Source organism: Streptomyces sp. NPDC052109 (genome assembly GCF_040680195.1).
In the GTDB taxonomy this organism is placed as follows: domain Bacteria; phylum Actinomycetota; class Actinomycetes; order Streptomycetales; family Streptomycetaceae; genus Streptomyces.
Genome location: NZ_JBFAWF010000002.1, coordinates 282,662 through 395,882, shown reverse-complemented (window position 1 = coordinate 395,882; position 113,221 = coordinate 282,662). Strand labels below are relative to the sequence as shown.

Sequence of the window (113,221 nt, the reverse complement as noted above, 5' to 3'; positions counted from 1 at the left end):
ACAACTACGACCACACCGACGCCGACAGCCTCTACATCTCCGAGGCCTACGTCGACGAGGGCCCGACCCTGAAGCGGTTCCGGCCGCGCGCCCAGGGCCGTGCCTACCGGATCCGCAAGCGGACCAGCCACATCACCGTGGTCGTCAGCAGCAAGGAAGGAACCCGGTAATGGGCCAGAAGGTAAACCCGCACGGGTTCCGGCTCGGTGTCACGACCGACTTCAAGTCGCGTTGGTACGCCGACAAGCTGTACAAGGACTACGTCAAGGAAGACGTCGCCATCCGTCGGATGATGACGTCCGGCATGGAGCGCGCCGGTATCTCGAAGGTGGAGATCGAGCGCACCCGTGACCGCGTGCGTGTGGACATCCACACCGCTCGTCCGGGCATCGTCATCGGCCGCCGTGGCGCCGAGGCCGACCGCATCCGCGGCGACCTCGAGAAGCTCACGGGCAAGCAGGTCCAGCTGAACATCCTCGAGGTCAAGAACCCCGAGACCGACGCTCAGCTGGTTGCCCAGGCCGTTGCCGAGCAGCTCTCCTCCCGCGTCTCCTTCCGCCGCGCCATGCGTAAGAGCATGCAGTCGGCGATGAAGGCCGGCGCCAAGGGCATCAAGATCCAGTGCGGTGGCCGCCTCGGCGGCGCCGAGATGTCCCGCTCGGAGTTCTACCGCGAGGGCCGTGTGCCCCTGCACACGCTCCGTGCGAACGTGGACTACGGCTTCTTCGAGGCCAAGACGACCTTCGGCCGCATCGGTGTGAAGGTCTGGATCTACAAGGGCGACGTCAAGAACATCGCCGAGGTCCGCGCCGAGAACGCTGCGGCCCGTGCGGGTAACCGCCCGGCCCGTGGTGGTGCCGACCGCCCGGCCCGTGGTGGCCGTGGTGGCGAGCGGCGCGGTCGCAAGCCGCAGCAGGCTGCCGGCGCCGAGGCCCCCAAGGCCGAGGCTCCCGCGTCCGCTCCGGCTGAGAGCACCGGAACGGAGGCCTGACCGACATGCTGATCCCCCGTAGGGTCAAGCACCGCAAGCAGCACCACCCGAAGCGCCGCGGTCAGGCCAAGGGCGGTACGACGGTTGCGTTCGGCGAGTACGGCATCCAGGCCCTCACGCCGGCGTACGTGACCAACCGCCAGATCGAGGCGGCCCGTATCGCGATGACCCGCCACATCAAGCGTGGCGGCAAGGTCTGGATCAACATCTACCCGGACCGTCCCCTCACCAAGAAGCCTGCCGAGACCCGCATGGGTTCCGGTAAGGGTTCGCCGGAGTGGTGGATCGCGAACGTTCACCCGGGCCGGGTGATGTTCGAGCTGTCCTACCCCAACGAGAAGATCGCCCGTGAGGCGCTGACCCGTGCGGCCCACAAGCTGCCGATGAAGTGCCGGATCGTCAAGCGCGAGGCAGGTGAAGCGTGATGTCGGCCGGTACCAAGGCGTCCGAGCTGCGCGAGCTGGGTAACGAGGAGCTTCTGGCGAAGCTCCGCGAGGCCAAGGAAGAGCTGTTCAACCTCCGCTTCCAGGCGGCGACCGGCCAGCTCGAGAACCACGGCCGTCTCAAGGCGGTCCGCAAGGACATCGCCCGGATCTACACCCTCATGCGTGAGCGTGAGCTCGGCATCGAGACGGTGGAGAACGCCTGATGAGCGAGAAGAACGTGACTGAGAACACCGAGGCGCGCGGTTTCCGCAAGACCCGTGAGGGTCTGGTCGTCAGCGACAAGATGGACAAGACCGTCGTCGTCGCCGTCGAGGACCGCGTCAAGCACGCGCTGTACGGCAAGGTCATCCGCCGTACGAACAAGCTCAAGGCGCACGACGAGCAGAACGCCGCGGGTGTCGGCGACCGCGTCCTCCTGATGGAGACCCGGCCGCTGTCCGCGACGAAGCGCTGGCGCGTCGTCGAGATCCTCGAGAAGGCCAAGTAATTCTCCTGCGGGCATCCCCGCAGGACAGTTCCGCCAGGCTCGGCAGGGGCTCCCCTCGTAAAGAGGGGGCCCCTGCCGGGAACCGGCAGACAAACAGGAGATAGACGTGATCCAGCAGGAGTCGCGACTGCGTGTCGCCGACAACACTGGTGCGAAGGAGATCCTTTGCATCCGTGTGCTCGGTGGCTCCGGTCGCCGCTACGCGGGCATCGGTGACGTCATCGTCGCCACCGTCAAGGACGCGATCCCCGGTGGCAACGTGAAGAAGGGTGACGTCGTCAAGGCGGTCATCGTTCGCACCGTCAAGGAGCGCCGCCGTCCGGACGGCTCGTACATCCGCTTCGACGAGAACGCCGCCGTCATTCTGAAGAACGACGGCGACCCTCGCGGCACCCGCATCTTCGGCCCGGTCGGCCGTGAGCTGCGCGAGAAGAAGTTCATGAAGATCATCTCGCTCGCGCCGGAGGTGCTGTAAGCATGAAGATCAAGAAGGGCGACCTGGTCCAGGTCATCACCGGTAAGGACAAGGGCAAGCAGGGCAAGGTCATCGCGGCCTACCCCCGCGAGGACCGTGTCCTGGTCGAGGGTGTCAACCGGGTCAAGAAGCACACCAAGGCCGGCCCGACCGCTCGCGGTTCCCAGGCCGGCGGCATCGTGACCACCGAGGCCCCGATCCACGTGTCCAACGTTCAGCTGGTCGTGGAGAAGGACGGCAACAAGGTCGTCACGCGCGTCGGTTACCGCTTCGACGACGAGGGCAACAAGATCCGCGTTGCCAAGCGGACGGGTGAGGACATCTGATGGCTACCACCACCACTCCGCGTCTCAAGACGAAGTACCGCGAGGAGATCGCGGGCAAGCTGCGTGACGAGTTCAAGTACGAGAACGTCATGCAGGTTCCCGGCCTCGTCAAGATCGTGGTCAACATGGGTGTCGGCGACGCCGCCCGTGACTCGAAGCTGATCGAGGGCGCGATCCGCGACCTGACCACCATCACCGGTCAGAAGCCGGCCGTCACCAAGGCCCGCAAGTCCATCGCGCAGTTCAAGCTGCGTGAGGGTCAGCCGATCGGTGCCCACGTCACGCTCCGTGGCGACCGCATGTGGGAGTTCCTGGACCGCACCCTGTCGCTCGCGCTGCCGCGCATCCGCGACTTCCGCGGCCTGTCCCCCAAGCAGTTCGACGGCCGTGGCAACTACACCTTCGGTCTCACGGAGCAGGTCATGTTCCACGAGATCGACCAGGACAAGATCGACCGTACCCGGGGCATGGACATCACCGTGGTCACCACGGCGACCAACGACGCTGAGGGCCGCGCGCTCCTTCGTCACCTCGGCTTCCCGTTCAAGGAGGCGTGAGCGAGATGGCGAAGAAGGCTCTGATTGCCAAGGCTGCTCGCAAGCCCAAGTTCGGTGTGCGTGGCTACACCCGCTGCCAGCGCTGCGGCCGTCCGCACTCCGTGTACCGCAAGTTCGGCCTGTGCCGCGTGTGCCTTCGTGAGATGGCTCACCGTGGCGAGCTGCCGGGCGTGACCAAGAGCTCCTGGTAGTCCCCCTTTTAGGGATTCCAGAGGCTCTCGGTAAGCAATGGGCGTGTCAGGCGCCCTCCCTTCCATGGCTTAGGCTTGGAGGGTTGGGCGCCTGACGGTCGCCCGTACGACTTACTACGCCGTAGGTCCACCGCGCCGCACCCGTCCCGTCTCGGATCGGGGAGAGGGATGGCGCACCAGGAAACCCCGGCGAGAGAGGCCGAAGGCCAATTCATGACCATGACTGATCCGATCGCAGACATGCTGACGCGTCTGCGGAACGCGAACTCGGCGTACCACGACTCCGTGACGATGCCGGCGTCCAAGATCAAGTCGCACATCGCGGAGATCCTCCAGCAGGAGGGCTTCATCACGGGCTGGAAGATCGAGGACGCCGAGGTCGGCAAGAACCTCGTTCTCGAGCTGAAGTTCGGCCCGAACCGTGAGCGCTCCATCGCGGGCATCAAGCGGATCTCCAAGCCCGGTCTCCGGGTGTACGCGAAGTCCACCAACCTGCCGAAGGTGCTGGGCGGCCTCGGCGTGGCGATCATCTCCACGTCGCACGGGCTCCTCACCGACAAGCAGGCCGGCAAGAAGGGCGTGGGTGGGGAAGTCCTCGCCTACGTCTGGTAGCAGAAGGGAACGGAGGAAACAGCTATGTCGCGCATCGGCAAGCTCCCCATCGCGGTTCCCGCCGGCGTGGACGTCACCATCGACGGCCGTACGGTCTCGGTCAAGGGCCCCAAGGGCGCGCTGACCCACACCGTCGCGGCTCCGATCGACATCGCTAAGGGCGAGGACGGCACCCTGCAGGTGACCCGCCCGAACGACGAGCGTCAGAGCAAGGCCCTGCACGGCCTCTCCCGCACGCTGGTGGCGAACATGATCACCGGCGTGACCCAGGGTTACGTGAAGAAGCTCGAGATCAGCGGTGTCGGTTACCGAGTGACCGCCAAGGGTTCGAACCTGGAGTTCGCTCTCGGTTACAGCCACCCGATCCTGGTCGAGGCCCCCGAAGGCATCTCCTTCAAGGTGGAGTCCCCGACCCGTTTCTCGGTCGAGGGCATCGACAAGCAGAAGGTCGGCGAGGTTGCGGCCAACATCCGCAAGCTGCGCAAGCCCGACCCGTACAAGGCCAAGGGCGTCAAGTACGAGGGCGAAGTCATCCGCCGCAAGGTCGGAAAGGCGGGTAAGTAAGCCATGGCATACGGGCAGAAGATCCTCAAGGGCGACGCCTACAAGCGCGCCGCGATCAAGCGCCGTCACATCCGGATCCGCAAGCGGATCTCCGGTACGGCGGAGCGCCCCCGTCTGGTCGTGACCCGCTCCAACCGCCACATCGTGGCGCAGGTGATCGACGACCTGAAGGGCCACACCCTGGCGTCGGCGTCCACGCTGGACGCGTCGATCCGTGGTGGCGAGTCCGACAAGTCCGCGCAGGCCAAGCAGGTCGGCGCCCTGGTCGCCGAGCGTGCCAAGGCCGCCGGTGTCGAGGCCGTCGTGTTCGACCGTGGTGGCAACCAGTACGCCGGGCGCATCGCCGCCCTGGCGGACGCCGCCCGCGAGGCCGGGCTCAGGTTCTGAGCCGCCGTAGCTAGCGGAAAAGAGAGAGGTAAATCCAATGGCTGGACCCCAGCGCCGCGGTGGCGGTGCCGGTGGCGGCGAGCGGCGGGACCGGAAGGGCCGTGACGGCGGCGCTGCTGCCGCCGAGAAGACCGCGTACGTTGAGCGCGTCGTCGCGATCAACCGCGTCGCCAAGGTTGTGAAGGGTGGTCGTCGCTTCAGCTTCACCGCGCTGGTCGTGGTGGGCGACGGTGACGGCACCGTGGGTGTCGGATACGGCAAGGCCAAGGAGGTGCCGGCCGCCATCGCCAAGGGCGTTGAGGAGGCCAAGAAGCACTTCTTCAAGGTCCCCCGGATCCAGGGCACCATCCCGCACCCGATCCAGGGTGAGAAGGCTGCCGGCGTCGTCCTGCTCAAGCCCGCGTCCCCCGGTACCGGTGTTATCGCCGGTGGCCCGGTGCGTGCCGTGCTCGAGTGCGCCGGTATCCACGACGTGCTGTCGAAGTCGCTCGGCTCCGACAACGCGATCAACATCGTGCACGCGACCGTGGAGGCCCTGAAGGGCCTGCAGCGTCCCGAGGAGATCGCGGCCCGCCGTGGTCTGCCGCTCGAGGACGTCGCTCCCGCGGCTCTCCTTCGTGCGCGTGCCGGGGCGGGTGCGTAATCATGGCGCAGCTCAAGATCACGCAGGTCAAGTCCTACATCGGCAGCAAGCAGAACCACCGTGACACCCTGCGGTCGCTTGGTCTCAAGGGGATCAACACCGTGGTCGTCAAGGAGGACCGCCCCGAGTTCCGCGGCATGGTGCACACCGTCCGCCACCTCGTGACGGTCGAGGAGGTCGACTGATCATGGCGGAGCAGAACCCGCTGAAGATCCACAACCTCCGTCCCGCCCCGGGCGCCAAGACCGCCAAGACCCGTGTGGGTCGTGGTGAGGCGTCGAAGGGTAAGACGGCCGGTCGTGGTACCAAGGGCACCAAGGCCCGCTACCAGGTTCCGGAGCGCTTCGAGGGTGGCCAGATGCCGCTGCACATGCGCCTCCCGAAGCTGAAGGGCTTCAAGAACCCGTTCAAGACCGAGTACCAGGTCGTGAACCTCGACAAGCTGGCCGCGCTCTACCCCGAGGGTGGCGAGGTCACCGTCGAGGGTCTGGTGGCCAAGGGTGCCGTTCGCAAGAACAGCCTCGTCAAGGTCCTCGGCCAGGGCGAGATCTCCGTGGCGCTGCAGGTGACGGTCGACGCCGTCTCCGGCTCCGCCAAGGAGAAGATCACCGCCGCCGGCGGTACGGTCACCGAGCTGGTCTGAGTTCCTCGGACTTCTCGATGACGTGAGCGATCCCGACCGGGGATACCCCACAAAAGGGGTATCCCCGGTCGGTCGTTCCACGGTCGGTGCTCTCGCCGGTAAGGTGGCCAGCACTGCCTACTTTCACCGGGTGCTTCCCATGGGGCACCCTGAGCGGCAGTTGACCGTTAGCTATTCGTCTGTATCCGTCGAACCTCAAGACCGTCACCCTTGACGCACTGGCGCGGGGGTCGCAGGAGGCACCGTGCTCACCGCGTTCGCCCGGGCGTTCAGGACGCCCGACCTGCGCAAGAAGCTGCTCTTCACGCTGGCCATCATCGTGGTCTACCGGGTCGGTACCCACATTCCGATCCCCGGCGTCAACTACAAGGCCGTCCAGCAGTGTGTGACCGAGGCGGGGGCCAACCAGGGCCTCTTCGGTCTCGTGAACATGTTCAGCGGCGGTGCGCTGCTGCAGATCACGGTCTTCGCGCTCGGCATCATGCCGTACATCACGGCCAGCATCATTCTTCAGCTGCTGACCGTGGTCATCCCGCGCCTGGAAGCCCTGAAGAAGGAGGGCCAGGCCGGTACGGCGAAGATCACGCAGTACACCCGCTACCTGACCGTGGCCCTCGCCATCCTGCAGGGCACCGGCCTGGTCGCCACCGCACGCAGCGGCGCGCTCTTCAACGGCTGCTCGGTCGCCACGAGCATCGTTCCGGACCAGGCGATCTTCACGACGATCACCATGGTCGTCTGCATGACCGCCGGTACGGCCGTGGTGATGTGGCTCGGTGAGCTGATCACCGACCGCGGCATCGGCAACGGCATGTCGATCCTGATGTTCATCTCGATCGCCGCGACCTTCCCGTCCGCGCTGTGGGCGATCAAGAAGCAGGGCACCCTGGCCGGCGGCTGGATCGAGTTCGGCACGGTGATCCTGGTCGGCCTGGTGATGGTCGCGCTCGTGGTCTTCGTCGAGCAGGCCCAGCGCCGTATCCCGGTGCAGTACGCCAAACGCATGATCGGCCGTCGTTCCTACGGTGGTACGTCCACGTACATCCCGCTCAAGGTGAACCAGGCGGGTGTGATTCCCGTCATCTTCGCCTCCTCGCTGCTCTACATCCCGGCGCTCGTGGCGCAGTTCGCGGGGGGCAACTCGGGCTGGAAGACCTGGATCACCCAGAACCTGACCAAGGGCGACCACCCGATTTACATCACTCTGTACTTCTTGCTCATCGTTTTCTTCGCGTTCTTCTACGTGGCGATCTCCTTCAACCCCGAGGAAGTCGCCGACAACATGAAGAAGTATGGTGGCTTCATCCCGGGCATCCGGGCTGGCCGACCGACGGCTGAGTACCTCAGCTACGTGCTCAACCGGATCACCTGGCCGGGTTCGCTGTATCTGGGTCTGATTGCTCTCGTGCCAACAATGGCGTTGGTCGGGTTCGGGGCGACGAACAACTTCCCGTTCGGCGGAACCAGCATCCTGATCATCGTGGGTGTCGGTCTCGAGACGGTGAAGCAGATCGAGAGCCAGCTCCAGCAGCGCAATTACGAAGGGTTCCTCCGCTGATGCGTATCGTCCTCGTCGGGCCGCCGGGTGCCGGTAAGGGAACGCAAGCCGTCCGCCTCGCCGAGAAGCTGGCCATCCCGCACATCTCCACGGGCGACCTGTTCCGGGCCAACATCAGCCAGCAGACCGAGCTCGGCAAGCTCGCGAAGTCCTACATGGACGCCGGCAACCTCGTCCCCGACGAGGTCACCATCGCGATGGCCAAGGACCGCATGGAGCAGCCGGACGCCGAGAGCGGCTTCCTGCTGGACGGCTTCCCGCGCAACGTCTCGCAGGCCGAGGCGCTGGACGAGCTCCTGGAGACCGAGGGCATCAACCTCGACGCCGTCCTGGACCTGGAGGTCCCGGAGGACGAGGTCGTCAAGCGGATCGCCGGCCGGCGCATCTGCCGCAACGAGTCGTCGCACGTATTCCACGTGACGTACAGCCCGCCGAAGAAGGAGGGCGTGTGCGACGTCTGTGGCGGTGAGCTGTACCAGCGCGACGACGACTCCGAGGACACCGTCCGCAAGCGGCTCGAGGTCTACCACACGCAGACCGAGCCGATCATCGACTACTACAAGGCGCAGGGCCTGGTCGTGACGATCTCCGCCCTGGGCCCCGTGGACGAGATCACGCAGCGGGCTCTGGAGGCCCTCAAGCGCGAGAAGGCCGAGAGCTAGGATCCCGGCTCCTCAGGCCGCGGTGCCCCCCCCGGGCGCCGCGGCCGTACTGTTGTACAGACACCCAGCCGATGCGAGTGACGGAGAGCGCAGGCCCCCCATGGTGCAGATCAAGACCCCCGAGCAGATCGCGAAGATGCGTGCGGCGGGCCTGGTCGTAGCCGCCATCCACGCGGCCACTCGCGAGGCCGCGGTGCCCGGCGCCTCCACCAGGGATCTGGACGAGGTCGCCCGCAAGGTCCTCGCCGAGCACGGCGCCAAGTCGAACTTCCTGGGCTACGGCGGCTTCCCCGCGACCATCTGCACCTCCGTGAACGACGTGGTCGTCCACGGCATCCCCTCCGAGGACGTCGTCCTGAAGGACGGCGACATCATCTCCATCGACTGCGGCGCGATCCTCGACGGCTGGCACGGCGACGCGGCCTACACGGCCTTCGTGGGCTCCGGTCACGCCCCGGAGCTGATCGAGCTCTCCCGGGTGACCGAGGAGTCGATGTGGGCCGGCATCGCGGCCATGAAGCAGGGCAACCGCCTGGTCGACGTCTCCCGCGCGATCGAGACGTACATCCGCCGCCAGCCGAAGCCGGGCGGCGGCAGGTACGGGATCATCGAGGACTACGGCGGCCACGGCATCGGCACCGAGATGCACATGGACCCGCACCTGCTGAACTACGTCGACCGGCGCCGCGGCAAGGGCCCCAAGCTGGTGCCCGGCTTCTGCCTGGCCATCGAGCCGATGGTCTCCCTGGGCACGCCGCGCACCGAGGTGCTCTCGGACGACTGGACGGTCATCACCACCGACGGCACCTGGTCCTCGCACTGGGAGCACTCGGTCGCCCTCACCGAGCAGGGCCCGCTGGTCCTGACGGCCCCCGACGGCGGCAAGGCCAAGCTCGCCGAGTACGGCATCGCTGCCGCACCGGACCCGCTCGCATGACGAGCGGCCGCACCGGATCCGCTCGCTCAAGAGAACACCCGCCCGCATGGTGATCTCCCTCGTGGGGCAGACTTCCTCGATTCGCCTTTCCCGGTGCGCCGACGTAGACTGACTCGTCGGCTCTCGTGCATCCTCATGCCCTCAAGCTTGAGACTGCGACGGGAGTCGATCAAGGTAGTCGATTCGAAGGGCGAAGCGTGGCCAAGAAGCAAGGTGCCATCGAGATCGAGGGCACTGTCGTCGAGTCTCTGCCGAACGCCATGTTCAAGGTCGAGCTCCAGAACGGCCACCAGGTCCTGGCACACATCAGCGGCAAGATGCGTATGCACTACATCCGCATCCTCCCTGACGACCGGGTCGTGGTGGAGTTGTCTCCGTACGACCTGACGCGTGGCCGGATCGTCTACCGGTACAAGTAGATCTTGCCCGCATCCCGTCCTAGGCGGGGTGGTGGCACTGACCCGGAGAACCTCAATCCCATGAAGGTCAAGCCGAGCGTCAAGAAGATCTGCGACAAGTGCAGGGTGATCCGCCGTCACGGCCGGGTCATGGTCATCTGCGAGAACCCGCGCCACAAGCAGCGCCAGGGCTGACGCACGACCATCACCCTCTGCACCTCTATCGCAGAGATTCGCGCGACGCGAGCTGAATATGTTCATACGCAGAACCCGAGCCATCCAGCTCGACACCCCCGGTTCGGAGGCCGGGGACCCGGTTCGTACCTCGTACGGCGGCCGGGATCCGGTTCTGCGGAAGACCTCCGAAGATCACCAGGAGCCATTGAATGGCACGCGTTTCCGGTGTTGACATCCCGCGCGAAAAGCGCGTGGAGGTCGCCCTCACCTACGTGTTCGGCATCGGCCGGACCCTCTCGAAGGAGACGCTGGCTGCGACCGGCGTCGACCCGAACACCCGCGTTCGTGACCTGAGCGAAGAGCAGCTGGTCGCGATCCGCGAGTACGTCGACAACAACATCAAGACCGAGGGTGACCTCCGTCGCGAGATCCAGGCCGACATCCGCCGCAAGGTCGAGATCGGCTGCTACCAGGGTCTCCGTCACCGTCGCGGTCTGCCCGTCCGCGGTCAGCGCACCAGCACCAACGCTCGTACCCGCAAGGGCCCGCGTCGCGCCATCGCCGGCAAGAAGAAGCCGGGCAAGAAGTAGTCCGCAGCGGACACCTGTCCACGGTCTTCGCTGTAGGACCGACCACCTCCCGTAGGAGTTAGTAGATGCCCCCCAAGGGACGTCAGGGCGCTGCCAAGAAGGTGCGCCGCAAGGAAAAGAAGAACGTCGCTCACGGCCACGCGCACATCAAGAGCACGTTCAACAACACGATCGTCTCGATCACGGACCCCTCGGGCAACGTGATCTCCTGGGCCTCCGCCGGCCACGTCGGCTTCAAGGGTTCCCGGAAGTCCACGCCGTTCGCCGCGCAGATGGCCGCCGAGTCGGCTGCCCGCCGCGCCCAGGAGCACGGCATGCGCAAGGTCGACGTGTTCGTCAAGGGCCCGGGCTCCGGTCGTGAGACCGCGATCCGCTCCCTGCAGGCCACGGGCCTCGAGGTCGGCTCCATCCAGGACGTCACCCCGACCCCGCACAACGGCTGCCGTCCGCCGAAGCGCCGCCGCGTCTGACGCACGGCCTTCGTTCGGCTCAGGGTTCGGGCGGTACGGCTCCGTAAGGGGCGTATCGCCCGTACCCTTTGCAGTACCCGCACTTCTCACGGGTGCGGTTTCCGTCGGACGTCAAATAGCGGGCGTCCACGAATGAAGGATCTGATCCACACATGCTGATCGCTCAGCGTCCCTCGTTGACCGAAGAGGTCGTCGACGAGTTCCGCTCCCGGTTCGTCATCGAGCCGCTGGAGCCGGGCTTCGGCTACACCCTCGGCAACTCCCTCCGCCGCACCCTCCTGTCGTCGATCCCCGGCGCTGCTGTCACCAGCATCCGCATCGACGGCGTCCTGCACGAGTTCACCACCGTGCCGGGCGTCAAGGAGGACGTCACCGACCTGATCCTCAACATCAAGCAGCTGGTCGTCTCCTCGGAGCACGACGAGCCGGTCGTGATGTACCTGCGCAAGCAGGGCCCGGGTCTGGTCACCGCCGCCGACATCGCGCCCCCGGCCGGTGTCGAGGTGCACAACCCCGACCTCGTCCTCGCCACGCTCAACGGCAAGGGCAAGCTGGAGATGGAGCTGACGGTCGAGCGCGGCCGCGGTTACGTCTCCGCCGTGCAGAACAAGCAGGTGGGCCAGGAGATCGGCCGTATCCCGGTCGACTCCATCTACTCGCCGGTTCTGAAGGTCACGTACAAGGTCGAGGCCACGCGTGTCGAGCAGCGCACCGACTTCGACAAGCTGATCGTCGACGTCGAGACCAAGCAGGCCATGCGTCCGCGTGACGCCATGGCGTCGGCCGGTAAGACCCTGGTCGAGCTGTTCGGTCTGGCTCGCGAGCTCAACATCGACGCCGAGGGCATCGACATGGGCCCGTCCCCGACGGACGCCGCCCTGGCCGCCGACCTCGCGCTGCCGATCGAGGAGCTGGAGCTCACGGTCCGCTCCTACAACTGCCTCAAGCGTGAGGGCATCCACTCCGTGGGTGAGCTCGTCGCCCGCTCCGAGGCCGACCTGCTGGACATCCGCAACTTCGGTGCGAAGTCCATCGACGAGGTCAAGGCGAAGCTGGCCGGCATGGGCCTGGCCCTGAAGGACAGCCCGCCCGGATTCGACCCGACCGCCGCCGCCGACGCCTTCGGGGCCGACGACGACGCGGACGCCGGTTTCGTGGAGACCGAGCAGTACTAAGAGCTCGGGCTCGACGGCTGGATCGTGGCTGCGGGCCGGTTGCGGCCGGTCGCGCGGCTCCCCGCGCCCCTTCGGGGGCGCGGACCTCCGGTGCTTGGGAAAGCGGCCGGATCTCCGACAGGCAACCGCCTGCTCGGATACTGACCCCGGTACCTGACACGGCCGGGGCAGACACACAGGAGAAGAACAATGCCGAAGCCCACCAAGGGTGCCCGTCTGGGCGGCAGCGCCGCGCACGAGAAGCTGCTCCTCGCGAACCTGGCGAAGAGCCTCTTCGAGCATGGCCGTATCACCACCACCGAGGCGAAGGCCCGCCGCCTGCGCCCGTACGCCGAGCGTCTGATCACCAAGGCGAAGAAGGGCGACCTTCACAACCGCCGTCAGGTGCTCCAGGTCATCACGGACAAGGGCATCGTCCACACGCTCTTCACCGAGATCGGCCCGCGGTACGAGAACCGTCCGGGTGGCTACACCCGCATCACCAAGATCGGTAACCGCCGTGGCGACAACGCGCCCATGGCCGTCATCGAGCTGGTCGAGGCGCTGACGGTGCAGCAGAAGGCCGTGGGTGAGGCCGAGGCCGCCACCAAGCGTGCGGTCAAGGAGGCCGACGAGGCCAAGGCTGCCGAGACCACCGAGGCGCCGGCCGAGGAGGCCGCTGCCGAGGAGTCGAAGGACGCCTGAGGCTCTGCCTGACGCGGAGAGCGGGCCCGCCCCTAGGGGCGGGCCCGCTTTCCCGTTTCCGAGCAGGCACTTCCCTGACAGGAGCCCGAGCTTGAGAGGATCTGTTCGTGAGTGAAGTACAGCCCGGTGACGTCCGCATCCGCCTCGACCTCTCCTACGACGGCACCGACTTCCACGGCTGGGCCAAGCAGGCCGGCGGCCGGCGGACGGTCCAGGCGGAGGTCGAGGACGCGCTGCGCACGGTGACGCGGTCGCCGGAGACGTTCGAGCTGACCGTGGCCGGGCGCACCGACGCCGGGGTGCACGCCCGGGGCCAGGTCGCCCATGTGGATCTGCCCCGGGGGGTCTGGGCGGAGCAGAGCGGAAAGCTGCTCAAGCGTCTCGCCGGGCGGCTGCCCAGGGACGTGCGGGTGTGGGCCCTGCGGGAGGCGCCCGCGGGTTTCGACGCGCGGTTCGCCGCGATCTGGCGGCGCTACGTCTACCGCGTCACCGACAACCCCGGCGGCGTGGACCCGCTGCTGCGCAACCATGTGCTGTGGCACGACTGGCCGCTGGACGTCGCCGTGATGGACGCCGCCGCCAAGTCCCTGGTCGGCGAGCACGACTTCGCGGCGTACGCCAAGAAACGGGAGGGTGCGACCACGATCCGGGAGATCCTCGACTTCGGCGTGGTCCGGCGCGCGGACGGCGTCATCGAGATCGAGGTCCGGGCGGACGCCTTCTGCCACAACCAGGTGCGCTCCATGGTGGGCGCGCTGCTGTTCGTCGGCGACGGCCACCGCGATGTGCAGTGGCCGCGGCGCGTCCTCGACGCCGGTGTCAGGGACAGCGCCGTCCACGTCGTCCGCCCGCACGGGCTGACCCTGGAGGAGGTCGCCTACCCGGCGGACGAGATGCTGCTGGAGAGGCAGAGGCAGGCCCGCCGGGTACGGGGGAAGGTTCACTGACGGCGGACCTCAGCCGGCCAGGGCTTTCTGAATGGTCGGCTTGAGAAAGGGTGCCAGCGACCTCGCGTAGGCCCCCGTCATGTGACTGTTGTCGAAGTAGACGATCTGGTCGGCGATCACCGTCGGGCAGACGTCGTCTGCGCAGAACGCGGGTAGTGAGTCGAGGACCTCGGCACCGTGGCGCTCGGCGACCTTCTGCTCCACGGCACGGAAGTCAGGGAATTCGACGGCCTTGTCCTCGGCGGGGTTGCAGGCGGAGACCTCGTGGATGTGGGTGGCGAGGCAGTCGGGTACGTTCCGGCCGGGCTGAGGGGTGTCCGTGATGTAGACGAGCTTGGCACCGGAGGCCTCGAGAACCTTGAAGGCCTGCTCGGCGCCCTTCTCGGTCACTTCCTGCCGGATGCGGCTGGTGACGACGATCACGTCGGGCTTGAGGTCGTCGATGCTCTTGAACGCCGATTGCCGCCAGCTGTCGCACTCGGAGTACTCGCGGTTCAGCTCGGGGTTCTTGATGGCGTACACCTCGGGGGAGCAGCCGCCCTTCGCCATGGTCACCACCTTCACGTGCAGCGATTTCCCGAGGCTCTCGAAGGCGTCGCCCCACTGCCAGGCGTGGGAGTCTCCGATGACAACGATCGAGCGCTTGCCCTGCTTGTCCCCGATCACGCAGTTGTCACGCATGACGAACTTCTTGACGTCGGTGTTGTCGATGCAGCCGTAGTGGGTCGTGTCCTTGGGAGCTCCCGGGAGGATGCTCTGCGCGGTGGCGGAGAGATCCTTCTGGAGCACGGCCTGCTTCACCGACTTCTCGTCGGCGTACCCGACGGAGCTCCCTCTCGCGGCGCCGGCGGCCGTGTCCAGGTTGAGCGGTACCACCCTTATGGCGAGGATCATGGCGACGGCCGCGGTGGCGGTCAGGGTCAGGCCGGTCAGGATGCCGCGCCACGGGATCTGAACGAGCCTGGCGTTGGCCTTCAGACGTCGTTCGATCACATAGTGCCCGGCGACGGCGAGCACGAAGGAGCCTGAGGCGACGCGGAAGCGGTCGGAGTAGGTGATCTCATGGCCGACGATGTCCGACCAGAGGATCAGCAGCGGCCAGTGCCAGAGATACCAGCCGTAGCTCGCATTGCCGACGAAATTGAAGACGGGGTTGTCGAGGAGGCGCTCGGCGCCGAGGCGAGGGTTGGCACAGCCGCCTGCCATGATCAGGGCGGCGCCGAGCACGGGGCCGCCCACCGCGTATCCGGGCAAGGGGGTCTGCTCGGTGATGAGGGACGCGGTGACCAGTACGGTGCCGAGTCCCACCCAGCTGAGGACGGCCGCGAGGCCCTGGTACATGCGTGACAGGAACCGGGCGTTGAGGGCGACGAAGACGCCGACGGCCAGTTCCCACACGCGGGTCGGGGTGCCGAAGTAGGCCAGCGGCTGGTTCGTCTGGGTCGTCGTGACCGACAGATAGAGCGAACCGCTGATCACGGCGGCCAGGAACAGCCCGACCAGGAAGCGGTTGCGGAAGATGACCCGGCTGAGCCAGGCGACGACGACGAGCGCGATCGGCGCGAGGAGGTAGAACTGCTCCTCGATGCTCAGCGACCAGAAGTGCTGGTACGGCGACTGGCTGCCGTCGGCGGCGAAGTAGTCGGTGCCGTTCTCGGCCTGGCGCCAGTTGATGAAGCTCAGCGAGGCGGCGAAGCCGTCCTGCATGTAGCTGCGGAACCTGAGCGGGCTGGCGTAGACCCAGGCCACCACGGCCGTCACGATGATGGTGAGGGCGGCCCCCGGGGCCAGCCGCCGGAACCGGCGGGCCCAGAACCTGCCGAGCGACACCTTGCCGGTCTTGTCGATCTCCGCAAGGAGCTGGCTGCCGATGAGGAAGCCGCTGAGCGTGAAGCTGACGTCGACGCCACCGTGGATGCCGAGGATGCCTGTGTGTACGCAGACGACCATCGTGATCGCGACGGCGCGCAGGCCCTGAAGGTCGGGCCGGTACTTGCGCAGCCGGTCTTCCTTCGGGGCTCTTCGGCGGTGCTGGTCCGGCCGGTGCCCGGGCGGCCGCGTCGTGTCGCTTGTCGCGGTGGCTTGATGGGTGGTCACGTCTCTCCTGTCGCTGTCCGGCCGGGCCGGATCTCTCAGTGGGCCGTCGGACAGGCGGTGGCGGTGCCGCTCATCCGTACTCCCAGGGAGGGAATGCGGATGCCGCAGGCGAGCCGCAGCTGGGCGGGCAGCTCGTTCTGCGCGCCGACGTGCGAGTGGCAGCCGACCACGACCTCGCGAAGGAACGATTCGCTGCCGATCGAGGAGTCGTGGTCGACCACCGACTCGTGGATCTGCGCGCCCTCGGCCACGGTGACGTTCGCGCCGACGATGGAGCGGTCGACGACCACCCGCGGGCCGATCACGGCGTGCGGGCCGATGGTCGAGCCGCCCGTGACGCGGGCGGTCGCGTCGACGGTGGCCGTGGGATGGATCAGGGCCTCGGCCGGCGGCCCCACCAGCGGCGAGGTCGCCCTGCCGGTGACCAGGTCGGCGGACCCGTGCACGAAGGCGAGCGGGGTGCCGAGGTCACGCCAGTAGTCGTCCGTGACGTGGCCGAAGACGCGTCCGCCCCCGGCGACGAGCTGCGGGAAGGTCTCCTGCTCGACGGAGACCTCCCGATCGCCCGGGATGGCGTCCAGGACGGAGCGACGGAAGACGTAGCAGCCGGCGTTGATCTGGTCGGTGACGATCTCCGCCGGGGTCTTGGGCTTCTCCAGGAAGGACAGCACCCGGCCGCTCTCGTCGGTGGGGACGAGGCCGAAGGCGCGGGGGTCGGCGACGCGGGTGAGGTGCAGCGTCACGTCCGCCTCGGTGGCCTCGTGGTGGGCCAGGATGCCGCGCAGGTGCACGCCGGAGAGGATGTCGCCGTTGAGGACCAGGACCGGCGCGTCGGCCCCGCCACGCAGCAGCCGTCCCGCGTTGCGGATCGCCCCGCCCGTGCCGAGCGGGACCTCCTCGACGGCGTAGGAGATCTTCAGGTCCTGGGAGAAATCCCGGAACTCCTCCTCGAAGAGGGCGGCCAGATAGGACGTGGCGAACACCAGGTGCTCGATGCCCGCGTCCACCAGCTTGGCCACCTGGTGGCGGATGAAGGAGGAGCCGGCGACGTCGAGGAGCGGCTTCGGGGTGTGGTTGGTCAGGGGGCGCAGGCGGGTTCCCTTGCCGCCCACGAGGATGATGGCTTCCTGCATGTGTGCCTCGCTCGGTCAGCTGGTGGTCTGGGTCCCGGGTCCTGCGTAGTCGGAGGTGAAGCAGGCCCTGATCGCCTTCTCGGTGAGGGGACGGCCGGCGAAGTCGAGCCGGGAGGCGACCTTGTCGTCGGGCTTGGTGTTCGGGTCGTCGTCGAAGTAGATCGACCACCAGTAGACGCCGCTCATCTTCCGTTCCTGGACCACCCGGCACACGGCCGTGTACCAGTTGGCCTGCACCTGAGGGTCGACCGTCCGCTTGGTGTAGAAGTCTCCGGGGGCGTGGTAGGCGCCCTTCATGGCGCCGATGCCGGCCTCCGCGACGGTGATCTTGGGCAGGGGACCGGCGGCCTTCCTGTCCAGCCACCTGTTCCAGCCGGCGGCCAGGGTGTCCACCGAGGCGTCGTCGCCGACCTTGATCGGGAAGTAGGCGTCGATGCCGAGGTGACTGACCGGCATGACCACCGGGCCCTGGACGTAGTTGTCCCAGTTCGCGTCGTAGGCGACCTCGCCGCTGAACAGCTTCTCGGCGTCGTCCACGACGGTCTCCCAGTGGGGGTCGCCCTCCAGGGAGTTCAGCTCGGTGCCGATGACGAACGTGGTCGCCTTCTCGCTCTCCGCCGCCTTCAGATACGGGGTGACGAACTTCTCGTAGGAGGCGAACCAGGCGTCCCGGTCGGCCGGCTTGATGTTGCCGCGCCAGCCGTCCTCGGCCTTCAGGGAGTGCTCGTCCATCAGCGGCCGGATGGTGGTGCGCAGCCCGGCCTCGTGGAAGATCTCCAGGACGCGGGCCAGCCGGTCCGGGGCCGGGGTCTTGTCGCCCCGGCTGATCTTCGTCGAGGCGCGGTTACGGGTGAAGAACGGGAAGGACACGCTGACGGAGTTGGCGTGCAGGCCGACCAGGTAGTTCGCGTGCAGCCGGGCCTGCTTCTCGACGTAGGCGAGGGAATGCCTGGGGTTGTCCTCCCAGTACAGCTGGGCGCCCCACTGGGGCATGCCCGGCTTCCACGCCTTGTCCACCCTGGCGACCTCGGGGGTCGACGAGGGCGCGGCGGAGGTCTTGCCGTGACTGCCCCCGGAGCCGGTCGTCCGGGGCTGTTCCCTGCCGTCGAGCACCAGGTGGGGTACGAGCGAGCCCGACGACCACTGCAGCGGGTGGTTGCCGAACACGAAGGGGACCGCGACCACGAAGGCGATGACGGTGACGGGGAGCACGGCGAGCATGGGCAGGCGTGCGCGCTTCATGGGTGTGAGATCTCTTCCGGGTCAGGCGGGCTTGGCGATGACGACGAACTTGTTCTCCTCGCGGCGGATGAACTTCCACAGGCCCTTGATGCCGCCGAGCCCCTCGATGAGGGAGAAGTAGGGCAGCATCACGAGGACCACGAGTGGCTCCCACCACTTGCGTCTGCCGTTCACCGAGGCGATGGCGTTGAGCCGCAGCCCTTCCCAGTACGCCCAGATCACATAGGCGAAGCTGATCGACCAGAGGATGACCACGGACTGGGTCACGGGCGAGGTGTTCATGTCGCCGATGAACCAGGCCACGAACAGGATCGTGCCGACGTGCTGCAGCGGGCCGAGGATCCAGCTCGTCACGCAGATGGTCAGGAACCAGCGGTAGCGCAACGGCACCTGGCGGTTGAAGCAGAGGGCGACCAGCCCCCATGCCCAGCGCTCGCGCTGCTTGACGAAGTCCTTGGCGTTGGCGGGCGAGGCGCCGTAGCACCGGCCGTTGAACCAGTCGCTGCGGCCCGGGTAGAGGCGGCAGAAGGTCAGCGCCAGCCGGGCGTCCTCGACGATCTCCTTGGGACCGAAGTCCCAGCCGATCTCGGCCTCGATCGAGGCGCGGATGACGAGCAGCTCGCCGTGCACGCCGGCGGCCGGGGTGCCGAGGCCGGTGAAGGCGCGGAACCGGGCGATGTCGTCGGCGGGGCGGATGGCGTCCGCGAACCAGGTGACCATGCTCACCGCGTTCTCGCGCGGGTAGGTCAGGATGCCCTGCGCCATGTGCTTGACCTCTTCCGGGGTCGCACGGCGCTGGCGGTTGATGAACTGGGCGAGGGAAGCCGAGGTGTCGGGGCCGACGCCGGTGTCGTCGTCCATGTGCAGCACCCAGACGTTCTCCAGGGCCTCGCCCTCCTCGATGCGCAGCTCATGGGCGTAGTTGTTGGCGCGGGCCTTGAAGCGGGTGCCGTTCTTGGTCTGGTAGGCCTTCGGAACCGTGACCACGCGGATCAGGGGGCTGGTCGCGGCCAGCTCGTCGATGCGCTCGGCGGCTTCGCAGCCCTCCTCGGTGAGGACGTCCACGCGCATGTACGGGAACCACTCCGGCAGGTGCTCCACGTACGAGAGGACGGAGCGCTCCAGGGCCGGGTAGGTGTCGTGGCGCCCGATGGTCGGCACCAGCACGATCAGGGAGTCCTGCTCGACCGGGGCCGGCGGGGTCATCAGATGTGCCCTGCGCAGCCGGCGCCGGATGAGGACGAAGCCCTGGATCGACACCAGCACACCCGGCACCGGAAGGGCCCAGCAGATGGTGATCAGCCAGGCCAGCGGTGAGTGGCTGGGCGTGTACGACCACAGGCTGAAGAGGGTCAGAAGGACCAGCGGGATCAGGAACGGCAGAATGCCCGGTTTCCACGCGGCGGTGCGTTTCGCCAGCTTGGTGCTGTGCCGCGAATGCGGCATCCCCCCGTCGACCAGTGTCGATGCCATGACGACTGCGGAACTCCCCGTGAGATCGGTTGGCGCGTCGAGGCGGCGGCAGATCTCGACCGCGGCGCGAAAGCGCGTCACGGCACACTTACTCAGGGTTTCCTGCCCCCCGACGCCTTCTTCGGCGTCTCGGCCACTCGCCGCTCAGATGCCCCCCCAGGCGCCCAAACCACTGGCCGAACAGATGGCTGATCCTTACATGTATGTGCGAGGTAAGGGAACACCATGGAGATGGTGTGTTCAAAACTTAACCAAGTGGCGGCTGGTGGCCATGTGCCGTCTTGAGGAGTGACCGCCACTCTTCGGCGGTGATCACCTGCGGCGAGGTGTACGTCCGTTTCACGTCGGCCGCGGTGTTCTTGTGCCGCGGCTCGCTGACGTTGTCGTACGTCAGCGCCTGCCCCCACACCGTCCAGAGCACCCACGGTGTGCGGGACAGGGTGTCGGGCTGGTGCGCGTTGAGGGGCACGTGGAAGGACTCGGCGACGATCCGGGGCCGGGCGTACCGCTCCAGACCGCGATACCAGACCTCGGTCCAGGCGCCGCTCCCGTACGGCCGCTCCGGGCTTCCGCTGTAGTCGTCGACGCCCACGACGTCCACGTACGCGCCGCCCGGGTAGTAGCGGCCGGGCGGTGTGCCGTAGGGGCCGTTCCAGGAGTTCGGGGCCCAGACGAAGACCAGGTTGTGCAGGCCGCGCCGGTGCACCAGGAAGTCGTGGGTGAGCCGCCACAGCTTGCGGTACGCCGCCGGGTCCTGTCCCGCCCACCAGAAACCGTGGCCGGGTGCGGTGTTCATCTCGTGGTACGGCCGCAGCAGCACCGGTACACCCCGGGCGGCCAGGTAGCCGAGGTGGTCGGCCAGGTAGGCGAGGTCGTGCAGCAGGGCCCCGTGCTCGTCCGTGCCCTCGGTGACCACCCGGCCGAACCAGCCGGGATCCCCCGCGCCGGGCGAGTTGCCGTGCAGGGTCTGCGCGAAGCCCTTGACCGGACTGCCGGGATAGGGCTGGTGGAAGGAGAAGCCGACCATGCCCGCCGGGGCGCCGCCGTTGTGCGGGAGGGCGACCTCCGTGCCGGAGGCGCAGTCCATGTGCGTGCCCGACGGGCGGTACGAACCGTCGGCCGCCCGGGGCAGCCCCGCCCACACGCCCACGGCGAGGTCGACGGCGTCCTCCGCGTAGCCCCACATGCGCCGGCAGCTCGGCCAGGCGTGCGAGTAGGACCGCGCCTCACCCACCGCCCAGCCCGGCTGCCCGTACCCCGGCCCCAGGTCGAGTTCCACGAAGCCGGGCAGGCGGCCGGTGATGTCCTGGACCTTGCGGTAGTAGTAGCCCGGCTGCTTGGTGCCCCGGTAGTCGCCGTACTCCGCGTTGTACCGCTCGTTGTGCAGTTCCACGTGCTGCCCGAGCACGGTCCGGCCCGGCCGGCCCCGGCGCGCGTCGTTCTCCAGTCCGGCCAGCAACGCGTACACCCGGCGCGCGGCGGGGGTGGCCCGCGGGTCACGGTGGCCCAGGTCGGTCGGCACCGGTACGGGCGCCCGCCCGTCGTCTCCGGAACCGTCGTTCCAGGCCCACACCGCCAGGGGGGCGGCCAGCGCCGCTCCGGCCGCGGCCCCCAGCAGCCCGAGCCGCCCTCGCATACGCATGGCGCTCCGCGGGTGCCGCGGTTACCGGTTCGCCGCGGCGGACGCCTGGGCCTGACCGCGGCGGTAGATCTGGTTGAAGACGAACTGCTGCAGATCGTTGCCGGCGGTGAAGACCTTCGTGTCCTTGTTGGTGACGTTCTTGCCGCTCAGGAAGCCGCCGGTGGTGAAGTAGGTGTAGCGGCCGACGGCGTTCGTCGTCGTCAGGCAGACCGCGGCGTCGCAGAAGTTCTTGACGCCCTTGCCGGGCAGGGAGCGCACCATGGCGCTCTTCTTGGCCTGCTGCCTGACCTTCGTGGCGTGCGCCTGGTCGTCGAAGACGGCGACGCCGACGGTGATCGCGATGCCGCCGTTGCTGTAGGTCGCGCGGATCAGGCGGGTGCAGCCGCCCGAACCGAGGATCTTCGGCAGATTGCCGCTGGCGGCGGACGCGCACTTGGTCGTGTCGGCCGTGGCGCCCTTCTTGTACACCGTGTCGCCCATGGTCAGCTGGGTCCCCGGGAAGAGGGTGTCGGCGCTGAGCGGGGCGGTGTCCTTCTTGGCGCTGGCTATGAAGTCCCTCGGGTCCAGTGGCGGCGGGGCGCTGGTGGGCGCGAAGGACGGCGTGGCCGAGCCGCTGGGCACCGAGGCGCCGGCGGGGAGGTTGGTGGGCGTGCCGTGAGCGTCGTTGCCGCTGTTCGCGGAGACCACCGCCATGGCGACCGCGGTGCCTATCGCCACCGTGGCGAGCGCCCCGCCGGCTATGAACAGCAGCTTGCGGCGCTTGTTGCGGGACTCCGAGGCCTCGGCGAGCGCGGCCCAGTCCGGGGCACCGTCGTCACCGCCGCCGTTCCAGGGCTGTTGCTGGGAATGCGGTTTCCAGGGATCCCACTGAGACTGGGGTCCCCCCTGCCCGTAACTCATGGGGCGCATCTTAGACGGGGGCCGGAGGGTGCCGGAGTGCGTCGGGCGGCATGCCACGTTTGTCCGACGACATAAGCGGGAAGCGCCTCGTTTTGACCCTGCCGGGGCCCTGCAGGTAACCTGCTTCTTCGTTGTGTATTGGCTTGCTCATTCTCACGGGACGGGCCCTTACACCGGTCCACCGGGCCGATGACCAGCGACCAGCACGCGGTTTGCGTCACCGCGGTGCCGTCAAGGCTGTCGTGATCGTTTCGGTGACCTGTTCAGGACCATTCACTCGAAGCGAAGGCTACGAACCGTGCGTACGTACAGCCCCAAGCCCGGCGATGTGACGCGCCAGTGGCACGTCATCGACGCTCAGGACGTTGTCCTGGGCCGTCTCGCCACCACCGCAGCGACCCTTCTCCGGGGCAAGCACAAGCCGATCTACGCGCCGCACGTCGACGCTGGTGACTTCGTCATCATCATCAACGCCGACAAGGTGCACCTGTCCGGCAACAAGCGGACCCAGAAGATGGCGTACCGCCACTCCGGCTACCCGGGTGGTCTGCGCTCCGTCCGCTACGACGAGCTGCTCGACAAGAACCCCGAGAAGGCCGTCGAGAAGGCCGTCAAGGGCATGCTCCCCAAGAACACCCTGGGCCGTCAGATGCTCTCCAAGCTGAAGGTCTACTCGGGCGACCAGCACCCGCACGCTGCCCAGCAGCCGGTGCCGTTCGAGATCACCCAGGTCGCGCAGTAAGTCCGGCCACCCCCTAAGACTGAAGAGAATCTGAGGAGAATCGTGGCCGAGACCACTGCCGAGCAGCCGCTCGAAGAGCTTGACATCGACAGCTACACCACCGAGTCCGAGGTTCCGGTGGAGGGTGAGTACACCTCCGAGTCCCTCGCCTCGCGCTTCGGTGAGCCCCAGCCGGCCGCCGGCCTGGGCCGCCGCAAGAACGCCATCGCCCGCGTCCGGATCGTTCCGGGCACCGGCAAGTGGAAGATCAACGGTCGCACCCTCGAGGACTACTTCCCGAACAAGGTGCACCAGCAGGAAGTCAACGAGCCCTTCAAGGTGCTCGAGCTCGACGGCCGTTACGACGTCATCGCCCGCATCGCGGGTGGCGGTGTCTCCGGTCAGGCCGGTGCCCTCCGTCTCGGTGTCGCCCGTGCCCTGAACGAGGCCGACGTCGACAACAACCGCGGCCCGCTGAAGAAGGCCGGCTTCCTGCGCCGCGACGACCGCGCGGTCGAGCGGAAGAAGGCCGGTCTGAAGAAGGCCCGCAAGGCTCCGCAGTACAGCAAGCGCTAAGGGTCGCCTGCTCGTACTCCGAACGCCCCGGCGGCACGCCACCTGTGCCGTCGGGGCGTTCGTTTATCTCAGCCGAGGGCGTATAACGACACAAGACGCTCGGGTGCTCAAAGGCTTGTGTGATCGGATGGAGGACAAGTGGGACGACTCTTCGGCACGGACGGCGTGCGCGGTGTCGCCAACGCGGACCTGACGGCCGAGATGGCGCTCGGCCTGTCCGTCGCGGCGGCCCACGTGCTGGCCGAGGCGGGCACGTTCGAGGGCCACAAGCCGAAGGCGGTGGTCGGACGGGACCCGCGGGCGTCCGGGGAGTTCCTGGAGGCGGCGGTGGTCGCGGGCCTGGCCAGTGCGGGCGTGGACGTGCTGCGCGTCGGTGTGCTGCCGACCCCGGCGGTGGCGTACCTCACCGGTGCGCTCGGCGCCGACCTGGGCGTGATGCTCTCCGCCAGCCACAACGCCATGCCGGACAACGGCGTCAAGTTCTTCGCCCGGGGCGGCCACAAGCTCGCCGACGAGCTGGAGGACAGGATCGAGGCCGTGTACGAGTCCCACCGGCACGGTGAGCCCTGGGAGCGCCCGACGGGCGCCGGGGTGGGCCGGGTGCGCTCGTACGACGAGGGCTCCGAGCAGTACGTCGGTCATCTGCTGTCCGTCCTGCCCAACCGGCTCGACGGTCTGAGGATCGTCCTGGACGAAGCGCACGGCGCGGCCTCGGGGGCCTCGCCGGAGGCGTTCGCCCGGGCGGGCGCCGAGGTCGTCACCATCGGTGCGGAGCCGGACGGGCTCAACATCAACGACGGGTGCGGCTCGACCCATCTCGAGAAGCTGAAGGCCGCGGTCGTCGAGCACCGCGCGGACCTGGGCATCGCGCACGACGGCGACGCCGACCGGTGCCTGGCCGTGGACCACACCGGCGAGGAGGTCGACGGCGACCAGATCCTGTCGGTGCTCGCGCTGGCCATGCGGGAGCGCTCCGCGCTGCGCTCCGACACGGTCGTCGCCACGGTGATGTCCAACCTCGGCTTCAAGCTGGCGATGGAGAGGGCCGGGATCCGGCTCGTGCAGACGGCCGTCGGCGACCGGTATGTGCTCGAGGAGATGAAGGAGCACGACTACGCCCTGGGCGGTGAGCAGTCCGGGCACGTGATCATCCTCGATCACGCGACGACCGGTGACGGCACGCTGACCGGCCTGCTGCTGGCCGCTCGCGTCGCGGAGACCGGGCGGTCGCTGCGGGAGCTGGCGTCGGTGATGGAGCGGCTGCCGCAGGTGCTGATCAATGTGCCCGACGTGGACAAGTCGCGGGTGGGGACGTCCGCCGACCTGGCTGCCGCCGTTGCCGACGCCGAGCATGAACTCGGCGAGACCGGGCGGGTGTTGCTGCGGCCGTCCGGGACCGAGCCGTTGGTACGGGTGATGGTCGAGGCGGCGGACATCGACCAGGCGCGGTCGGTGGCCGGGCGGCTGGCCGACGCGGTGAAGTCGGCCCTGGGATGATCCCCAAGGCGTAGCGAAAAGTGCGTTCCTCACCGGCTGTTTCTCTGGCCTCGAGGCCGCGTCGCGCGGCTCCCCCTCGATGGAGGAGCAACTCCATGACGATCGTGCTCAGCACACTGAAGCGAGCGGCCGGCCCGGTTCTCGTGGCGGGTCTCGTCGTCGCCTCGTCCGCCGGCCCGGCCGCCGCCGCCCGGACGCCGGGCTCCACGGCGTACCGCATCTTCGGCGGCTTCGCCGGGCTCCAGGCGCGCAGCGGCGTGCAGAACCACGTCACGACCTCCGTGTCCAACAACCACCCATCCTCCGGACACCGCGGGCGTCGCCGTCGGCCCGGGCTGTACCCGGGTGTCCGCCAACAGTGCCGACTGCGGCCTCCTCGCCACCGTCACCAGCCCGGCGTCCAACTGGGTGACATGCACGACACCGCTGTGGCCAGCGTCCCGGTCAACAGCGTCGTCGACGCCGGCACCGGCATCGACTCCGTGACCACCAGCGGCGGCAACGGCACGGTGTTCGCAGTCCCCGGCGACAGCATCGCCGGGGACTGCGAGGTGAAGCACCTGTCCTAGACGGCCTACAGCTTGCGCAGCCGCAGGCGCTGGACCTTGTGGTCCGGTCCCTTGCGGACGACCAGCGTGGCGCGGCCGCGGGTGGGGGCGATGTTCTCGACCAGGTTGGGCTTGTTGATCGTCCGCCACAGGGTGCGGGCGTAGTCGAGGGCCTCCTCCTCGGAGACCTGGGTGTACTTGCGGAAGTACGAGTCCGGGTTCTGGAAGGCGGTCTGGCGCAGCTTCTTGAAGCGGTTGAGGTACCAGCGCTCGATGTCCTCGGCGCTCGCGTCGACGTACACGCTGAAGTCGAAGTAGTCGGCGAGACCGACCCGGGTGCGGCCGTCCTTGCCGGGCAGGGCGGGCTGCAGCACGTTCAGGCCCTCGACGATCAGGATGTCGGGGCGGCGGACCGTGAGCCTCCGGTCGCGCACGATGTCGTAGATGAGGTGGGAGTAGACGGGGGCGGTGACCTCGTCCTTCCCCGCCTTGATGTCGGCGACGAAGCGGGTCAGGGCCCGGCGGTCGTAGGACTCGGGGAATCCTTTCCGCGACATCAGGCCGCGGGCCTCCAGTTCCTTGGTGGGCAGCAGGAACCCGTCCGTCGTGACCAGCTCCACCCGCGGGTGCTCCGGCCAGCGGGAGAGCAGGGCCTGGAGGAGACGGGCGACCGTGGACTTGCCCACGGCGACCGAGCCGGCGACGCCTATGACGAACGGGGTGCCGGACTGGGAGCCCTGCTCGCCGAGGAAGGTGTTCAGCGCGCCTCTGAGTCCGTCCGTGGCGCCGACGTAGAGGTTGAGGAGCCGGGAGAGCGGGAGGTAGATGTCCCGCACCTCGTCCAGGTCGATCACATCGCCCAGACCGCGCAGCTTCTCCACCTCCTCGGCGGTGAGCGGCAGCGGCGTCTTGTCGCGCAGCGCGCTCCACTCGGCGCGGGTGAGGTCGACGTAGGGAGTCGCCTCCGGCCTGTGCCGGTGGGCGCTCCGGGGCATCGAGGAGACCGGTGAGATCACAGTCCATTGTTAACGGAGTTTGAACAGGGCGGCGGGTGGGGTCCGTCACGCGGGACCGGTTCCCGGCGGGTCGGCGTTCGTATGGTGGTGGGAATTTCCGAATCCGGGCACGCGCAAGCGGTTTCCGCCGCCGGGTGGCCCGTAGGCTGCGGCTCATGTGCGGAATCGTGGGATACGTAGGGTCACAGTCGGCGCTCGATGTCGTGATGGCCGGGCTGAAGCGGCTGGAGTACCGGGGTTACGACTCGGCGGGTGTCGCCGTGCCGGCCGACGGCGGGCTGGCCGCGGCGAAGAAGGCCGGGAAGCTGGTCAACCTGGAGAAGGAGCTGGTCGAACGGCCGCTGCCGACGGGTTCGACGGGCATCGGCCACACCCGCTGGGCCACGCACGGCGGGCCGACCGACGCCAATGCCCATCCGCATCTCGACAACGCGGGGCGCGTGGCCGTCGTCCACAACGGCATCATCGAGAACTTCGCGGTCCTGCGGGCCGAGTTGGCCGAGCGCGGCCACGAACTCAATTCCGAGACGGACACCGAGGTCGTCGCCCATCTCCTCGCCGAGGAGTTCTCGGCGACGGCCGATCTGGCGGAGGCCATGCGGCTCGTGTGCCGGCGGCTGGAGGGGGCGTTCACGCTGGTCGCGGTGCACGCCGACGCGCCCGACGTGGTCGTGGGCGCGCGGCGGAACTCGCCCCTGGTGGTGGGTGTCGGAGAGGGCGAGGCCTTCCTGGCCTCGGACGTCGCCGCGTTCATCGCCCACACGCGGTCGGCGATCGAGCTCGGCCAGGACCAGGTGGTGGAGCTGCGCCGCGACGGCGTGACGGTGACGGGCTTCGACGGCCGCCCGGCCGAGGTCCACAGCTACCACGTGGACTGGGACGCCTCCGCCGCGGAAAAGGGGGGGTATGACTACTTCATGCTCAAGGAGATCGCCGAGCAGCCCAAGGCGGTCGCCGACACGCTGCTCGGCCGGATCGACCCGTCCGGCTCGCTGACGCTGGACGAGGTCCGCATCACCCCATCCGAGCTGCGGGAGATCGACAAGGTCGTCATCGTCGCGTGCGGTACGGCCTTCCACGCCGGCCTGATCGCCAAGTACGCCATCGAGCACTGGACGCGCATCCCGTGCGAGGTGGAGCTGGCCAGCGAGTTCCGGTACCGCGACCCGATCCTGGACGGCCAGTCCCTGGTGATCGCCATCTCCCAGTCCGGCGAGACCATGGACACCCTGATGGCCCTGCGGCACGCCCGTGAGCAGGGCTCCAAGGTGCTGGCCGTCTGCAACACCAACGGCTCGACGATCCCGCGCGAGTCGGACGCGGTGCTCTACACGCACGCCGGCCCGGAGGTCGCCGTCGCCTCCACGAAGGCGTTCCTGACCCAGCTGGTGGCCTGCTACCTGGTCGCCCTCTACCTCGGCCAGGTGCGCGGCACCAAGTGGGGCGACGAGATCCAGGTGGTGATCAAGGACCTGTCCCGGATCTCCGTGGAGGTCGAGCGGGTCCTGGAGACGATGGAGCCGGTGCGGGCGCTGGCCCGGACGCTGGCCGCGAAGAACACGGTGCTGTTCCTGGGCCGGCACGTGGGCTACCCCGTGGCGCTGGAAGGCGCCCTGAAACTCAAGGAACTGGCCTACATGCACGCCGAGGGCTTCGCGGCGGGCGAGTTGAAGCACGGCCCGATCGCCCTGATCGAGGAGGACGTGCCGGTGGTCGTCGTCGTCCCCTCCCCGCGCGGCCGCTCGGTGCTGCACGACAAGATCGTCTCCAACATCCAGGAGATCCGGGCACGCGGGGCGCGCACGATCGTGATCGCGGAGGAGGGCGACGAGGCCGTGGTCCCGTACGCCGACCACCTGATCCGCATCCCGGCCACCCCGACCCTGCTGCAACCGCTGGTGGCGACGGTGCCGCTGCAGGTCTTCGCGTGCGAGCTGGCGACCGCCAGGGGGAACGAGGTGGACCAGCCGCGGAATCTGGCGAAGTCGGTGACGGTGGAGTAGGGCCGGGTGCGGCCGCCGAGTCGGTGGTTCAGTGGGTCGAGAAGCCGCCGTCGACGAAGATCGACTGGCCCGTGACGTAGGCGGAGGCGCGGCTCGCGAGGAACACGGCGGCGCCTTCGAAGTCCTCGGCGAGGCCGTTGCGGCCGGTCATCGTGCGGGCGGCCAGGGCGGCGACCTTCTCGGGGTCGGACGCCGGCCGCTGGTTCAGCGGTGTCATCACGAAGCCCGGCACCAGTGTGTTGACGGTGACGCCGTACGGCGACCACGCCTCCGCCTGCGAGCGGGCCAGCGACTCCAGGGCGCCCTTGGAGACGCCGTAGGCGCCGCTCTGCACGAAGGCGCGGTGGGCCTGCTGGGAGGTGACGTGGATGATCCGGCCGAAGCCCCGCTCCGCCATGCCGGGCCCGAACCGCTGCCCCAGCAGGAAGGGTGCCTCCAGGTTCACGGCCAGGGTGGTGTCCCACACGTCCTCGCCGAGCTCGCTCAGCGGCGGACGCAGGTTGATCCCGGCGGAATTGACGAGGATGTCGGGCTCGCCGAAGACACCGGCCGCCTCCTCGGCGGCCGCGCGCACACCGTCACGGGTGCTCAGATCGGCCGCTACCCGGGCGGCCCGGCAGCCGGTGGCCACCAACTCCGCGACGGTCGCGTCCAGTCGATCCTCGGTGCGAGCCATGACCACCACGCGCGCGCCGGCCCGCGCCAGTGCTCCGGCGACGGCCCGGCCGATGCCGGAACTGCCTCCGGTCACCACGGCGACACGGCCGTCCAGCGAGAACAGGTCGAAGAGATAGGCCCGGGACGTCATGGGCGGAGCGTAGACGGCACACGGCCGCCCCGGCAGCGGGATTCGGGCACCGCGGCCCGGCGCGGCTTGCCGGCTCCGCTCCAGATGGGGGGCGGGGCCGGTGCGGCGCCGTGCTGGCGGTGTGTCCGTTGCCGTACTCGTAGGGTTCTCGGCATGAGCATCATCGGAGTGGGCATCGACGTCGCCGAGATCGACCGGTTCCGCGCGTCGCTGGAGCGGACGCCGGGGCTGGCCGACCGGCTGTTCGTCGAGCGGGAGCTGCTGCTGCCCAGCGGGGAGCGGCGCGGGATCGCCTCGCTCGCGGTCCGGTTCGCCGCCAAGGAGGCGCTGGCGAAGGCGCTGGGGGCGCCGCCCGGGCTGCACTGGACCGATGCCGAGGTGTACGTCGAGGACAGTGGGCAGCCCCGGCTGCGGGTGACCGGCAGCGTGGCCGCGCGGGCCGCCGAGCTGGGTGTGCGGTCCTGGCACGTCTCGCTCAGCCATGACGCGGGCGTCGCCTCGGCCGTGGTGGTCGCCGAGGGCTAGGCCCTGAGCGCCCCGGGTGTGGGCGGTGGGGGATCCGGGGCAGACTCGGTGCCATGCGTACTGCGTACAGCGTGGAGACGGTAAGGGCGGCCGAACGGGCGCTGATGGCACGGCTGCCGGAGGGCGCGCTGATGCAGCGGGCAGCCGCGGGGCTGGCCGCTGCCTGCGCCGAGTTGCTCGGGCGGGTGTACGGCAGCCGGGTGGTACTGCTCGTCGGGAGCGGCGACAACGGCGGCGACGCGCTGTACGCCGGAGCGCGGCTCGCCCGGCGCGGCGCCGGCGTGACCGCCGTACTCCTCTCGCCCGAGCGGGCGCACGCCGGGGGGCTCGCCGCCCTGCGCAGGGCCGGGGGAGCCGTCGCCGCGGCCGAGGGCACCGACGAGCTGATCGGACGGGCCGACCTCGTCGTGGACGGGATCGTCGGGATCGGTGGCAAGGGCGGGCTGCGGCCCGGGGCCGAGGTCCTGGCCGGTGCCGCGGAGCGGTCCCGGGCCGCCGTGGTGGCCGTGGACCTGCCGAGCGGGGTCGAGGCGGACACCGGGGAGGTGCGGGGGGCGGCGGTCCGTGCCGACCTCACCGTCACCTTCGGCACCCACAAGCCCGGGCTGCTGATCGATCCGGCGCGGGAGTACGCCGGGGTGGTACGGCTCGTCGACATCGGTCTCGAACTGCCCGCCGAGGGTGAGCTGGAGTCCCTGCAACACGCCGACGTGGGACGGCTGTTGCCGGTACCGGCCGCGGAGAGCGACAAGTACCGGCGGGGGGTCGTCGGGATCGCCGCCGGGTCCGCGCGCTATCCGGGCGCGGCCGTGCTCGCCGTCTCCGGGGCGCTGCGGGGCGGGGCGGGGGCCGTGCGGTACGTCGGGCCGGCGGGGGAGGCGGTCATCGCCCGCTTCCCGGAGACACTCGTGTCCGATCGCGGGCCGGAGAAGGCGGGGCGCGTGCAGGCCTGGGTGGTCGGGCCCGGCGTCGGGGACGACGCGGCGACCGTGGCCGAGGTGCTGGAGGCGGACGTACCGGTGCTGCTCGACGCGGACGGGCTGCGGCTGGCCGCGCGGGAGGCGGTGCGCGGGCGCACGGCACCGACGCTGATGACGCCTCATGCCGGGGAGGCGGCCGCGCTGCTGGGGGTGCGGCGGGAGGAGGTCGAGGGGGCTCGGCTGGCCGCGGTGCGGGAGTTGGCGGCGGTGTACCGGGCGACGGTGTTGTTGAAGGGGTCCACGACCTTGGTCGCCGACGCGGGGGGCGGGGCGGTGCGGGTGAACGCGACGGGGACCTCTTGGCTGGCCACGGCGGGGAGCGGGGACGTGCTGTCCGGGCTCAGCGGGTCGTTGCTGGCGGCGGGGCTGTCGGCGCGGGACGCGGGGAGTGTGGCGGCGTATCTGCACGGGCTGGCGGGGCGGTTCGCGGCGGAGGGGGCGCCGGTGGGGGCGCATGACGTTGCGGCGCGGATTCCGGATGCGTGGCGGGACGTACTGGACTGAGGCGCCGGCGCCCCACATGGACGCGGGGAACCGTCCGCCCGGCCCTCCACGCACCCACAGCCCCCGACCGCGACGCGTCCCGAGTCGGTAGCCGACGTCGGCCGTCCCACGCACGCGGGGGCCCGCCCGATCGCCGTGCGCCCCGAACTCGTAGGCGACGGCGGCAGTCCCAAGCGCCTGTGCCCGCCCGATCGCCATGCGTTCCGAGTCGGTAGGCGACGGCGGCCCGTCCCACGCACGCGGGGGCCCGCCCGATCGCCGTGCGCCCCGAACTCGTAGGCGACGGCGGCCGTCCCACGCACGCGGGCCCGCCCGATCGCCACGCGCCCCGAGTCGGTAGGCGACAGGGACCCCTTCCGGGCTGGTAGGCGACACGGGTGATCCCACCGCGCGGCGCCGCCGAACCGGCGCAGGCGCGCGTTTGGCTGATCGCATGATCAGCAGACGAATCGTGTCCCGAGGTGTCGCGGTACTGCTCGCCACGGCGACGACGGCCGTCCCGGCGGCCGGGACCGCGGCCGCCGCCGTACCGGCCACCGTGCGGGCACTGACCACGAAACCCGCGCCTCCCGCCCAGGCCCCCGCTCCCGAGCTGGTCCCCGGTGTGGCGCTCGGCCCCGCTCAGCCCTGGCAGATCGACACGCCCGACCAGGCGCTCCCGCCCGAGGTGTACACCCCCAGCGCGCAGGAGGACGCCGTCGAGCCGAGGGCCGCGGCGCCGGGGACGTACGACCTCGTCGAGTACGTGCCGCTCAGCGACGCCGCCTCCAAAGTGACGTGCAGCAAGCAGACCGGGCCCTATCAGCGGCAGGTGGAGCGCTGGCTGAGGCTGAAGGTCGACGGCAGGCAGTCCGCCGGCGACTGCAAGGCCATCCGTGCCTTCCAGCTCAAGCACAAGATCAAGCCCGCCAGCGGGTTCGCCGGTCCCGTCACCTGGTCGACGATGATGCTCGTCTCGGCGAAGAGGAACCCGAACGCAGCCGGGAAGTGCCCCGTCCGCTCGTACAAGGTCGCCTGTGTCGATCTGGACCGGCAGCTCACCTGGGTGCAGAAGGGCTCCAAGGTGGTGTTCGGGCCGGTGCCCATGCGCAGCGGGCGCAAGGGGCACGTCACCCGCAAGGGCTGGCACACCATCTACTGGCGGCACAAGAACCACTGGTCGACCCTCTACAACCAGCCCATGCCGTACGCCCAGTTCTTCGACGGCGGCGAGGCCTTCCACGCCGTCTACGGCAGCATCTACACCACCGTCGGCTCCTACGGCTGCGTCAACCTGAGGCTCGGTGACGCCCGCAAGCTGTGGGACGTGCTGAAGAAGGGCGACCACGTCTACGTGTGGGGGCGCCGGCCGGGTACCTGAGACTGCGAGCGGGGCCCGTACGGCCCTCTGAGAGACTGGGGGCGCGATGAGTGAGACTTCGACTGTGCCGACCGCCCCCCTGCGCGCCCGCGCCGAGATCGATCTGGGCGCCCTGCGGGCCAACGTGCGCGCCCTGCGCGCCCGGACGCCCGGCGCTGCCCTGATGGCCGTCGTGAAGTCCGACGGCTACGGCCACGGGGCCGTGCCGTGCGCCCGCGCGGCCCTCGCGGCGGGGGCGACCTGGCTCGGCACGGCCACGCCCGAAGAGGCCCTCGCGTTGCGCGCGGCCGGACTGGACGGCCCGGTGCTGTGCTGGCTCTGGGTGCCTGGCGGCCCCTGGCGGCAGGCGATCGAGGCCGACATCGACGTGTCGTTGAGCGGCATGTGGGCGCTGCGGGAGGTCGTCGCGGCCGCCAGGGAGGCCGGGCGCACCGCGCGCGTGCAGCTCAAGGCGGACACCGGGCTCGGCCGCAACGGCTGCCAGCCCGGCCCCGACTGGGCCGAGCTGGTCGCCGAGTCCCTGCGCGCCGAGGCCGAGGGGCTGGTCAAGGTCACCGGTCTGTGGTCGCACTTCGCCTGCGCCGACGAGCCCGGGCATCCCTCCATCGCCGCCCAGCTGGACCGCTTCCGGGAGATGCTGGCGTACGCCGAGGAACAGGGCGTACGCCCCGAGGTGCGGCACATCGCCAACTCGCCCGCCACGCTCACCCTCCCCGAGACCCACTTCGACCTCGTCCGCCCCGGCATCGCCATGTACGGCGTCTCGCCCAGCCCGGAGATCGGCGCCCCGGCCGACTTCGGGCTGCGCCCGGTGATGACGCTCAGCGCCTCGCTGGCCCTGGTCAAGCACGTACCGGGCGGACACGGGGTCAGCTACGGTCACCACTACGTCACCCCCGGCGCCACCACGCTCGGCCTCGTCCCCATCGGCTACGGGGACGGCGTTCCCCGGCACGCCTCCGGCAGCGGTCCGGTGCTGGTCGACGGCAAGTGGCGCACGGTCGCCGGACGGGTCGCCATGGACCAGTTCGTGGTGGACCTCGGCGGCGACGAGCCCGCGGTGGGCACCGAGGCCGTGCTGTTCGGGCCCGGCGACCGCGGTGAGCCCACCGCCGAGGACTGGGCGCAGGCCTGCGGCACGATCGCGTACGAAATCGTCACGCGCATCGGAACGCGCGTTCCCCGCGTCTATGTGAACGAGGAAGAACTCGGGTAACCGGGGGAGTGGCCGCCTGGAATCGGGGGGCTTCTGTGTAACAGCGGTCATACCGGCGACGGCAACCGCACCGGCACCATCGGAGTGGACCACCCGGCGACACCAGGGCGAAGAGGAGCGGTACGTGAGCGAGAGCAGTGCGGAGGCCGTGGCGGACGTCGTCGCCGCGGCCGCCGCCTCCGCCGTCGGTGCGGCCGGGAGCTGGCGCAGGGCGACCGGCATCGCCGGTGCCGCGATAGGCGTGCTCGCCGCCGGCGCGGCGGCGGGCGTCGCCATCGAGCGTATGACAGTGGGCCGCGGCGTGCGCAGGAAGGCGCGGCTGGCGCTGGACTCCGCGGGCCCCTACGGCACCCTGCGCGGCACCCCGGGCATGGCGCAGGCCGACGACGGCACCGAGCTGTACTACGAGGTCGACGAGGTGGAGCCCGACCCGGGCCCGAACGTCTCCCCGCGCCGGCGCCGGCTGTTCGGCCGTAAGGCCCCCGCGCCGGTCACCGTCGTCTTCAGCCACGGCTACTGCCTCAACCAGGACTCCTGGCACTTCCAGCGCGCGGCCCTGCGCGGGGTCGTCCGGACCGTGCACTGGGACCAGCGCAGCCACGGCCGGTCCGGGCGTGGCGTCGCCCAGACCCGGGACCGGGTGGCGCTCACCATCGACCAGCTCGGCCGCGATCTGAAGGCCGTCCTCGACGCCGCCGTACCGGACGGCCCGATCGTGCTGGTCGGGCACTCGATGGGCGGCATGACCATGATGGCGCTGGCCGCCCAGTATCCCGAGCTGATACGGGAGCGGGTCGTCGCCACCGCATTCGTCGGTACGTCGTCCGGGCGGCTCGGCGAGGTCAACTTCGGGCTGCCGGTGGCCGGCGTCAACGCGGTGCGCCGGATCCTGCCCGGAGTGCTGAGGGCGCTCGGCCAGCAGGCGGAGCTGGTGGAGAAGGGGCGCCGGGCCACCGCCGAGCTGTTCGCCGGGATCATCAAGCGGTACTCGTTCGCGGGGCGGGACGTCGATCCGGCGGTCGAGCGGTTCGCGGAACGGATGATCGAGTCCACGCCGATCGACGTGGTCGCCGAGTTCTACCCGGCCTTCACCGACCACGACAAGACCGAGGCGCTCGCCTGCTTCCGGGACGTGCCGGTGCTGGTGCTGGCCGGTGTCCAGGACCTGGTCACGCCCAGCGAGCACAGCGACGCCATAGCCGGCCTGCTGCCCGACGCCGAGCTGGTCCTCGTACCGGACGCCGGGCACCTGGTGATGCTGGAACACCCGGAAGCGGTCACCGACCGCCTCGCCGACCTGCTCACCCGCGCGGGCGCGGTGCCCGCAGGGGCTACGGTTATGGGCTATGGAAGCACCAGCAGTACCGCAGGACCCCGTTGAGACCCGGCTGACGATCACCTCCCCCGACCAGATGCGGGAGCTGGGCCGCCGGCTGGCCAAGCTGCTGCGCGCGGGCGACCTGGTGATGCTCAGCGGCGAGCTCGGCGCGGGCAAGACCACGCTGACCCGTGGGCTCGGCGAGGGCCTCGGCGTGCGCGGCGCGGTCACCTCACCCACCTTCGTGATCGCCCGGGTGCACCCCTCCCTCGGCGACGGCCCGCCCCTCGTGCACGTGGACGCCTACCGGCTCGGCGGCGGCCTGGACGAGATGGAGGACCTGGACCTCGACGTCAACCTGCCCGACTCGGTGATCGTCGTGGAATGGGGCGAGGGCAAGGTCGAGGAGCTGACCGAGGACCGGCTCCAGGTCGTCATCCACCGGGCCGTCGGAGACACCACGGACGAGGTGCGGCACGTGACGCTGACCGGGCTGGGGGAGCGCTGGGCGGAGGCGGGCCTGGAGGCCCTCACGGGCTGAGCGCCGGGGTTCCGACAGGCTGTCGGCAACATATTGCACAGGACGTACGGGGCGTGGTCCTATGGTATCCAGCGCGTGGTTAGGCATGCCTAACGCTGCTTGCCGCCGTACGTCAGGAGGCGTCCATGCCCGAGCCTCGCCCCACCGGTGTGTCGATGCGCGACCTGCTGGCGTCCTGCGCGGCGGCAAAGGCGGTCTCCGCCCCGCCCCGGTCCCCGGAAGCGCGGTCCGCACAGGCGCGGGGCCGCTCCGAACTCGCGGCCCCAGCCGCGGCGGCGCGACCGGCCCGGACGAACCCGCGGACGCCGGACGGCACATCGCGGCACGTCGCCTAGCGGATCACCACGACCTTCACCCCGATCGTCGCGAACTCCCACATCGCGTTCCCGTCGGCCCGCGTCTCCCGGATCCCTCCCGTCCGCACGCCCGGATCGGCGGCGGCCGCCCGGGAAGCGACCGCCGCGCTGAATCCGATCGCCAGCCCGTCCACGCTGGTGAACCGGACCACGTGCTCGACGGGGACCCCGTCCGTGCCGGTCACCGCCGCCGAGCGGGACGTGATCCAGTACGTGCCGGGCAGCGGGTCGACGGTGCCCGGGGTGACCTGGAAGCTGCACTCCAGCCGGTTGTCGTCGCCGGCCAGCCAGACGCGGTCGTCGTCCACCGAGTACACGACCCGTTCACCCGTACCGGACCCACCCGGCAGTACGGCCGGGTTGTGCCGGTGCTGCGGGGTCCTGCCGGCGGACGCGGACGCGGAGGCGTTCGGGCCGGGCCGTCCGCCCAGGCTCGCCGGTACGTGGCCATGCGCCTGGTAGGCGAGGAAGCCGACGGCTCCGACGGCCGCCACGGTGAGGCCGGCGACGATCCCCGAGCTGAACCCTGCCACGTGCGCCCACCTCTGCTTCGCGCCATATGTCGTACTTCGTACAGACGGTAGCAGTCGGTGACCATACGACCCGGACGGCGGTGCTCGAGGCGCGGGCGCCGTAGGCTGTTCGCGTGCTCTTGCTCGCTCTGGATACCGCCACCCCCGCCGTCACCGTCGCGCTGCACGACGGAACGGACGTCGTCGCCTCGTCGAGTCAGGTGGACGCGCGCCGGCACGGAGAGCTGCTGCTGCCGGCCGTGGACCGTGTGCTCACCGAGGCCGGGCTCGCTCTGGACGCCGTCACCGGAATCGTCGTCGGCATCGGCCCCGGCCCCTACACCGGCCTGCGCGTCGGCCTGATGACCGCCGACACCTTCGGCCTCGCGCTCGGCGTGCCCGTGCACGGCGTGTGCACGCTGGACGGCCTCGCCTACGCCGCCGACATCGAGAAGGGCCCCTTCGTCGTGGCGACCGACGCCCGGCGCAAGGAGGTCTACTGGGCGACGTACGCCGACTCCCGCACCCGGCTGACCGACCCCGCCGTAAACCGGCCGGCCGACATCGCCGAGCAGGTCGCGGACCTCCCCGCGGTCGGCACGGGCGCGCTGCTCTACCCGGACACGTTCCCGAGCGCCCACGAGCCCGAGCACGTCTCCGCCGCCGCCCTCGCCTCGCTCGCCGCCGAGAAGCTGGCCGCGGGCGAGGAGCTGGCTGCCCCCCGGCCGCTGTACCTGCGCCGCCCGGACGCCCAGGTTCCCAAGAACTACAAGGTGGTCACCCCGAAGTGACCGTACGACTGCGCGAGATGCGCTGGTGGGACATCGACCCGGTCCTGGAGCTGGAGAAGGACCTGTTCCCCGAGGACACCTGGTCCCGGGGCATGTTCTGGTCCGAGCTGGCACATGCCCGGGGCGCCGAGGCGACCCGGCGCTATGTCGTGGCCGAGACCGGCGGCCGCATCGTCGGCTACGCCGGGCTGGTCGCCGCCGGCGAGCAGGGCGACGTCCAGACCATCGCCGTGGCGCGCGACCAGCAGGGCACCGGCCTCGGCGCCCGCCTGCTGGCCGAGCTGCTGCGCGCGGCGACCGCGTTCGACTGTCACGAGGTGATGCTCGAGTGCCGGGTCGACAACGTCCGCGCGCAGAAGCTCTACGAGCGCTTCGGCTTCGAGCCGATCGGCTTCCGGCGCGGTTACTACCAGCCCGGCAACGTGGACGCCCTGGTGATGCGCCTGAGCGACCCTTCCTCATCCGTACCTTCATCAGTACGAGAAACCGAGAGCAATGACTGACGAACCCCTCGTCCTCGGCATCGAGACCTCCTGCGACGAGACCGGCGTCGGCATCGTCCGCGGCACCACCCTGCTGGCGGACGCCGTCGCCTCCAGCGTCGACGAGCACGCCCGCTTCGGCGGTGTCGTACCGGAGGTGGCGTCCCGGGCGCACCTGGAGGCGATGGTCCCGACCATCGACCGCGCGCTGAAGGAGGCCGGTGTCCGCGCGAAGGACCTCGACGGCATCGCCGTGACCGCCGGTCCCGGTCTCGCCGGCGCCCTCCTCGTCGGCGTCTCGGCGGCCAAGGCGTACGCGTACGCCCTCGGCAAGCCCCTGTACGGCGTCAACCACCTCGCCTCGCACATCTGCGTCGACCAGCTGGAGCACGGGCCGCTGCCCGAGCCGACGATGGCCCTGCTGGTCTCCGGCGGCCACTCCTCCCTGCTGCTGTCCGAGGACATCACGTCCGATGTCCGCCCGATGGGCTCGACCATCGACGACGCGGCCGGCGAGGCCTTCGACAAGATCGCCCGGGTGCTGAACCTGGGCTTCCCCGGCGGCCCGGTCATCGACCGGTACGCGCGCGAGGGCGACCCGGAGGCGATCGCCTTCCCGCGCGGCCTGACCGGCCCGCGCGATCCCGCCTACGACTTCTCCTTCTCCGGGCTGAAGACGGCCGTGGCCCGGTGGATCGAGGCCAGGCGCGCGGCAGGCGAGGAGGTCCCGGTCCGTGACGTGGCCGCGTCCTTCCAGGAGGCCGTCGTCGACGTGCTGACCCGCAAGGCCGTCCGCGCCTGCAAGGACGAGGGCGTCGACCACCTGATGATCGGCGGTGGTGTCGCGGCCAACTCCCGGCTGCGCGCCCTGGCCCAGGAGCGCTGCGAGGCGGCCGGCATCCGGCTGCGCGTCCCGCGTCCCAAGCTGTGCACGGACAACGGCGCGATGGTGGCCGCGCTGGGCGCCGAGATGGTCGCCCGCAACCGGTCGGCCTCCAGCTGGGACCTGTCGGCCGACTCCTCCCTGCCGGTCACCGACCCGCACGTGCCGGGCAACCACGACCATGTGCACGAGGTCAGCAGGGGGAGCCTCTCCTCATGACCGTCGCGCTGATGTGGGAGGCCCGGGCGGCCGAGGGCCGGGGTGCGGAGCTGCTCGCCTGGGTGCGCGAACAGCGCCTCCCGGAGGAGCCGTCGCGACGCGAGGTCCTGCGGGCGCCGCAGGACCGGGTGCTGGTCATCACCTGGTGGGACGCGCCGTACGACGCCGAGCTGCCCGAACTGCCGGAGCCGGACGGCGCGTTGGTGACGCGGGCCGTGCACCGGTGGCGGTTCGAGTCGGTGGCCGACGACTGGAGTTGAGTCGCACGGCCGGACTGCGCTATGATCATCACGCAGCGAACGGCCGGAAACCGGACTTCCGAACACCGGCTCGGACGCAGTGCGTTGGTGGTCCAAGGAAAGACGTCCCGCTTCCTGCGGGGAGATGCAGGTGCAAGGCCTGCCCGGCGCTCCATGCGAAACCCCGCCCCGGTACCCCGGGGCGGGGTTTCGCGTTACCGCTGCCCGGCCCGCTGCGACTCGACCGCCTCCGCCTCGGGACCCGCGAACTCCGGGGCGGTCGCCCGCCGTTCCCGCAGGTGCGCGTACGCCATGAGACCGAACAGCACCGCGAGCAGCACCGCCGAGGAACCGGTCGTACCCAGGTCCAGTCCGCCCTTGGCGACCGGCTTGGTCAGGAAGTCGCCGGCCGTGGCTCCCAGCGGGCGGGTCAGCACGAACGCGATCCAGAAGAGCAGGACGTTCGGCACCGCCGGGACCTTCATCAGGGCGAGCAGGACCAGCAGGAGGCCGGTCACCAGGGACGCGCCGCCCAGGTAGCCCAGGCCCGAGCTGTCGGACAGGAAGTCGCCCATCGAGGTGCCGAGGGTGTTGGAGACCAGGATCGCCGACCAGAACAGGGCCTCGCCCCGGAAGGTGACGATCTCGGTGATCTGGAAGGTCATCCCGCTCAGCTTCCAGCCGAGGAAGATCAGCAGCAGGATCGAGATCAGGATCGCGGCGCCCTCCGGATAGCCGAGGCCGAGGCCCTGCGGGCCCCACCCCAGCCTGGTCGCGCCGTTCGAGAGGTACTGGGCGCTGGCGTCCCGGTTCATGAAGTCGGACATGGTGGTGCCGGCCATGGAGGTCGACAGGATCACGGTCCAGTAGAAGAACGGGTTGTAGCGCGCCGAGCGCAACTGGACCACCAGCGTCACCACGAACACCAGGAACAGGGCGATGGTGGTGAGGAAGTAGCCGAGCTTGAGCGTCTGCGCGAACAGGTCGCCCGCGGTCTCGCCCAGGGTCGTCGCCGCGATCTTCATGATCCAGAACGCGAGGGTGACCTCGGGCAGCTTCTTCATGACGGATGTCGTCGTCAAAGGTGCTCCTGCGGGGGTGGGGGGTGGTCAATGACGGCCCGACCCTGGCAGGGGCAACCTGAAGCCATCCTGAACGCCCGTGTCAGGGGTCTTGCGGAAAGGGGTTCACTGTGCTTCCGCCGTGGCTCCATACGTTCCACCCGGCTCCCGGGGTTCAATCAGTTCCCCGGGACACCTCCACCTCGCACCGCAGCCGCCGCTCCACGCCGACCACCCTTACCGGGCCGGTCAGCCGGAGCCGGGCCGTGTGCCGTACGTCCGCGCTCGACGCGGCCAGGCGCAGCTCCAGAGTGCCCGGCTCCACCACCCGGGCCCCCGTGCGGTCCGTGAAGGAGGACAGGTCGGCATGGAAGCGGAAGGTCAGCCGGCGGGACGCGCCCGGGGCCAGCTCGATCCGCCGGTAGCCGATCAGCCGTACGTCGGGCCGGGTCACGCTCGCCACCGGGTCGTGCAGATACAGCTGGACGACCTCCGCCCCGGCGCGCTCGCCGGTGTTGCGGACGGTGAGGGAGATGTCGTGTGCGCCGTCCGTCGGGATCTCGGCCTCGGGGGCGTGGACGTCCTCCCAGGCGAACGTCGTGTACGAGCGGCCGTGCCCGAAGGGGTACAGCGGGGTCGGGTCCAGGCTGCTGACCTCGCCGGCCAGGCCCAGCGGCGGCTGGAGATAGGTCCAGGGCTGGCCGCCGGGCACGCGCGGCACGCTCACCGGGAGGCGCCCTGAGGGGTTCACCCGGCCGGACAGCACCCCGGCCACGGCCGGACCGCCCTCCTCGCCGGGGAAGAAGGCCTGGACGACCGCGCCGAGCCGGCCGTGCCAGCGGCCCAGGGCGTACGGCCGCCCGGTCAGCAGGACCAGGACCACCGGGACGCCCGTCGCCACCAGCCGGTCCAGGAACTCGGCTTGGACTCCGGGGAGTCGGAGGTCGTTCACGTCGCAGCCCTCGCCGGAGGTGCCCCGGCCGAACAGGCCCGCCCGGTCCCCCAGCACCGCCACGCACACGTCCGCCTCCGCCGCCCGGGCCACCGCCTCCTCGAACCCGGTGGGGTCCGGGTCGTCGACCCCGCAGCCCTCGGCGTACGTGACCTTGAGGTCCGGGAGTTCGGCACGCAGCGACTCCAGCACCGTGGGGATCTCGATGCCGAGCGGGACGTCGGGGTGGTGGGTGAGGACATGGGAGGGGAAGGAGTAGCAGCCGAGCAGGGCGAGCGCGTCCGCCGCGCGGGGGCCGACGACCGCGATCCGGGTGTCGGGGGCCAGCGGCAGCAGCCCGTCGGGGTTGTCCAGCAGGACCACCGACTCCTCGGCCAGCCGCCGGGCCAGGGCCCGGTTCCGCGCCGAGTCCGGGTCGACCGTGCCCCGCGGCTCCGGCCGCCAGTCCGGGTCCAGCAGGCCCAGTTCGCACTTCTGCGTCAGGACCCGGCGGGCCGCCCGGTCCACGAGCGACTCCGGGACGCGGCCCTCGCGCACGGCGGTGACGAGCGGGGTGCCGTAGCACTTCACGGTCGGCAGCTCGACGTCGATGCCCGCGGCCAGCGCCCGATGCGCCGCCTCCGCCTCGTCCGCCGCGACCCGGTGCAGGGTCTGCAGGAACCCGATGCCGAAGTAGTCGGCGACCACCGTGCCGGTGAAGCCCCACTGCTCGCGCAGCACCTCGGTCAGCAGCCGCGGGTCGGCGGAGGCGGGCACGCCGTCGGTCTCGGTGTAGGCCGCCATCACCGAGCGGGCCCCGCCCTCGCGCAGCGCCATCTCGAAGGGGGGCAGCGTGACGTCCGCGAGCTCCCGTACGCCGGCCCGGACCGGGGCGAGGTTGCGGGCGCCGGCGGAGGAGGCGTATCCGGCGAAGTGCTTGAGGGTGGCGACGACCCCGGCCGACTCCAGACCCCGGACGTAGGCCGTGCCGATGGTGCCGACCAGGTACGGGTCCTCGCCGATCGTCTCCTCGACCCGCCCCCAGCGCGGGTCGCGGACCACGTCCAGGACGGGGGCGAGGCCCTGGTGGACGCCGCAGGCGCGCAGGTCGTCGCCGATGCGCCGGCCCATCTCCTCGACCAGCGCCGGGTCGAAGGACGCGCCCCAGGCGAGCGGCACCGGATAGGCCGTCGCGCGCCAGGCGGTGAAGCCGGCCAGGCACTCCTCGTGGGCGACGGCCGGGATGCCGAAGCGCCCGGCGGCCGCGATCCGGCGCTGGGCGCGGGCCAGGGCCTGAGCGCCGAGCGCCGGATCCACGGGCGCGGTGCCGAAGGAGCGGGTCAGCTGGCCGAGGCCGAGGGTGATCAGCTCGTCCCAGTCGAAGTCGGCGGTCATCTCGCCCTGCAGCGGGGCGACCCCGTCGCCGTCCGTGGCGGCGCCCACCCACACGCCGTACAACTGGGCGGCCTTCTCCTCCAGGGTCATCCGGGAGAGCAGGTCGGCCACGCGGGCGTCGGCGGGCAGGGCGGGGTCGCGCCAAGGAGCGGTGGTCATGGAACTCCCGTCACTCTGACTGTCGCTCACGAATGTTTCGTAAGGAACACCGAATGTTCCGGGAACCTATGGCGGGCCAAGACCTTCGTCAAGGGGGCCGGCGGGGATACGATCGCGGGCATGACGCCTTCGAAGCCCGCAGAAAAGCAGACGGCGACCCTCGCCGAGATCGCCCGTGAGGCAGGGGTGTCGGCTCCGACTGTTTCGAAGGTGCTCAACGGCCGCGCCGATGTCGCCCCCGCGACCCGCGCCCGGGTCGAGGAACTGCTGCGCGCCTACGGCTACCGGCGCCGGCGTGCCGAGGCCTCCCGCTCCCCGCTGATCGACCTGGTCTTCCACGAGCTGGAGAGCGCCTGGGCGCTGGAGGTGATCCGAGGCGTGGAGAACGTGGCCCGGGACGCCGGGCTGAGCGTCGTGCTGTCGGAGTCGGCGGGCCGGCTCACCCCCGGCCGGACCTGGGCCGACCAGGTGGCCGCGCGCCGCCCGCACGGCGTGGTGCTGGTGCTGTCCGGGCTCGACGAGTCCCAGCGGGCGCTGCTGACCAGTCGTTCCATCCCGTTCGTGGTGATGGACCCGGCCGGCGACCCGGGCCCCGACGTGCCGTCCATCGGTGCCACCAACTGGCAGGGCGGCCTCGCCGCGACCCGCCATCTGGTCGACCTCGGGCACGCCCGGATCGGTGCGATCAGCGGCCCGTCCCGGATGATGTGCAGCCGGGCCCGCGTCGACGGCTACCGCGCCGCCCTGGAGACGGCCGGCCTGCCCGTCGACCCCTCGCTGATCGTGGCCGGCGACTTCCATCACGACTCCGGCTACCGCCTGGGGCTGGAACTTCTGCGCCGCCCCGACCGGCCGACGGCCGTCTTCGCGGGCAACGACCTGCAGGCGCTCGGCCTGTACGAGGCCGCCCGTGAGCTGGGCCTGCGTATCCCGGAGGACCTCAGCGTGGTCGGCTTCGACGATCTGCCGGTGGCCCGCTGGGTCGGCCCGCCGCTGACGACCGTACGGCAGCCGCTGACCGAGATGGCCGAGGCGGCCGCCCGGCTGGTGCTGGAGCTGGGGCGCGAGCAGGAGGAGCGGGCGGCCACCCGGGTGGAGCTGGCGACCAGCCTCGTCGTCCGCAGCAGCACGGCGGCGCCGTGACGGCGGTGCTGGAAGGTGACGTATGGACGGGTGAGGCGTGGCCCCCGCACCCCACCGAAGTCAATCGGTTGTCATGTCGAAACTTTCGGAGTCCTCTCGACAGCCATCGGTCGAAACCGGCGTACTACGGCCTCGCCGAGGCGGTGGGTGGCGGCGGCGGCACCACTCTGCCGCCGGTGCCGGCGGATCGGCCGGGCCTGCAACGCCGCCTGCGCCCAGACCGGGACGGCGGTGTCATGCGTCCACGCCTCCCACAACGGCACGGTGCCGGACGGCGGTTCCGTGACGTTCGGTTCCAACGCCCCCCGGATCGGCGGCCATCCGCTACCCACGGTCATGCTGGGATGAGAATTCCCGAAGAAAACCGACTCTCACCGCTTGCCCTAACAGTCCCCTCATAATTCGGACTTACGTTCCTGCCGTGACGCGACACATGGAGCACCACGAGGAGCAAGGCGAAGCGGGCAGACGGGTGGGCCGACGGCCGGGAGCGCTGAAGATCGTCGGCCTCGCCCTGGCGGGCGCTCTGGTGCTGGGCACGGCCGCCGTGGGCTGGGCGTACTGGCATCTGAACCACAACATCAAAAGCGTCGACATCGACAGCGCGCTCGGCGGCGACCGGCCGGCCCGGGCGGAGACCACCCCCGCCGCGACCGCCTCGGCCTCCGCCGCCCCGCTGCCGACCGGCTCCCTGAACATCCTGGTCCTCGGCTCGGACTCGCGCAGCGGCAAGGCCAACAAGGAGCTCGGCGGCGGCGACAGCACCGGCGCCCGCTCGGACACGGCGATGGTCGTGCACATCGACGCGGGCCGTACGAAGGCCACCGTCGTCAGCATCCCGCGCGACACCCTCGTCACCCGCCCCGCCTGCCCGTTGCCCTCGGGCGGCTCGACGGCGGCCGCCCACAACGTGATGGTCAACACCGCCTATGAGCTGGGCGGGCCGGTGTGCGCGGTGAAGACCGTCGAGTCGATCACCGGCGTCCGCATGGATCACTACATCGAGATCGACTTCTCCGGCTTCGCCAAGCTGGTCGACGCGCTCGGCGGGGTCGACGTCACCACGCAGACCATCCAGGACGACAAGAGTCATCTGCAGCTCAAGGCGGGCCCCCACCACCTCGACGGCAAGCAGGCCCTCGCGCTCGCCCGCACCCGGTACGGCATAGGCGACGGCAGCGACCTCGGCCGCATAGCGCTGCAACAGCAGCTGGTGAAGGCCCTGTTGGAGCAGATGGCCGGCACCAGGTTGCTCACCGACCCGGCCAGGCTGTACCGGGTCGCCGACGCGGCCACCGCCGGTCTCACCACCGACACCGGCCTGGACTCCCTGAGCGAGCTGATGCGGCTCGGGCAGAGCCTGAAGGGCCTGACCTCCGACCAGGTGAAGACGGTGATGATGCCGGTCGTCACCGCGCCCTCCGACCACAACCGGGTGATCGCGAAGGAGCCCGCGGCGAGCAAGCTGTGGGCGTCCCTGCGCTGACCCGGTAGGACCCTGCCCGACGTGGACGCCTCCGCGGTCGGTGAGGACGGCGGCAACCGCGCGGTCCGGAGCCTGCGTGGGCGCCCGGCGGGCCTGGTCACGGACGCGGCCTTCCGGGAGACCGGAAAAAAAATCTAGGGAGACCGGAAAAAATCCTCGGTGAGCGTGTCGATCCGGGGCCCCCACCGTTCGACGCATGGGTGAGCGGCGGGGAGAGGCCCCGCCGCCCGACCGAAGGAGTCACCATGCCCCGCTACCTGTCGATCGTGCGTGTCGACGAGTCCACCGCGCCGCCCGAGGGTCCCAGCCCCGAGCTGATGGAGCGCATGGGCGCGCTGATCGAGGAGATCACCAAGGCCGGCGTCATGCTCGACACCGCCGGGCTCACCCCGCACAGCCAGGGCAGGCGCGTGCGCTGGGAGGGCGGCGAGGCCACCGTCACGGACGGGCCGTTCACCGAGTCGAAGGAGGTCATCGGCGGATACGCCCTCATGCAGTGCAAGGACATGGAGGAGGCCGTGGAGTGGACCAAGCGGTTCCTCAAGACCCACGAGGAGTACTGGACCGTGACCTGTGAGGTGCGGGAGATCGCCGAGGCCTGAGGCGCCTGGCGCTGTGCCGTACGGGGGTGTTGCATGGTGGGCTGTGGAACCACAGCCCACCGCGGCGCAGCCCACCGCGGCGCAGCCCGCCGCGGCCCACGCCATCGAGACCGTCTTCCGCCTGGAGTCGCCCCGCGTGATCGCCGGCGTCGCCCGGATCGTCCGGGACGTCGGCATCGCCGAGGAACTGGCCCAGGACGCGCTGGTCGCCGCGCTGGAGAGATGGCCGCGCGACGGCGTGCCCGACAACCCCGGCGCCTGGCTCATGGCCACCGCCCGGCACCGCGCCGTCGACCTGATCCGGCGCCGCGAGACCTACGCCCGCAAGCTCGCCGAGATCGGCCGGGACCTGGAGACGGCGGTCCCCCCGGAGGTTCCTGCCGACCCGGACGACATCGACGACGACCTGCTCCGGCTCGTCTTCACCGCCTGTCACCCGGTGCTCTCGCGCGAGGCCCGCACCGCGCTCACCCTGCGCCTGCTCGGCGGTCTGACCACGGCCGAGATCGCCCGCGCGTACCTCGTGCCGGAGCCGACGATCGCCCAGCGCATCGTCCGCGCCAAACGCACCCTGGCGAAGAAGAACGTCGCCTTCGAGGTGCCCTGCGGCCCCGAGCGCGAGGCCCGCCTCGGCTCCGTCCTGGACGTCATCTACCTGATCTTCAACGAGGGGTACGCGGCGACCGCCGGCGACGACCTGCTGCGCCCCGGCCTGTGCGAGGACGCGCTGCGCCTGGCCCGCGTGCTGTCCGCGCTGATGCCCAAGGAGGCGGAGGTGCACGCCCTGACCGCGCTCCTGGAGTTCCAGGCCTCCCGCGCCGCCGCACGCACCGGCCCCGACGGCACATCCGTCCTCCTGAAGGACCAGAACCGCCGCCGCTGGAACCGGATGCTCATCGCCCGCGGCATCCGCGCCCTCGACCGCGCCGACGCCACGGCGACCGGTGGCCCGGGCCCGTACGCCCTCCAGGCGGCCATCGCGGCCTGCCACGCGCACGCGTACACGTACGAGGAGACCGACTGGCGTGCCATCGCCACCCTGTACGGCCTGCTCGTCGCACGTGCCCCGTCCCCGGTGGTCGAGCTGAACCGCGCGGTCGCCGTGTCGATGGCCGACGGCCCGGCCGAGGGTCTGAAGCTGGTCGACGCCCTGGCCGCCGAACCCGCCCTGCGCGGCTACCACCTGCTGCCCAGCGTCCGCGGCGATCTGCTGTCCCGGCTGGGGCGTACGGCGGAGGCCCGCGCGGAGTTCGAGAGAGCGGCCGGCCTCGCCCGCAACGAGAAGGAGCGGGCACTGCTGCTGCGCCGGGCGGCCGATGTCAGTACCCGGTGACAGAGGCGACGGGTAGTCAGAACCCGGGGGACGGGGGATCCGGTGCTGAGCGCAGTCCTCGCGAAAGGCTCCGGCACCCGGCCCTTCGCACGGCCAAGCGCGAGGAGGAGCAGCTGCCCGAACTCCGCTGCGTCGAGGTCCCGCTGCGCGAGTGGGACGCGCACCGGCGGATCACCCGGTACAGCACTTCACGCGGGCTCGCAGGCAGGACATCCTCGAAGCCTTCCCGACCACACGATCGTCCCGCTCGGCACGTGACTCAGGCCGGCTCGCCGACCAGCATCGTCGGCGCCCCCGCCACCCGGGTCAGGAACACGGTCGCCGCGTTCGGCCCCTGCGGCTTGACCTTCCTGCGGAGCTCCTCCGGCTCCACGGCCGACCCGCGCTTCTTCACGGTCAGCGTGCCGACCTCCCGCTCCCGCAGCAAGGCCTTCAACTTCTTGAGGTTGAAGGGGAGCTGGTCGGTGATCTCGTAGGTGGAGGCGTACGGCGTCGGACGGTGCTCGTCCGCGGTGACGTAGGCGATGGTCGGGTCGATCAGGCCGCCGTCCAGCCGTTCGGCGACCTCGGCGACCAGATGGGCGCGGATGACGGCGCCGTCGGGCTCGTACAGGTACCGCCCCACGGGGCGGACCCCGGGATCGGGCAGCCCCTTGCCGAGGAGGGTGCGCGGGCCGGGCAGCAAGGTGGCGCGTACCGCACCCGGCTCGGTGCCGAACCACAGCACCGCCTCCTTCACGTCCCCGCCGTCCGAGATCCACTCGGCCTCGGCGTCGGCGGGCACGGCCTCGTGCGGAACGCCGGGGGCGACCTTCAGCGCCGCGCGGGACGCCGTGCGGGCGGCCTCTGTCGCCCAGGACAGAGGAGGGGAGTAGGCCTCGGGGTCGAAGATGCGGCCGCGCCCGCCCCGCCGGGCAGGGTCGACGAACACCGCGTCGTATCCGCCCGTGTCCACCTCCGTGACGTCCGCCTCCCGCACCTCGATCAGCCCGTCGAGCCCCAGCGCCTCGGCGTTCGCCCGCGCCACGGCGGCCGTCACCGGGTCCCGGTCCACCGCGAGCACCCGGATCCCCGCCCGGGCGAACGCGATCGCGTCCCCGCCGATCCCGCAGCACAGGTCGGCCACGGACGTCACGCCGAGGCCCTTCAGCCGCTCCGCGCGGTACGTCGCCACGCTGGTCCGGGTCGACTGCTCGACCCCGTTGGGCGTGAAGAACATCCGCCCCGCGTCCGCCGGCCCGAACTTCGCCGCCGCCCGCTGCCGCAGCCGGGCCTGGCCGAGCGCCGCCGACACCAGCTCGGCGGGGTGGTCGCGGCGCAGCCGGGTGGCGACGGCGAGCTCGTCGGCCGGGGCGGTGTCGCGGACCTCGTCGAGGAGGGCCCGGCCTTCGGGGGTGAGGAGGAGTGCGAGGTCGTTCACGGGGTCATTGTGGGCCAGTCGGTGGATCGTGCGCCTCCGGCGGCGGTGTCGGCCCGGGCACGGGGCACCTGCCTGGAAGGATCCGGCACCATGCGAGCAGTCCTACAAAACGATAAAAAACGGGCACTCTGCGGACGGCTGGTCCCGGTCTGCGGAGCTGCCGCGCTGGCCTGCGCGCCCCTTCTCTCCGGCTGCGCCGGCCCCGTCGAGACCCGCCCCGCACCCGCTCCGGGCGGCGCGCGGATCCTGAGCCCCCAGAGCGTCGAACGCGCCCGCCGGGCCGCGGAGCACGCCCGCCTGGTCGCCGCCGCCAAGCGCTGGGGGCTTGAGCAGGTCCCGCTGACCCCGCCCGCGCCGCCCGAGAGGAAGCCGGAGATCACCGCCCGGGCCGGCTTCGAGGTGAGCCACCAGGAGGAGTGGGGCCTGCCCCCGGTCTTCACCACGATTCCCACCCGGCAGAAGATCGTCTTCCTCACCATCGACGACGGTTCGGAGAAGGACCCGAAATTCCTGCGGATGATGCGGGACCTGAAGATCCCGTACACCGCCTTCCTCAGCGACTACCTGGTCAAGGACGACTACGGCTACTTCCGCACGATGCAGTCCTACGGCCACACCCTGAACAACCACACCCTGCACCACCCCTACCTGCCGGGTCTGTCCTACGAGGAGCAGAAGGACGAGATCTGCGGCATGCAGGACATCATGAAGAAGCAGTTCGGCAAGCGCCCGACGGTCTTCCGCCCGCCGTACGGCAACTACAACCAGGACACCCTGCGCGCAGCCAAGGCCTGCGGCATCAAGTACGCGCCGATCTGGAACGAGGAGGTCTACGTCGACCACTGGGAGTACCGCGAGGACGACCAGAAGATGCGCCGCGGCGACATCGTCCTCACCCACTTCCGCGGCCGGTCCGACTGGAACGGCACGATGATCGACGACATGCGCCGCTTCCTGAACAAGGTCACGCGCGAGGGCTACGCCGTGGCCCGCCTGGAGGACTACCTGTGAGGCCGGGGGCGGGACGCGGCAGAGCGGGTCGCGGACGGCGCCCGGGCCGGTGCGTCGCCGCGCTCCTCGCCTCGGCCCTCCTCCTCACCGGCTGCGCCCAGTCCGTCGACCCCATCGAACGCCTCGGCAAGAAGGCCGCCGAGGGGGTGCGCCCGCCCAGCCCCACCCCCGACCAGGCCTACCGCCGCTGGGGCCTGACCGAGCCCCTCGCCCGGCCGCCGCGGCCCGCCGCCCGCGCGCTCGCCCTCACCCCGCAGAGCGCGGGCCGCGCCCTGCCCCGGGTCATGGACCACATCCCCACCCGCGACCGGGTCGTCTTCCTCACCTACGACGACGGCGCCGAGAAGGACCCCCGTTTCGTCGACATGGTCCGCGAACTACGGCTCCCGGTGAGCATGTTCCTCACCGACAGCGCCGCCGGTCCCGACTACGGCCACTTCGCCCGCCTGCACCAGCTGGGCGCCGGCATCCAGAACCACACCCTCGACCACCGCGCGCTGGCCGGACTGCCGTACGCCGGACAGCGCGCCGAGATCTGCGGCCAGCAGGACCGGCTCAGGTCCAGCCTCGGCCTGCGCCCCCGCCTCTTCCGCCCGCCGTACGGCTCGTACGACACCACGACCCTGCGCGCGGCCGCGGACTGCGGCATCTCGGCGGTCGTCCTGTGGCGCGCCGCGATGACCCCGGCCGACCTCGTCTACACCCGCGGCGCGCGCCACCTCCGCCCCGGCGACATCGTCCTCGTCGGACCGGACGAGATGGCGGGTCCGACCCTGCGGGAGCGCACCACGCGCCTGCTGCGGAGGGTGCAGCAGAGGGGGCTGACGGTGGGGCGGCTGGAGGACTACCTGTAGGGCACCCGTCCGGCGCCGGTCGGCGGAGATCAGCCCGTCCGGCGCTCGAGGACGGGGCCGGAAGGCCCGGCAGCGGGGGCCGGGGGCGGAGCGAACCCGGTGCGGCGGGACGGCGCCGGGCCGCAGGGCAACCCTGCGCGGACCAGGATTTCGGCCGACGCGCCGCACCGCATTGGCACTCCGCTTGACCGAGTGCTAACCCCGGTCATAGTCTCGGCTCTGGCACTCCCCGAGGGAGAGTGCCAACAAACGCGACGGGCAGGTCCGGCACCCGCGACGACGGATCGACCTGGTCGCCACCTCAGACAGTTAACCCCGTGAGATCTCCGAAGGGGGAGGTCGGATCGTGACGACCACCAGCTCCAAGGTTGCCATCAAGCCGCTCGAGGACCGCATCGTGGTCCAGCCGCTCGACGCCGAGCAGACCACCGCCTCTGGCCTGGTCATCCCGGACACCGCGAAGGAGAAGCCCCAGGAGGGCGCCGTCCTCGCCGTGGGCCCGGGCCGCTTCGAGAACGGCGAGCGCCTTCCGCTCGACGTCAAGGTCGGCGACGTCGTCCTGTACAGCAAGTACGGCGGCACCGAGGTGAAGTACAACGGCGAGGAGTACCTCGTCCTCTCGGCTCGCGACGTGCTCGCGATCATCGAGAAGTAATTCACCCCGAGCAACTTTGCTCTTGAACTGCGCCCCTGGCCCCCGCGACCGATAACGAAGCCGGGCGCCCGGGGCGCAGTTGTCTTTGCACCCACAGATTTCCGAGAGGGCTTCCGCTGTCATGGCGAAGATTCTGAAGTTCGACGAGGACGCCCGTCGCGCCCTTGAGCGCGGCGTCAACAAGCTGGCCGACACGGTGAAGGTGACGATCGGCCCCCGGGGCCGCAACGTCGTCATCGACAAGAAGTTCGGCGCCCCGACCATCACCAACGACGGTGTCACGATCGCCCGCGAGGTGGAGATCGAGGACCCGTACGAGAACCTCGGCGCCCAGCTGGTGAAGGAGGTGGCGACCAAGACCAACGACATCGCGGGTGACGGCACCACCACCGCCACCGTGCTCGCCCAGGCGCTGGTGCGCGAGGGCCTGAAGAACGTCGCCGCCGGCGCCTCCCCGGCCGCCCTGAAGAAGGGCATCGACGCCGCCGTCAAGGCCGTCTCCGATGAGCTGCTGGCCTCGGCCCGCCCGATCGACGAGAAGTCCGACATCGCCGCCGTCGCCGCGCTGTCCGCCCAGGACCAGCAGGTCGGCGAGCTCATCGCCGAGGCGATGGACAAGGTCGGCAAGGACGGTGTCATCACCGTCGAGGAGTCCAACACCTTCGGTCTGGAGCTCGACTTCACCGAGGGCATGGCCTTCGACAAGGGCTACCTGTCGCCGTACTTCGTGACGGACCAGGAGCGCATGGAGGCCGTTCTCGACGACCCGTACATCCTCATCAACCAGGGCAAGATCAGCTCCATCCAGGACCTGCTGCCGCTGCTGGAGAAGGTCATCCAGGCCGGCTCCTCCAAGCCGCTGCTGATCATCGCCGAGGACGTCGAGGGCGAGGCCCTGTCGACCCTGGTCGTCAACAAGATCCGCGGCACCTTCAACGCCGTCGCGGTGAAGGCCCCCGGCTTCGGCGACCGCCGCAAGGCGATGCTGCAGGACATGGCCGTCCTCACCGGCGCCACCGTCATCTCCGAGGAGGTCGGCCTCAAGCTCGACCAGGCCGGCCTGGACGTGCTGGGCTCCGCCCGCCGCGTGACGGTCACCAAGGACGACACCACCATCGTCGACGGTGCCGGCAAGTCCGAGGACGTCCACGGCCGCGTCGCGCAGATCAAGGCCGAGATCGAGAACACCGACTCCGACTGGGACCGCGAGAAGCTCCAGGAGCGCCTCGCGAAGCTGGCCGGCGGCGTGTGCGTGATCAAGGTCGGCGCCGCCACCGAGGTGGAGCTGAAGGAGAAGAAGCACCGTCTGGAGGACGCCATCTCCGCGACCCGCGCCGCGGTCGAGGAGGGCATCGTCTCCGGTGGTGGCTCCGCCCTGGTCCACGCCTCCAAGGTCCTCGAGGGCAACCTCGACAAGTCCGGCGACGAGGCCACCGGTGTCGCGGTCGTCCGTAACGCGGTCGTCGAGCCGCTGCGCTGGATCGGCGAGAACGCCGGCCAGGAGGGCTACGTCATCGTCTCCAAGGTCAAGGACCTGGAGAAGGGGCAGGGCTACAACGCCGCCACCGGCGAGTACGGCGACCTGGTCAAGGCCGGCGTCATCGACCCGGTGAAGGTCACCCGCTCCGCCCTGGAGAACGCCGCCTCCATCGCCTCCCTGCTGCTCACGACCGAGACCCTGGTCGTCGAGAAGAAGGAAGAGGAGGAGCCGGCTGCCGCGGGCCACGGCCACGGCCACGCCCACTGAGCGACACGCTCGTGACGAAGGCCCGGCACCCCGCGTGGGGCGCCGGGCCTTCGCCCTGTCTTGCCGTGCCGGAGGCTACTGCTCCAACTCGTCCAGCGCCCCCAGCTGCTGCATCAGCCCCAGCTGGTCCTCCTGCCACCAGGTCTCGGCGATCTTGCCGTCGTGCCCGAAGCGGAACAGCGTCGTCCCGGTCATGGTGACGTGTCGGCCGGTCGGCGGGATCCCCAGGAAGTCGCCCTTGTGCGTGGCCTCCCAGGTCCAGCGTGCGCAGGCCCGGTCGTCCTGGGTGAGCACGTCCTCGAGCGTGAACGTGAAGTCGAAGGCGCCGCGCCACATCCGGTACTCGGCACGGACGTTGTCCAGGCCGATGGTGTCCTGCGGATTCATCGGATCGTGGCTGTGGACGTCCTCGTCCAGCAGGTCGTTGAGCGGCGGCAGTTCGCCCGCGGTCGTGAGCGCCTCGTAGAACCGCCGCACGGTGTCCTCGGCCAGCCGCTCGTCCCGCACGACGTCCAGATCGGTGAAGGTCGGCATCTCGTCGCACAGGGCGACGATCCCCTGAAAGATCTTGTCGGTCTCCGGGAGGTTCGAGTTCCGCATCGCCTCCTCGTACGACGGGAACTCCACGACTTCGACGACGTGCGCCGCGTCCGAGCGGTCCTTGCCGACCAGCGCGTGCGTCGCCGTCCGTCTCCCCTTGGTCTGCGCGACCCAGTCGTCCATCAGCCGGTTCATCTCGTCCAGCCGGCTCGTCCTGCACTCGATGAGCTGTACGAAGGTCATGACGCCGCCTCCCGGCCCCCCTGCCCCGGTTGTGTCACGCTCATTTTCGCACCGGGACGGCAGCGCCACCTGTCCGCTACTGCGGCCCGTACTTGCGCCCGGTCCGGGAGGAGATGCCGCCCAGCAGTCCCCGCGGAGCCACCTTGGCCAGGCCCGTCAGGGCCTTGTAGCGGGGGTCGGGGATCGACAGGGACTTGCCGCGGGCCAGGTCGGTCAGGGCCGTCGCGACCAGCTTGTCGGCGTCCAGCCACATCCAGCCCGGGATGTTGTCCGTGCCCATCCCGGCCCGCTGGTGGAACTCGGTGCGCACGAAACCGGGGCACAGGGCCATCAGGCGGACGCCACTGCCGGCCAGGTCCCTGGCCGCGCCCTGCGTGAACTGCACGACCCATGCCTTGGAGGCGCCGTAGGTGCCGCGCGGCACGAACGCGGCCACGGAAGCCACGTTGACGATCCCGCCGCGCCCCCGTTCGCGCATCGCCTCGGCCGCCGCCGAGGTCAGCCGGAGCACCGCCTCGCAGTGCACCTTGAGCATCTTCAGTTCGTCGGCCATGGAGACGTCGAGATAGCGCCCCTTGTTGCCGAAGCCGGCGTTGTTGATCAGCAGGTCGACCGGGCTCTTCCGGTCGCCGAGGCGGTCGGCCACCGCCTCGATGCCCTTGTCCTCGGACAGGTCGGCGGTCAGCACCTCCACCTCGACGCCATGCCGGTCGTGCAGTTCCGTCGCCTGTTCGCGCAGCCGCTTGGTGTCCCGGGCCACCAGGACCAGGTCGTGCCCGTCAGCCGCCAGCCGCCGCGTGAACGCGGCGCCGATCCCCGCGGTCGATCCCGTAATCAGAGCCGTTGTCATGGCCCAAGCGTAGTGACCCGGAGATGGCGCCGGAGCGAACGTGTCCGCTCCATCGGGGGCCCGGACGGCGGCGACTGCCTCCCCGTGCGGCACCGCCCGGACGGCCGCCGCCCCGGCGGCCGACGGCCGGTCAGCCCGCCTGCTCGGCCAGGTACTTGCGCGCCTTCGCCAGCGTCTCCGAGTGCAGTGCCTCGCCCGCCGCGAGCAGCCGCGGCAGCAGCTGCCGCTCGGTGGTGACCGCGCGGAACTGCATCGCCGCCGTCACTCCGTGGTCCGGCCGGTGCACGATCTCGATCGGATCGCCCGCCCGTATCTCGCCCGGTTCGATCACCCGGAGGTAGGCACCCGTTGCGCCCTTCCGCGTGAATCTCTTGACCCAGCCGCGCTCGCCCAGATGGCCCTGGAACGTGCGGCACGGAATCCGGCCCGAGGTCACCTCCAGAACCACCTCGGAACCGATCCGCCACCGCTCGCCGATCAGCGCGTCGGAGACGACCAGGCCGTCGGTCGTGAGGTTCTCTCCGAAGCAACCGTTGGCCAATGATCGGCCGAGTTCGCGCTCCCAGTCGTCGAGGTCCTCGCGCGCGTAGGCGTACACCGCCTGGTCGTCCCCGCCGTGGTGCCGCAACTCGCAGACCGCGTCCCCGGCCAGCCCGCTCGCGCCGACGCCCTTGGGGCCCGGTGCCGCGACCCGCACCGGTCCGGCCGACGGCTTCTTGTCGATGCCCGTGACACCCTCCGCCTGGTCCGTGTACGGCACCGGCCGCGGGCGGCCCAGATTGACCGAGAGAAGCTTCATGCCCACACGGTACGGGTCCCACCTCAAAGCGTCGACCGAATATTTCACACCGTCCCCAAGCTGCCCTTATGCTCAGAGGGTGATCGAGGCCCGTCATCTCCGCGTCCTGCGCGCCGTCGCCACCACCGGATCCTTCTCGGCGGCGGGGCGCGAACTGGGCTGCACCCAGCCCGCCGTCAGCCAGCAGATGAAGGCCCTGGAGTCCTCGGTCGGCACCCCGCTGCTGGTCCGCAGCGGCCGCGAGATGCGGCTGACCCAGGCCGGCGAAGCCCTGGTCAGGCACGCTTCCGGCATCCTCGCCGGACTCACGGCGGCCGAGGAGGAGGTCGCCGCCATCGCGGGCCTGCGCGCCGGCCGGGTCCGGCTGGTCTCCTTCCCCAGCGGCAGCTCCACCCTGGTCCCCACTGCCCTCGCCGCCCTGCGTGCCGCCCACCCCGGCACCCGTGTCTCCCTGGAGGAGGCCGAGCCGCCGAGATCCGTGTCGCTGTTGCGGGAGGGTGACTGCGACCTGGCTCTGGCCTTCCGCTACGAGGGTGCGGAGGTCGCCGAGGACTGGGACGACCTGGTCGTACGGCCGCTGCTGACCGACCGTCTCGTCGCCCTGGTGCCGGAGCGGCACCGCCTCGCGCGCGCGGAGACCGTCGCCATCGGCGAGCTGGCCCAGGAGCCCTGGATCGCGGGCTGCCCGCGCTGCCGCGGCCAGCTGGTCGAGGTGTGCGAGGGGGCGGGTTTCACGCCGCGCATCGACTTCGCCACGGACGACTATCCGGCGGTGGTCGGCCTGGTCGGCGCGGGTCTGGGGGTCGCCGTACTGCCGCAGCTGGCGGTGGAATCGGTACGGCCCCGGGGCGTGCGCACGGTACGGCTGGAGCCGGCGGTACGGCGCGAGATCGTCGCCCTCACCCTGCCCGACCTGGCGCAGGTGCCGGCCGTCGCGGCGACGCTGGAGCAGCTGGCCCGGGTGGCCGGACGCGTCTAGCGGTACGGCCGCGGGTCACGCCCCAGTGCGGGGCGGCAGAATCACGGGCACGCGCGCGCTGACGTGGCGTGCCCTGGTGGAGGGGATAGGGCACCCGGTGGTCCGTGGGTGCAAAAACGTTCCTTCAATGGTTGGGAGCGGTGTCCGCGCCGGTGGTCGAGGCTGTCACCAGGCGGTTGCGCGCGCGCCCCATCAACTCCTCGCGCTCGTCCTCGGTCAGGCCGCCCCACACGCCGTACGGCTCGCGTACCGCCAGCGCGTGCGCCGCGCACTCCGCGCGGACAGGGCACCTCATGCAGACTTCCTTGGCCGAGTTCTCGCGAGCGCTCCGAGCCGCCCCGCGCTCGCCCTCCGGGTGGAAGAAGAGCGAGCTGTCCACGCCGCGGCAGGCAGCGAGCAGCTGCCAGTCCCACAAGTCCGCGTTCGGTCCGGGAAGGCGGGAGAAATCTGCCATTACGTGACCCCTTGTAGCCGTTCAGAGCGGATACGGTGCCATCGACCGTACATCTCCGGTCTAAGGAGATGAAAATATGACTCATTGCGAATCTAGCCTCGGACACCGTGAAACGGGAAGAAAAGCGGCCAAATGGGGCACGGTTGTGGTGAAAAGTTGAGGGTCTGTTGCGCATGTCTGCAGCGTGTCGACCCCCTCACGTAGAGTGCCGAAGACGGCATGTAGCCCCGTAACTCTTTCGAGTGACCGTCGTTGAGAGTGCGGAGGCGGTTGAGAACACAAGCGCTCGGGCAGGCGTCCGAGGCGGTCGACCGCACAGGTGACGATTCCGTACCAGCCTGGAGGCTCAAGGTGACGCGCATCAGCTGCGGAGGGCGGTCATGACATCCGTCCTCGTCTGCGACGACTCCCCGCTTGCCCGAGAAGCGCTCCGCCGCGCGGTCGCAACCGTGCCCGGTGTCGAGCGCGTGACGACGGCGGCCAACGGCGAGGAAGTCCTCCGCCGCTGGGGCGCCGACCGCTCCGACCTCATCCTGATGGACGTGCGCATGCCCGGCCTGGGCGGCGTGGAAACCGTGCGCCGGCTGCTCTCCGCCGACCCCGGCGCACGCATCATCATGCTCACCGTCGCCGAGGACCTCGACGGTGTGGCCCTCGCGGTCGCCGCCGGCGCCCGGGGCTACCTGCACAAGGACGCCTCCCGCGCGGAGCTGCGCGCCACGGTGACGCAGGCCCTGGCCGACCCGACCTGGCGACTGGCCCCGCGCCGGCTCCGCTCGGCCGAGATGGGCGCCGCGCCCACGCTCACCGCGCGCGAGATCCAGGTCCTGGAGGGCATGAGCCACGGCCGCTCCAACGCCGAGATCGGCCGCGAACTGTTCCTCTCCGAGGACACCGTCAAGACGCACGCGCGGCGCCTGTTCAAGAAGCTCGGCGCCTCGGACCGGGCCCACGCCGTGGCGCTCGGCTTCCGCTGGGGACTGGTCCGGTAGACAGTGCCCAGCCCTGCGGGGCAGCCGGGGCCCAGCGGCACCGGGCACCACTCCGGGGCCGGAGGCGGATCCGCCTCCCCCGGCAGCAGCCCGGCGCCTCACCGGCGCCCGCGAGGAGTCCGGGCCGGAGCGACCGCCGACCCGAACACGACGTACGTGCGCCGACACGCACGTACGCCGGCACGCCCCCCCGGATCCGGGGTCGCGGCGCAGCGCTCTGTCTCGGCCGTGCGCGGTGCTGGACGAGCGCACGCCTCGGTGGCGCGTCCGGTGGCCCGGCCGTACCCGTCTGCCCCGGCGGCGCGCGGACGTGCCGTGCGACTCCGGAGGCGCGTCGGGGTGTCCTGGCCACGCCCGGCGTCGGCTCGCGCGTCCCTCGGCATCCAAAGCCTGCGGTCCGGGATCCGCGTACCACCGGGACGCGGCACGGTCTCGTCGGCTTCCGGCCCCGTCGGCTCTCGGGTCGAGCCGGCGCGGGCGGACGGCGGGTGCCGGGCCCGCGAGGGGCCTCGGCGGGGCCTTCCGGCTGTGGGGCGTACTGCCTCCGGCCGTGGGGTGCATGCCGCCTACCGCTCGAGCGCGAGGTTCGGGCGCAGGCGCCCGTCGGTGGCGTCCTCGTCCGCGGCGTCGTACCGGCGCGTCCCGGTTCCCCGGCGAGGCGGTGGACGAGCGGGTCGTCGGGCCGCTTTCCGGCGTTCGGAGGTGGGTGCCGGTGAAAGGCCTTGACGGGGGTTTCCGTTGCCGGCGGAAGCGGCTGTGACGAGTCTTCGAGGGGTGGACCCGGTCACACCTCGGGAGCCGTACGGCAGACCGCCGGACGGGTGGCCGGTGGCGGGCGGGAACGGAGATCCACTTCGGCAACACCCGTGGTCGGCGCGGCCCGGCCGCGAGCGTCGGCGCGCACACGGGAGGGCTGTTCACACCCCCGTCGTACGACCCCGTCGGACGCCGCGGCGGGCGGGGGGCGAGGCGGGCCGCCGGACGTGCGCTGCCCGTTTCGGCGCGGATGCCGCATCCTTGAGATGTGGAGTCTCTCGGGGACGAGTCGGTCGAGGTGAAGGGGAGGGCGCAGGGGATGAGTGCCGGCGCACCTGCTCATAACGCTTCGGTGCACAACCACGGGCACGATGCGACGGACCGGACGGCCACAAGGCACGATGGACCGATGCGCGACGACGAGGCGGGCACGGCCCATGGGGCGATCGGTGCGCTCGTCCACCGCGCCGTCGACGGGGACGAGCAGGCCACGCACGATCTGCTCGCGCACGTCCACCCGCTGGCGCTGCGCTACTGCCGCACCCGGTTGTCCCGGCTCCCCGGCGACGCGCGTCACTTCGTCGAGGACCTCGCCCAGGAGGTGTGCGTCGCCGTCCTGCTCGCGCTGCCCCGCTACCGCGACACCGGCCGTCCCTTCGAGGCGTTCGTCTTCGCCATCGCCTCCCACAAGGTCGCCGACCTGCAGCGCGCCGCCATGCGCCACCCGGGCTCCACGGCGGTGCCCTCCGACGAGATGCCGGAACGGCCCGACGACTCCCTCGGCCCGGAGGAGCGCGCCCTGCTCAGCAGCGACGCCGAGTGGGCCAAGAAGCTGCTGGCCAACCTCCCCGAGAACCAGCGCGAGCTGCTCCTGCTGCGCATCGCCGTGGGCTTGACCGCGGAGGAGACCGGGCAGATGTTGGGAATGTCACCCGGCGCCGTCCGGGTCGCACAGCATCGGGCACTGAGCCGTCTGCGCGCTCTCGCCGAGCAGTAACGCCCTTGGGCGGAGCCCCCGCAGCTCACTTCGCTGAACAGGCACGCTTCCAAGTCCGTACGAACATACGAAGCCTGAAGCGACCCCGTACCGTGGAATTTGCTAGCGATACTTCCCGTTAGCATGGACATCCGCACCGATCAAGGCCATTTGGGGAAGGTGTCATGACTGCCAACGTCGACGGAGTGCCCGGTAAATTCGCGACACTCGGGCTGACCTACGACGACGTGCTGCTGCTGCCGGGCGCATCCGAGGTGCTCCCCAACGCGGCCGACACCTCGTCCCGCATCTCCCGCAACGTCCGGGTGAACATCCCGCTGCTGTCGGCGGCGATGGACAAGGTGACCGAGTCCCGGATGGCGATCGCGATGGCCCGGCTGGGCGGCGTGGGCGTGTTGCACCGCAACCTCTCCATCGAGGACCAGGTCAACCAGGTCGACCTGGTGAAGCGGTCGGAGTCCGGGATGGTCACCGACCCGATCACGGTGCACCCGGAGGCCACGCTCGCCGAGGCGGACGCCCTGTGTGCGAAGTTCCGCATCAGCGGTGTCCCGGTCACCGATCCGGCCGGCAAGCTGCTCGGCATCGTGACCAACCGCGACATGGCCTTCGAGAGCGACCGCGCCCGGCGCGTGCACGAGGTCATGACCCCGATGCCGCTGGTCACCGGCAAGGTGGGCATCTCCGGCCCCGAGGCCATGGAGCTGCTGCGCAAGCACAAGATCGAGAAGCTGCCGCTGGTGGACGACGAGGGCGTCCTGAAGGGCCTGATCACGGTCAAGGACTTCGTCAAGGCCGAGCAGTACCCCAACGCCGCGAAGGACGCCGAGGGCCGGCTGCTCGTCGGTGCCGCGGTCGGTGCCAGCCCGGAGGCGCTGGAGCGCGCCCAGGCGCTCGCCCAGGCCGGTGTGGACTTCCTGGTCGTCGACACCTCGCACGGTCACAACAGCAACGCCCTGAGCTGGATGTCGAAGATCAAGTCGAGCGTGGACGTCGACGTGGTCGGCGGCAACGTCGCCACCCGCGACGGCGCCCAGGCACTGATCGACGCCGGTGTGGACGGCATCAAGGTGGGCGTGGGCCCGGGCTCCATCTGCACCACCCGTGTCGTCGCCGGTATCGGTGTCCCCCAGGTCACCGCCATCTACGAGGCCTCCCTCGCGGCACGTCCCGCCGGCATCCCGCTGATCGGCGACGGCGGCCTGCAGTACTCCGGCGACATCGGCAAGGCGCTGGCCGCCGGCGCCGACACGGTGATGCTGGGCAGCCTCCTCGCAGGCTGCGAGGAGTCCCCGGGCGAGCTGCTCTTCATCAACGGCAAGCAGTTCAAGTCGTACCGGGGCATGGGGTCGCTGGGCGCCATGCAGTCGCGCGGCCAGGCCAAGTCGTACTCGAAGGACCGCTACTTCCAGGCCGAGGTCACCACGGACGAGAAGCTCGTGCCCGAGGGCGTCGAGGGACAGGTGCCCTACCGCGGTCCGCTCGCCAACGTCCTGCACCAGCTCGTCGGCGGCCTGCGCCAGACCATGGGCTACGTCGGCGCCGCCACCATCGCGGAGATGGAGTCCAAGGGCCGCTTCGTGCGGATCACCTCCGCGGGCCTGAAGGAGAGCCACCCGCACGACATCCAGATGACGGTCGAGGCGCCGAACTACAGCAGCAAGAAGTGACGCCCACGCGCGCGTGAAGACCATGCGGCGGCGGCTCCGGAGCATCCGGGGCCGCCGTTGTCGTCCCCGCGGAGGGCTTCTGTCCTACCCGTCGGCGATACTGGAAGACGCTGAAACGCATCAGGGAAAGGCCAAGACGTGACTGAGATCGAGATCGGGCGCGGCAAGCGCGGCCGCAGGGCGTACGCCTTCGACGACATCGCCGTCGTCCCCAGCCGCCGTACGCGGGACCCGAAGGAGGTCTCGATCGCCTGGCAGATCGACGCCTACCGCTTCGAGCTGCCGTTCCTGGCCGCCCCCATGGACTCGGTCGTCTCCCCGGCCACCGCGATCCGCATCGGCGAGCTGGGCGGCCTCGGCGTGCTCAACCTCGAGGGGCTGTGGACGCGGTACGAGGACCCGCAGCCGTTGCTGGACGAGATCGCCGAGCTGCCGGCCGAGCAGGCGACCCGCCGCCTCCAGGAGATCTACGCGGCGCCCATCAAGGAGGAGCTGATCGGCACCCGCATCAAGGAGGTGCGCGACTCCGGCGTGGTCACGGCGGCGGCGCTCTCCCCGCAGCGCACCGCCCAGTTCTCCAAGGCGGTCGTGGACGCGGGCGTGGACATCTTCGTCATCCGCGGTACGACGGTCTCGGCGGAGCACGTGTCCTCCTCGCACGAGCCGCTGAACCTGAAGCAGTTCATCTACGAGCTGGACGTCCCGGTGATCGTCGGCGGCTGCGCCACCTACACCGCGGCCCTGCACCTGATGCGCACCGGTGCGGCGGGTGTCCTGGTCGGCTTCGGCGGCGGCGCCGCCCACACCACGCGCAACGTACTGGGTATCCAGGTCCCGATGGCCACCGCCGTCGCCGACGTGGCCGCGGCCCGCCGTGACTACATGGACGAGTCCGGCGGCCGGTACGTGCACGTGATCGCGGACGGCGGCGTCGGCTGGTCCGGCGACCTGCCCAAGGCGATCGCCTGCGGCGCCGACGCGGTGATGATGGGCTCCCCGCTGGCCCGCGGCACGGACGCGCCCGGCAAGGGCCACCACTGGGGCATGGAGGCGGTCAACGAGGAGCTGCCCCGCGGCAAGAAGGTCGACCTGGGCACGGTCGGCACGATCGAGGAGATCCTCACCGGCCCGTCCCACACGCCCGACGGCTCGATGAACTTCTTCGGCGCCCTGCGCCGCGCGATGGCCACGACCGGCTACAGCGAGCTGAAGGAGTTCCAGCGCGTCGAGGTGACCGTCGCGGACAGCCAGCACAAGCGCTGACACCCATGACGCGAGGGGCCCGGCCACCGACGAGGTGGCCGGGCCCTTCTGCTCGGCGCAGCCGTTACGCGGCGGCCTTCTTGGCGCCCGAGAACGCGGCGAACGCGGCGATGGCGAAGAAGAGGAAGGTCAGCGGGTCGGCGTCTTCCTTCCACACCTTCTGGACCACGTCGATGTGCTGGAAGAAGAGCTCGCCGAAGCTCACGTGCAGCTGGTCGGCGCCGATCATGGCCTCGCCCACGAGCTGGCCGACGTAGACCGAGCCGAGTGCGAGGATCGCGCTCACGACGGGCAGGGCGGGGTTGCGGCCGCCCGCCTTGCCGGCGGCGAGGCCGACGACGAAGCCGACGCCGACGGCGGCGTAGCCGATCTCGTGCTTGGTGGCGCCGATGACGACGCCGTACAGCGCGGCTGCGGCCACGGCGGCGACGACGGCGGCGACCACGCCGAGGACGACGTTGTTGCGGCCCGGCGCGGGCGGTGCCGGCGGCCCGAAAGCGCCCGGCTGGGCGGGGTGGGCGCCCGTCTGCGGCGGGTACGGCGCGGCGGCCGGGGCCTGCCCGGCGTACGGGTTGCCGTCGGCCGGCCCGGACTGCGGCGGCTGCGGCGGCGGAGCTGACTGGCTCATGACAGAAATCCCCCCGATATGGAGTACAACTGAACGACGGAAACGGAGGACTCGCGCAACGTGCGTGGGCGGCGAGTCCGGGGGAGATTAACAGCCGGGAGCGACAACACCCCCGGCTGTTTTCCGTTCGTGACCGGTGTCAGAGCCGGTTCGCCGCCCCCGTGGGCGTGGCCCCGCGCGTGTCCAGCAGCAGTTGGGCCTTCACCGACAGCCCCTGCAGGTCGTACGTGCGGTGCTGCTGGAGCAGGATCGTCAGGTCGGCGTCGGCGGCGGTCTCGTAGAGCGAGTCCGCGCGCGGGACCGGGCGGTCCAGCACGTTCCAGGAGGCCACCAGGGGGTCGTGGAAGCTCACCGAGGCGCCCAGCTCCATCAGCCGGATCGCGATCTCCTGCGCCGGTGTGCCCTGCAGGTCGGCGAGGTCGGGCTTGTAGGTGACGCCGAGCAGCAGCACCCGCGCGCCGCGGGCGGACTTGCCGTGTTCGTTGAGGAGGGTGGCGGCACGCTGGACGACGTACCGGGGCATCCTGCTGTTGACCTGCTGGGCCAGCTCCACCATCCGCAGCGTGCGGGTGGCGTGGCCGGTCAGGTCCTGCGGGACGCCGTGCCCGCCGACGCCGGGCCCGGGGCGGAACGTCTGGAAGCCGAAGGGCTTGGTCTCGGCGCACCGGATCACGTCCCACAGATCGACACCCAGCTCATGGCACAGGACGGCCATCTCGTTGACGAGCGCGATGTTGACGTGCCGGAAGTTGGTCTCCAGCAGCTGCACCGTCTCCGCCTCGCGCAGCCCGCGCGCGCGTACCACCTTGTCGGTGAGCCGGCCGTAGAAGGCGGCGGCCGACTCGGTGCAGGCTGGGGTGAGGCCGCCGATGACCTTGGGCGTGTTGGCGGGGGTGTGGTCGCGGTTGCCGGGGTCGACGCGGCTGGGCGAGTACGCGAGGTGGAAGTCGCGGCCGGCGCGCAGCCCCGAGCCCTTCTCCAGCAGGGGGCGCAGGAACTCCTCGGTCGTGCCGGGGATCACCGGCGACTCCAGGATGACCGTGGTGTGCGGGCGCAGCCGCTCGCCCAGGGTGCGGGCGGCCGCCTCCACCTGGGCGAGGTCGAGCCCACCGTCGGCGCCACGCGGGGTCGTCGCGCAGATCACCGCGGTGCGCACCCGGCCGAGCTGGGCCGGGTCGGTGCCGGGCCGGAAGCCGGCCGCGTGCATCCGGCGCAGCTCGGCGGGGCTGAGGGAACCCGCCTCCGGACCGGTGGCGTATCCGATGGTGGGGATCCCTGCGGCGACGGCGGCCTGGGCGAGCGGCAAGCCGTAGGGGCCGAGTCCGATGACGGCGAGGTCTGCGGGCATGGCGTGGGCCGTCCTTCCCAGTAGCCGAAACGGAACAGACGCGCAACCGCTGTGTACAGCGAGAGTGAGCGCGATGTCAGGCTAGATACATATATGACTGTTATGCGTGATTGTGTTCGTGTGTCTTCCGATGGTTGTGCGCGAGTTGTCCACAGCTTGGGAGCTCGTGGTGGCTGAAGTCGGGCAACCCCGTCAGAATTTGGGCATGAGGAGGGGATGAAACCGGGCTTCGCCCACCGGGTGTGGCCGACGCGAGCGAGTCTGCGACAGCGGGAGGCAGCGGTGAGGACAGCGACTCTGGGGCCGGCGCAGCGTGCCGGGGCACTGGCGGCGATGGCGGAGCGGGAGCTGGACGTGCTGGTGATCGGCGGCGGAGTCGTCGGCGCGGGCACCGCGCTGGACGCCGTCACACGCGGCCTGTCCACCGGTCTGGTCGAGGCGCGCGACTGGGCTTCGGGCACCTCCAGCCGGTCCAGCAAGCTGATCCACGGCGGACTGCGCTACCTGGAGATGCTCGACTTCACGCTCGTCCGCGAGGCCCTCAAAGAGCGCGGACTGCTCCTGGAGCGGCTGGCCCCGCACCTGGTCAAGCCGGTGCCGTTCCTGTACCCGCTGCAGCACAAGGGCTGGGAGCGGCTGTACGCCGGTTCCGGCGTGGCCCTGTACGACGCGATGTCCATGGCCCGCGGGCACGGCCGGGGCCTGCCCCTGCACCGCCACCTGAGCCACCGTCACGCCCTGCGCGTCGCCCCCTGCCTGAAGAAGGACGCCCTGGTCGGCGCCCTGCAGTACTACGACGCCCAGATGGACGACGCCCGCTTCGTGGCCACGCTGGTGCGCACGGCGGCGTCCTACGGCGCCAAGGTGGCCAACCGTGCGCGCGTGACCGGGTTCCTGCGCGAGGGGGAGCGAGTGGTCGGCGCCCGGGTGCAGGACGTGGAGGGCGGCGGGGAGTACGAGATCCGCGCCAAGCAGATCGTCAACGCCACCGGCGTGTGGACCGACGACACGCAGGCGATGGTGGGCGAGCGCGGCCAGTTCCACGTCCGCGCGTCCAAGGGCATCCACCTGGTCGTGCCCAAGGACCGCATCCACTCCACGACCGGCCTGATCCTGCGCACCGAGAAGTCGGTCCTGTTCGTCATCCCCTGGGGCCGGCACTGGATCATCGGCACCACCGACACCGACTGGAACCTCGACAAGGCCCACCCGGCCGCGTCCAGCGCCGACATCGACTACCTGCTGGAGCACGTCAACTCGGTGCTGGCGGTGCCGCTCAGCCGTGACGACGTGCAGGGTGTGTACGCCGGTCTGCGCCCGCTGCTCGCCGGTGAGTCCGACGCCACCAGCAAGCTGTCCCGCGAGCACACGGTGGCCCATCCGGCGCCGGGGCTCGTGGTCGTGGCGGGCGGAAAGTACACCACCTACCGGGTGATGGCGAAGGACGCGGTCGACGAGGCGGTGCACGGCCTGGACATGCGGGTCGCCGACTGCGTGACGGAGGAGACCCCGCTGCTGGGCGCGGAGGGGTACCAGGCGCTGTGGAACGCGCGCGCCCGGATCGCCGCCCGCACCGGACTGCACGTGGCCCGCGTGGAGCACCTGCTGAACCGGTACGGCTCCATGGCCGAGGAGGTCCTGGACCTCATCGCCGCCGACCCCGCCCTCGGCGAGCCGCTGCAGGCCGCCGACGACTATCTGCGTGCCGAGGTGGTGTACGCCGCCTCGCACGAGGGCGCCCGCCATCTGGACGACGTCCTCACCCGCCGCACCCGCATCTCCATCGAGACCTTCGACCGGGGCACCCGCAGCGCCCGTGCGGCGGCCGAGCTGATGGCCCCGGTCCTCGGCTGGGACAAGGACCAGATCGAGCGCGAGGTCGAGCACTACGAGAAGCGGGTGGAGGCCGAGCGGGAGTCCCAGCTCCAGCCCGACGATCTGACGGCGGACGCGGCGAGGCTGGGGGCGCCGGACATCGTGCCGCTCGGCTGAGGGTCGGCTGAGGAGGCGCGCGCCCCTGTCCTCCCGTTCCTGTGCCGCGGAGACGCGCTCCGCCACGACGGGGGCGCCCGGCGAGCCGGGCCTTCCACGGACGCCGGCAGCGGTGGCCGCGGCAGGCGACCCGCCGTCATCCCCGTGAGGAACCCGCGCACTTCACCCGTCTTCCGGCATGTCGCCCCGCCGGAGGCCAGGGGCACCCGGGGCGCTCGGCACTTGTCGGGTGAGAGACAATGGAGGCTCTGTCAGGGCGGGTTGTATGAGGGGACGCATGTCGGAGGCGGAGCGGGCGGGTACATCTCGTCAGGGGACTCGTCAGGACAAGAGCGAGCGTCGTCTCCTCGCCGGGCGGTACCGGCTGGGAGACGTGCTGGGCCGGGGCGGTATGGGCACGGTGTGGCGCGCCGAGGACGAGACCCTGGGCCGGACGGTCGCCGTCAAGGAGCTGCGGTTCCCGTCGAACATCGACGAGGAGGAGAAGCGGCGCCTGATCACGCGCACCCTGCGCGAGGCCAAGGCGATCGCCCGGATCCGCAACAACAGCGCGGTGACGGTCTTCGACGTGGTCGACGAGGACGACCGGCCGTGGATCGTCATGGAGTTGGTGGAGGGCAAGTCCCTCGCCGAGGTCATCCGCGAGGACGGCCTGCTGGAGCCGAAGCGTGCCGCCGAGGTGGGTCTCGCCGTCCTCGACGTGCTGCGCTCCGCGCACCGCGAGGGCATCCTGCACCGAGACGTGAAGCCGTCCAACGTGCTCATCGCCGAGGACGGCCGGGTGGTGCTCACCGACTTCGGTATCGCGCAGGTCGAGGGCGACCCGTCCATCACCTCCACCGGCATGCTCGTCGGTGCCCCGTCCTACATCTCCCCCGAGCGCGCCCGTGGTCACAAGCCCGGGCCTGCGGCCGACCTGTGGTCGCTCGGCGGCCTGCTGTACGCGGCGGTCGAGGGCGTGCCGCCGTACGACAAGGGGTCGGCGATCGCCACGCTCACCGCGGTGATGACCGAGCCCCTGGAGGAGCCCAAGAACGCGGGCCCGCTCAGGGACGTCATCCACGGCCTGCTCACCAAGGATCCGGCCAAGCGGCTCGACGACGCCGGGGCCCGGGCCATGCTCAATGCGGTGATCCACGCGCCGGAGCCGCAGGCGCTGGACGCCACACGGGTGGTTCCGCTGCCGCCGCAGCCCGGGCCGTCCGAGGGCAGGCGGAGCGAGGAGGCCGGGGAGAAGCTGCGCGGAGCGCTGCGTTCGGTCCGCAGGGCGGCCGGGGCGGCCACCGCTGCGGCGTCGGCGCGGACGAGGAGCGGCGGCGACACGGCCGCCCCGGGCGCGGGCGGTGCCGCCCAGGGCGGGCCACGCCCGGCCACTCCCGGCGGGGCGTACCCGGCCACTCCCGGGACCGGTCGGCCGGCCTCCCCCGGCGGAGCGCGGTCCGCTTCGGCCCATGGGGTGGGCCCCGCAAGCGTCGGCAAACAGGCCGGTCCTGCCTCCACTGCCGGCGGCGGGCCGAACTCCAGCGCGAACAAGTCGAGTTCCGGGTGGCCCGTGGTGCCGCCGCCGGACCTGGACCTGCCGCCGCGGCCGGTGCCGAGGGCGCCGCTGACCGACGTGGTGCCCAAGCGCACGCTGGTGATCATCGCCGTGGTGGTCGTCCTCGCGGTGCTCGGCACCGTCCTGGCCCTCACCCTGAACGGCGACGACGGCAAGGGCGGCAAGAGCAGCGGGGCCAAGGCGGCGGCGAGTGCCAACGCATCCACCAAGCAGGACAAGGGCGGCAAGGGCACGGGCAGCGGGGCGCGGACGGACGGGGCGAGCCCGTCGGCCGCGGGCAGCGGTTCCGCGTCGGGCACCGCGATCGACGCCGGCGCGTCCACCGACGCTTCCGGGCCGGCCGACTCGTCGGGCAAGTCCGGTGCGCAGCAGGGCGGGAGCGCGCCGGTGGTGTCGACCCGCACGGGCCGGCAGGGGTACTCGATCGGGCTGCCGAAGGGGTGGTCGTACCAGTCCACCGGCCGCGCGGGAGACCGCTACGCCGGTCCGGACGGGCAGACGTTGCTCATCGGATGGACGAGTGCTCCCAAGTCCGACCCGGTGGCGGACTGGGAGAACCAGGAACACGCGATGATGCGTTCCCGGTACCAGCGCATCCGCATCGAGAAGGTGGACTACCGCGGTTGGAACACGGCCGACTGGGAGTTCACCTACGTCGACGGCGGCACCAAGTACCGCGCCATCGACCGCGGATTCGTGGTCAACGGCCGTCTCGGTTACGGACTGATGTACACCGCGAAGGCGGCGAACTGGGACAGCGCGCTGCGCAAGGACACCTGGAAGACGCTCACGGACTCCTTCCAGCCCAAGTCGTAGGCCGCGGGCGCCGGTTTGGGGCGTGAGAATCCGTCATCCACTCGGTGCGGTTTGCCTCCGGCACGTATCGTGAATGGTTGCGGACCGTACGCAGCCGGAAGTGTGTGCGAAACGGGTCGCGAGGCGAACGGATGTGACCAACCGGGCGGCCGGGGGAGGCAACGTGGACGACTACGCGGGTCGGGTGCTCGCCGACCGCTACCGCCTGCCGCTGCCGCCCTCCGACGAGTACGAACTCACCGAGACCCGCGCCTTCGACACGTACAGCGGGCAGGAAGTGCTCGTGCGGCAGGTTCCGTTGCCGGAGGTCGTCGAGGCCGAGGTGCTCGACGCGGAGGGACTGCCCGAGGGGTTCACCGCGCGTGAGCGCGGGACCCGCCGGACGCAGGACGCCCGGACCGCGACCCGGCGGCCCGCGGACCCGGCGGTGCGGCGTGCTGTCGAGGCCGCGCAGGCGGCGGCCCGCATCCCCGATCATCCGCGTCTCGACCAGGTCTTCGACGTGTTCGCCGAGGGCGGTTCGCTGTGGGTGGTCAGCGAGTTGGTGGCCGCGCGTCCGCTGGCCGCGCTGCTCGCCGAGCGGCCGCTGTCGCCGTACCGGGCGGCCGAGGTGGCCGCCGACGTGCTGATGGCGCTCCGGGTGCTGCATGGGCACGGCTGGGTGCACCGCAACATCACCGCCCGCACGGTGCTGGTCTGTGACGACGGCCGGGTGATGCTGACCGGCCTCGCCGTCGGCGCCGCCGAGGAGGCGCTGTGCGGATACGACCCGGTGCCGGTCCAGGACGGCATGGAGGAGGGAGCTCCGGGCGCGGCAGGCGCGGAGGGCGCCGGCTCCGGTCCGGGTGGGGGAGCGGCTCCGTTCGCCGGGGGCCGGGGGAACTCCTCCGGTTCCGGTGGCCGCCCGGGTGGTGCGGCCGGGGCGGGCGGGGTTCCGTCCGCCGACGTCGATCCCGAGGCCGCGCGCCGGGCCGCGATCCAGGCGCGGGCCGCCGGAGGCCTGCCGGTGCCCGGTGCGAACGGGGTGTCCGGCGGGGCCGGGCTGTCCCACGCGAACGGGATGTCCGGCGGGGCCCGGGTCTCCGGCGCGAGCGGGGTGTCCGGCGGGGCCGGAGTGCCGGGTCCGGCGGGGCGACCGCCCTTGGACACGGGCGCGGACGTCCGTGCCGCCCGCGCCGGGGCCATCGCCGCGTACCGGGCGGGTGCCCGCGCCGCCGCCCGGGTGCAGGAGGCCCGGCAGAGCGGGCGCGCCGCCCTCCCCGGAGCCCGGCCGCCCGCCGAGGGCGACACCGGCGCCGAACGGGCCGACGGCACGGCGCAGTCGCCGTATCCCGGCGGGCCGGGCGGTGCGACACCGCCCGGGCGGATCGCCGACCCCTACGGGGCGCAGGGCGCGCCCTGGCACGGAGCCGTGCCGCGTCCAGGCTCCACCGGCACCCCGGCGTCGAGCGGCGAGCCGCAGCGCCCCGGGCTGCCCTCGGTGAACCCGCGCCCCGCACACCCGTCCGTCCCGGGCCGGCTCGCCGCCCCGGGCCCCGGCCGCGCCGCCGCCCCCGGTCGCCAAGGCCCCGCCCTGCCTCCGGACGACGACCCGGCCCACCTCGGCACGGACCTGCCCCCCTACGGCATCGGCCCCGCCCACCAAGGGCCGGCCCTGGCCCCGGCCACCACCGGCCCCACCCAGCGGCCCCTCCCTCCGCACGACCCCTCCCGCCCCCGTTGGGACGACGGCGGTGTGGTCGTGGGCGGGGGTCCGCGTGGGCCGGGGACCGCGTTGGCGGCCGAGCGGGCGCGGCAGGTGCGGATGACCGTCGTGGGGCCCGTGACCGAGCGCTGGGCACCGGAGCAGGCCGGGCCCGTGCACGAGAACTGGCAGCTGGCGGCGCCGATCGGGCCCTCGACCGATCTGTGGGCCCTCGGGGCGCTGCTGTTCCGGGCCGTGCAGGGGCACGCGCCGTACCCCGAGGAGTCGACGGCCGAGCTGGTGCAGCTGGTGTGCGCCGAGCCGCCCGCCTTCGCCGAGGAGTGCGGTCCGCTCCGGCCGGTCGTGGAGTCGCTGCTGCGTCAGGACCCCACCGAGCGCCTGGACTTCGAGGAACTGAGCGGCTGGCTGCGGTCGCTGGTGCGCTCCGCCCCGGAGCCGGACGCCGGCACCCATGTCGTGCCCGTGCCGCCCGCCGACCCCAGCCGGCTGCCGATCGTCCGGCGCCGCGGCGAGCTGGTGCGGCTGCGACGGCGGCGCGCCGGGCTGCCCGAGGTCCCGCCACACGGCCGGCACAAGCGGGCCAGGGCCGCCGGGAAGGAGGCCGGTTCGCCGCGCAGGCTGGGCCGTACCCTGCTCCTGCTGATCCTGCTCCTGCTGGCCGGCGTGATCGCGTACGCGATGCTGTTCATGCCCAAGCAGGGCGAGAGCGGGGCCGCGGGCAGCCCGGACCGCACGGGCAGCGCCGGTGAGGCCGGCCCGGCGCCCACGCACACCCGGCAGCCCTCCTCCGGGCAGAGCGCCCCGCAGAGCAGCGTGCCCGCCACCGAGACCCAGACCGGCGCGGATCCGTCCGTCGCCGACGGCTTCACCCTGCGCAAGGACCCGGAGGGCTTCCAGGTCGCCGTGGCCAAGGGCTGGGACCGCACCCCGAAGAACGGCAGCGGCCAGGTGGTCTACGCACACGGGAACTTCGAGCTCATCGTCGTACCCGGACGGGACGGCGCCGCGACCTACGGCAGTGACCCGATGGCCTACCAGCGGGACAAGGAGAGCGAACTCCAGCCGTACCGCGACTCCAGCTGGGCCACGGCCGCCGGCCTGAGAACCATCGAGGTGGGCGGGCGGACGATGGCCGAGGGCCAGTTCACCTGGACCGACGGGCAGGGCCGCGACCTGTTCGTGCGCAACATGGCGATCCTGCTGAACGGCCGCTACCACATCGTCCAGGTCCGCGGCCCGGAGGCGCAGCGGGACGAGGTGACGCGGCTGTACGAGCAGGCCACGGCGACGTACCGCTACACCGGTTGAGCGCCCCGTATACCGGTTGACCGGTCCTGGCCGATTCCGGCGGCGACAACCGTCACAGTGCTGTCACCTTGGCACCCCGCTGGTTCCCTGTTGGTGGGCCGGTCCTTAGTCTGACCCTGTCAAGAGCATTGCGGGGCAACGTGAATCAGATGCAGGGCCTGCTGATAGCGGGCCGCTACCGGCTCGCCGACTCGATCGGCAGCGGCGGCATGGGCCGGGTGTGGCGCGCCCACGACGAGGTGCTGAACCGGACGGTCGCCGTCAAGGAGTTGACCGCGGCGCTCTACGTCTCCGACAGCGACCGGGCCGTTCTGCTCGCCCGTACCCGGGCCGAGGCCCGCGCCGCCGCGCGCATCAACCACTCCGCCGTCGTCACCGTGCACGACGTCCTCGAACACGACGGCCGTCCCTGGATCGTCATGGAGCTGGTCGAGGGCAACTCGCTGGCGGACGAGGTCAAGGAGCGCGGGCGCGTCGAGCCGCGGGAGGCCGCGCGCATCGGCCTGTGGGTGCTGCGGGCGCTGCGCGCCGCGCACTCCGCCGGCGTCCTGCACCGCGACGTCAAGCCCGGCAACGTCCTCCTCGGCCGGGACGGCCGGGTGCTGCTGACGGACTTCGGCATCGCCCAGATCGAGGGCGACTCCACCATCACCCGCACCGGAGAGGTCGTCGGCTCGGTCGACTACCTCGCGCCCGAGCGGGTGCGCGGCCACGACCCCGGCCCGGCCTCGGACCTGTGGGCGCTCGGTGCCACGCTGTACACGGCGGTCGAGGGCCGGTCGCCGTTCCGCCGCACCTCACCGCTGAGCACCATGCAGGCGGTTGTGGAGGAGGAGGTCGACGAGCCGCGCCACGCCGGTGCGCTCGGTCCGGTCATATCCGCGCTGCTGCGCAAGGAGCCGGAGCGGCGGCCGGGCGTGGAGGAGGCGGAGCAGATGCTCGCCGAGGCGGCGGAGGGCCGCCGCCCGCACACGGCCCAGGCGTTCATTCCGACCCAGGGCTCGGGCATCCACGCCGGTGGGCCGAGCACCTCGGGGTACGGCACCGGGCCGACGGCGCAGGGCTACGGCCCCACCGCAGGCGCCTCCGGCTACGGCGCCACGGGAGCCGTCTCCGGCCACGGTTCCGCGGGCACCGCTTCCGGACACGGCTCCCCAGGGACCGCTTCCGGCTACGGCCCCGGAGCGCAGGCCGGCCCGGGCCGGTCCATGACCGGGCCGACGATCGTGGGGCCCCCACCCCCGGGCCCGGCGCGGTCCCGCCCGCGCCGCCGGCTGCGCACCCTCGCCCTGGTCGTCGCCGTGGCGGCGGTCCTCGGCGGTGGCGCGGCCGTGGCCTTCCAGGAGTGGGGCGGCATGGAGCAGAACACCGGGACGGGCGGGGGCGCGGGCCCGGCCACGACGTCACCTTCGGCGAGCGGCAGCGCCACGCCGGGCCCGAACGGGACCGTGCCCGCCTCGTGGCAGCCGTACCACGACCCCTGGGGCTTCACCGTCTACCTGCCCAAGGGCTGGAAGCGGAAGCTCGTCGGCGTCCACGGCGACCTCAAGCAGGTCGACTACACCCCGGACGGCGGCCTGCACTTCGTCCGCATCGCCATCGACGGCTCCCCGGACTTCGCCGACGCCTACCAGCACCAGCAGGACCTGGAACAGCAGTTGCAGCGGCTCGTCGACTACAGGAAAGTGGTCATGAAGCCGAACATCTACCGCGACCGCAACGGTTCGCTGTGGGAGTACACCTGGTACGCGCTGAAGAAGGACGCGCCGCACGTACCCGGTCCGCGCCACGCCATCGAGGAGACGTACTTCTCGCGCTCCGGCACCGAGTACGCCCTCTACATGTCGACGCCGGAGCAGGACTGGGCGGAGACCAGCAAGCAGTTCAAGTGGGTGCTGCAGAGCTGGCAGGAGCCGAACGAGGGCTGATACGGCCGAAAACCGCTGGTCGATCGGCCCTGCTTGGCCGATCGGCGCCCCGGAGCGGATGGGTCCGGTGCGGCATGATGGGGCTCATGGGGACCGAGGGCGCCGACTTCCGTGTGATCGCGGGCCGTTACCGGCTGGAGGAACGCATCGGGCGCGGCGGCATGGGCGTGGTGTGGCGGGCCGTCGACCAGGTGCTGGGCCGGCGTGTCGCGGTCAAGGAACTCCTCCCGGACGACACGCTCTCCGAGGACGACGCGCGGCGCCGCCGGGACCGTACCTTCCGCGAGGCACGGGCGGTCGGCCGGCTGCGACATCCGCACATCATCGTCGTGCACGACGTCGTGGAGCAGGACGAACGGCCTTACCTCGTCATGGAGTTGGTCGACGGCGGTTCGCTCGCCGACCTGATCTCCCGGCAGGGCCCGGCCGACGCCGCCGAGGCCGCGCGGATCGGCGTCGCCCTGCTCAGCGCGGTGCGCACCGCGCACGAGGCGGGGGTGCTGCACCGGGACATCAAGCCCGCGAACGTGCTGATCGAGTCCGGCACCGGCCGGGTCGTGCTGACCGACTTCGGCATCGCCCAGGTCGCGGGGGCCACCACGCTCACCGAGACCGGCTCCTTCGTCGGCTCGCCCGAATACACCGCCCCGGAGCGGATGTCGGGGCTGCGCACCGGGCCGGAGTCCGACCTGTGGTCGCTGGGCGCGCTGCTGTGCACGGTGCTCAGCGGCGCGTCGCCGTTCCGGCGCGACTCGCTCGGCGGCATCCTGCACGCCGTCGTCTCCGCGGACATCCGGCCACCCGACGAGGCCGGGCCGTTGTTACCGGTCGTACGGGGGCTGCTGGAGCGCGACCCCGACCGGCGGCTCGGTGCGGCCGAGGCCGAGCAGATGCTGCGGACGTTCCTGGAGACGGGCCGGACCCCGGAGGCACCGGGGCCGTCGCCCGGCGTCACCGCCGCCTCCGGACTCATGCACCGGATCGGCGGCGGCCGGACGCCGAAGGCCGCCGCGCCGTACACGCCGACTCAGCAGGACCTTCCGCACGGCGGGCCATCGCCGGCAACCGTCCCGGCACCGGCGGCCGAGCCCCCGGCCCGGCCGCCGTCCACGCGGGGGGTGCTGGTCGCGGCCCTGCTGGTCGCCGCGCTGGCCGGAGCGGGCGTGTCCGCGGCGGCGCTGCTGCTGCACCGGGACGGGGGCGGGGGCGGTGGCAGCCCCGGCGGTACGGCGACCTCCCCGGCCACCGCGACCGGCACGAGCCCGGCCTCGCAGCCGGCATCATCCCCGGCACCCCCCACCTCCGCCCGGACGCCCACCGTTCCGTCCTCCGCCGGCTCGCACAGCGCGCCGTCCGGTTACCGCACGGCCCGAGATCCGGCCGGCTTCTCCCTCGCCGTGCCGCAGGACTTCGCCCGCAGTCCGCAGGGCGAGCGCGTCTTCTATCTCTCCCCGGGCGAGATCTTCCGCCTCGGCGTCAAGGTCGCCGATCCCCAACCCGGTGGCCCGCAGGGCGTGATGGAACGATCGGCTGCCAAGGGCCCGTCCACCAACCCCGGTTACCACGACGGTCGGGTCACCCGCACCACGCACGACGGACAACCGGCCGCGCTGTGGGAGTTCACCTGGGACGGCTTCAGCACGGCGGAGGGCCCGCGGCACACCTACGACCTGTGCTGGGAGGAGGCCGGGCGGATGTACGACGTGTGGGTCTCGGCGCCGGTCGGCAAGGTGCGGGAGGCGCGGGAGTACTTCGACGTGGCCGTGGACACCTTCTCGCTCACCGGTTCATGACCGCCGCGCCCTCCCGCCTGCGCGTACCCCGCGTCGGCGAAGTGCCCCCGGTCCGGGTCAGCGTCGGCGAAGGCACCCCCGGGTCCCGGTCAGCGTCGGCGAAGTGCGCCCAAGTCCGGTTCCGCGTCGGCGAAGACACCGCCGGGGCGGGTCCCGTCGCCGAAGACGCCTCCCGGTCCGGGCCCGCGTTCCGGCAAAGACACTTCCGGTCCGGGTCCGCGTCGGCGAAGACACCTCCGGTCCGGTTTCCGTCGACAAAGACAGCCCGGGTCCGGGCCCGAGTCGGCGAAGCCCCCCGGTCCGGGTCCCTGCGACAAGCACAGCCCTGGACCGGGCCCGCGTCGCCAAGACGCCTCCGGTCCGGGTCCGCGTCGGCGAAGACACCTCCGGTCCGGTTTCCGTCGACAAAGACAGCCCGGGTCCGGGCCCGAGTCGGCGAAGCCCCCGGTCCGGGCCCCAGCGACAAGCACAGCCCTGGACCGGGCCCGCGTCGCCAAGACTCCCCCCGGTCCGGGCCCGCGTAGGCGAAGTGCCCCCAGTCCGGTTTCCGTCGACAAAGACAGCCCCGGTCCGGGCCCGAGTCGGCGAAGCCCCCGGTCCGGGCCCCTGCGACAAACACAGCCCTGGACCGGCCCCCGTCGCCAAGACCCCCCGGTCCGGGCCCGCGTCGGCAAGGACGGGCCGCCGGACTCCCCGCCTCGGACGGGCGCCTGACTGCCCCCTGGCCCAAGGCGGGTAGCCTGACTCCCCCCAGGCAAAGACAGGGCGCCTGACCCCCGGGCCAAAGGCGGGTCGCCCGACTGCCCCCTCGGCAAGGCGGGTCGCCTGACTGCCTCACCCCACAGGCGAAGACAGGCCGCTTGGCCCTGCCCCCTTCGACAAGGGCATGGTGCTCGCGGTACTCATGTGACATGAGTGGAGACGGCGAACACCCGCCCGGCACACGTCTGATCGGTGGCCGCTACCGGCTGGCCGGGCGTCTCGGCTCCGGGCCCACCGGCACCGTCTGGCGGGCCCGGGACGAGCAGGAGCAGGGCCGCCGGGTCGCCGTCAAGGAGCCGCTGCTGCCCGGCGATCCGGCCGACGACGAGGACAGTCGCCGTATCGCCCACCGGTTCTACCGGGAGGCCCGCGCCGCGGCCCGCGTGCGCCATCCCTCCGCGGTCACGGTGTACGACGTCGTCACCGAGGGCCAAACCCCCTGGATCGTCATGGAGTTGGTCGAGGGCGAGTCGTTGCGGGAGGCCCTGCTGCGCGGCCCGGTCCCGCCCGACGAGGCCGCCCGGATCGGGCTCGCCGTCCTCGGTGCCCTGCGCGCCGCCCACGCCGTCGGCATCGTGCACCGGGACGTCAAACCGGCCAACGTCCTGCTGGAGTCCGGCACCGGCCGGGTCATCGTCACCGACTTCGGGACCGGCGACGGACACCCGGCGGACACGCCCGCCGGTTTCCGCGCGCCGGAGCGTGCCGCGGGCCCCGGCGCCGGCCCGGCGTCCGACCTGTGGTCCCTGGGCGCCCTGCTCCGCGCCGCCCTCGCGGACACGGACCCCGGCCCGCTGGGCCCCCTGCTGGAGCGGCTGCACGCCGACGAGCCGGAGGCCCGTCCCGGCGCGGAGGAGGTCACGGCGGAACTGCGGGAGTACCTCGGGCTCCCGCCCGAACCGGACGCCGTACGGGAAGGCGGTCATCGGGCCACCCCGGACACCCCGCCGGCCACCGCGGCGGAACCGGCCCCCGCCTCCGAGCCCTCACCGCCCCCGCCCCCCGAACCCCGTCGTCGCAGCCCCCGCACCACGCTCGGACTGCTTCTGGCGAAAAAAGCCGGGCTCGAATGATCGTTCCGTCCGCCACCGCGTCAACGCCCTGATCAGCACATTCACTGCCAGTGATCACTGGCAGTGTGTGAGCACTCCGTGAATCCCCGTTACCGACGGGTACACAAAGCCTCCGCTCCGGCATACCCTGCGCGTCATGACGGACACGCAGGCCCCGGACAGCACCGGCACCAACCCGCTCGCGCCCGCCCCCGAGGGCGCGCGCACCGCCGCCGACGTGGTCACCCCGGAACTGGTGGCCCAGCTCACCAAGGGCGTCGTCGGCTCCGGCCGAACCGCCAACCACACCCCGTTCACCGGCGAGAAGCTGGCCGACCTGCCCGAGTCCACGCCCGAGGACGTCCTCACGGCCTTCGAGGCCGCCCGCGCCGCACAGGCGGTGTGGGAGAAGACCCCGGTACGGCAGCGCGCCGCCGTCCTGCTGCGCTTCCACGACCTCGTGCTGCAGCGGCAGGCCGAGGTGCTCGACCTCATCCAGCTGGAGACCGGCAAGGCCCGTCTGCACGCGCACGAGGAGGTGCAGGCCGTCGCGGTCGCGGCCCGCCACTACGGCCGCAAGGCCCCCGCCTATCTGCGGCCCAAGCGGCACACCGGCGCCGTCCCCACCCTCACCAAGGTCACCGAACTGCGCCACCCGCGCGGCGTCGTGGGCCAGATCGCCCCCTGGAACTACCCCCTGGAGCTGTCCGTCGGCGACGCGCTGCCCGCCTTCGTGACCGGCAACGCGGTCGTGATGAAGCCGGACACCGAGACCTGCCTCACCGCCCTGTGGGCCCGCGACCTGCTGATCGAGGCCGGCCTGCCGGAGGGCGTCTTCCAGGTCGTGCTCGGCGAGGGCCCGGTCGTCGGCCCGGAGCTCGTCAAGCACGCCGACTACGTCTCCTTCACCGGCTCCACCCGCACCGGCCGCGAGGTCGCCCAGGGCGCCGCAGCACGCCTGGTCGGCGTGTCCCTCGAACTCGGCGGCAAGAACGCCATGCTGGTCCTCGAGGACGCCGACATCGAGAAGGCCGCCGCCGGTGCCGTACGCGCCTGCTTCTCCTCCGCCGGACAGCTGTGCATCTCCATCGAGCGGCTGTACGTCCACGAGTCGATCGCCGACGCCTTCCTGGAGCGCTTCGCCGCCCGCACGAAGGCCATGCGGCTCGGCAACTCCCTCGCCTACGGCGCCGACATGGGCTCGCTGGTCGGCGAGCGCCAGCTGAAGACCGTGGAACGGCATGTGGAGGAGGCCGTCGCCAAGGGCGCCAAGGTGATCGCGGGCGGCACGGCCCGCCCCGACATCGGCCCCTACTTCTTCGAGCCGACCATCCTCGAGGGCGTCGAGCACTCCATGGCCGTGTGCGAGGAGGAGACCTTCGGACCGGTCGTCTCCGTCTACCGCTTCAAGAACGACGACGAGGCGGTCGAGCGCGCCAACGCCACGCCGTACGGCCTCAACGCCTCCGTCTGGACGAAGAGCGCCCGGCGCGGCAGCGAGGTCGCCGCCCGGCTGCGCACCGGCACGGTCAACGTCAACGAGGGCTACGCACCCGCCTACGGCAGCGTCCAGTCCCCGATGGGCGGCATGAAGGACTCCGGTCTCGGCCGCCGCCACGGCTCCGAGGGCATCCTCAAGTACACGGAGGCCCAGACCGTGGCCCAGCAGCGCCTGCTGCCGATGGCGCCGTCGCTGGGCATGACCGACGAGGGCTACGCCCGCTTCATGAGCACGAGTCTGCGCCTGATGAAGGCCTTCCGGTTCCGCTAGAGAAACCCGACCAACAGCGCGTCCAGTACCACCCCGTTCTCGACGAGGAGAGCACGTGTCGCAGGAGAAGTCTGTCCAGACCCGGGACGAGGACGGGTACGACTACGACGTCATAGTCGTCGGATCGGGATTCGGCGGCTCGGTGTCCGCCCTCCGCCTGACCGAGAAGGGATACCGGGTCGGCGTCCTGGAAGCCGGCCGCCGCTTCACCCGCGACACCCTCCCGAAGAACTCCTGGGACCTGAAGAACTACCTCTGGGCCCCGAAACTCGGCATGTACGGCATCCAGCGCATCCACCTGCTGGGCAACGTCATGGTGCTGGCGGGCGCGGGCGTCGGCGGCGGCTCGCTCAACTACGCCAACACCCTCTACGTACCGCCGAAGGCGTTCTTCGACGATCCCCAGTGGCGGGGCATCACCGACTGGCAGGAGGAGTTGAAGCCGTACTACGACCAGGCCCAGCGGATGCTCGGCGTACGGCTCAACCCCACGATGACCCCCTCCGACGTGCATCTGAAAGCGGCGGCGCAGCGGATGGGCGTCGGGGACACCTTCCACCTGGCCCCGGTCGGCGTGTTCTTCGGCGACGGCTTGGACGCCGACGGGACCGCGAAGGCGAAGCCGGGGCAGCAGGCCGCGGACCCGTACTTCGGCGGAGCCGGCCCGTCCCGCAACGCCTGTACCGAGTGCGGCGAGTGCATGACCGGCTGCCGGCACGGCGCGAAGAACACCCTGAACGAGAACTACCTGCACCTCGCCGAGAAGGCGGGCGCGGTGGTCCACCCCATGACCACGGTCGTGTCCGTCACGGACGACTCCCGGGGCGGGTTCGCGGTGGCGACCCTGCCGACGGACCGGAAGAAGAAGGGCGAGGGCCGGCTCTTCACCGCCCGGAGGGTCGTCCTCGCGGCCGGCACCTACGGCACGCAGACCCTGCTGCACCGGATGCGGGCCGGCGGCCAACTGCCGTATCTGTCGAAGCGCCTGGGCGACCTGACCCGCACCAACTCCGAGGCACTGGTCGGCGCGCAGACCGACGACCGCCGCTACCGCAAGGCGCACGGCACCGCCAGGGCCGACTTCACCCAGGGTGTCGCGATCACCTCCTCGATCCACCCGGACGAGAACACCCACATCGAGCCCGTCCGCTACGGCAAGGGCTCCAACGCGATGGGCGGCCTGTCGATCCTCCAGGTGCCTTATGCCGAGGGCTCCTCCCGGGCCCTGGCCTGGCTGACGAACGCGGCCAGGCACCCGCTCCTCGTGCTGCGCTCCCTGTCCAACCGGCGCTGGTCCGAGCGGACCATCATCGGCCTGGTCATGCAGTCGCTGGACAACTCCCTGACGACGTACCTCAAACCGGACGGAGTCGGCAAGGGCCTGCTCACCGCCCGCCAGGGCCACGGCGCCCCCAACCCCAAGCAGATCAAGGCCGCCACGGAGGCGGCCTCCGCGCTCGCCGCCGAGATCAACGGTTTCGCCGGCAGCAACGTGGGCGAGCTGATGGGGACCCCGCTGACCGCTCACTTCCTCGGCGGCTGCCCCATCGGCGACTCGGCGCAGACGGGGGTCATCGACCCCTACCACCGCCTCTACGGCCACCCCGGCATCTCGGTCGTGGACGGCGCCGCCGTCTCGGCGAACCTGGGCGTGAACCCCTCGCTGACGATCACCGCGCAGGCCGAGCGCGCGATGTCCTTCTGGCCGAACAAGGGCGAGCAGGATCCGCGTCCGGCGCCGGGCGCGGCGTACGAGCGGCTGAAGCCGGTGGAGCCGCAGGCGCCGGCGGTCCCGGCGGAGGCGTTCGGCGCGCTGCGCCTGCCGTTCCTGGGGGTGCCCGCGGTGCCGCCGAAGCAGTAGCGCGGAGGTGCCGAAGGGGCCTGCGCCCCCCTCCTGGCGCAGGCCCCTTCGGTGTGCGACCGCTTACGCGGCTGCGTTCGAACCGGCGCCCTTGCGGCGGCGGACGGCGAACACCGCTCCGGCGCCGACGACGACGGCGGCACCGCCGACGAGACCGATGGTCGGCAGCATGGAGCTGGAACCGGTCTCGGCGAGCGAGCCGGTCACGTCCTGGGTGTTGGACTTGCTCGGCTTCTGGGTGGGAACCGGGACCTTGCCACCCTCCTGGGGCTTCGTCCCGCCCGTGTCGGTACCGGCCTTGACGATCTTGATCAGGTAGCTGGCCTGGTCCGAGCCGATGCAGTTCTCCTCGTCGTCGAAGTACATCCCGCCACCGATGGTCAGGCCCTCACCGACCGGCGCGTTGGCCTTCACGTTCAGCCGGAGCTGGTAGTTCACCGTCTGGCCGGCCTTGATGTCGGCGAGGTCGAGGTAGCCGTTGGAGTGGCCGGCGCCGTCCTCGACGTCGTACCACGCTCCGTCGTACTTCACCTGGAGCTGGACCTGGCTGGTCTTGAACGCGTACTGGGCGTTCAGGTCGCTGGGGCCGACGCCCGCGTAGAAGATGACGTCCTTGAGGTCGGCCGACGTCGGGTTCTTGACGCCGAGCGTGAAGGGGTGCCAGCCGCTGCCGACGGCGATCTCGCCGGGCAGACCGCTGAGCGAGGCGTGGATCTTGGACTGGTAGTGGGCGTCGTCCTCCTCGCAGATCCCGGTCGGCGTGCTCGGCTCGCCGCTGGGCTCGGCACTCTCGCTGGGCTCGGTGGAGGTGGACGCGGACGGGGACGCCGACTCGGACGCGGAGGTGGACGCGGACGCCGACGCGCTCGCACTCGCCGACTCGGAGGCGGACGGGCTGTCCGGCGCCGTGGCCGTGGGCGTGCTGTCGTCGGCGGCCGGGCTGCTCTCGTCCGCTGCGGGAGTGCTGTCCGTCGCGGCCGGGCTGCTGACCGACGCGCTCGGGGACTCGTCGGCGAACGCCGCAGGAGCGCAGGTCAGGGCGAGCGGGGCGAGGGCGGCTGTCGCGGCCGCGGTGATCATGGCGCGGCGAAGCTTCATTCGAGGACCTCTTGTGGGGCTCGCGTGCTGCGTCGCGGCAGCACGTGGTCGGAGGCCTCCGTGTGTGGGGCACGGGCATGGCCGTTGGTTGCGTACGTGAGACCCGTGGCCTGTGAGAACGGTTGTGCGTCAGCCGACGATAAAGGTGTGTGAAGTGGCTCACATTGTTCCGGGGCATGACGAAGGGCCCCGCGGGACGGAGAGGCCGCGGGGCCCTTCTTGGATCAGCATCGACGTCAGGGCGGCGTCGATGCCTGGGGCGGCGCCGGGGGGGTTGCGCCGCTGGTTCGTGGTCCCGCCCTCGTGTCGTGCTTTCGCGAGCCGAGGCGGACGGTGTACAGCGATGCCGTCGTCCGCGCGGGGACTTGGGGCTTCTGCGCGTCGTGCTGGATGGGCAAGGCATCCGCACCTGTTCGGCCGGCACTGGTGCACAGGTGCGGCAGTTTTCCGCCGGTCGGCCCCGGGCGTCCCCGGAGCCGACCGTTCTCTTGGGTGACCGGGCTGCTGTCCCCTGCCGTCCGGTCACTTCCCTGGAGCGAGGTCCCACGGCCTACGGCACGACCCGTACGCCTCATCGCTCCAGCGAGCCACGCGTGGTTCTGTCGGGCCCGCCCCTGGCTGGCACGGACACTTCGATCAACGAAGCGCCGCGCGACGCGGTCACGCGCCGTACGGGTGAGACGGTGCCCGAACTGAGGTACGACGCTGAGGTGCCGGCTCAGACGCGCCCCCGGCACAGTTCGAGCAGGGTCATGGCGAGGCCCGTGCCCGGCTTGCCGAGCGCCTCGCGGTAGCGGCCGAGGATCTCCATCTCCCGGGAGAGGTGCACCCGCCGCCCGCCGGAGGCGATGCGGGTCTGCTGGACGACGGCGGAGACGGCCATCCGCTCCTGGATGAGACCGATGATCCGGTCGTCCAGCACGTCGATGCGCTCACGGGCGTCGGCGATGGTCTCTTCCGGGGTCGAGGTGGTCCCTTCCGGGGCGGTGGTCTCTTCCGGGGTGGTGATGGTCATCTCGGGGCTCCTGGTGACGGTGGCCGGCACGCCCCGGAACGGCAGGACCCGGAAACGACAGGCGCCCCGGGCCTTGTCGGCCCGGGGCGCCTGGTAAGTCGCTTGGCGTTGCGCTCAAGCAGCAAGACCATGGCAGCCGGCGGGCCGGATGCCATAGGTAAAGAGGAAGGTCGTCTGCGTGAGCATGGCGCCAGTATGCCACGACGCGGAGTCCCGCTCCGCCGACCGACCGCGACGGCCCTCAGCCGGGCGCCGCGCCGGCCTCGGCCCGCCCGCCGCCTGGCCAACCGGGGGGGTACGAGGGCGGAGCCCACGCGAGCGGGACCCGTCCCACCAGCACCCCGTTAGAATCGGAACCAAAGACCCCCGCCCATCCGCCGGAAGGCAAGCCGTGTCATCGACCCCCGCTGCCGCCACCCCCGACACCGTCCTGGTCGTCGACTTCGGCGCGCAGTACGCCCAGCTCATCGCCCGTCGCGTCCGCGAGGCGCGGGTCTACAGCGAGATCGTGCCGAGCACCATGCCGGTCCAGGAGATGCTCGCCAAGAACCCCGCGGCGATCATCCTCTCCGGTGGCCCCTCCTCGGTGTACGAGGAAGGCGCACCCCGCCTCGACCGCGAGATCTTCGAGGCCGGCGTCCCCGTATTCGGCATGTGCTACGGCTTCCAGCTGATGGCGCAGGCCCTCGGCGGCACCGTCGACAACACCGGAGCCCGCGAGTACGGCCGTACCGACCTGCACGTCTCCAGGACGTCCTCCACCCTCTTCGAGGGCACCCCGGACGAGCAGCACGTGTGGATGTCGCACGGCGACGCCTGCTCCGCCGCCCCCGAGGGCTTCAGCGTGACCGCGTCCACGGACGTCGTCCCGGTCGCCGCCTTCGAGAACGACGACAAGAAGCTCTATGGCGTCCAGTACCACCCCGAGGTCATGCACTCCACGCACGGCCAGCAGGTGCTGGAGCACTTCCTGTACCGCGGCGCCGGCCTGAAGCCGGACTGGACGACCGGCAACGTGATCGAGGAGCAGGTCGCCGCGATCCGCGAGCAGGTCGGCGACAAGCGCGCGATCTGCGGTCTGTCCGGCGGTGTGGACTCCGCCGTCGCCGCCGCCCTCGTCGCCCGGGCCATCGGCGACCAGCTGACCTGCGTGTACGTCGACCACGGCCTGATGCGCAAGGGCGAGACGGAGCAGGTCGAGAAGGACTTCGTGGCCGCGACCGGCGTCAAGCTGGTCGTCGTGGACGCCGAGGAGCGCTTCCTGACCGCGCTCAAGGGCGTCACCGACCCCGAGGAGAAGCGCAAGATCATCGGCCGGGAGTTCATCCGCGTCTTCGAGCAGGCGCAGGCCGAGATCATCGCCGACGAGGGCCCGGCCGTGGAGTTCCTGGTCCAGGGCACCCTGTACCCGGACGTCGTCGAGTCCGGCGGCGGCACCGGCGCCGCGAACATCAAGTCGCACCACAACGTCGGCGGCCTGCCCGAGGACCTCGAGTTCCGGCTGATCGAGCCGCTGCGCAAGCTGTTCAAGGACGAGGTCCGCATGGTCGGCCAGGAGCTCGGCCTGCCGGAGGAGATCGTCCAGCGCCAGCCGTTCCCGGGCCCCGGCCTCGGCATCCGCATCGTCGGCGAGGTCACCAAGGAGCGCCTGGACCTTCTGCGCGACGCCGACGCCATCGCCCGGGAGGAGCTGACCACGGCCGGCCTCGACCGCGACATCTGGCAGTGCCCGGTGGTCCTGCTCGCCGACGTGCGCAGCGTGGGCGTCCAGGGCGACGGCCGCACCTACGGCCACCCGATCGTGCTGCGCCCGGTCTCCTCCGAGGACGCCATGACCGCCGACTGGTCCCGGCTTCCGTACGACGTCCTGGCCCGTATCTCGACCCGGATCACCAACGAGGTCCGCGACGTCAACCGCGTGGTCCTCGACGTGACCTCGAAGCCGCCGGGCACCATCGAGTGGGAGTAGTCCCTACCGTCGCCTGAGAGTGCGCACCGGCTCTCCGGGCTTCCAGACCTGGACGACGAGGTACGTGTCGTCCTCGACGCAGGTCCGTACGACCTCCGTCAGCCCGGTGCGGAAGAGGTGGAACGGCTGCGGCGGTTCCACCTCTTTCACGTACGCCGCCTTCGTTTGCCCTTCCCCGACCTCGTACGCCAGCCCGCTGATCCGCACGTCCCCGCCGGCCATGTCCGTGCCGTCCCCGGGGTTGGCCTGGAGCGAGAAGCGGGGATCGCGGCGCAGGTCGAGGGCCTTGCGGGAGCCGTCCATCATGCCGAGCCACAGCTCACCCCGGCGGAAGTCGGCCTCCAGGCCGGAGGTGCGCGGCGAGCCGTCCGTGCGGAGGGTGGCGAGGACATGGTGACGGAAGGCGCCGAAGCGCTCCTCGGCGAGTCGCGCCAGGCCGGGTGCGGCGGAGGTGAAAGCCGCCCAGTTCACAGGTGTCATACACGCCAGTCTCACCGGCAAACCGGACAACCTCTGTCGTGTATTCGGCGCGTACGTCATCTTTACAAAACAGCTCTGCCCTTTTGCGCTGACCGAGGGTAACTTCCGGCGCGTACAGCAATCCCAGCGCTGGAGGACCTATGCACGGGCCCACCCCGCCCCTGCCGCTGCCCACCGACCAGCTGCGGTTCGCCATGCCGCCGATGCACGACTCGGTGGAGGACGAGCGCCGGCACCGCAAGGAGCGGCTCGCGGGCGCCCTGCGGATCTTCGGGCGCGCCGGTTTCGAGGACGGGGTGTCGGGCCACATCACCGCGCGCGACCCGGAGTACACCGAGTGCTTCTGGGTCAACCCGTTCGGGATGCCGTTCAAGCACGTGACCGTCGGCGATCTCGTCCTCGCCAACCAGGACGGGCAGGTCGTCGAGGGCCGCTACCACGTCAACCAGGCCGCGTTCACCGTCCACGCCCAGGTCCACGCCGCCCGTCCGGACGTCGTCGCCGTCGCCCACTGCCACTCCGTGCACGGCCGCGCCCTCGCCGCGCTCGGCGAGCTGATCGACCCCATCACCCAGGAGAGCTGCGCCTTCTACGAGGACGTGGCGCTCTACGACGCCTACACCGGGGTCACCGTCGACATCGAGGAGGGCCGGCGGATCGCCGGGGCCCTCGGTTCCCGCAAGGCGCTCGTGCTGCGCAACCACGGGCTGCTCACCGTCGGCGACTCGGTGGACGCCGCCGCCTGGTGGTTCATGTCCCTGGAGCGCTCCTGCCAGGTCCAGCTGATGGCGAAGGCGGCCGGCCGCCCGGTCCTCATCGACCACAAACTGGCCGTGGCCACCCGCGAGCAGCTCGGCGGCGACCTGGTGGCCTGGATCAACTACCAGCCGCTGTGGCAGGACATCAGCCGCGGCGAACCGGACCTGCTCAGCTGACCCGCGCCCCGCGCCCCGCGCCCCGCGGCGCGGCCGGCCCGCTCAGCCGAAGCCTCTGAGCACCGCGGCCTTGGTCATCGCGAACTCCTCGTCCGTGAGCACCCCGTCCCGGTGCAGCTCGCCCAGCTCCCGCAGCCGGCGCAGCAGCACGTCGTGGTGGCCGGCCCGATCGGGTACGGCCGCCCGATGCCGGTCCCCGCCGTCGCGGGCGCCGCCGGTACGGGTGGAGGGATGCGGCAGCCGGGCGGTGACGGCCGTCGCGACCAGCGCGGTCAGCAGATCGCGGCGGACACTGCCCCACAGGTCCAGGGTGTAGGGGTCCCGCTCGGGCGGCAGCTTGGAGAACGCCGTCTCCGGGGTCACGAACCGCAGAAAGCCGTCCTCGTACCCGGAGTTGGGCAGCCACTCCACCTGCACCAGATCGCCGAGGGCGATGATCCGCGGGCCGGTCGCGCGTTTGACCCGGTCGGAGGTGTCGGCCCAGTCGATGCGCACCTGGGTGCCGTCGAAGGAGACCGTGCCGTCGGAGGCCCGCACGGACACCGGCACCGGCGGGCCCGGCAGCAGATAGCCGGTCGTGGGCTCCTTGGGGATCCGGTCGAGGAGCAGGGCGTGCCGGATCTCCTCGGCGACGTACTCCGCGCTCCCGCCGCGGTCCGCGTCCACCGTCAGCCGGTAGGGGTTGGCCGGCTCCGGCAGCCGCCCGCCCGTCGCCTGCAGCAGCGGGTCGGCGCCCTCGCGCAGCCGCATCCGCAGCCGGCCGCGCTTGCGCTCCGGTTCGTAGACGACGTGCGAGACCGCCTCCAACGGCACGGAGATCTCCCCGTACGTCTGCCGGAACAGCGGCACGCAGCGGTGCAGTCCGGGGGTGATCCGGATCGTGCTGCCGTCGAAGGCCCAGGTCCCGTCGCGCTGGATGATCTCGGCCATACGGAAATTCTCGCAGCCGGGTCAACACGGCGGCCCGTACTTCACCCTCCGCGACCCGGCCCGGCGGCCCAGGACGACTCTCCGTAGGGCACAATTCGCTTTCGACGCAGGGCAGTTGCACGGCGGCGAGGTCCTCCTTCGAGGGCCCGCCGAGCGTGCCGGAAGGTCGTGGGGAAGGCGGGCGCCGGTCGTGGCGGTGCAGGAGGCGAGAGACGGCACGGGTGCCGGGCGGATCCACGAGGGCGGCTGCACCTGCGGGGACTGTCCGCACGGCGTCCGGGAGGGACACCGGCGGGCCGTCGCCGCGTTCCTGCGCCGGCGGGACGAGTTCGCGGCCGGGCAGGGCCTGCCGGCGGCCGTGGCCCACTCGGCCTCGGCGTCCCGCCAGTGGGTCTCCGAGCAGCTGACCCAGCGGGCGGAGTCCGTCGCCGAACGCGGCCGCGCCGAGGGCGAGGTCCGGCTCGCCCGGCTGTGGCTGCGCACGGTGTGCGCGGTGTGGGGCGCGGTCCTCGCGCTGCTGCTCGGCGAGGCGCTCACCGCGGTCGGCGCGGGCTGGGGCGGCGCCCGCACCGCGGCCCTGGCCGCCGCGCTCGTCGTCGCCGTCACCCTCAGCGCCGCCTCCTGGTTCCACCGGGCGTGCGGCGGGGTGCTGGCCCCGTTGATCGGCGAGGACAACCGGATGTCCACCTCCCGTACGGTGGCCGCCTGTTGGATCCTGTTCGTCGGTTACGCCGTACTGCTGCTTGCCGCCCGGCTTGCCGGCGCCTCCGACCCGGCCGAACGCGACGCGCTCATCTCGGGCCTCGGCCTCGCGCGCGGCGCGGGCGTGGTGACCGTCCTCGCCGTGGTGTGCGGCATCGCCGTCCTGGTCCGCCGGGTGGTGGGCCTGCGCATCCTCGCGCAGCGGCTGCAGAAGGTGCCGGCGTACCGGCCGCGCGCCGCCGACCTGCTCACCGACGACTCCGGCCGGGGCGCCTTCACCGACATCCAGTACGTCGCCATCAGTGCCGTAGCCCTGCTGTTCGCCGCCGTACGACTGGCCCGCCGCCCCGACCGGCTGCCCGACCTGCCCTGGGGCCTGGGCGTCATCGTGCTGATCTCGGCCGCGACCTACCTGGCCGGCAAGTACGCCGAGGGCGGCCGCCCGGTCGTCCTCTCCGTGGTCCGCGTCCGCGAACCCGGCGACCTGGACGGGCCGATCCGGACCGGCGACGACATCGAGATCCGCGGCGCCGGATTCGTGCCGCCCGGGGCCCGGAGCGCCGACCGGCTCTCCCGCATGGTGGTCCGCATCGGCACCGTGGATGTGCATGTGCCGCTGGTGCCCGTCACCGGCGGTTTCAGCAATCCCACCGACACCGTCCTGACCGTGCCGGTACCGGCCGACGTCGAGCCCGGGGCGGTGGAGGTGCAGGTGGTCACCGCCGCCGGTATGGCGACCAACCGGTGCCTCGTCCAGGTGACCGAGTGAGCGGTGCCGGCGACCGCCGTCCGCCTCGCATCTGACGGTCTCCGCCCGGCCCCTGTTCGCGCGGGGACTCGTACGTGGCGCCGAAATCCGGAAAAACGTCCGGGATGGGATTGAACCGCGTCCCCTTGTCGTACGTATGGTCAAGTGGGGAGCGGGACGGCGGGCGAGAGGCGGCTGGCGACGATGACTCACGGTATGAGGACCGACGCTCAGATGGACCGGCTGAACGGCCCACGCGGCTGGCGCGACACCGCCGCCCATTACGCCCTGCTGCCGCTGCGCGTCTTTCTCGGCGTCACCTTCATCTACGCCGGCCTGGACAAGCTCACCGACAGCGCCTTCACGAAGTCCGGCGGTGCCGGGTCCGTCGGCGACACCATGCGCGCCGCCCGCGACTCCGCCGCCATCCCCGCCCTGGTTGATCTGGCGCTGAAGGCTCCGGTGGGCTTCGGCTACGCCATCGCCCTCGGCGAGCTGGCCGTCGGCATCGGCACCCTGCTCGGTCTGGTCGCCCGGCTGGCCGCGCTCGGCGGCGCGCTGATCTCGTTCAGCCTGTGGATGACCGTGAGCTGGGCGACGACCCCCTACTACTACGGCAACGACCTCGCCTATCTGATGGCCTGGATCCCCCTGGTCCTCGCCGGAGCCCCCTACCTCTCCGTCGACGCGGCCTGGCGAGCCCGACGCCGCCAGCGTCTGGGCGGCTATCGCTAGCCCGCCGGGTCTTCTCTGCTGCTCTTTCCCCGGCATCCGCGCGCGTCTGCGCGCCGCGGGTGCCGGGGCGTGCGCCCATTAAAGCGGATAGGTCATCCGTATCTGCTACGGTGACATCAACCGGATAACCTATCCACATATTCAGAACGGGTCGGGCGATGCAGCAGACAGCAGTGGTCACGGCAGGGACGGCGGGAATCGGATTCGAGACCGCCCTGGGACTGGCCGAGGCGGGCCTCGAAGTCGTCGTGATCGGGCGCGACCCCGAGCGTGGTGCCCGGGCCGTCGAAAGGATCAATTCCACAGGGCCGTTGCACTCCGCCCGGTTCCTGGCCGCCGACCTCTCCTCGCTCGACGCGGTCCGCGATCTCGCCGGCCGGATCCTCGCCACGGGTCCGCTGACCGTGCTGGTCAACAACGTCGGAGCGATGTTCCCCGCCCGGCAGGACACCGTCGACGGGATCGAGGCGACGTTCGCCGTCAACCACCTCTCGCCGTATCTGCTGACCGAACTGCTGCTGCCCGCCCTGCGCGTCGGTGCGCCGAGCCGGATCGTGAACGTCACCTCGGGCGCGGTCGGCGTCGCCAAGCGAGTCTTCGACGCCGTCGAGCCGCCCGGCGGCTACTACGGCTTCCACTGGTACGGCCGCGCCAAGCTCGCCAACCTCGCCCACACGCTGCAGCTGGCCGACCGGCTCGACGGCACGGGCGTCTCGGTCTTCGCGGCAGACCCCGGCGGAGCCGCGACCGGCATGACCGACGGCACCCTGCGCGATCCGAAGATCGTCTCGCCCGGGCTGCGCCTGCTCTGGCCGCTGGTCCGGCGCAAGTTCGCACGCTCGACCTCGGGCCCGGCGTCCGTCGCGGCCAAGTCCTCGCTCTTCGCCGCGATCGACGGCTCACTGGCCGGCCGGACCGGTGTCGTCATCGGACCCGGCGTGCATCCGGTCGCCCCCTTCCGCGCGGCGACGGATCCCCGCATCGCCGAAGCCGTCCGACGCCTCAGCGAGCAGCACGCGCCCCTCACGGCGGCGTGAGGGACCCGCAGCCGATCGGCCCTGACGCGCACCACGGTGATGCGGATGAGCCATCCAGTTAGACTCCCCGCATGACGACCACCCCCCTGCGCAAGGACGCCGCCCGCAACTGGGAACGGATCGTCTCGGCGGCCCGGGATCTCGTCGACGGAGGCACCCCCCTGCAACTCAACGACATCGCCCGCCGGGTCCACCTGGGCGTCGGCACCGTCTATCGCCACTTCCCCACCGCCGAGGCGCTCCTGGAGACCGTCGCCACCCCCAGCCTGGAGGCGCTCGCCGCCCAAGGCGAGCGGGCGCTGGCCGACGACGACCCCGGGAGCGCCCTCGCCGGTTTCCTGGCCAGCACCATCGAAGCGCAGGTCACCGACGCGTCCCTGGCCCCGGTCACCGCCGCGGCCACGGACGCTCTGCCACGCACCACCGAGCTGAAGCGGACCCTGTCGTCGGTCGGCAGGGAGCTGCTCGAGCGGGCCCGCGACGCCGGCGTCGTGCGCGCCGACCTGACCGCTGCCGACCTGGTCCCGTTGATGTGTGGAATCGCCTACGCCGCGAACGTCCACGGCGCTCCCGCCACCCGCGCGGAGACCGCGCGCCGCTATCTCACCGCGCTCCTGGAAGGCCTGTACGTCCGTCAGGGCACCCCCGCGCACCAGGGCCGACCCGGACAGCCTGCTCCGGGGCACACCGCCTAACCGCTGTGCGCCCGGCCGCCCCGTCTGCGGATGCCCCGGGCCACGACCGCCGTCGCCCCCGCCAGGAACAGGCCCCCCACGGTCAGTGGGACTGCCGCGAACCACGGTGTCTCCCACAGACCGCCCGCGTCGCCCGCGAAGACCACGCCGGTGGCGGTGAGGAAGAGCCCGGCGACCAGCCTCCCGGGCTGGAACTCATGACGCAGCACGACTGACCTCCACCTCTCCCGCGCCGACCCCGAGTCTGAGGTCCAGCGTGCCGGCGTCCTTGGCGCCCTTGGCCGGAGCCAGCGTCACGTTCCTGACTCTGCGCGGCTGCACATCCACGTCCTTCCCGCTGTCCCCGGGCAGCCGGATGTCGCCGACGCCCACCTCGATGTTCATCCGCACGGTCTCGTCCGCCGGCACGATCACCTTCAGCTGTCCCGCACCCACGTGGGCGTCCGTGGTGAGCGTCCGCCCCTTGCCCGGATGCACCCGGCTGAGGTCGAGGGTGCCGCGTCCCGTGCCCAGCTCGTACGCCGGCTTCACCTCGGCCGTCGCGGGCGTCCAGGAGGTGTCCCTCCAGTGGGTGGTGATGTCCTTGGGCATGGCCGACGCCCCGGCGAGCAGCGCCGCCGTGACGACCGCCAGGAACACTGTCCCGGCCCCTGTGCGGCCGAGGAAGGAGCTGACCGCGAGACCCAGGCCGAAGACGGCCAGCGCGCATGCCAGGCCGGTCTGCAGACTGGTGCCCAGCGGATGCGTGTCCCAGGTCAGCCCGGTGCCCAGGCCGCCCGCGACCAGGGCGAGCAGGAACACCCAGCCGCCGATCCAGCGCGGGCCGCGCGGTCTCGGGGGAGGGGCGGGCTGCGGCCGTATGGAGCCGTCGTGGGTCCAGGGGGTGACGATGCCGACGTCCAGTACCGAGGTGACGTCACGGCCGCGGGCGTCGCCCGGCCCCCACAGATAGCCGGTGCCGCCGACATGGGTGCCGTCCTTGACGATCGGGTCCCGCCACCAGGACGGATAGAGGGCGACGACCGGCGGCGCCTGGGCCTCCGGCGGGGCGTCGGCGGCGGCCTGGGCGGCGAGCGGGTCGGGGTCGGGGGCGCCACGGCGCCGCGACCAGTAACCGGCCCCCGCCAGCAGCAGGGAGAGCACCACGGCGAAGGCCAGCACCCCGCCGTTCCTCAGCATGGTCAGGAGGATTCCGCACCCGACCAGCGCGAACAGCACGGCGGCGAGCGCCTGGCCGTCGACCCGGCCCGTGAGCAGCTTGCGCAGCTCGTTCTCCTCCTCGTCCCCGTACGGCACGAGGAGCCAGGCGAAGCCGTAGAAGATGAGGCCGATGCCACCGGTCGCGGACAGCACGGCCAGGGTGATCCGGAAGACCACAGGGTCGATGTCGGTGTGCCGGCCGAGGCCCGCGCACACGCCCGCGATCATCTTGTGCCCGCGGTCGCGCCGGAACTGCCCGGAGGCTTCGGCGGACTGCTCCTGATCCGGCTGCGGGGCGTCGGCGTGTGTGCCGGTGCCGGTCGCTCCCGTCCTGTCCGTCGCGGCGGGCGCGGCATCCGTCGGCCCGGTGCCCGGGACCGGGCGCGGGCCGGGGCCGGGTCCCGGACCCGTCGCGGCGTGCTCGTGATCCGTCATGCGTCCATGGTGACGGCCCGGCCGCCGCCGCGGCAGTCGGGACGACCCTGGGCGAACCCTGAAATCGGCCCTGAGACGAGGCGGGGAACCGTTCGAGCGGCACGCGCCCACTGCTGCGCGGCGCTCCCCGAGTCGGCCCCGGGGAAGATCAGGGGCGTCTCGGGGCCGACCCTGATGCCTGGCCCCGCCGGTCGTGTGACCATCATTGGCATGCCGGAAGCCGCAAGCCCGCCAGTCGACGACCCGCGGCCGCCGCGCAAGCTCTACCGCAGCAGCGACGGACGCTGGCTCGGCGGAGTGGCGCGGGGCCTCGCCGGGCATCTCGGCCTGCCCGTCATCTGGGTCCGGCTCGCGTTCGTCGGCCTGTTCATGGCAAACGGCCTCGGCGCGCTGCTGTACGCGGCGTTCTGGTTCTTCGTCCCGCTCGGCGTCGGCGGCGTCGGAGGTCACAAGCCGCCGCTGGTCGCCACGGAGGCCGTGCCGGGCGGCCGCCGCAGACTCGTCGCCCGCAAGCCGGACCGCGGACAGATCGTCGCGCTGCTCCTGATGGTCATCGTGTCCATGGTGTTCGTCGGCAGTGTGAACCTGACCAGTGCGGCCAAGGCGTATCTGCTGCCCGCTGTTCTCGTCGCGGCCGGTGTCGCCCTGGTCTGGCGCCAGGCGGACAACGCCCGCCGGGCCCGCTGGGTCGAGGTCGGCCGCCGGCGCCGCACGCTCACCCTGCTGCGCGCGGCCGGCGGTGTCCTGCTCGTCACGGCCGGTGTCTCCGCCGTCTTCGTGCTGCAGGGCTCGGCCGCCCATCTCGGCGCGGTCCTCCAGGCGGCCCTCGCCGTCCTCGTCGGCATCACGCTGCTGGCCGGCCCCTATCTCGTCCGCATGACCCAGGACCTGTCCGAGGAACGCCTGATGCGCATCCGCGCCCAGGAGCGCGCCGAGGTCGCCGCCCACGTCCACGACTCCGTGCTGCACACCCTCACCCTGATCCAGCGCAACGCCGACAACGCGGGCGAGGTGCGCCGCCTGGCGCGCGCCCAGGAGCGCGACCTGCGCACCTGGCTGTACAAGCCGGAGGGCACCGGCAAGGACGAGGCGGACGAGCCGGACACGGTCGCCGAGGCGGTGCGGCGCAACGCCGCCGAGGTGGAGGACAAGCACGGGGTGCCCATCGAGGTCGTCGTCGTCGGTGACTGCCCGCTGGACGAGAGGACCGGGGCACAGATGCAGGCCGCGCGCGAGGCGATGGTGAACGCCGCCAAGTACGGTGGCGAGGGCGGCGCCGTACAGGTCTATGCCGAAGTCGAGAGCAGGACGGTCTTCGTGTCCGTGCGGGACCGCGGCCCCGGCTTCGACCTCGACTCGATACCCGCCGACCGCATGGGCGTCAGAGAATCGATCATCGGCCGCATGGAACGCAACGGCGGCACGGCCCGGCTGCGGCCGGTGCCGGGCGGCGGCACGGAGGTCGAACTGGAGATGGAGAGGGCGGAGAAGACGTCATGAGCGACGCGACCGAGGCGAACGGCACGGCGGGAGCCCCCGAGGCGGCCGGGTCCGGGGCCGCCGACGGCGGCGCGGGCGGACGGCACGTACGGGTGGTGCTCGTCGACGACCACCGGATGTTCCGCACCGGCGTCCAGGCCGAGATCGGGCAGACCGCCGAGACCGGCGTCGAGGTGGTCGGCGAGGCCGCGGACGTCGACCAGGCGGTCACGGTCATCACCGCGACCCGGCCCGAGGTGGTCCTCCTCGACGTCCATCTGCCGGGCGGCGGCGGTGTCGAGGTGCTGCGCCGGTGCGCGGCCCTGATGGCCGACTCCGACCAGCCCGTCCGTTTTCTCGCGCTGTCCGTGTCGGACGCGGCGGAGGACGTGATCGGGGTGATCCGCGGCGGTGCCCGCGGCTATGTCACCAAGACCATCACCGGCACCGACCTGGTCGACTCCATCTTCCGCGTCCAGGAGGGCGACGCCGTCTTCTCCCCGCGGCTGGCCGGGTTCGTCCTGGACGCCTTCGCCTCCACCGACGCCCCACCCGTGGACGAGGACCTGGACCGCCTCACCCAGCGCGAGCGCGAGGTGCTGCGCCTGATCGCCCGTGGCTACGCCTACAAGGAGATCGCCAAGCAGCTGTTCATCTCGGTGAAGACGGTCGAGTCCCATGTCTCGGCGGTCCTGCGCAAGCTCCAGCTGTCCAACCGTCATGAGCTGACCCGCTGGGCGACGGCCCGCCGGCTGGTCTGACCCGTACGGCCCCGCCCTTACGCCACCCTCGTCGCCCCGGCGAACGGCATCAGGTCGACCGGGGCCAGGCGGACCGGCGCCGAGGGGTTCGGGGCATGGATCATCTGTCCGCCACCCACGTAGATGCCGACGTGGCTGATCCCGGAGTAGAAGAACACCAGGTCCCCGGGCTGGAGTTCGGAGCGCGAGACGCGCCGACCCGCGTCGATCTGGGCGTAGGTGGTGCGGGGCAGGGAGATACCGGCGGAGCGGTAGGCGGCCTGGACCAGTCCCGAGCAGTCGAAGGCGTTCGGGCCGGTCGCGCCCCACACATAGGGGCTGCCGAGCTTGGCGTAGGCGTAGGAGACGGCCGCCGCGGCCCGCGCGTTGGGGGCCGTGACCGCCCCGGCCTGCTCCAGGGGGCCGCGGGTGTCCGAGGCCGACCGGGAGGCACGACCCGGCGCGCCGCCGTCCTCACCGGTGACCTCGGTCCGTTGCCGCGGAGTGAGCTGTGCCAGCAGCCGCCGGGCCTCGGTCAGTTGGCCGGCGATGGTCTTCTTCTGCTGTCGCAGCTCGGCCTGCCGTGACCGCAGCGAGGTGAGCTCGATGCGGGCGGCGCCGCGCAACTGCTCGATCTCCCGCAGCTGTTCGCGTACCTGAGAGACGGCGGCGGCCTGCCGGTCGCCGGCCCGCTCCGCGAACGCGGCGTCGTCCAGGTACTGGTCGGGGTGGCTGGACAGGGCCAGCTGCCAGGCCGGGGCGATGGAGCCGTCCCGGTACTGTGCCGCCGCGAACGAACCGAGCGCGTTCCGGGCGGCGTTGAGGCCCTCCTGCTTCCGGGCGGTCTCGTCCCGCAGCGCGTTCAGCCGTCGCTGCGCGGTGTCCGCCTGCTCCTTGGCGCCGTCGTACTTCTCCGTCGCGGCCTCGGCCTCCTGGTACAGCTTGTCCACCTTGGCCTTCACCTGTGCCGGCGTCAGCTGTGGCTCGGCGTGTCCCGTTCCGTCGAACCCCGTCGCGGTGGCCGCGCCCGCCAGGGCGAGGGTGGCGGCCGTCCGTGCCGTATGGCCGCCCATCGAGCGTTGCCGGGGCTTGCGGTGCACTGCCACCTGGACCGTCACGTCCTTCCGTACGACTCGTCCGACCGGGGGCCGACCGGCCGGTCCGGGAGTGGTCCGGTCGTCACGTCCGGCGGTGGCCCGCACAGGGGAAGCGGGCCACCGCCGGACCCTTCTCGGCGGTGGTGGCCGACTGCCGCCCCTGGCCCGGGCGGCGGTGGGGAGCCGGTCACCTGGGGGAGGACGCTAGGCCGGGTTGTGACGACCAGGTAACGCGGTGTACGGAACTGGCCTGGACCGACCGAAAGGTGACCCCATGTGACCGCATCACCGTTCTGGAGTCGTCGTCTTCACGGAGCGTAGTGACCGAAGCATGGAAAGTGGGACGGCGGGAGATGCGGAGTGCTATGGCGCGCATATATGCAAGATCGCCGGACGAGATCGTGGAGCGCTGTGGCGGGGCCCGGTGACAGGCGGTCCACCCGCCCCTGGTTAGGCTCCGGCCCCATGGACGTACTCATCCATCTCTTCGTCGGCCTGCACATCATCGGCATCGCCGCGCTGCTCGGCGGTTTCCTCACCCAGATGAAGGCGATGGGCCAGGGCACGGCCCGGTTCGTGCCCGGGATGCTGCACGGCGCGCTGACCATGCTGGTCACCGGCGTGGCCCTGGTCGGGCTCAACCAGGCCGACAATCACCACATCAACACCCTCAAGATCGGCGTCAAGCTGGCACTGCTGATCGTGATCCTCGGACTCGTCTATGTGAAGCGTGACGAGGAGAAGATCGACAAGGGTGCTTTCGGGGTGGTCGGCCTGCTGACCATGACGAACATCTTCATCGCCGTGCTGTGGACCTGACGGTCACGCGTCCCTGCCGCCGGCGCGGGCCGCGAGCACCGCACCGGCGGCGACCACGAGCCACACCGCCACCGCCACCCACAGCAGCACCTGCCCCGGCCGGCTGAGCCACGGGACGCCGAGGGCGGTCGCGACGGACAGCATTCCCGCCGCCGTCATCCCCATCGGGAACACGGTCGACCAGCGCCGCACGTCGTAGCCGCGCCGAGGCCGCGCCACCTCGGCCACCAGCAGCGCGAGGTACCAGGCCAGGTCCAGGACGAGCAGCATGACCGTCACCGTGCGCAGCGCGCCCCGGTCGTCGCCGTCCCACAGATACAGACCGCCGTCCCCCGCGATGAGCAGCCGCGACCCGGCCAGCGCCGAGATCGCGAGCGCCCCGCCCGCGATCCACTGGTCGCCCGCCCCCTCCAGCACCTGCCGCATGTCGAAACGGGCCAGTGCGAGGCCGTAGAGCACCAGACCGAGCCAGAACAGCACCAGTGCGGTGTGCGCGAGCCACGCGGTGTGCTCGGCCGCGGCCAGGGTGGCGGCCAGCACCACGAGCCCCTGTGTGGCCACACAACACAGGAACACTGTGCCGGGCATGCGTCGCCCCCAGTGTCGTACGACCAGGAGCAGCAGCGCCGGCCACAGCAGCGCCGCGAGCGCCAGCAGCGCCTCGGCCAGGGGCTGCCCGCCCAGCGCCGAGAACCGGGTGCCGAGCACCGTGGTCGCGGCGACGGCGGTGAGCGCGCCGGGACGTCCCGCCTCGGCCATCCACCGCTGCCGGTCGCCGAGCAACCGCAGGACGAAGTCGGCGGCCAGCGCGGCCCAGGCGACACAGGTCATCGCCAGCGCCAGTCGGGAGACCGTCTCGGCGCCGGCCAGATGCAGTCCCACCGACAGGATGCCGGTCGCCATCACGGCGGCCCCGGCCGCGGGAGGCCGCTCCGCCCACCACGCGCGCAGACCTGAGATGCCGGGCATGCGCCCGATGCTAGGGAGTCGCACGGTCCCCGGCCGGGAAGGGCACGCACGCGTGCGACGGAAAACGCCGGTACGCGTGCGTGGCCGTCATCCGGTCCGCCCACTCCGCACGCACGCGTGGAGCGCGGCACGGGACGGGCGCGTCGGTGCCCCGGGGCGGTCAGCCCGGGCGGACCACGCTGTGGATGATGGACTCTCCGCCGTAGTAGATCGACTCCTCGCGGACGTACGCGCCCGGCTTCGGGGCGTGGATCATCATGCCGTTGCCTATGTAGACGCCGACGTGGCTGATGTCGCCGTAGAAGAAGATCAGGTCGCCGGGCCGGGCGTCGGCCAGGGAGACCGTGGTGCCCGCGTCGACCTGGTCGTACGTGGTGCGCGGAAGCGTGACGCCGGCGGCCTTCCAGGCGGCCTGGGTGAGGCCCGAGCAGTCGTAGGAGTCCGGGCCGGTGGCGCCCCACACATACGGTTTGCCGATCTGCGCCCGGGCGAAGGCGATCGCCTTCCCGGCCTTCGTGTCGTACGAGCCCGATGCCGTGGACCCGGCCGAGCCGGACCCCGTCGATCCGGATCCGGACCCGGGGCCCGCGGACGAGGACGACGAGGAAGAGCCGGCCTGCTGCCGCGCTGCCTGCTGCTTCGCCAGCTCGGCCGCCCTGCGCGCCGCCTCCTGCTGCTGCTCCCGCTCGATGGCGGCCAGCCGCGCCTTCTCCTGGGCCGTGAGCTGCGACAGCAGCTGGCGCGCGGATGCCAGTTTCTTCTGGACGGTGGCCTTCGCGGTCTGCAGGTCGTGCTGTGAGTCGGTCAGCGACTGCAGGCTCTCCGCGGCCTCCCGCCGCTTCTTCACGGTCGCGGACTGCTCGCCGATGTAGTCGTCGACCGCGCTCTTCTCCCGCGAGGTCAGCCGGTTCATCAGCTGGCTCTGGTCGAAGTAGTCCTGCGGGTCGTCCGCCAGCAGGAAGGTGGCCGTGTCGGGGGCGGCGGCGCCGGTGCGGTACTGCGCCGCGGCGAAGGAGCCCATCTCCTCGCGGGCCTTGTTGAGGCGTGCGGTGCGCCGGGCGACCTCGTCGCGCAGGGCGTCGACGCGTCCGCGCTGTTTGCCGGCCCGCTCCTTGGCCGCGTCGTACTTCTCGGTCGCCGACTCCGCCTGGCGGTAGAGGTCGTCGACCTTCTTCTCGACCTCCTCCAGGCTCGGCTTGGTGTGATCGGTTCTGGTGGCGGCCTCGGCAGTCTGCGAGAACACGGCCATGGAGGTGAGGGCGGCGGTGGCGAGGGCGGGGGTGCGGAGACCCGCTCCGGTGGTCCCGCCGGGGCGCGGCTTGCGGTGCGACGCCAAGGGAGGCGACTCCTTCCAATGGGCCGCCTACCGGGTTAGCTGTCGGGTTCGGGCGGCGGTTCGGAAGGGTTGCCCTACGGCGTCGTCCCGGGCGGGAGTCGGCCGATTCACCCCGGGATCGGTGGGTCCCCGGCTCCGGGCGCCCTTGGGGACGCGCCGGACTCGGCGGGGGCCGCGCGGTCCGGCGAGGTTCGCCGGTAGGGGTCGTACGGCCCGAACGCACGCTAGCCAACTCGTGTGACTCCTGTGAAGGTTGGTGCGTGATATGTCCGATACATTTTCGTGACCTGAGCCCGGTTTCGCGCCTGAGTCATCGGGTGGTTCCGATGCGTGAGCAGGGGTGTCAGCGGGTGGGTTCCGCTGCGTGAGCGGCCGGCGATCCGGTGCCCGGTGAAGATCAACCCTCTTCCGGATCGGCCATGTTCCGGGGACGGCGACCGGTTGTCGGTGGGGCGCCCTAGACTCGTAGAGCGATGAGCAGCCTCTTTGACGACAGCTTCCTGGCGGACCTCCAGCCCCCTCGCGGGCATGAGGAGGAGCCCCCGCCGCCGCCCGAGGACGATCACGCTCCGGAGCCCGTTCCGGACGATCTGTTCGGCGGGAAGTTCGACGTGCCGCCGGACCGATGGGGGTCTCCCCGTTCGAGCGCAGTCGAGAGCGGGGGAGGTTATTACCGCGACGGCGCCCCCCGCCCCGTGATCGACGCGGCGGCCCTCCTGCAGGGGCTGAACGACAACCAGCGCGCCGCGGTCGTGCACGCCGGCTCCCCGCTGCTCATCGTCGCCGGCGCCGGCTCCGGCAAGACCCGCGTGCTCACCCACCGCATCGCCCACCTGCTCGCCGAGCGGAATGTGCTCCCGGGCCAGATCCTCGCGATCACCTTCACCAACAAGGCCGCGGGCGAGATGAAGGAGCGCGTGGAGCAGCTCGTCGGCCCGCGCGCCAACGCGATGTGGGTGATGACCTTCCACAGCGCGTGCGTACGCATCCTGCGCCGGGAGAGCAAGAAGCTCGGCTTCACGTCGTCGTTCTCCATCTACGACGCCGCCGACAGCAAGCGCCTGATGGCCCTGGTCTGCCGCGACCTGGACCTCGACCCCAAGCGCTTCCCGCCCAAGTCCTTCAGCGCCAAGATCAGCAACCTGAAGAACGAGCTGATCGACGAGGAGGACTTCGCCGCCCAGGCCACCGACGGCTTCGAGAAGACCCTCGCCCAGGCCTACGCCCTGTACCAGTCACGGCTGCGCGAGGCGAACGCCCTCGACTTCGACGACCTGATCATGACGACGGTCAACCTGCTGCGCGCCTTCCCGGACGTCGCAGAGCACTACCGCCGCCGCTTCCGGCACGTCCTGGTCGACGAGTACCAGGACACCAACCACGCCCAGTACGCGCTCGTCCGCGAACTCGTCGGCACCGGCGGGCACGACGAGGACACCCCGCCGAGCGAGCACGACGTCCCGCCCGCCGAGCTGTGCGTCGTCGGTGACGCGGACCAGTCGATCTACGCCTTCCGGGGTGCGACGATCCGCAACATCCTCCAGTTCGAGGAGGACTACCCGAACGCGACGACGATCCTGCTGGAGCAGAACTACCGCTCCACGCAGACCATCCTGAGCGCGGCCAACGCGGTCATCGAGCGCAACGAGTCCCGCCGCCCGAAGAACCTGTGGACCAACGCGGGCGCGGGCGCGCAGATCACCGGCTATGTGGCCGACACCGAGCACGACGAGGCGCAGTTCGTCGCCGACGAGATAGACCGCCTGGTCGACGCGGGCGAGGCCAAGGCCGGCGATGTCGCCGTCTTCTACCGCACCAACGCGCAGTCCCGTGTCTTCGAAGAGGTCTTCATCCGCGTCGGCCTGCCCTACAAGGTCGTCGGCGGTGTCCGCTTCTACGAGCGCAAGGAGGTCCGGGACGTCCTCGCCTACCTGCGCGTCCTCGCCAACCCCGAGGACTCGGTGCCGCTGCGCCGCATCCTCAACGTGCCCAAGCGGGGCATCGGCGAGCGCGCGGAGGCGATGATCGACGCCCTCGCCCAACGCGAGAGGATCAGCTTCCCGCAGGCGCTGGGGCGCGTGGACGAGGCGTACGGCATGGCCGCGCGCTCCACCAACGCGGTCAAGCGGTTCAACACCCTGATGGAGGATCTGCGCACGATCGTCGAGTCCGGCGCCGGGCCGGCGACCGTCCTGGAGGCGGTGCTCGAACGCACCGGCTACCTGGCGGAGTTGCAGTCCTCCACCGACCCGCAGGACGAGACCCGCATCGAGAACCTCCAGGAACTCGCGGCGGTCGCCCTGGAGTTCGAGCAGGAGCGCGGGGAGGGCGAGTCGGCGGGACTGGCCGACTTCCTGGAACAGGTCGCCCTGGTCGCCGACTCCGACCAGATCCCGGACGAGGAGGAGGGCGACGGCGTCATCACCCTGATGACCCTGCACACCGCCAAGGGCCTGGAGTTCCCGGTCGTCTTCCTCACCGGCATGGAGGACGGCGTGTTCCCGCACATGCGCGCCCTCGGCCAGACCAAGGAGCTGGAGGAGGAGCGGCGCCTGGCGTACGTCGGCATCACGCGCGCGCGGGAGCGGCTGTATCTCACGCGGTCGGCGCTGCGCAGCGCCTGGGGCCAGCCGTCGTACAACCCGCCCTCCCGCTTCCTGGAGGAGATCCCACCCGCGCATGTGGAGTGGAAGCGGACGGGAGCGGCGGCGCCGGTGTCCTCCGGCCCGGTCTCCGGGATCGCGGCCTCGCTGTCGTCGTCCCGGTCACGGTCCTCGGCGGCGGGCGCCACCGGGTTCGCCACGCGGCGGGTCTCCGACAAGCCGACGGTGTCCCTCGCGGTCGGCGACCGGGTCACCCACGACCAGTTCGGGCTCGGCACGGTCGTGGCGGTGGCGGGCGTGGACGACAAGGCCCAGGCGACGATCGACTTCGGCGACGGCAAGCCGAAGCGCCTGCTGCTGCGGTACGCGCCGGTGGAGAAGCTGTAGGTCCAAGGGCCCTCGCCGCACCGCGAGGGCCCACCGGATGCTCAGGTCGGGTCCAGCCCGTGGCTCCGCAGCCACGGCAGCGGGTCTATGGCCGCCCCGCCCGCGGGCCGTACCTCGAAGTGCAGGTGCGGACCGGTGGAGTTTCCGGAGTTGCCGGAGTAGGCGATCGGCTGGCCGGCCTTGACGCTCGTACCGGAGGCGACGCGGTAGCTCGACAGATGGCAGTACCAGGTCTCCGTGCCGTCCTTCGCCGTCACGATCATCATGTTGCCGTAGGCGCTGTTCCACTTGGTGGAGACGACGCCGTCGGTCGCGGCCATCACCGTGGTGCCGTAGGAGACCGGGAAGTCGATGCCCGTGTGCACGGACATCCAGTTCACACCGGCCTGGCCGAAGTAGGCGCTGAGCCCCTTCTGTGTGACCGGGAGCACGAACTTGGGGCGCAGCCGCTCCTTGAGCGCGGCTTCCGCGGCCGCCTTCTTCTTCTCCTGCTCCTGCTGGTTCTTGAGGTCGATCCGCTCCTGCGTCCGGCTCGCCCGGTCGGCGAAGTCGTCGGCGCCGGCGGAGAGGGTCTTGAGCTGGCTGTCCAGCTTGCTGTTGGCGACCGACGGCTTGACCGCGTGCGCGTCCGAGGCGGAGGCGGTGGTGTCCTTGCCGTCGTCGGTCAGCGCGCCGACCGAGGCCGCGGCGATCCCGGCGACCCCCATCACGCAGGCCGACGGCACGGCGACGGTCAGCAGTGCGGAGCGCTTGGCGGGCGTACGGCGGCGGGAACGCGCGGCGGTGCGTGAGCGGGCGCGTGTCGCCGGCGCCGGACCGATTTCTTCCTGGCCGTCCGGCAGATCCGGCACGACGGGCAGGTCGCCCGTGGTGCCCGACTCGTCGTCCGCGGGGTGCCCGCCGGCGACAGCGGTGTCCGCGTACGGCGCCTCGTCCTCGTACGCCGCCTGGTGCCCGTACGGCCCCTGCGGGAAGGCGGTGGTCGCCCGCGGGTCGCCGACCTCGTCGAAGACGGCGGTGGCCTGCTGGTCGAGCGGTTCCGCACCCTGCTCGGGATCCACCGGCCCGGCCTGACCGGCGGAGTTCCACTGCGTGGCGTCGTACGTGCCCGTCTCGAAGGACTGGGCGCCCCATTCCCACTGCTGGGTCGGCCCGGCGGCGGACTGGCCGGGCTCCAGCCAGGCACTCGCGTCCCACTGGCCGCTGATGTCGTTGCCCCTCGCCTGGGCGGGGACCGCCCAGGCCGCGGTGCCATAGGCGCCGGTGTCGTAGACGGTGTGGTCTTGGGCTCCGTACGGGTCGTAGTGCGGGGTCTGGCCGGTCTGCCACTGCGTGCTGTCGTAGGAACCGGTGCTCTGCCCGCCGGGCAGGCTGCCGAAGAGCGGGTCGGCGGTGAAGGAGCCGGTGCCGCCGCTGCCGTCCGGAAATCCGGTGGCGCCGTAGTCGCCGTACATGGTGAGGTCGCCGTAGACGGCTTCCTGGGTCCCGTACGGCGCGTAGTGCGTGGGGGAGGCGTCGGAAGCCGGGGCCGGGGTGGTCATGGTCCCCGACGGGTGACGGTCGTTCACCAACTTCTCTTTCGCCTCGACAACAGGGGCTGCCAGAGCAGTGCGGCGACTGTACCCGCCGGTACCTGGGCGCGACAATCTTCGGCCGGTTTCGCGTTGGCGGGAAATGGGCAATCGGCGGTGTTTCGGGGGACGCGGGACACGAGCTTGGCCGAGAGTTCGATTGGTGTTCGACGTGTGGTGACTCTTCGTCACCCGAATGTCACGCCACCGTCAGACCGCCGGTGGCCCGGTCCCCGGCGGGCGCGGTGTCGAGAACCTCGCGTATACCGGCCGCGACGGCGGGGTGTACGGGCAGGGCGAGATGCCCGATGCCGGTTACCTGTACGTTCTGTACGTCGAGGTCGGGGTGGTCCAGGCGGGCCGTCTCCAGCGGCACCATCACGGAGTCCAGATCGCTCCAGAAGCTGACGAACCGCGTACGGCAGCCGGGGGCGGGCCGGGCCAGCTCCTCGATGACCTGCGAACCGGGCCGCATCTGGCGCACGATCGGATGGGCGTTGGCCAGCGGTGCCGCGATGGTCCCCGCATGCGGTGTGCCCAGGGTGACGAGCGTGCGCACCCGCAGGTCACCGCCCAGGCACTGTGTGTAATAGCGGGCGATCAGGCCCCCGAGGCTGTGCCCCACGATGTCGACCCGGTCGCTGCCGGTGCGTTCGCAGATCTCCTCTATGTGCCGGCCGAGCAGTTCGGCGGCCGCACGGATGTCGCAGGTCAGCGGCGAGTAGTTGAGCGATACGACGCGCTGCCCGCCGTGCTGGGCCAGGTTGCGGCGCAGCAGGACGAACACCGAGCGGTTGTCGATGAAACCGTGCAGCAGCACCACCGGCGGACCGGACCGCACGGGCAGCTGGGCGGTGCCGTCCTGGGCGGGCAGGACGGGGGAGCGGCGTTCCTGGATGAGCCCGGTCGGATACAGCAGGAGGTGCCCGGCCAGGATCGCGGCCTCGAGGGCGGTCGCCTTGAGCAGGGCCACGGAGATTCCGGCGAGTCCGCTGGGCCACAGACGGCGGCAGAGCGGGAGGAAGAGCGGCAGTACCCCGGTGACCTTCATGGGCCGACCTCCTGTCGGCACGCCGGAAGACGGCTCTATCCCCCGTGTGCCCTCATGTCCCACCATGTGATTTCCCCCTCGCCGCGCACCGTAAAACTGCCGGTTGCGGGATGCTGGAGATAACGTTCGTTCACTTCGCGACGGTGGCGGAACGCGCCAAAGGTGCGGTACTTGTCGTTACGAACGGAGGCGATCGCTTCCGTGTTCGTTTGATGGAGGCAGTGATGGGTGTGGCAGCCGGTCCGATCCGCGTGGTGGTCGCCAAACCGGGGCTCGACGGCCATGATCGTGGGGCCAAGGTCATCGCGCGTGCCCTGCGCGACGCCGGCATGGAGGTCATCTACACCGGTCTCCACCAGACGCCGGAGCAGATCGTCGACACCGCCATCCAGGAGGACGCCGACGCGATCGGCCTGTCCATCCTGTCCGGCGCGCACAACACGCTGTTCGCCGCGGTGATCGACCTGCTCAAGGAGCGCGACGCCGCGGACATCCTCGTGTTCGGCGGCGGCATCATCCCGGACGAGGACATCCCGCCGCTGAAGGAGAAGGGTGTCGCGGAGATCTTCACTCCGGGCGCGACGACCGCGTCGATCGTGGAGTGGGTGCGGCAGAACGTACGTCAGGCGGCCGCCTCCGGCGGCTGAGCCGACGGTTCGGTGGGCGCGGGGTGGTCCGGGATCAATTCCCGGGCCATCTCCGCCCTGAGCCGCAGCGTGGTCACCAGTCGCTGGAACGCCTCCGCCCAGTAGCCTCCGGCCCCCGGCGCGGCATCCTCCCGTTCGTCCGGTATCGCCAGCAGCGCCTCCAGCCGGCCGGCCTCCGCAGGGTCCAGGCAGCGTTCGGCCAGGCCCATCACCCCGCTGAAGCTCCAGGGGTAACTGCCCGCGTCCCGGGCGATGTTGAGCGCGTCCACGACCGCCCGGCCCAGTGGCGCGGCCCAGGGCACGGCGCACACGCCGAGCAGCTGGAACGCCTCCGACAAGCCGTGTGTCGCGATGAATCCGGCCACCCACGCGCCCCGCTCCGCCGGCTCCAGGGCGGCCAGCAGCTTCGCCCGCTCCGCCAGCGACACCGCGCCCGGGCCGCCGGCCTCCGGCGCCGACGGTGAGCCGAGCAGCGCCCTCGACCACTCGGCGTCCCTCTGCCGGGCCGCGGCCCGGCACCAGGCCGCGTGCAGTTCGCCCTGCCAGCCGTCCGTCACCGGCAGCGCCACGATCTCCCGCGGCGTCCGCCCGCCGAGCCGTCCGGGCCAGGTGCCGAGCGGGGCGGCCTCCACCAACTGCCCGAGCCACCACGACCGTTCCCCTCTGCCGGCGGGCGGCGTGCCCACCACACCGTCCCGTTCCATACCGGAGTCGCACGCATGCGGCGCCTCCACCGTGATCGCGGGCGAGTTCCCCGTACGATCGAGGGCCACACATGCCGCTGCCCGTACGGCCATGCGTCCGGCGAGCGCCGAGGCGGGCAGCGACGCCAGCAGTTCCGCCGCCGTCGCCCGGACGTTGCGGCTGCGATCGCCGAGCGCCTGCTCCAAGAACGGCTCGTCCGCCGCGGACAGACCCGTGCGCAGCGAGTCGAGGAACATCAGCCGGTCCTCGGCCCGCTCCGTCGCCCACGTCGACGTGAGCAAGTCGCGCGCGAGCGCGGGCGTACCGGCGCGCAGTGCGCCCAGCAGAGCCACCCGTTCCGCGAACAGCCCCTCCTGCCACAGCCGGCGCACCGCCTCCGTGTCCCCGGGGCCGGGCAGCGCGGCGCCCCCACCGGGGTCCGCGCGCAGGGCGAAGCGCCAGTCCGCGTTCAGCCGGGCCAGCCACAGCGCCCGCGGGCCCGCGAACGCCAGCGCCGCCGGGCGCAGGTCCGTACGGCCCCGGGCCGCGTCCAGCAGGGCGGGAAGCGCCTGCGGGGGCGCCGCGTACCCGTGTGCGTTGGCCGCCGCGAGCCACTGAGGGAGCAGTTCCATGAGGTCCGGTGAGCTGCCCCGGCGGCCACCGGCGCCTCCGGCGGAGCGGTCGGCCAGCAGGGTGGCGAGTCTGCGGGCCGCCGCGGCGGGCAGGGCCGGGCGCGGATCTCCCGGCGCCGGTTCGGGCCGCCGCGCCGCACGCGCGGGCCGCAGCCCCGCCCGCCGCCGTACCGTCGCCACGGCGGCCGCGTCGAGCAGCGCCAGCGGGGCCTGCCGGCCGGATCCGCCGTACGCCCCGGGGCGCCGGTCGGTGCCGAGGAGAGCGGCGGTGACCAGGTCCTCCCAGGAGCCTGCGGTGAGCACCGTGTCCCGGCCGGCCGGCGTCCCGTTCATCGCGTTCCCTTCCGTTCCAGTGTCCGAGGGGCGCCGTCGTGCGGTACCCCCGTGGTGCGGGCGTTGTCCCAGTGGTCCGGTCAGCACAGGGCGACCGCCTCGCCCGTGCCCTCCGCCCAGGCCGTGAGCGGGGTGAAGCCGTGGTGGCCGCACTCGCCGAACACCTGGACCGGGGCGCCGCCGGAGAGGGCGACCAGGCGCCACAGGCCGGGCCGGGAGCGGGCCGCCGGGGTCAGCGGCAGGGCGGAGTCCGTGTCGGCGTCGGCCAGCTGCCACAGGTCGCCGTCGGGGACGGGCATCACCCTGTCCAGCGTGACCGGGACCGACTCCAGCCAGGGGTCGTCGCGCAGCGCCTCGCCGTACCGGGCCGTCGCCTCGGACGTCGTCGTGCCCGGTGGGCGGAACGCGGCCGGTGCGGGCGGGGAGAACACCTCGCCCAGGGCGGACCGGGACCGACCGGCCCCCGGATAGGCGGACAGCTCCGCGTCCAGGGCCAGCCCGACCGGCAGCGACAGCTCCGGCGCCCGGCCGGCCGCGCCGTAGGACAGCAGCAGCCCGGTGCGGCCCGATGCCGCGCCGTGCAGCCACATCCGCCGGGTCGTCAGCTTCGGGTCCACCGTGTCGTACTGGGCGAGGACCAGCCAGCGGTCGCGCACCGGCGGACCGTCGGCCGAAGCGGGCAGGCCCAGCCGGGACCGGACCGTGGCCGCGAGGGCGTCCGGCAGCTCGTCGCGGCGCAGCCAGCCCTGGTCGAGCAGGTGCAGCAGCGCGCACTCCTCCAGCAGCCGGGCCGGCCAGCCCGCCCCGGAGGCCGGTATCGACCCCAAGTCCCTCACGCGCGCGGCGAGGCCGGGCGCCTGGGCGTCGACCATGCGGGCCGCCGTCTCGTCCCACAGGCCGTACCCCGCCTGCTCGGCCACGGCCAGGCCGCCGCGCAGCAGGTCCGCGAGGCGCTGCTCCAGTTCCGTGGTGCCCCCCGTGACCCGCTCGGCCCGGCGCTCGGCCCGCCGCCGCGCCGCCTCGGGATCGGCGGAGCCTGCCCCCGAACCCCCTTCACTTCGGGGCGGTTCGCTCTCGGCCCGCCTGCGTCTGCCCGCGAGCCACTGCCCGGCCCAGCTCGGCGGCTCGGCGGAGGCCGGCACCGAGCCGTCGCCGCCCGCCCACAGCAGAAGCAGTCCGAGCGCGTGCTTGCACGGGAACTTACGGCTCGGACAACTGCACTTGTACGCCGGTCCGGCCGCGTCGGCGAGATCGACCACCGTCTGGTACGGCCTGCTGCCACTGCCCTTGCACAGCCCCCACACCGTCCCCTCTCCGCTCCCCGCCTCGGACCACGGACCCGCCGCGCCGAGCTTGCCTCCCGCTGTGCGTGACGCGGCGTCAGGCGCCAGTGACAGCACCTGTTCCACGGTCCAGCGCACCCCCTGCTCAGTCATGCCTCCGACGGTAGGTCCCGCCACTGACAATCGGTCCGGAGCGGGCGTTTGTGCAGGTCAGAGTGATTGTCAGTGGCGTGGTGCACGGTGGATGCCAGAACCGAACCGGCCGAGCTGGAGGGGGCCTCAGCCATGTCCGCCATGTCTGCCACGTCTGCCATGTCTGCCACGTCAGCGCCTGCGCGACCGACCGTCGCCGAACCCAGCCACGCCGAGAGCGCACAGGCGCTCCGACCGCACGCCGAGCACGCCTTCGCCGCCGAACTCTCCGCACTCGCCGCGCAGGACGACCGCCCGCGCCCGGCCCGCTGGAAGCTGTCGCCGTGGGCGGTGGCGACGTATCTGCTCGGCGGCACCCTGCCGGACGGCACGGTGATCACGCCCAAGTACGTCGGCCCGCGCAGGATCGTCGAGGTCGCCGTCACCACACTCGCCACCGACCGCGCCCTGCTTCTGCTCGGCGTGCCCGGAACCGCCAAGACCTGGGTGTCGGAGCACTTGGCGGCGGCGGTCAGCGGCGACTCCACCCTGCTGGTGCAGGGCACGGCCGGCACCCCGGAGGAGGCGATCCGGTACGGCTGGAACTACGCGCAGCTGCTCGCGCACGGACCGAGCCGCGAGGCGCTCGTGCCCAGCCCCGTCATGCGCGCCATGGCCGAGGGCATGACGGCCCGCGTGGAGGAGCTGACCCGCATCCCGGCCGACGTGCAGGACACGCTGATCACGATCCTGTCCGAGAAGACCCTGCCCGTCCCGGAGTTGGGCCAGGAGGTCCAGGCGGTCCGCGGATTCAACCTCATCGCCACCGCCAACGACCGGGACAGAGGGGTCAACGACCTCTCCAGCGCGCTGCGCCGTCGCTTCAACACCGTGGTACTGCCACTGCCGGAGAGCGCGGACGCCGAGGTCGACATCGTCACCCGCAGGGTCGAGCAGATCGGCCGCTCCCTCGACCTGCCGGCCGCGCCCGACGGCATCGAGGAGATCCGCCGGGTCGTGACCGTCTTCCGCGAGCTGCGCGACGGCGTCACCGCCGACGGCCGCACCAAGCTGAAGTCGCCCAGCGGCACGCTGTCCACGGCCGAGGCGATCTCCGTCGTCACCAACGGCCTCGCTCTGTCGGCGCACTTCGGCGACGGCGTGCTTCGCCCGGCGGACGTCGCCGCCGGCATCCTCGGCGCCGTCGTGCGCGACCCGGCGGCCGACCGGGTCGTCTGGCAGGAGTACCTGGAGACCGTCGTCCGCGAGCGCGAGGGCTGGACGGACTTCTACCGCGCGTGCCGGGAGGTGAGCGCATGACCGACGACACCCGCTGGCCCAAGGCGCACGGCTCCGGACCGCTCCTTCTGGGTGTGCGGCACCACGGGCCCGGCTCCGCACGCGCGGTGCGCGCCGCCCTGGACGCCGCCCGGCCCGTCGCCGTCCTGATCGAGGGCCCGCCCGAGGCCGACCCGCTGATCCCGCTGGCCGCCGACCCCGACCTGCGGCCCCCTGTCGCCCTGCTCGCCCATGCCGTGGACGAGCCAGGGCGCTCGGCCTTCTGGCCGTTCGCCGATTTCAGCCCCGAATGGGTGGCCATCCGCTGGGCCCTGGAGCAGGACGTCCCGGCGCACTTCATCGACCTGCCGGCCGCGCACACGCTCGCCTGGGACAGGGAGAAGGAGAGGGAGAGGGAGAGGGAGCAGGAGAAGGAGAAGGAGAGGGAGCCGGGATCCAGCGGGCCCCGAGCGCACGGCGGACCGGGCGCCGAGCAGATCCCCGCCCACCCGCCGGACGCCGAAGACACGGGGGAGACCGAACACCCGGGGGACACCGGGGACCAGGTCCGCGTCGACCCGCTCGCCGCGCTCGCCGAGGCCGCGGGACACGACGATCCCGAACGCTGGTGGGAGGACGTCGTCGAGCACCGGGGTCCGGGGGAGCGGGACCCCTTCGCTCCGTTCGCCGCGCTGGAGGAGGCCATGGGCGCGCTCCGCGAGCGGTACGGCGCCGGCGGACACACCCGCGACCTCGTCCGCGAGGCGCACATGCGGCTCCGGATGCGCGCGGCACGCAGGGAGTTCGGCGACGAGATGGCCGTCGTCTGCGGGGCCTGGCACGTGCCCGCGCTGCGTGAGAAGACCACCGTCGCCGCCGACCGGGCCCTGCTGAAGGGGCTGCCCAAGGTCAAGGCCGACCTGACCTGGGTGCCCTGGACACACCGCCGGCTCGCCCGCTCCAGCGGGTACGGCGCGGGCATCGACTCGCCGGGCTGGTACGGCCATCTGTTCCACGCCCCCGACCGGCCGGTCGAGCGGTGGCTGACCAAAGTGGCGCGGCTGCTGCGCGAGGAGGACCGGATCGTTTCCTCCGCCCACGTCATCGAGGCGGTCCGGCTCGCCGAGACCCTGGCCGCGCTGCGCGGCCGCCCGCTGCCCGGGCTGAGCGAGACCACCGACGCCGTGCGCGCGGTGATGGGCGACGGCTCGGACGTACCGCTGGCGCTGGTCCACGACCGGCTGGTCGTCGGGGACGTCCTCGGCGAGGTTCCGGAGTCGGCCCCGGCGGTGCCGCTCCAGCGCGACCTGGCCCGACAGCAGCGTTCGCTGCGGCTCAGGCCGGAGGCGTCGGAGCGCGAACTGGAGCTGGACCTGCGGGGTGACACCGACGCCGGCCGCAGCAGGCTGCTGCACCGGCTGCGACTGCTCGGCGTCGGCTGGGGCGAGCCCGCGCGGTCACGGGGGAGCACGGGCACCTTCCGGGAGACGTGGCGAGTGCGCTGGGAGCCGGAGTTGTCGGTGCGGGTCGCCGAGGCGGGCGTGTGGGGGACGACCGTGCTGGCCGCGGCTCAGGCCAAGGCCGAGGCGGAGGCGACGGCCGCGCGTACCCTCGCCGACGTCACCGCGCTCGCCGAGCAGTGCCTGCTCGCCGGTCTGCCGGACGCCCTGCCCGTGGTCATGCGGGTGCTCGCCGACCGGGCCGCGCTCGACGCGGACGTCGGCCGTCTCGCCCAGGCCCTGCCCGCACTGGTCCGCTCCCTGCGCTACGGCGACGTGCGTGGCACCGACACCGGCGCGCTGGCCGGTGTCGCCGCGGGTGTCGCCGACCGCATCTTCGTCGGTCTGCCCCCGGCGTGCGCGGCCCTCGACGCGGACGCCGCCGAGGAGATGCGCGGTCATGTGGACGCCGTGCACACGGCGGTGGGGTTGCTGACGGAGACGGCGGCCGGTGCTGGTGCCGGCGTCGGCGCGGGTGTAGGTGCCGCGGAGGGGGCCGTCATCGGTACGGGGGTCGCTGCGCCCACCCGTGTCGCCCGAGGCGGCACGACTGCCCGCGGCTCCGCGAGTGACCCGGGTGCCGGTGCCCTCGTCGATACGCGTGGCGAGCTGAGGGACCGCTGGCGGGCCGTGCTGCGGACATTGTCGCTGCGGGACACCGTGCCCGGAGTGCTCCGGGGGCGCGCGGTGCGACTGCTGCTGGACGACGGGGAGTTGCGGCACGAGGAGGCGGCGCGGCTGATGGGGCTCGCGCTGTCGCCGGGGACGCCGCCGGCCGACGCGGCCGCCTGGATCGAGGGGTTCGTTGGTGGCGGGGGCGGGCTGTTGCTGGTGCACGACGAGCGGCTGCTCGGGCTGGTGGACGGCTGGCTGACGGGGGTGTCGGCGGAGGCGTTCACGGACGTACTGCCGCTGTTGCGCCGCACGTTCGCGGCATATCAGCCGGGGGTGCGCAGAACGCTCGGCGAACTGGTCCGGCGCGGTTCCGGAGACAAGGCCGGCCGGGCGGCCCACGGAGCCGTGGCACCCGGCTTCGCGGCCGAACCGGACACCGGGCGTGCCGACGCCGTACTGCCGGTCCTGCGCCTCCTGCTCGGCCTGCCCGCCCCGGCCGAGCGCGAGCGGCCCCGGCCGGAACCGCGCGGGCACGGCCCGGCCGAGGCCGATCCGGCGCGCGATGACCGCGCCGAGCGCGTCACGTTTGGATATGGCAGGACCGGAGGTGCCGCGTCGGAACGCGCCGCGTCGGAACGCGCCGCGTCGGAACGCGCCGCGTCGGAACGCGCCGCGTCGGAACGCGCCGCGTCGGAACGCGCCGCGTCGGAACGCGCCGCGACG

The 113,221-nt window shown here is 71.5% G+C and carries 107 protein-coding genes, 1 tRNA gene and 1 riboswitch (1 of these 109 only partly in view); of the genes, 77 read left to right on the top strand and 31 right to left on the bottom strand.

The window, feature by feature from the left end; all coding sequences use genetic code 11:
• The 25 genes from rplV to truA form a co-directional block, all read left to right on the top strand.
• Positions 1-170, top strand: partial view of a 50S ribosomal protein L22 gene (rplV, locus tag AB0L59_RS07370; RefSeq protein ID WP_019329637.1) — the end only. 178 nt of this gene lie to the left of the window's left edge; the window shows 170 of its 348 coding nt (coding positions 179-348); its start codon lies beyond the left edge, outside the window; the stop codon is at positions 168-170.
• Entirely contained in the window at positions 170-991 is an 822-nt protein-coding gene (gene rpsC / locus AB0L59_RS07365) for a 30S ribosomal protein S3 (RefSeq protein ID WP_003998826.1), read from the top strand. Before rplV ends, rpsC begins: the two co-directional genes overlap by 1 nt.
• A 5-nt stretch (positions 992-996) precedes the next feature.
• Positions 997-1,416, top strand: a complete 420-nt coding sequence (gene rplP, locus AB0L59_RS07360) for a 50S ribosomal protein L16 (protein ID WP_004927269.1) — start codon at positions 997-999, stop codon at positions 1,414-1,416.
• Entirely contained in the window at positions 1,416-1,640 is a 225-nt protein-coding gene (gene rpmC / locus AB0L59_RS07355; RefSeq protein ID WP_007494763.1) for a 50S ribosomal protein L29, read from the top strand. The genes rplP and rpmC overlap by 1 nt, the downstream gene beginning before the upstream one ends.
• On the top strand, positions 1,640-1,924 hold the full coding sequence (gene rpsQ, locus AB0L59_RS07350) for a 30S ribosomal protein S17 (RefSeq protein ID WP_153539280.1): 285 nt from the start codon (positions 1,640-1,642) through the stop codon (positions 1,922-1,924). The genes rpmC and rpsQ overlap by 1 nt, the downstream gene beginning before the upstream one ends.
• 106 nt (positions 1,925-2,030) lie before the next feature.
• Positions 2,031-2,399 (top strand): 50S ribosomal protein L14, encoded by a 369-nt coding sequence (rplN, locus tag AB0L59_RS07345; protein ID WP_003998823.1) that lies wholly within the window; start codon positions 2,031-2,033, stop codon positions 2,397-2,399.
• Between the two features lie 2 nt (positions 2,400-2,401).
• Positions 2,402-2,725, top strand: a complete 324-nt coding sequence (gene rplX / locus AB0L59_RS07340) for a 50S ribosomal protein L24 (RefSeq protein WP_030671805.1) — start codon at positions 2,402-2,404, stop codon at positions 2,723-2,725.
• The gene (gene rplE, locus AB0L59_RS07335; protein WP_015658460.1) at positions 2,725-3,282 is read left to right on the top strand and encodes a 50S ribosomal protein L5; all 558 of its coding nucleotides are present in this window, start codon (positions 2,725-2,727) and stop codon (positions 3,280-3,282) included. The genes rplX and rplE overlap by 1 nt, the downstream gene beginning before the upstream one ends.
• A 5-nt stretch (positions 3,283-3,287) precedes the next feature.
• Entirely contained in the window at positions 3,288-3,473 is a 186-nt protein-coding gene (locus AB0L59_RS07330; RefSeq protein ID WP_003948630.1) for a type Z 30S ribosomal protein S14, read from the top strand.
• Positions 3,474-3,686: 213 nt separating this feature from the next.
• Positions 3,687-4,085 (top strand): 30S ribosomal protein S8, encoded by a 399-nt coding sequence (gene rpsH / locus AB0L59_RS07325; protein ID WP_007494756.1) that lies wholly within the window; start codon positions 3,687-3,689, stop codon positions 4,083-4,085.
• Positions 4,086-4,109: 24 nt separating this feature from the next.
• A complete protein-coding gene (gene rplF / locus AB0L59_RS07320; protein WP_365580367.1) occupies positions 4,110-4,649 on the top strand; it encodes a 50S ribosomal protein L6 in 540 nt (179 codons plus the stop codon).
• A 3-nt stretch (positions 4,650-4,652) separates the two neighbouring features.
• Entirely contained in the window at positions 4,653-5,036 is a 384-nt protein-coding gene (gene rplR / locus AB0L59_RS07315) for a 50S ribosomal protein L18 (protein ID WP_365332546.1), read from the top strand.
• Between the two features lie 37 nt (positions 5,037-5,073).
• The gene (gene rpsE / locus AB0L59_RS07310; protein WP_009190144.1) at positions 5,074-5,679 is read left to right on the top strand and encodes a 30S ribosomal protein S5; all 606 of its coding nucleotides are present in this window, start codon (positions 5,074-5,076) and stop codon (positions 5,677-5,679) included.
• A gap of 2 nt (positions 5,680-5,681) precedes the next feature.
• Positions 5,682-5,864 carry a 50S ribosomal protein L30 gene (gene rpmD, locus AB0L59_RS07305; protein WP_003998814.1) on the top strand — a complete coding sequence of 61 codons (183 nt, stop codon included), beginning with the start codon at positions 5,682-5,684 and terminating at the stop codon, positions 5,862-5,864.
• A gap of 2 nt (positions 5,865-5,866) precedes the next feature.
• A complete protein-coding gene (rplO, locus tag AB0L59_RS07300; RefSeq protein ID WP_014674382.1) occupies positions 5,867-6,322 on the top strand; it encodes a 50S ribosomal protein L15 in 456 nt (151 codons plus the stop codon).
• 244 nt (positions 6,323-6,566) lie between these two features.
• A complete protein-coding gene (gene secY, locus AB0L59_RS07295; RefSeq protein ID WP_365580363.1) occupies positions 6,567-7,880 on the top strand; it encodes a preprotein translocase subunit SecY in 1,314 nt (437 codons plus the stop codon).
• A complete protein-coding gene (locus AB0L59_RS07290) occupies positions 7,880-8,542 on the top strand; it encodes an adenylate kinase (protein WP_365580360.1) in 663 nt (220 codons plus the stop codon). The genes secY and AB0L59_RS07290 overlap by 1 nt, the downstream gene beginning before the upstream one ends.
• Before the next feature lie 100 nt (positions 8,543-8,642).
• The gene (map, locus tag AB0L59_RS07285; protein ID WP_365580357.1) at positions 8,643-9,479 is read left to right on the top strand and encodes a type I methionyl aminopeptidase; all 837 of its coding nucleotides are present in this window, start codon (positions 8,643-8,645) and stop codon (positions 9,477-9,479) included.
• Between the two features lie 197 nt (positions 9,480-9,676).
• Positions 9,677-9,898 carry a translation initiation factor IF-1 gene (gene infA, locus AB0L59_RS07280; RefSeq protein WP_003948620.1) on the top strand — a complete coding sequence of 74 codons (222 nt, stop codon included), beginning with the start codon at positions 9,677-9,679 and terminating at the stop codon, positions 9,896-9,898.
• Positions 9,899-9,958: 60 nt separating this feature from the next.
• A complete protein-coding gene (gene rpmJ, locus AB0L59_RS07275) occupies positions 9,959-10,072 on the top strand; it encodes a 50S ribosomal protein L36 (RefSeq protein ID WP_003998809.1) in 114 nt (37 codons plus the stop codon).
• 191 nt (positions 10,073-10,263) lie between these two features.
• Positions 10,264-10,644, top strand: coding sequence for a 30S ribosomal protein S13 (gene rpsM / locus AB0L59_RS07270; protein ID WP_009300593.1), 381 nt, complete (start codon positions 10,264-10,266; stop codon positions 10,642-10,644).
• Between the two features lie 65 nt (positions 10,645-10,709).
• A complete protein-coding gene (rpsK, locus tag AB0L59_RS07265) occupies positions 10,710-11,114 on the top strand; it encodes a 30S ribosomal protein S11 (protein WP_003956432.1) in 405 nt (134 codons plus the stop codon).
• A 152-nt stretch (positions 11,115-11,266) separates the two neighbouring features.
• The gene (locus tag AB0L59_RS07260; protein ID WP_003966937.1) at positions 11,267-12,289 is read left to right on the top strand and encodes a DNA-directed RNA polymerase subunit alpha; all 1,023 of its coding nucleotides are present in this window, start codon (positions 11,267-11,269) and stop codon (positions 12,287-12,289) included.
• 189 nt (positions 12,290-12,478) lie between these two features.
• The gene (gene rplQ, locus AB0L59_RS07255) at positions 12,479-12,973 is read left to right on the top strand and encodes a 50S ribosomal protein L17 (protein WP_365580353.1); all 495 of its coding nucleotides are present in this window, start codon (positions 12,479-12,481) and stop codon (positions 12,971-12,973) included.
• 107 nt (positions 12,974-13,080) lie between these two features.
• Positions 13,081-13,920 (top strand): tRNA pseudouridine(38-40) synthase TruA, encoded by an 840-nt coding sequence (gene truA, locus AB0L59_RS07250; RefSeq protein ID WP_365580351.1) that lies wholly within the window; start codon positions 13,081-13,083, stop codon positions 13,918-13,920.
• Positions 13,921-13,929: 9 nt separating this feature from the next.
• On the opposite strand, the gene AB0L59_RS07245 is transcribed toward truA, so the two are convergent.
• The 6 genes from AB0L59_RS07245 to AB0L59_RS07220 all read right to left on the bottom strand — a co-directional run bounded on the left by AB0L59_RS07245 (position 13,930) and on the right by AB0L59_RS07220 (position 22,407).
• Positions 13,930-16,017, bottom strand: a complete 2,088-nt coding sequence (locus AB0L59_RS07245) for an acyltransferase family protein (protein WP_365580348.1) — start codon at positions 16,015-16,017, stop codon at positions 13,930-13,932.
• 35 nt (positions 16,018-16,052) lie between these two features.
• Positions 16,053-17,150, bottom strand: coding sequence for an NDP-sugar synthase (locus AB0L59_RS07240; protein ID WP_365580345.1), 1,098 nt, complete (start codon positions 17,148-17,150; stop codon positions 16,053-16,055).
• Between the two features lie 15 nt (positions 17,151-17,165).
• On the bottom strand, positions 17,166-18,392 hold the full coding sequence (locus AB0L59_RS07235; protein ID WP_365580342.1) for a hypothetical protein: 1,227 nt from the start codon (positions 18,390-18,392) through the stop codon (positions 17,166-17,168).
• A gap of 21 nt (positions 18,393-18,413) precedes the next feature.
• On the bottom strand, positions 18,414-19,865 hold the full coding sequence (locus tag AB0L59_RS07230) for a glycosyltransferase family 2 protein (RefSeq protein ID WP_365580339.1): 1,452 nt from the start codon (positions 19,863-19,865) through the stop codon (positions 18,414-18,416).
• 247 nt (positions 19,866-20,112) lie between these two features.
• The gene (locus tag AB0L59_RS07225; RefSeq protein WP_365580337.1) at positions 20,113-21,507 is read right to left on the bottom strand and encodes a glycosyl hydrolase; all 1,395 of its coding nucleotides are present in this window, start codon (positions 21,505-21,507) and stop codon (positions 20,113-20,115) included.
• A gap of 21 nt (positions 21,508-21,528) precedes the next feature.
• Positions 21,529-22,407 carry a hypothetical protein gene (locus tag AB0L59_RS07220; RefSeq protein WP_365580334.1) on the bottom strand — a complete coding sequence of 293 codons (879 nt, stop codon included), beginning with the start codon at positions 22,405-22,407 and terminating at the stop codon, positions 21,529-21,531.
• 298 nt (positions 22,408-22,705) lie between these two features.
• Here AB0L59_RS07220 and rplM point away from each other — a divergent pair, with 298 nt between their 5' ends.
• The 4 genes from rplM (at position 22,706) to AB0L59_RS07200 (ending at position 25,770) form a co-directional block, all read left to right on the top strand.
• Positions 22,706-23,149: a 50S ribosomal protein L13 gene (gene rplM, locus AB0L59_RS07215; protein ID WP_365580332.1), complete on the top strand. Its 444-nt coding sequence runs from the start codon at positions 22,706-22,708 to the stop codon at positions 23,147-23,149.
• A 42-nt stretch (positions 23,150-23,191) separates the two neighbouring features.
• Positions 23,192-23,704, top strand: a complete 513-nt coding sequence (gene rpsI / locus AB0L59_RS07210; protein ID WP_014674396.1) for a 30S ribosomal protein S9 — start codon at positions 23,192-23,194, stop codon at positions 23,702-23,704.
• A gap of 138 nt (positions 23,705-23,842) precedes the next feature.
• The gene (glmM, locus tag AB0L59_RS07205) at positions 23,843-25,201 is read left to right on the top strand and encodes a phosphoglucosamine mutase (protein ID WP_365580328.1); all 1,359 of its coding nucleotides are present in this window, start codon (positions 23,843-23,845) and stop codon (positions 25,199-25,201) included.
• A 95-nt stretch (positions 25,202-25,296) separates the two neighbouring features.
• A complete protein-coding gene (locus AB0L59_RS07200) occupies positions 25,297-25,770 on the top strand; it encodes a hypothetical protein (RefSeq protein ID WP_365580325.1) in 474 nt (157 codons plus the stop codon).
• A gap of 5 nt (positions 25,771-25,775) precedes the next feature.
• Here AB0L59_RS07200 and coaA read toward each other — a convergent pair whose 3' ends face one another.
• A complete protein-coding gene (gene coaA / locus AB0L59_RS07195; RefSeq protein WP_365580323.1) occupies positions 25,776-26,765 on the bottom strand; it encodes a type I pantothenate kinase in 990 nt (329 codons plus the stop codon).
• 155 nt (positions 26,766-26,920) lie between these two features.
• On the opposite strand from coaA, the gene glmS reads away from it, so the two are divergent.
• The gene (glmS, locus tag AB0L59_RS07190) at positions 26,921-28,768 is read left to right on the top strand and encodes a glutamine--fructose-6-phosphate transaminase (isomerizing) (RefSeq protein WP_365580320.1); all 1,848 of its coding nucleotides are present in this window, start codon (positions 26,921-26,923) and stop codon (positions 28,766-28,768) included.
• 28 nt (positions 28,769-28,796) lie between these two features.
• Here the strand turns inward: glmS and AB0L59_RS07185 are convergent, their stop codons facing one another.
• Entirely contained in the window at positions 28,797-29,576 is a 780-nt protein-coding gene (locus tag AB0L59_RS07185; RefSeq protein WP_365580317.1) for an SDR family oxidoreductase, read from the bottom strand.
• Between the two features lie 153 nt (positions 29,577-29,729).
• On the opposite strand from AB0L59_RS07185, the gene AB0L59_RS07180 reads away from it, so the two are divergent.
• The 7 genes from AB0L59_RS07180 (at position 29,730) to AB0L59_RS07150 (ending at position 36,355) form a co-directional block, all read left to right on the top strand.
• Positions 29,730-30,101, top strand: coding sequence for a holo-ACP synthase (locus tag AB0L59_RS07180; RefSeq protein WP_365580314.1), 372 nt, complete (start codon positions 29,730-29,732; stop codon positions 30,099-30,101).
• Between the two features lie 53 nt (positions 30,102-30,154).
• Entirely contained in the window at positions 30,155-31,585 is a 1,431-nt protein-coding gene (locus AB0L59_RS07175; RefSeq protein WP_365580311.1) for an NAD(P)H-hydrate dehydratase, read from the top strand.
• 433 nt (positions 31,586-32,018) lie between these two features.
• Positions 32,019-32,945 (top strand): L,D-transpeptidase family protein, encoded by a 927-nt coding sequence (locus tag AB0L59_RS07170; RefSeq protein WP_365580308.1) that lies wholly within the window; start codon positions 32,019-32,021, stop codon positions 32,943-32,945.
• 46 nt (positions 32,946-32,991) lie between these two features.
• Complete coding sequence (alr, locus tag AB0L59_RS07165; RefSeq protein ID WP_365580305.1) at positions 32,992-34,161, top strand: alanine racemase; 1,170 nt, start codon at positions 32,992-32,994, stop codon at positions 34,159-34,161.
• A gap of 124 nt (positions 34,162-34,285) precedes the next feature.
• Entirely contained in the window at positions 34,286-35,542 is a 1,257-nt protein-coding gene (locus AB0L59_RS07160) for an alpha/beta hydrolase (protein ID WP_365580302.1), read from the top strand.
• Positions 35,508-36,020 (top strand): tRNA (adenosine(37)-N6)-threonylcarbamoyltransferase complex ATPase subunit type 1 TsaE, encoded by a 513-nt coding sequence (tsaE, locus tag AB0L59_RS07155; protein ID WP_365580300.1) that lies wholly within the window; start codon positions 35,508-35,510, stop codon positions 36,018-36,020. Before AB0L59_RS07160 ends, tsaE begins: the two co-directional genes overlap by 35 nt.
• Before the next feature lie 125 nt (positions 36,021-36,145).
• Positions 36,146-36,355, top strand: coding sequence for a hypothetical protein (locus AB0L59_RS07150; RefSeq protein WP_365580297.1), 210 nt, complete (start codon positions 36,146-36,148; stop codon positions 36,353-36,355).
• Here AB0L59_RS07150 and AB0L59_RS07145 read toward each other — a convergent pair.
• Positions 36,352-36,909, bottom strand: a complete 558-nt coding sequence (locus AB0L59_RS07145) for a hypothetical protein (RefSeq protein ID WP_365580294.1) — start codon at positions 36,907-36,909, stop codon at positions 36,352-36,354. The two genes, AB0L59_RS07150 and AB0L59_RS07145, sit on opposite strands and share 4 nt — an antisense overlap.
• A 113-nt stretch (positions 36,910-37,022) precedes the next feature.
• Between AB0L59_RS07145 and tsaB the strand changes: the two genes are divergently transcribed.
• The 5 genes from tsaB to AB0L59_RS07120 all read left to right on the top strand — a co-directional run bounded on the left by tsaB (position 37,023) and on the right by AB0L59_RS07120 (position 39,677).
• Positions 37,023-37,679, top strand: a complete 657-nt coding sequence (tsaB, locus tag AB0L59_RS07140; protein WP_365580292.1) for a tRNA (adenosine(37)-N6)-threonylcarbamoyltransferase complex dimerization subunit type 1 TsaB — start codon at positions 37,023-37,025, stop codon at positions 37,677-37,679.
• 17 nt (positions 37,680-37,696) lie between these two features.
• Positions 37,697-38,182: a ribosomal protein S18-alanine N-acetyltransferase gene (gene rimI, locus AB0L59_RS07135; RefSeq protein ID WP_365580957.1), complete on the top strand. Its 486-nt coding sequence runs from the start codon at positions 37,697-37,699 to the stop codon at positions 38,180-38,182.
• Positions 38,175-39,263 (top strand): tRNA (adenosine(37)-N6)-threonylcarbamoyltransferase complex transferase subunit TsaD, encoded by a 1,089-nt coding sequence (gene tsaD, locus AB0L59_RS07130; RefSeq protein WP_365580289.1) that lies wholly within the window; start codon positions 38,175-38,177, stop codon positions 39,261-39,263. Before rimI ends, tsaD begins: the two co-directional genes overlap by 8 nt.
• Positions 39,260-39,523, top strand: coding sequence for a hypothetical protein (locus tag AB0L59_RS07125; RefSeq protein WP_365580287.1), 264 nt, complete (start codon positions 39,260-39,262; stop codon positions 39,521-39,523). Before tsaD ends, AB0L59_RS07125 begins: the two co-directional genes overlap by 4 nt.
• 81 nt (positions 39,524-39,604) lie before the next feature.
• A tRNA-Arg gene (locus tag AB0L59_RS07120) sits at positions 39,605-39,677 on the top strand.
• 40 nt (positions 39,678-39,717) lie between these two features.
• Here the strand turns inward: AB0L59_RS07120 and AB0L59_RS07115 are convergent.
• Positions 39,718-40,584, bottom strand: a complete 867-nt coding sequence (locus AB0L59_RS07115) for a hypothetical protein (protein ID WP_365580285.1) — start codon at positions 40,582-40,584, stop codon at positions 39,718-39,720.
• Between the two features lie 154 nt (positions 40,585-40,738).
• Entirely contained in the window at positions 40,739-43,048 is a 2,310-nt protein-coding gene (locus AB0L59_RS07110) for a glycoside hydrolase family 3 N-terminal domain-containing protein (RefSeq protein ID WP_365580282.1), read from the bottom strand.
• A gap of 120 nt (positions 43,049-43,168) precedes the next feature.
• Between AB0L59_RS07110 and AB0L59_RS07105 the strand changes: the two genes are divergently transcribed.
• The 5 genes from AB0L59_RS07105 to AB0L59_RS07085 all read left to right on the top strand — a co-directional run bounded on the left by AB0L59_RS07105 (position 43,169) and on the right by AB0L59_RS07085 (position 47,612).
• Entirely contained in the window at positions 43,169-44,191 is a 1,023-nt protein-coding gene (locus tag AB0L59_RS07105) for a LacI family DNA-binding transcriptional regulator (RefSeq protein WP_365580279.1), read from the top strand.
• A gap of 15 nt (positions 44,192-44,206) precedes the next feature.
• Positions 44,207-44,539 (top strand): cellulose binding domain-containing protein, encoded by a 333-nt coding sequence (locus AB0L59_RS07100; RefSeq protein ID WP_365580276.1) that lies wholly within the window; start codon positions 44,207-44,209, stop codon positions 44,537-44,539.
• Between the two features lie 85 nt (positions 44,540-44,624).
• Positions 44,625-45,677 carry an LCP family protein gene (locus AB0L59_RS07095; protein ID WP_365580956.1) on the top strand — a complete coding sequence of 351 codons (1,053 nt, stop codon included), beginning with the start codon at positions 44,625-44,627 and terminating at the stop codon, positions 45,675-45,677.
• A gap of 245 nt (positions 45,678-45,922) precedes the next feature.
• Complete coding sequence (locus tag AB0L59_RS07090; RefSeq protein WP_365580273.1) at positions 45,923-46,279, top strand: YciI family protein; 357 nt, start codon at positions 45,923-45,925, stop codon at positions 46,277-46,279.
• Between the two features lie 43 nt (positions 46,280-46,322).
• A complete protein-coding gene (locus tag AB0L59_RS07085) occupies positions 46,323-47,612 on the top strand; it encodes a sigma-70 family RNA polymerase sigma factor (protein ID WP_365580271.1) in 1,290 nt (429 codons plus the stop codon).
• Between the two features lie 259 nt (positions 47,613-47,871).
• On the opposite strand, the gene AB0L59_RS07080 is transcribed toward AB0L59_RS07085, so the two are convergent.
• Entirely contained in the window at positions 47,872-49,032 is a 1,161-nt protein-coding gene (locus AB0L59_RS07080) for a methyltransferase domain-containing protein (RefSeq protein WP_365580269.1), read from the bottom strand.
• Positions 49,033-49,122: 90 nt separating this feature from the next.
• Between AB0L59_RS07080 and AB0L59_RS07075 the strand changes: the two genes are divergently transcribed.
• The 4 genes from AB0L59_RS07075 to groL all read left to right on the top strand — a co-directional run bounded on the left by AB0L59_RS07075 (position 49,123) and on the right by groL (position 53,299).
• Entirely contained in the window at positions 49,123-50,043 is a 921-nt protein-coding gene (locus AB0L59_RS07075) for a polysaccharide deacetylase family protein (RefSeq protein WP_365580266.1), read from the top strand.
• Positions 50,040-50,897: a polysaccharide deacetylase family protein gene (locus AB0L59_RS07070; RefSeq protein WP_365580263.1), complete on the top strand. Its 858-nt coding sequence runs from the start codon at positions 50,040-50,042 to the stop codon at positions 50,895-50,897. The genes AB0L59_RS07075 and AB0L59_RS07070 overlap by 4 nt, the downstream gene beginning before the upstream one ends.
• 346 nt (positions 50,898-51,243) lie before the next feature.
• The gene (gene groES, locus AB0L59_RS07065; RefSeq protein WP_020132158.1) at positions 51,244-51,552 is read left to right on the top strand and encodes a co-chaperone GroES; all 309 of its coding nucleotides are present in this window, start codon (positions 51,244-51,246) and stop codon (positions 51,550-51,552) included.
• Between the two features lie 121 nt (positions 51,553-51,673).
• Entirely contained in the window at positions 51,674-53,299 is a 1,626-nt protein-coding gene (gene groL, locus AB0L59_RS07060) for a chaperonin GroEL (protein WP_365580260.1), read from the top strand.
• 75 nt (positions 53,300-53,374) lie between these two features.
• On the opposite strand, the gene AB0L59_RS07055 is transcribed toward groL, so the two are convergent.
• The 3 genes from AB0L59_RS07055 to AB0L59_RS07045 all read right to left on the bottom strand — a co-directional run bounded on the left by AB0L59_RS07055 (position 53,375) and on the right by AB0L59_RS07045 (position 55,731).
• Positions 53,375-54,082, bottom strand: coding sequence for an ester cyclase (locus AB0L59_RS07055; protein WP_365580257.1), 708 nt, complete (start codon positions 54,080-54,082; stop codon positions 53,375-53,377).
• A 76-nt stretch (positions 54,083-54,158) separates the two neighbouring features.
• Positions 54,159-54,932: an SDR family oxidoreductase gene (locus tag AB0L59_RS07050; RefSeq protein WP_365580254.1), complete on the bottom strand. Its 774-nt coding sequence runs from the start codon at positions 54,930-54,932 to the stop codon at positions 54,159-54,161.
• 130 nt (positions 54,933-55,062) lie between these two features.
• The gene (locus AB0L59_RS07045; protein ID WP_365580251.1) at positions 55,063-55,731 is read right to left on the bottom strand and encodes an MOSC domain-containing protein; all 669 of its coding nucleotides are present in this window, start codon (positions 55,729-55,731) and stop codon (positions 55,063-55,065) included.
• Between the two features lie 79 nt (positions 55,732-55,810).
• Between AB0L59_RS07045 and AB0L59_RS07040 the strand changes: the two genes are divergently transcribed.
• The gene (locus AB0L59_RS07040) at positions 55,811-56,710 is read left to right on the top strand and encodes a LysR family transcriptional regulator (RefSeq protein WP_365580248.1); all 900 of its coding nucleotides are present in this window, start codon (positions 55,811-55,813) and stop codon (positions 56,708-56,710) included.
• 124 nt (positions 56,711-56,834) lie between these two features.
• Here AB0L59_RS07040 and AB0L59_RS07035 read toward each other — a convergent pair whose 3' ends face one another.
• On the bottom strand, positions 56,835-57,164 hold the full coding sequence (locus AB0L59_RS07035) for a WhiB family transcriptional regulator (protein WP_365580245.1): 330 nt from the start codon (positions 57,162-57,164) through the stop codon (positions 56,835-56,837).
• A gap of 380 nt (positions 57,165-57,544) precedes the next feature.
• Between AB0L59_RS07035 and AB0L59_RS07030 the strand changes: the two genes are divergently transcribed.
• From AB0L59_RS07030 to AB0L59_RS07015, 4 genes are all read left to right on the top strand, one after another.
• The gene (locus AB0L59_RS07030; protein ID WP_003948568.1) at positions 57,545-58,156 is read left to right on the top strand and encodes a response regulator transcription factor; all 612 of its coding nucleotides are present in this window, start codon (positions 57,545-57,547) and stop codon (positions 58,154-58,156) included.
• 1,165 nt (positions 58,157-59,321) lie between these two features.
• Positions 59,322-59,909, top strand: coding sequence for a sigma-70 family RNA polymerase sigma factor (locus AB0L59_RS07025; RefSeq protein ID WP_030641278.1), 588 nt, complete (start codon positions 59,322-59,324; stop codon positions 59,907-59,909).
• 164 nt (positions 59,910-60,073) lie between these two features.
• Complete coding sequence (gene guaB / locus AB0L59_RS07020) at positions 60,074-61,579, top strand: IMP dehydrogenase (RefSeq protein WP_365580242.1); 1,506 nt, start codon at positions 60,074-60,076, stop codon at positions 61,577-61,579.
• Positions 61,580-61,717: 138 nt separating this feature from the next.
• Positions 61,718-62,842, top strand: coding sequence for a GuaB3 family IMP dehydrogenase-related protein (locus AB0L59_RS07015; protein ID WP_365580239.1), 1,125 nt, complete (start codon positions 61,718-61,720; stop codon positions 62,840-62,842).
• A 64-nt stretch (positions 62,843-62,906) separates the two neighbouring features.
• Here AB0L59_RS07015 and AB0L59_RS07010 read toward each other — a convergent pair whose 3' ends face one another.
• Together AB0L59_RS07010 and AB0L59_RS07005 are read right to left on the bottom strand one after the other, a co-directional pair.
• Positions 62,907-63,470, bottom strand: a complete 564-nt coding sequence (locus AB0L59_RS07010; protein ID WP_365580236.1) for a hypothetical protein — start codon at positions 63,468-63,470, stop codon at positions 62,907-62,909.
• A 139-nt stretch (positions 63,471-63,609) separates the two neighbouring features.
• Positions 63,610-64,818: a nucleotide sugar dehydrogenase gene (locus tag AB0L59_RS07005; RefSeq protein ID WP_365580233.1), complete on the bottom strand. Its 1,209-nt coding sequence runs from the start codon at positions 64,816-64,818 to the stop codon at positions 63,610-63,612.
• Between the two features lie 282 nt (positions 64,819-65,100).
• On the opposite strand from AB0L59_RS07005, the gene AB0L59_RS07000 reads away from it, so the two are divergent.
• From AB0L59_RS07000 to AB0L59_RS06965, 8 genes are all read left to right on the top strand, one after another.
• Positions 65,101-66,810 carry a glycerol-3-phosphate dehydrogenase/oxidase gene (locus tag AB0L59_RS07000; protein WP_365580230.1) on the top strand — a complete coding sequence of 570 codons (1,710 nt, stop codon included), beginning with the start codon at positions 65,101-65,103 and terminating at the stop codon, positions 66,808-66,810.
• Between the two features lie 277 nt (positions 66,811-67,087).
• Entirely contained in the window at positions 67,088-69,184 is a 2,097-nt protein-coding gene (locus AB0L59_RS06995) for a serine/threonine-protein kinase (protein ID WP_365580227.1), read from the top strand.
• A gap of 163 nt (positions 69,185-69,347) precedes the next feature.
• A complete protein-coding gene (locus tag AB0L59_RS06990; protein ID WP_365580224.1) occupies positions 69,348-72,197 on the top strand; it encodes a protein kinase in 2,850 nt (949 codons plus the stop codon).
• 149 nt (positions 72,198-72,346) lie between these two features.
• Positions 72,347-74,125 (top strand): serine/threonine-protein kinase, encoded by a 1,779-nt coding sequence (locus tag AB0L59_RS06985; RefSeq protein ID WP_365580221.1) that lies wholly within the window; start codon positions 72,347-72,349, stop codon positions 74,123-74,125.
• A gap of 86 nt (positions 74,126-74,211) precedes the next feature.
• Entirely contained in the window at positions 74,212-75,918 is a 1,707-nt protein-coding gene (locus AB0L59_RS06980) for a serine/threonine-protein kinase (protein WP_365580218.1), read from the top strand.
• 911 nt (positions 75,919-76,829) lie between these two features.
• Positions 76,830-77,753, top strand: coding sequence for a serine/threonine-protein kinase (locus tag AB0L59_RS06975; protein WP_365580215.1), 924 nt, complete (start codon positions 76,830-76,832; stop codon positions 77,751-77,753).
• A 136-nt stretch (positions 77,754-77,889) separates the two neighbouring features.
• The gene (locus tag AB0L59_RS06970; protein ID WP_365580212.1) at positions 77,890-79,503 is read left to right on the top strand and encodes a succinic semialdehyde dehydrogenase; all 1,614 of its coding nucleotides are present in this window, start codon (positions 77,890-77,892) and stop codon (positions 79,501-79,503) included.
• Between the two features lie 55 nt (positions 79,504-79,558).
• The gene (locus AB0L59_RS06965; RefSeq protein ID WP_365580209.1) at positions 79,559-81,364 is read left to right on the top strand and encodes a GMC family oxidoreductase; all 1,806 of its coding nucleotides are present in this window, start codon (positions 79,559-79,561) and stop codon (positions 81,362-81,364) included.
• A gap of 63 nt (positions 81,365-81,427) precedes the next feature.
• Here AB0L59_RS06965 and AB0L59_RS06960 read toward each other — a convergent pair whose 3' ends face one another.
• Together AB0L59_RS06960 and AB0L59_RS06955 are read right to left on the bottom strand one after the other, a co-directional pair.
• Entirely contained in the window at positions 81,428-82,462 is a 1,035-nt protein-coding gene (locus AB0L59_RS06960) for an LAETG motif-containing sortase-dependent surface protein (protein ID WP_365580206.1), read from the bottom strand.
• Positions 82,463-83,180: 718 nt separating this feature from the next.
• Positions 83,181-83,477 (bottom strand): chorismate mutase, encoded by a 297-nt coding sequence (locus tag AB0L59_RS06955; RefSeq protein WP_365580203.1) that lies wholly within the window; start codon positions 83,475-83,477, stop codon positions 83,181-83,183.
• 391 nt (positions 83,478-83,868) lie between these two features.
• On the opposite strand from AB0L59_RS06955, the gene guaA reads away from it, so the two are divergent.
• Complete coding sequence (guaA, locus tag AB0L59_RS06950) at positions 83,869-85,446, top strand: glutamine-hydrolyzing GMP synthase (protein ID WP_365580200.1); 1,578 nt, start codon at positions 83,869-83,871, stop codon at positions 85,444-85,446.
• Positions 85,447-85,449: 3 nt separating this feature from the next.
• On the opposite strand, the gene AB0L59_RS06945 is transcribed toward guaA, so the two are convergent.
• Positions 85,450-85,926 carry a pyridoxamine 5'-phosphate oxidase family protein gene (locus AB0L59_RS06945; protein ID WP_365580197.1) on the bottom strand — a complete coding sequence of 159 codons (477 nt, stop codon included), beginning with the start codon at positions 85,924-85,926 and terminating at the stop codon, positions 85,450-85,452.
• Between the two features lie 140 nt (positions 85,927-86,066).
• Between AB0L59_RS06945 and AB0L59_RS06940 the strand changes: the two genes are divergently transcribed.
• A complete protein-coding gene (locus AB0L59_RS06940) occupies positions 86,067-86,861 on the top strand; it encodes a class II aldolase/adducin family protein (RefSeq protein ID WP_365580195.1) in 795 nt (264 codons plus the stop codon).
• A gap of 42 nt (positions 86,862-86,903) precedes the next feature.
• On the opposite strand, the gene AB0L59_RS06935 is transcribed toward AB0L59_RS06940, so the two are convergent.
• On the bottom strand, positions 86,904-87,791 hold the full coding sequence (locus AB0L59_RS06935; protein ID WP_365580192.1) for a DUF4429 domain-containing protein: 888 nt from the start codon (positions 87,789-87,791) through the stop codon (positions 86,904-86,906).
• A gap of 190 nt (positions 87,792-87,981) precedes the next feature.
• Here AB0L59_RS06935 and AB0L59_RS06930 point away from each other — a divergent pair, with 190 nt between their 5' ends.
• The 4 genes from AB0L59_RS06930 (at position 87,982) to AB0L59_RS06915 (ending at position 91,708) form a co-directional block, all read left to right on the top strand.
• Complete coding sequence (locus tag AB0L59_RS06930) at positions 87,982-89,262, top strand: hypothetical protein (protein ID WP_365580189.1); 1,281 nt, start codon at positions 87,982-87,984, stop codon at positions 89,260-89,262.
• Between the two features lie 195 nt (positions 89,263-89,457).
• Positions 89,458-89,976, top strand: a complete 519-nt coding sequence (locus AB0L59_RS06925) for a DoxX family protein (protein WP_365580187.1) — start codon at positions 89,458-89,460, stop codon at positions 89,974-89,976.
• 158 nt (positions 89,977-90,134) lie between these two features.
• Complete coding sequence (locus AB0L59_RS06920) at positions 90,135-91,013, top strand: SDR family NAD(P)-dependent oxidoreductase (RefSeq protein ID WP_365580184.1); 879 nt, start codon at positions 90,135-90,137, stop codon at positions 91,011-91,013.
• A 71-nt stretch (positions 91,014-91,084) separates the two neighbouring features.
• Positions 91,085-91,708, top strand: coding sequence for a TetR/AcrR family transcriptional regulator (locus AB0L59_RS06915; RefSeq protein ID WP_365580181.1), 624 nt, complete (start codon positions 91,085-91,087; stop codon positions 91,706-91,708).
• On the opposite strand, the gene AB0L59_RS06910 is transcribed toward AB0L59_RS06915, so the two are convergent.
• Positions 91,705-91,917: a hypothetical protein gene (locus AB0L59_RS06910; protein ID WP_365580178.1), complete on the bottom strand. Its 213-nt coding sequence runs from the start codon at positions 91,915-91,917 to the stop codon at positions 91,705-91,707. The genes AB0L59_RS06915 and AB0L59_RS06910 overlap by 4 nt on opposite strands.
• Positions 91,904-93,343, bottom strand: coding sequence for a PspC domain-containing protein (locus tag AB0L59_RS06905; protein WP_365580176.1), 1,440 nt, complete (start codon positions 93,341-93,343; stop codon positions 91,904-91,906). Before AB0L59_RS06905 ends, AB0L59_RS06910 begins: the two co-directional genes overlap by 14 nt.
• A 174-nt stretch (positions 93,344-93,517) precedes the next feature.
• Between AB0L59_RS06905 and AB0L59_RS06900 the strand changes: the two genes are divergently transcribed.
• Both AB0L59_RS06900 and AB0L59_RS06895 read left to right on the top strand, forming a co-directional pair.
• The gene (locus AB0L59_RS06900; protein ID WP_365580173.1) at positions 93,518-94,843 is read left to right on the top strand and encodes a PspC domain-containing protein; all 1,326 of its coding nucleotides are present in this window, start codon (positions 93,518-93,520) and stop codon (positions 94,841-94,843) included.
• Positions 94,840-95,583: a response regulator transcription factor gene (locus tag AB0L59_RS06895; protein ID WP_365580170.1), complete on the top strand. Its 744-nt coding sequence runs from the start codon at positions 94,840-94,842 to the stop codon at positions 95,581-95,583. Before AB0L59_RS06900 ends, AB0L59_RS06895 begins: the two co-directional genes overlap by 4 nt.
• A 17-nt stretch (positions 95,584-95,600) precedes the next feature.
• On the opposite strand, the gene AB0L59_RS06890 is transcribed toward AB0L59_RS06895, so the two are convergent.
• Positions 95,601-96,668: an NlpC/P60 family protein gene (locus AB0L59_RS06890; protein WP_365580955.1), complete on the bottom strand. Its 1,068-nt coding sequence runs from the start codon at positions 96,666-96,668 to the stop codon at positions 95,601-95,603.
• A 456-nt stretch (positions 96,669-97,124) separates the two neighbouring features.
• Here AB0L59_RS06890 and AB0L59_RS06885 point away from each other — a divergent pair, with 456 nt between their 5' ends.
• Positions 97,125-97,478, top strand: coding sequence for a hypothetical protein (locus AB0L59_RS06885; RefSeq protein ID WP_365580167.1), 354 nt, complete (start codon positions 97,125-97,127; stop codon positions 97,476-97,478).
• 3 nt (positions 97,479-97,481) lie between these two features.
• Here AB0L59_RS06885 and AB0L59_RS06880 read toward each other — a convergent pair whose 3' ends face one another.
• Entirely contained in the window at positions 97,482-98,447 is a 966-nt protein-coding gene (locus AB0L59_RS06880; protein ID WP_365580165.1) for a tellurite resistance/C4-dicarboxylate transporter family protein, read from the bottom strand.
• Positions 98,448-98,607: 160 nt separating this feature from the next.
• Entirely contained in the window at positions 98,608-99,783 is a 1,176-nt protein-coding gene (locus tag AB0L59_RS06875) for an NlpC/P60 family protein (protein ID WP_365580163.1), read from the bottom strand.
• Between the two features lie 7 nt (positions 99,784-99,790).
• Positions 99,791-99,935, bottom strand: a riboswitch (cyclic di-AMP (ydaO/yuaA leader).
• Between the two features lie 321 nt (positions 99,936-100,256).
• Here AB0L59_RS06875 and pcrA point away from each other — a divergent pair.
• Positions 100,257-102,773 carry a DNA helicase PcrA gene (pcrA, locus tag AB0L59_RS06870; protein WP_365580161.1) on the top strand — a complete coding sequence of 839 codons (2,517 nt, stop codon included), beginning with the start codon at positions 100,257-100,259 and terminating at the stop codon, positions 102,771-102,773.
• A gap of 41 nt (positions 102,774-102,814) precedes the next feature.
• On the opposite strand, the gene AB0L59_RS06865 is transcribed toward pcrA, so the two are convergent.
• Positions 102,815-104,341, bottom strand: coding sequence for a M23 family metallopeptidase (locus AB0L59_RS06865; protein WP_365580159.1), 1,527 nt, complete (start codon positions 104,339-104,341; stop codon positions 102,815-102,817).
• Between the two features lie 202 nt (positions 104,342-104,543).
• The gene (locus AB0L59_RS06860; RefSeq protein WP_365580156.1) at positions 104,544-105,395 is read right to left on the bottom strand and encodes an alpha/beta fold hydrolase; all 852 of its coding nucleotides are present in this window, start codon (positions 105,393-105,395) and stop codon (positions 104,544-104,546) included.
• 224 nt (positions 105,396-105,619) lie between these two features.
• Here AB0L59_RS06860 and AB0L59_RS06855 point away from each other — a divergent pair, with 224 nt between their 5' ends.
• Entirely contained in the window at positions 105,620-106,042 is a 423-nt protein-coding gene (locus tag AB0L59_RS06855; protein WP_365580954.1) for a cobalamin B12-binding domain-containing protein, read from the top strand.
• Here AB0L59_RS06855 and AB0L59_RS06850 read toward each other — a convergent pair.
• Both AB0L59_RS06850 and AB0L59_RS06845 read right to left on the bottom strand, forming a co-directional pair.
• On the bottom strand, positions 106,018-107,691 hold the full coding sequence (locus AB0L59_RS06850; RefSeq protein ID WP_365580153.1) for a DUF5691 domain-containing protein: 1,674 nt from the start codon (positions 107,689-107,691) through the stop codon (positions 106,018-106,020). The two genes, AB0L59_RS06855 and AB0L59_RS06850, sit on opposite strands and share 25 nt — an antisense overlap.
• Before the next feature lie 80 nt (positions 107,692-107,771).
• Positions 107,772-109,127, bottom strand: a complete 1,356-nt coding sequence (locus tag AB0L59_RS06845) for an SWIM zinc finger family protein (RefSeq protein ID WP_365580151.1) — start codon at positions 109,125-109,127, stop codon at positions 107,772-107,774.
• Positions 109,128-109,286: 159 nt separating this feature from the next.
• On the opposite strand from AB0L59_RS06845, the gene AB0L59_RS06840 reads away from it, so the two are divergent.
• Together AB0L59_RS06840 and AB0L59_RS06835 are read left to right on the top strand one after the other, a co-directional pair.
• The gene (locus AB0L59_RS06840) at positions 109,287-110,426 is read left to right on the top strand and encodes an AAA family ATPase (protein WP_365580148.1); all 1,140 of its coding nucleotides are present in this window, start codon (positions 109,287-109,289) and stop codon (positions 110,424-110,426) included.
• Positions 110,423-113,221 (top strand): DUF5682 family protein (locus AB0L59_RS06835; RefSeq protein WP_365580145.1); only part of this gene is annotated, 2,799 nt, incomplete at its 3' end. The genes AB0L59_RS06840 and AB0L59_RS06835, both read left to right, overlap by 4 nt.

Coding starts and splice junctions, on each gene's coding strand:
- AB0L59_RS06840 (WP_365580148.1), top strand. CDS start 109,287: ATGTCTGCCACGTCAGCGCCTGCGCGACCGACCGTCGCCGAACCCAGC.
- AB0L59_RS07260 (WP_003966937.1), top strand. CDS start 11,267: ATGCTGATCGCTCAGCGTCCCTCGTTGACCGAAGAGGTCGTCGACGAG.
- AB0L59_RS07240 (WP_365580345.1), bottom strand. CDS start 17,150: ATGCAGGAAGCCATCATCCTCGTGGGCGGCAAGGGAACCCGCCTGCGC.
- AB0L59_RS06855 (WP_365580954.1), top strand. CDS start 105,620: ATGGGTGTGGCAGCCGGTCCGATCCGCGTGGTGGTCGCCAAACCGGGG.
- AB0L59_RS06980 (WP_365580218.1), top strand. CDS start 74,212: ATGGGGACCGAGGGCGCCGACTTCCGTGTGATCGCGGGCCGTTACCGG.
- rplR (WP_365332546.1), top strand. CDS start 4,653: ATGGCATACGGGCAGAAGATCCTCAAGGGCGACGCCTACAAGCGCGCC.
- AB0L59_RS06960 (WP_365580206.1), bottom strand. CDS start 82,462: ATGAAGCTTCGCCGCGCCATGATCACCGCGGCCGCGACAGCCGCCCTC.
- AB0L59_RS06975 (WP_365580215.1), top strand. CDS start 76,830: ATGAGTGGAGACGGCGAACACCCGCCCGGCACACGTCTGATCGGTGGC.
- AB0L59_RS07050 (WP_365580254.1), bottom strand. CDS start 54,932: ATGACAACGGCTCTGATTACGGGATCGACCGCGGGGATCGGCGCCGCG.
- AB0L59_RS06845 (WP_365580151.1), bottom strand. CDS start 109,127: ATGACTGAGCAGGGGGTGCGCTGGACCGTGGAACAGGTGCTGTCACTG.
- rpsC (WP_003998826.1), top strand. CDS start 170: ATGGGCCAGAAGGTAAACCCGCACGGGTTCCGGCTCGGTGTCACGACC.
- AB0L59_RS07330 (WP_003948630.1), top strand. CDS start 3,288: ATGGCGAAGAAGGCTCTGATTGCCAAGGCTGCTCGCAAGCCCAAGTTC.
- rpsH (WP_007494756.1), top strand. CDS start 3,687: ATGACCATGACTGATCCGATCGCAGACATGCTGACGCGTCTGCGGAAC.
- AB0L59_RS07055 (WP_365580257.1), bottom strand. CDS start 54,082: ATGACCTTCGTACAGCTCATCGAGTGCAGGACGAGCCGGCTGGACGAG.
- AB0L59_RS07025 (WP_030641278.1), top strand. CDS start 59,322: ATGCGCGACGACGAGGCGGGCACGGCCCATGGGGCGATCGGTGCGCTC.
- AB0L59_RS07200 (WP_365580325.1), top strand. CDS start 25,297: ATGACGATCGTGCTCAGCACACTGAAGCGAGCGGCCGGCCCGGTTCTC.
- alr (WP_365580305.1), top strand. CDS start 32,992: ATGAGTGAGACTTCGACTGTGCCGACCGCCCCCCTGCGCGCCCGCGCC.
- AB0L59_RS06895 (WP_365580170.1), top strand. CDS start 94,840: ATGAGCGACGCGACCGAGGCGAACGGCACGGCGGGAGCCCCCGAGGCG.
- AB0L59_RS07180 (WP_365580314.1), top strand. CDS start 29,730: ATGAGCATCATCGGAGTGGGCATCGACGTCGCCGAGATCGACCGGTTC.
- tsaD (WP_365580289.1), top strand. CDS start 38,175: ATGACTGACGAACCCCTCGTCCTCGGCATCGAGACCTCCTGCGACGAG.
- AB0L59_RS07090 (WP_365580273.1), top strand. CDS start 45,923: ATGCCCCGCTACCTGTCGATCGTGCGTGTCGACGAGTCCACCGCGCCG.
- AB0L59_RS06945 (WP_365580197.1), bottom strand. CDS start 85,926: ATGACACCTGTGAACTGGGCGGCTTTCACCTCCGCCGCACCCGGCCTG.
- rpsM (WP_009300593.1), top strand. CDS start 10,264: ATGGCACGCGTTTCCGGTGTTGACATCCCGCGCGAAAAGCGCGTGGAG.
- AB0L59_RS07095 (WP_365580956.1), top strand. CDS start 44,625: ATGGAGCACCACGAGGAGCAAGGCGAAGCGGGCAGACGGGTGGGCCGA.
- AB0L59_RS07175 (WP_365580311.1), top strand. CDS start 30,155: ATGCGTACTGCGTACAGCGTGGAGACGGTAAGGGCGGCCGAACGGGCG.
- AB0L59_RS07010 (WP_365580236.1), bottom strand. CDS start 63,470: ATGAGCCAGTCAGCTCCGCCGCCGCAGCCGCCGCAGTCCGGGCCGGCC.
- AB0L59_RS07005 (WP_365580233.1), bottom strand. CDS start 64,818: ATGCCCGCAGACCTCGCCGTCATCGGACTCGGCCCCTACGGCTTGCCG.
- AB0L59_RS07035 (WP_365580245.1), bottom strand. CDS start 57,164: ATGGCAGATTTCTCCCGCCTTCCCGGACCGAACGCGGACTTGTGGGAC.
- AB0L59_RS06885 (WP_365580167.1), top strand. CDS start 97,125: ATGGACGTACTCATCCATCTCTTCGTCGGCCTGCACATCATCGGCATC.
- rimI (WP_365580957.1), top strand. CDS start 37,697: ATGCGCTGGTGGGACATCGACCCGGTCCTGGAGCTGGAGAAGGACCTG.
- AB0L59_RS07045 (WP_365580251.1), bottom strand. CDS start 55,731: ATGAAGCTTCTCTCGGTCAATCTGGGCCGCCCGCGGCCGGTGCCGTAC.
- AB0L59_RS07150 (WP_365580297.1), top strand. CDS start 36,146: ATGCCCGAGCCTCGCCCCACCGGTGTGTCGATGCGCGACCTGCTGGCG.
- AB0L59_RS07125 (WP_365580287.1), top strand. CDS start 39,260: ATGACCGTCGCGCTGATGTGGGAGGCCCGGGCGGCCGAGGGCCGGGGT.
- AB0L59_RS07225 (WP_365580337.1), bottom strand. CDS start 21,507: ATGCGTATGCGAGGGCGGCTCGGGCTGCTGGGGGCCGCGGCCGGAGCG.
- AB0L59_RS06880 (WP_365580165.1), bottom strand. CDS start 98,447: ATGCCCGGCATCTCAGGTCTGCGCGCGTGGTGGGCGGAGCGGCCTCCC.
- AB0L59_RS07185 (WP_365580317.1), bottom strand. CDS start 29,576: ATGACGTCCCGGGCCTATCTCTTCGACCTGTTCTCGCTGGACGGCCGT.
- AB0L59_RS07105 (WP_365580279.1), top strand. CDS start 43,169: ATGACGCCTTCGAAGCCCGCAGAAAAGCAGACGGCGACCCTCGCCGAG.
- AB0L59_RS06920 (WP_365580184.1), top strand. CDS start 90,135: ATGCAGCAGACAGCAGTGGTCACGGCAGGGACGGCGGGAATCGGATTC.
- rpsK (WP_003956432.1), top strand. CDS start 10,710: ATGCCCCCCAAGGGACGTCAGGGCGCTGCCAAGAAGGTGCGCCGCAAG.
- AB0L59_RS06915 (WP_365580181.1), top strand. CDS start 91,085: ATGACGACCACCCCCCTGCGCAAGGACGCCGCCCGCAACTGGGAACGG.
- AB0L59_RS06955 (WP_365580203.1), bottom strand. CDS start 83,477: ATGACCATCACCACCCCGGAAGAGACCACCGCCCCGGAAGGGACCACC.
- rpmD (WP_003998814.1), top strand. CDS start 5,682: ATGGCGCAGCTCAAGATCACGCAGGTCAAGTCCTACATCGGCAGCAAG.
- groL (WP_365580260.1), top strand. CDS start 51,674: ATGGCGAAGATTCTGAAGTTCGACGAGGACGCCCGTCGCGCCCTTGAG.
- rpmC (WP_007494763.1), top strand. CDS start 1,416: ATGTCGGCCGGTACCAAGGCGTCCGAGCTGCGCGAGCTGGGTAACGAG.
- rpsQ (WP_153539280.1), top strand. CDS start 1,640: ATGAGCGAGAAGAACGTGACTGAGAACACCGAGGCGCGCGGTTTCCGC.
- rplF (WP_365580367.1), top strand. CDS start 4,110: ATGTCGCGCATCGGCAAGCTCCCCATCGCGGTTCCCGCCGGCGTGGAC.
- AB0L59_RS07030 (WP_003948568.1), top strand. CDS start 57,545: ATGACATCCGTCCTCGTCTGCGACGACTCCCCGCTTGCCCGAGAAGCG.
- AB0L59_RS07230 (WP_365580339.1), bottom strand. CDS start 19,865: ATGGCATCGACACTGGTCGACGGGGGGATGCCGCATTCGCGGCACAGC.
- rplX (WP_030671805.1), top strand. CDS start 2,402: ATGAAGATCAAGAAGGGCGACCTGGTCCAGGTCATCACCGGTAAGGAC.
- AB0L59_RS06970 (WP_365580212.1), top strand. CDS start 77,890: ATGACGGACACGCAGGCCCCGGACAGCACCGGCACCAACCCGCTCGCG.
- AB0L59_RS07170 (WP_365580308.1), top strand. CDS start 32,019: ATGATCAGCAGACGAATCGTGTCCCGAGGTGTCGCGGTACTGCTCGCC.
- rpsE (WP_009190144.1), top strand. CDS start 5,074: ATGGCTGGACCCCAGCGCCGCGGTGGCGGTGCCGGTGGCGGCGAGCGG.
- AB0L59_RS07290 (WP_365580360.1), top strand. CDS start 7,880: ATGCGTATCGTCCTCGTCGGGCCGCCGGGTGCCGGTAAGGGAACGCAA.
- AB0L59_RS06925 (WP_365580187.1), top strand. CDS start 89,458: ATGAGGACCGACGCTCAGATGGACCGGCTGAACGGCCCACGCGGCTGG.
- AB0L59_RS06905 (WP_365580176.1), bottom strand. CDS start 93,343: ATGACGGATCACGAGCACGCCGCGACGGGTCCGGGACCCGGCCCCGGC.
- rplQ (WP_365580353.1), top strand. CDS start 12,479: ATGCCGAAGCCCACCAAGGGTGCCCGTCTGGGCGGCAGCGCCGCGCAC.
- map (WP_365580357.1), top strand. CDS start 8,643: ATGGTGCAGATCAAGACCCCCGAGCAGATCGCGAAGATGCGTGCGGCG.
- glmS (WP_365580320.1), top strand. CDS start 26,921: ATGTGCGGAATCGTGGGATACGTAGGGTCACAGTCGGCGCTCGATGTC.
- AB0L59_RS06985 (WP_365580221.1), top strand. CDS start 72,347: ATGCAGGGCCTGCTGATAGCGGGCCGCTACCGGCTCGCCGACTCGATC.
- AB0L59_RS06850 (WP_365580153.1), bottom strand. CDS start 107,691: ATGAACGGGACGCCGGCCGGCCGGGACACGGTGCTCACCGCAGGCTCC.
- rpmJ (WP_003998809.1), top strand. CDS start 9,959: ATGAAGGTCAAGCCGAGCGTCAAGAAGATCTGCGACAAGTGCAGGGTG.
- rplP (WP_004927269.1), top strand. CDS start 997: ATGCTGATCCCCCGTAGGGTCAAGCACCGCAAGCAGCACCACCCGAAG.
- AB0L59_RS06940 (WP_365580195.1), top strand. CDS start 86,067: ATGCACGGGCCCACCCCGCCCCTGCCGCTGCCCACCGACCAGCTGCGG.
- guaB (WP_365580242.1), top strand. CDS start 60,074: ATGACTGCCAACGTCGACGGAGTGCCCGGTAAATTCGCGACACTCGGG.
- rplE (WP_015658460.1), top strand. CDS start 2,725: ATGGCTACCACCACCACTCCGCGTCTCAAGACGAAGTACCGCGAGGAG.
- tsaE (WP_365580300.1), top strand. CDS start 35,508: ATGGAAGCACCAGCAGTACCGCAGGACCCCGTTGAGACCCGGCTGACG.
- AB0L59_RS07110 (WP_365580282.1), bottom strand. CDS start 43,048: ATGACCACCGCTCCTTGGCGCGACCCCGCCCTGCCCGCCGACGCCCGC.
- pcrA (WP_365580161.1), top strand. CDS start 100,257: ATGAGCAGCCTCTTTGACGACAGCTTCCTGGCGGACCTCCAGCCCCCT.
- rplO (WP_014674382.1), top strand. CDS start 5,867: ATGGCGGAGCAGAACCCGCTGAAGATCCACAACCTCCGTCCCGCCCCG.
- AB0L59_RS06900 (WP_365580173.1), top strand. CDS start 93,518: ATGCCTGGCCCCGCCGGTCGTGTGACCATCATTGGCATGCCGGAAGCC.
- AB0L59_RS06935 (WP_365580192.1), bottom strand. CDS start 87,791: ATGGCCGAGATCATCCAGCGCGACGGGACCTGGGCCTTCGACGGCAGC.
- AB0L59_RS06995 (WP_365580227.1), top strand. CDS start 67,088: ATGTCGGAGGCGGAGCGGGCGGGTACATCTCGTCAGGGGACTCGTCAG.
- AB0L59_RS07075 (WP_365580266.1), top strand. CDS start 49,123: ATGCGAGCAGTCCTACAAAACGATAAAAAACGGGCACTCTGCGGACGG.
- AB0L59_RS07220 (WP_365580334.1), bottom strand. CDS start 22,407: ATGAGTTACGGGCAGGGGGGACCCCAGTCTCAGTGGGATCCCTGGAAA.
- AB0L59_RS06860 (WP_365580156.1), bottom strand. CDS start 105,395: ATGAAGGTCACCGGGGTACTGCCGCTCTTCCTCCCGCTCTGCCGCCGT.
- AB0L59_RS07235 (WP_365580342.1), bottom strand. CDS start 18,392: ATGAAGCGCGCACGCCTGCCCATGCTCGCCGTGCTCCCCGTCACCGTC.